This is a genomic window from Amycolatopsis rubida (assembly GCF_900115345.1).
Classification (GTDB): Bacteria; Actinomycetota; Actinomycetes; order Mycobacteriales; family Pseudonocardiaceae; genus Amycolatopsis; species Amycolatopsis rubida.
Window position 1 is genome coordinate 340,726 of the sequence record NZ_FOWC01000005.1, and the last position, 113,962, is coordinate 454,687.

Annotated in this window: 108 protein-coding genes and 3 pseudogenes (2 of these 111 running past the window's edge); 58 read left to right on the top strand and 53 right to left on the bottom strand. The window is 70.6% G+C overall.

Annotated elements, in window-relative coordinates; all coding sequences use genetic code 11:
• The 7 genes from BM362_RS22055 to BM362_RS22085 all read right to left on the bottom strand — a co-directional run.
• Positions 1 to 1,005, bottom strand: partial view of a type I glutamate--ammonia ligase gene (locus tag BM362_RS22055; protein ID WP_093574365.1) — the 5' portion only. 300 nt of this gene lie to the left of the window's left edge; 1,005 of the gene's 1,305 nt are visible here — the first part of the coding sequence; the start codon lies at positions 1,003 to 1,005; its stop codon lies off the left edge, out of view.
• The gene (locus BM362_RS22060; protein ID WP_093574366.1) at positions 1,002 to 2,795 is read right to left on the bottom strand and encodes an IucA/IucC family protein; all 1,794 of its coding nucleotides are present in this window, start codon (positions 2,793 to 2,795) and stop codon (positions 1,002 to 1,004) included. Before BM362_RS22060 ends, BM362_RS22055 begins: the two co-directional genes overlap by 4 nt.
• Positions 2,792 to 4,084, bottom strand: coding sequence for a lysine N(6)-hydroxylase/L-ornithine N(5)-oxygenase family protein (locus BM362_RS22065; protein ID WP_093574367.1), 1,293 nt, complete (start codon positions 4,082 to 4,084; stop codon positions 2,792 to 2,794). Before BM362_RS22065 ends, BM362_RS22060 begins: the two co-directional genes overlap by 4 nt.
• A complete protein-coding gene (locus BM362_RS22070; protein WP_093574368.1) occupies positions 4,081 to 5,574 on the bottom strand; it encodes a pyridoxal phosphate-dependent decarboxylase family protein in 1,494 nt (497 codons plus the stop codon). The genes BM362_RS22065 and BM362_RS22070 overlap by 4 nt, the downstream gene beginning before the upstream one ends.
• A gap of 274 nt (positions 5,575 to 5,848) precedes the next feature.
• A complete protein-coding gene (locus BM362_RS22075; RefSeq protein ID WP_425285719.1) occupies positions 5,849 to 6,160 on the bottom strand; it encodes an LLM class flavin-dependent oxidoreductase in 312 nt (103 codons plus the stop codon).
• Between the two features lie 204 nt (positions 6,161 to 6,364).
• Complete coding sequence (locus BM362_RS22080; RefSeq protein WP_425285720.1) at positions 6,365 to 8,476, bottom strand: S9 family peptidase; 2,112 nt, start codon at positions 8,474 to 8,476, stop codon at positions 6,365 to 6,367.
• Positions 8,477 to 8,488: 12 nt separating this feature from the next.
• Positions 8,489 to 9,343, bottom strand: coding sequence for a PPK2 family polyphosphate kinase (locus tag BM362_RS22085; RefSeq protein ID WP_067579348.1), 855 nt, complete (start codon positions 9,341 to 9,343; stop codon positions 8,489 to 8,491).
• Between the two features lie 184 nt (positions 9,344 to 9,527).
• Between BM362_RS22085 and rocD the strand changes: the two genes are divergently transcribed.
• Positions 9,528 to 10,766: an ornithine--oxo-acid transaminase gene (gene rocD / locus BM362_RS22090; protein WP_093574369.1), complete on the top strand. Its 1,239-nt coding sequence runs from the start codon at positions 9,528 to 9,530 to the stop codon at positions 10,764 to 10,766.
• Positions 10,767 to 10,799: 33 nt separating this feature from the next.
• On the opposite strand, the gene BM362_RS22095 is transcribed toward rocD, so the two are convergent.
• The 3 genes from BM362_RS22095 to BM362_RS48305 all read right to left on the bottom strand — a co-directional run bounded on the left by BM362_RS22095 (position 10,800) and on the right by BM362_RS48305 (position 13,746).
• A complete protein-coding gene (locus BM362_RS22095) occupies positions 10,800 to 12,278 on the bottom strand; it encodes a hypothetical protein (RefSeq protein ID WP_093574370.1) in 1,479 nt (492 codons plus the stop codon).
• A gap of 63 nt (positions 12,279 to 12,341) precedes the next feature.
• Positions 12,342 to 12,692: a hypothetical protein gene (locus BM362_RS22100; protein ID WP_093574371.1), complete on the bottom strand. Its 351-nt coding sequence runs from the start codon at positions 12,690 to 12,692 to the stop codon at positions 12,342 to 12,344.
• Positions 12,693 to 13,113: 421 nt separating this feature from the next.
• Entirely contained in the window at positions 13,114 to 13,746 is a 633-nt protein-coding gene (locus tag BM362_RS48305) for a serine hydrolase domain-containing protein (RefSeq protein ID WP_244287231.1), read from the bottom strand.
• Between the two features lie 112 nt (positions 13,747 to 13,858).
• Between BM362_RS48305 and BM362_RS22110 the strand changes: the two genes are divergently transcribed.
• Complete coding sequence (locus BM362_RS22110; RefSeq protein WP_244287232.1) at positions 13,859 to 14,440, top strand: phosphatase PAP2 family protein; 582 nt, start codon at positions 13,859 to 13,861, stop codon at positions 14,438 to 14,440.
• Here BM362_RS22110 and zapE read toward each other — a convergent pair.
• Positions 14,382 to 15,425 carry a cell division protein ZapE gene (gene zapE / locus BM362_RS22115; protein ID WP_093574373.1) on the bottom strand — a complete coding sequence of 348 codons (1,044 nt, stop codon included), beginning with the start codon at positions 15,423 to 15,425 and terminating at the stop codon, positions 14,382 to 14,384. The genes BM362_RS22110 and zapE overlap by 59 nt on opposite strands.
• A 1,050-nt stretch (positions 15,426 to 16,475) precedes the next feature.
• Here zapE and BM362_RS22120 point away from each other — a divergent pair.
• The 7 genes from BM362_RS22120 (at position 16,476) to BM362_RS22150 (ending at position 21,589) form a co-directional block, all read left to right on the top strand.
• The gene (locus BM362_RS22120) at positions 16,476 to 16,931 is read left to right on the top strand and encodes an Asp23/Gls24 family envelope stress response protein (RefSeq protein WP_208865289.1); all 456 of its coding nucleotides are present in this window, start codon (positions 16,476 to 16,478) and stop codon (positions 16,929 to 16,931) included.
• Positions 16,932 to 17,135: 204 nt separating this feature from the next.
• Complete coding sequence (locus tag BM362_RS22125) at positions 17,136 to 17,312, top strand: hypothetical protein (RefSeq protein ID WP_009075692.1); 177 nt, start codon at positions 17,136 to 17,138, stop codon at positions 17,310 to 17,312.
• A complete protein-coding gene (locus BM362_RS22130) occupies positions 17,309 to 17,695 on the top strand; it encodes an Asp23/Gls24 family envelope stress response protein (protein ID WP_093574374.1) in 387 nt (128 codons plus the stop codon). Before BM362_RS22125 ends, BM362_RS22130 begins: the two co-directional genes overlap by 4 nt.
• Entirely contained in the window at positions 17,695 to 18,228 is a 534-nt protein-coding gene (locus BM362_RS22135) for a DUF6286 domain-containing protein (protein ID WP_067580156.1), read from the top strand. Before BM362_RS22130 ends, BM362_RS22135 begins: the two co-directional genes overlap by 1 nt.
• Positions 18,228 to 18,827, top strand: coding sequence for an Asp23/Gls24 family envelope stress response protein (locus BM362_RS22140; protein WP_067579361.1), 600 nt, complete (start codon positions 18,228 to 18,230; stop codon positions 18,825 to 18,827). Before BM362_RS22135 ends, BM362_RS22140 begins: the two co-directional genes overlap by 1 nt.
• A gap of 26 nt (positions 18,828 to 18,853) precedes the next feature.
• Positions 18,854 to 19,927 (top strand): ATP-dependent DNA ligase, encoded by a 1,074-nt coding sequence (locus tag BM362_RS22145; protein ID WP_067579362.1) that lies wholly within the window; start codon positions 18,854 to 18,856, stop codon positions 19,925 to 19,927.
• Between the two features lie 162 nt (positions 19,928 to 20,089).
• Positions 20,090 to 21,589, top strand: coding sequence for an alpha/beta hydrolase (locus tag BM362_RS22150; RefSeq protein WP_167545395.1), 1,500 nt, complete (start codon positions 20,090 to 20,092; stop codon positions 21,587 to 21,589).
• 353 nt (positions 21,590 to 21,942) lie between these two features.
• Here BM362_RS22150 and BM362_RS22155 read toward each other — a convergent pair whose 3' ends face one another.
• Both BM362_RS22155 and BM362_RS22160 read right to left on the bottom strand, forming a co-directional pair.
• Positions 21,943 to 22,530: a TetR/AcrR family transcriptional regulator gene (locus BM362_RS22155; RefSeq protein WP_093574375.1), complete on the bottom strand. Its 588-nt coding sequence runs from the start codon at positions 22,528 to 22,530 to the stop codon at positions 21,943 to 21,945.
• A gap of 74 nt (positions 22,531 to 22,604) precedes the next feature.
• Positions 22,605 to 22,844, bottom strand: a complete 240-nt coding sequence (locus tag BM362_RS22160) for a DUF2630 family protein (protein ID WP_067579366.1) — start codon at positions 22,842 to 22,844, stop codon at positions 22,605 to 22,607.
• Between the two features lie 87 nt (positions 22,845 to 22,931).
• Between BM362_RS22160 and trxA the strand changes: the two genes are divergently transcribed.
• Positions 22,932 to 23,303 carry a thioredoxin gene (trxA, locus tag BM362_RS22165; protein WP_067579368.1) on the top strand — a complete coding sequence of 124 codons (372 nt, stop codon included), beginning with the start codon at positions 22,932 to 22,934 and terminating at the stop codon, positions 23,301 to 23,303.
• Positions 23,304 to 23,378: 75 nt separating this feature from the next.
• Here the strand turns inward: trxA and BM362_RS22170 are convergent, their stop codons facing one another.
• Together BM362_RS22170 and pruA are read right to left on the bottom strand one after the other, a co-directional pair.
• Positions 23,379 to 24,308: a proline dehydrogenase family protein gene (locus tag BM362_RS22170; RefSeq protein ID WP_067579370.1), complete on the bottom strand. Its 930-nt coding sequence runs from the start codon at positions 24,306 to 24,308 to the stop codon at positions 23,379 to 23,381.
• Between the two features lie 15 nt (positions 24,309 to 24,323).
• On the bottom strand, positions 24,324 to 25,952 hold the full coding sequence (gene pruA, locus BM362_RS22175) for an L-glutamate gamma-semialdehyde dehydrogenase (protein ID WP_067579372.1): 1,629 nt from the start codon (positions 25,950 to 25,952) through the stop codon (positions 24,324 to 24,326).
• Positions 25,953 to 26,069: 117 nt separating this feature from the next.
• Between pruA and BM362_RS22180 the strand changes: the two genes are divergently transcribed.
• Positions 26,070 to 27,662, top strand: a complete 1,593-nt coding sequence (locus BM362_RS22180) for a PucR family transcriptional regulator (RefSeq protein WP_208865290.1) — start codon at positions 26,070 to 26,072, stop codon at positions 27,660 to 27,662.
• Positions 27,663 to 27,702: 40 nt separating this feature from the next.
• On the top strand, positions 27,703 to 28,359 hold the full coding sequence (locus tag BM362_RS22185) for a maleylpyruvate isomerase N-terminal domain-containing protein (RefSeq protein WP_067579374.1): 657 nt from the start codon (positions 27,703 to 27,705) through the stop codon (positions 28,357 to 28,359).
• Here the strand turns inward: BM362_RS22185 and BM362_RS22190 are convergent.
• The 3 genes from BM362_RS22190 to BM362_RS22200 form a co-directional block, all read right to left on the bottom strand.
• On the bottom strand, positions 28,356 to 29,351 hold the full coding sequence (locus BM362_RS22190) for an LLM class flavin-dependent oxidoreductase (protein ID WP_093574376.1): 996 nt from the start codon (positions 29,349 to 29,351) through the stop codon (positions 28,356 to 28,358). The genes BM362_RS22185 and BM362_RS22190 overlap by 4 nt on opposite strands.
• A gap of 176 nt (positions 29,352 to 29,527) precedes the next feature.
• Positions 29,528 to 29,920, bottom strand: coding sequence for a DUF6221 family protein (locus BM362_RS22195; protein WP_067579378.1), 393 nt, complete (start codon positions 29,918 to 29,920; stop codon positions 29,528 to 29,530).
• Positions 29,921 to 30,111: 191 nt separating this feature from the next.
• Complete coding sequence (locus tag BM362_RS22200; RefSeq protein ID WP_093574377.1) at positions 30,112 to 31,134, bottom strand: DNA polymerase domain-containing protein; 1,023 nt, start codon at positions 31,132 to 31,134, stop codon at positions 30,112 to 30,114.
• A 37-nt stretch (positions 31,135 to 31,171) separates the two neighbouring features.
• Here BM362_RS22200 and BM362_RS22205 point away from each other — a divergent pair, with 37 nt between their 5' ends.
• The 9 genes from BM362_RS22205 (at position 31,172) to BM362_RS22245 (ending at position 38,556) form a co-directional block, all read left to right on the top strand.
• Positions 31,172 to 31,846 carry a TVP38/TMEM64 family protein gene (locus tag BM362_RS22205; RefSeq protein ID WP_093574378.1) on the top strand — a complete coding sequence of 225 codons (675 nt, stop codon included), beginning with the start codon at positions 31,172 to 31,174 and terminating at the stop codon, positions 31,844 to 31,846.
• A gap of 165 nt (positions 31,847 to 32,011) precedes the next feature.
• Complete coding sequence (locus tag BM362_RS22210; RefSeq protein WP_244287233.1) at positions 32,012 to 33,595, top strand: serine/threonine-protein kinase; 1,584 nt, start codon at positions 32,012 to 32,014, stop codon at positions 33,593 to 33,595.
• Between the two features lie 50 nt (positions 33,596 to 33,645).
• The gene (locus BM362_RS22215; protein ID WP_009075657.1) at positions 33,646 to 33,951 is read left to right on the top strand and encodes a hypothetical protein; all 306 of its coding nucleotides are present in this window, start codon (positions 33,646 to 33,648) and stop codon (positions 33,949 to 33,951) included.
• A gap of 19 nt (positions 33,952 to 33,970) precedes the next feature.
• Complete coding sequence (msrB, locus tag BM362_RS22220) at positions 33,971 to 34,399, top strand: peptide-methionine (R)-S-oxide reductase MsrB (protein WP_067579386.1); 429 nt, start codon at positions 33,971 to 33,973, stop codon at positions 34,397 to 34,399.
• 111 nt (positions 34,400 to 34,510) lie between these two features.
• Positions 34,511 to 35,419 (top strand): TIGR04222 domain-containing membrane protein, encoded by a 909-nt coding sequence (locus tag BM362_RS22225; protein ID WP_093574380.1) that lies wholly within the window; start codon positions 34,511 to 34,513, stop codon positions 35,417 to 35,419.
• Between the two features lie 98 nt (positions 35,420 to 35,517).
• A complete protein-coding gene (locus BM362_RS22230; protein ID WP_093574381.1) occupies positions 35,518 to 36,465 on the top strand; it encodes a TIGR04222 domain-containing membrane protein in 948 nt (315 codons plus the stop codon).
• Between the two features lie 83 nt (positions 36,466 to 36,548).
• On the top strand, positions 36,549 to 37,352 hold the full coding sequence (locus BM362_RS22235; RefSeq protein WP_067579391.1) for an MbnB/TglH/ChrH family RiPP precursor modification enzyme: 804 nt from the start codon (positions 36,549 to 36,551) through the stop codon (positions 37,350 to 37,352).
• Positions 37,349 to 37,675, top strand: a complete 327-nt coding sequence (locus BM362_RS22240; protein ID WP_067579393.1) for an SCO6045 C-terminal-like domain-containing protein — start codon at positions 37,349 to 37,351, stop codon at positions 37,673 to 37,675. The genes BM362_RS22235 and BM362_RS22240 overlap by 4 nt, the downstream gene beginning before the upstream one ends.
• 101 nt (positions 37,676 to 37,776) lie before the next feature.
• Positions 37,777 to 38,556 (top strand): TIGR04222 domain-containing membrane protein, encoded by a 780-nt coding sequence (locus BM362_RS22245; protein WP_067579395.1) that lies wholly within the window; start codon positions 37,777 to 37,779, stop codon positions 38,554 to 38,556.
• A gap of 380 nt (positions 38,557 to 38,936) precedes the next feature.
• Here BM362_RS22245 and BM362_RS22250 read toward each other — a convergent pair whose 3' ends face one another.
• Genes BM362_RS22250 through hemE form a run of 4 tightly spaced genes read right to left on the bottom strand, consistent with a single transcriptional unit; the run spans position 38,937 to position 43,538 of the window.
• Complete coding sequence (locus tag BM362_RS22250) at positions 38,937 to 40,304, bottom strand: CoA transferase (RefSeq protein WP_093574382.1); 1,368 nt, start codon at positions 40,302 to 40,304, stop codon at positions 38,937 to 38,939.
• A 6-nt stretch (positions 40,305 to 40,310) separates the two neighbouring features.
• Positions 40,311 to 41,003, bottom strand: coding sequence for a hydrogen peroxide-dependent heme synthase (hemQ, locus tag BM362_RS22255; protein WP_067579399.1), 693 nt, complete (start codon positions 41,001 to 41,003; stop codon positions 40,311 to 40,313).
• Between the two features lie 46 nt (positions 41,004 to 41,049).
• Positions 41,050 to 42,459, bottom strand: a complete 1,410-nt coding sequence (gene hemG, locus BM362_RS22260; RefSeq protein ID WP_093574383.1) for a protoporphyrinogen oxidase — start codon at positions 42,457 to 42,459, stop codon at positions 41,050 to 41,052.
• Positions 42,456 to 43,538 (bottom strand): uroporphyrinogen decarboxylase, encoded by a 1,083-nt coding sequence (hemE, locus tag BM362_RS22265; protein ID WP_093574384.1) that lies wholly within the window; start codon positions 43,536 to 43,538, stop codon positions 42,456 to 42,458. The genes hemG and hemE overlap by 4 nt, the downstream gene beginning before the upstream one ends.
• 694 nt (positions 43,539 to 44,232) lie before the next feature.
• Between hemE and BM362_RS22270 the strand changes: the two genes are divergently transcribed.
• The 3 genes from BM362_RS22270 to BM362_RS22280 all read left to right on the top strand — a co-directional run bounded on the left by BM362_RS22270 (position 44,233) and on the right by BM362_RS22280 (position 47,528).
• A complete protein-coding gene (locus BM362_RS22270; RefSeq protein ID WP_167545385.1) occupies positions 44,233 to 44,796 on the top strand; it encodes a DUF3000 domain-containing protein in 564 nt (187 codons plus the stop codon).
• A gap of 672 nt (positions 44,797 to 45,468) precedes the next feature.
• Positions 45,469 to 46,185: a response regulator transcription factor gene (locus BM362_RS22275; protein ID WP_033291604.1), complete on the top strand. Its 717-nt coding sequence runs from the start codon at positions 45,469 to 45,471 to the stop codon at positions 46,183 to 46,185.
• 71 nt (positions 46,186 to 46,256) lie between these two features.
• Positions 46,257 to 47,528 carry a ribonuclease D gene (locus tag BM362_RS22280; RefSeq protein WP_093574386.1) on the top strand — a complete coding sequence of 424 codons (1,272 nt, stop codon included), beginning with the start codon at positions 46,257 to 46,259 and terminating at the stop codon, positions 47,526 to 47,528.
• 43 nt (positions 47,529 to 47,571) lie between these two features.
• On the opposite strand, the gene BM362_RS22285 is transcribed toward BM362_RS22280, so the two are convergent.
• A complete protein-coding gene (locus BM362_RS22285; protein ID WP_093574387.1) occupies positions 47,572 to 48,336 on the bottom strand; it encodes an IclR family transcriptional regulator in 765 nt (254 codons plus the stop codon).
• A 51-nt stretch (positions 48,337 to 48,387) separates the two neighbouring features.
• Here BM362_RS22285 and BM362_RS22290 point away from each other — a divergent pair, with 51 nt between their 5' ends.
• From BM362_RS22290 to BM362_RS22300, 3 genes are read left to right on the top strand one after another with little or no spacing between them, the layout of a single operon-like run.
• Positions 48,388 to 49,170 (top strand): SDR family NAD(P)-dependent oxidoreductase, encoded by a 783-nt coding sequence (locus BM362_RS22290; RefSeq protein WP_167545386.1) that lies wholly within the window; start codon positions 48,388 to 48,390, stop codon positions 49,168 to 49,170.
• A 46-nt stretch (positions 49,171 to 49,216) separates the two neighbouring features.
• Positions 49,217 to 50,329 (top strand): NAD/NADP-dependent octopine/nopaline dehydrogenase family protein, encoded by a 1,113-nt coding sequence (locus BM362_RS22295; protein ID WP_202507742.1) that lies wholly within the window; start codon positions 49,217 to 49,219, stop codon positions 50,327 to 50,329.
• Positions 50,326 to 51,297, top strand: coding sequence for a 3-hydroxyacyl-CoA dehydrogenase NAD-binding domain-containing protein (locus BM362_RS22300; RefSeq protein WP_093574389.1), 972 nt, complete (start codon positions 50,326 to 50,328; stop codon positions 51,295 to 51,297). The genes BM362_RS22295 and BM362_RS22300 overlap by 4 nt, the downstream gene beginning before the upstream one ends.
• Here the strand turns inward: BM362_RS22300 and BM362_RS50645 are convergent.
• The gene (locus BM362_RS50645) at positions 51,186 to 51,638 is read right to left on the bottom strand and encodes a hypothetical protein (protein ID WP_425285726.1); all 453 of its coding nucleotides are present in this window, start codon (positions 51,636 to 51,638) and stop codon (positions 51,186 to 51,188) included. The two genes, BM362_RS22300 and BM362_RS50645, sit on opposite strands and share 112 nt — an antisense overlap.
• On the opposite strand from BM362_RS50645, the gene BM362_RS49180 reads away from it, so the two are divergent.
• Positions 51,531 to 51,836: a hypothetical protein gene (locus BM362_RS49180; protein WP_067579412.1), complete on the top strand. Its 306-nt coding sequence runs from the start codon at positions 51,531 to 51,533 to the stop codon at positions 51,834 to 51,836. The two genes, BM362_RS50645 and BM362_RS49180, sit on opposite strands and share 108 nt — an antisense overlap.
• 219 nt (positions 51,837 to 52,055) lie before the next feature.
• Here the strand turns inward: BM362_RS49180 and BM362_RS50650 are convergent.
• The 3 genes and pseudogenes from BM362_RS50650 to BM362_RS22310 form a co-directional block, all read right to left on the bottom strand.
• Positions 52,056 to 52,130, bottom strand: a pseudogene (locus BM362_RS50650) (hypothetical protein); the annotation flags it as partial.
• Entirely contained in the window at positions 52,111 to 52,323 is a 213-nt protein-coding gene (locus BM362_RS48310) for a hypothetical protein (RefSeq protein WP_067579414.1), read from the bottom strand. The gene BM362_RS48310 and the pseudogene BM362_RS50650, both read right to left, overlap by 20 nt.
• A gap of 25 nt (positions 52,324 to 52,348) precedes the next feature.
• Complete coding sequence (locus BM362_RS22310; RefSeq protein ID WP_167545387.1) at positions 52,349 to 53,368, bottom strand: tetratricopeptide repeat protein; 1,020 nt, start codon at positions 53,366 to 53,368, stop codon at positions 52,349 to 52,351.
• A 248-nt stretch (positions 53,369 to 53,616) separates the two neighbouring features.
• Between BM362_RS22310 and BM362_RS22315 the strand changes: the two genes are divergently transcribed.
• The 4 genes from BM362_RS22315 (at position 53,617) to BM362_RS49190 (ending at position 58,265) form a co-directional block, all read left to right on the top strand.
• The gene (locus BM362_RS22315) at positions 53,617 to 54,816 is read left to right on the top strand and encodes a thiolase family protein (RefSeq protein ID WP_093574391.1); all 1,200 of its coding nucleotides are present in this window, start codon (positions 53,617 to 53,619) and stop codon (positions 54,814 to 54,816) included.
• On the top strand, positions 54,816 to 56,924 hold the full coding sequence (locus BM362_RS22320) for a 3-hydroxyacyl-CoA dehydrogenase NAD-binding domain-containing protein (protein ID WP_093574392.1): 2,109 nt from the start codon (positions 54,816 to 54,818) through the stop codon (positions 56,922 to 56,924). The genes BM362_RS22315 and BM362_RS22320 overlap by 1 nt, the downstream gene beginning before the upstream one ends.
• Positions 56,925 to 57,253: 329 nt before the next feature.
• Complete coding sequence (locus BM362_RS49185; protein WP_244287234.1) at positions 57,254 to 57,532, top strand: hypothetical protein; 279 nt, start codon at positions 57,254 to 57,256, stop codon at positions 57,530 to 57,532.
• On the top strand, positions 57,480 to 58,265 hold the full coding sequence (locus BM362_RS49190; protein WP_244287235.1) for a hypothetical protein: 786 nt from the start codon (positions 57,480 to 57,482) through the stop codon (positions 58,263 to 58,265). Before BM362_RS49185 ends, BM362_RS49190 begins: the two co-directional genes overlap by 53 nt.
• 123 nt (positions 58,266 to 58,388) lie before the next feature.
• Here the strand turns inward: BM362_RS49190 and BM362_RS22330 are convergent, their stop codons facing one another.
• The 5 genes from BM362_RS22330 to BM362_RS22350 are packed head-to-tail and all read right to left on the bottom strand — an operon-like array spanning position 58,389 to position 62,454.
• The gene (locus BM362_RS22330) at positions 58,389 to 58,790 is read right to left on the bottom strand and encodes a type II toxin-antitoxin system VapC family toxin (RefSeq protein ID WP_093574393.1); all 402 of its coding nucleotides are present in this window, start codon (positions 58,788 to 58,790) and stop codon (positions 58,389 to 58,391) included.
• Positions 58,787 to 59,074 (bottom strand): type II toxin-antitoxin system Phd/YefM family antitoxin, encoded by a 288-nt coding sequence (locus BM362_RS22335; RefSeq protein ID WP_067579427.1) that lies wholly within the window; start codon positions 59,072 to 59,074, stop codon positions 58,787 to 58,789. The genes BM362_RS22330 and BM362_RS22335 overlap by 4 nt, the downstream gene beginning before the upstream one ends.
• Positions 59,075 to 59,117: 43 nt before the next feature.
• Entirely contained in the window at positions 59,118 to 60,242 is a 1,125-nt protein-coding gene (locus tag BM362_RS22340) for a sensor histidine kinase (RefSeq protein WP_067579429.1), read from the bottom strand.
• Entirely contained in the window at positions 60,239 to 60,910 is a 672-nt protein-coding gene (locus tag BM362_RS22345) for a response regulator transcription factor (RefSeq protein WP_167545388.1), read from the bottom strand. The genes BM362_RS22340 and BM362_RS22345 overlap by 4 nt, the downstream gene beginning before the upstream one ends.
• A gap of 59 nt (positions 60,911 to 60,969) precedes the next feature.
• Entirely contained in the window at positions 60,970 to 62,454 is a 1,485-nt protein-coding gene (locus BM362_RS22350) for a PucR family transcriptional regulator (RefSeq protein ID WP_067579431.1), read from the bottom strand.
• A 107-nt stretch (positions 62,455 to 62,561) separates the two neighbouring features.
• Here BM362_RS22350 and BM362_RS22355 point away from each other — a divergent pair, with 107 nt between their 5' ends.
• From BM362_RS22355 to BM362_RS22375, 5 genes are read left to right on the top strand one after another with little or no spacing between them, the layout of a single operon-like run.
• Positions 62,562 to 64,025: a sodium:solute symporter family protein gene (locus BM362_RS22355; RefSeq protein WP_093574394.1), complete on the top strand. Its 1,464-nt coding sequence runs from the start codon at positions 62,562 to 62,564 to the stop codon at positions 64,023 to 64,025.
• Positions 64,018 to 64,971, top strand: a complete 954-nt coding sequence (gene speB, locus BM362_RS22360) for an agmatinase (RefSeq protein WP_067579433.1) — start codon at positions 64,018 to 64,020, stop codon at positions 64,969 to 64,971. Before BM362_RS22355 ends, speB begins: the two co-directional genes overlap by 8 nt.
• Positions 64,968 to 66,611: a thiamine pyrophosphate-binding protein gene (locus tag BM362_RS22365; protein WP_093574395.1), complete on the top strand. Its 1,644-nt coding sequence runs from the start codon at positions 64,968 to 64,970 to the stop codon at positions 66,609 to 66,611. Before speB ends, BM362_RS22365 begins: the two co-directional genes overlap by 4 nt.
• Entirely contained in the window at positions 66,608 to 68,014 is a 1,407-nt protein-coding gene (locus BM362_RS22370) for an aminobutyraldehyde dehydrogenase (protein ID WP_067579436.1), read from the top strand. Before BM362_RS22365 ends, BM362_RS22370 begins: the two co-directional genes overlap by 4 nt.
• The gene (locus BM362_RS22375; protein WP_093574396.1) at positions 68,014 to 69,462 is read left to right on the top strand and encodes a purine-cytosine permease family protein; all 1,449 of its coding nucleotides are present in this window, start codon (positions 68,014 to 68,016) and stop codon (positions 69,460 to 69,462) included. Before BM362_RS22370 ends, BM362_RS22375 begins: the two co-directional genes overlap by 1 nt.
• 55 nt (positions 69,463 to 69,517) lie before the next feature.
• Here BM362_RS22375 and BM362_RS22380 read toward each other — a convergent pair.
• A pseudogene (locus BM362_RS22380) lies at positions 69,518 to 70,291 on the bottom strand (LysR family transcriptional regulator); the annotation flags it as partial.
• 55 nt (positions 70,292 to 70,346) lie between these two features.
• Entirely contained in the window at positions 70,347 to 70,973 is a 627-nt protein-coding gene (locus BM362_RS22385; RefSeq protein ID WP_093574397.1) for a cupin domain-containing protein, read from the bottom strand.
• A gap of 176 nt (positions 70,974 to 71,149) precedes the next feature.
• On the opposite strand from BM362_RS22385, the gene BM362_RS22390 reads away from it, so the two are divergent.
• Positions 71,150 to 71,776, top strand: coding sequence for a hypothetical protein (locus BM362_RS22390; protein WP_093574398.1), 627 nt, complete (start codon positions 71,150 to 71,152; stop codon positions 71,774 to 71,776).
• A 483-nt stretch (positions 71,777 to 72,259) separates the two neighbouring features.
• On the opposite strand, the gene dxs is transcribed toward BM362_RS22390, so the two are convergent.
• Positions 72,260 to 74,176, bottom strand: coding sequence for a 1-deoxy-D-xylulose-5-phosphate synthase (dxs, locus tag BM362_RS22395; RefSeq protein ID WP_093574399.1), 1,917 nt, complete (start codon positions 74,174 to 74,176; stop codon positions 72,260 to 72,262).
• A 208-nt stretch (positions 74,177 to 74,384) separates the two neighbouring features.
• On the opposite strand from dxs, the gene BM362_RS22400 reads away from it, so the two are divergent.
• The 3 genes from BM362_RS22400 to BM362_RS22410 are packed head-to-tail and all read left to right on the top strand — an operon-like array spanning position 74,385 to position 78,970.
• The gene (locus tag BM362_RS22400; protein WP_093574400.1) at positions 74,385 to 75,854 is read left to right on the top strand and encodes an aldehyde dehydrogenase family protein; all 1,470 of its coding nucleotides are present in this window, start codon (positions 74,385 to 74,387) and stop codon (positions 75,852 to 75,854) included.
• Between the two features lie 39 nt (positions 75,855 to 75,893).
• Complete coding sequence (locus BM362_RS22405) at positions 75,894 to 77,420, top strand: APC family permease (protein WP_093574401.1); 1,527 nt, start codon at positions 75,894 to 75,896, stop codon at positions 77,418 to 77,420.
• A complete protein-coding gene (locus BM362_RS22410; RefSeq protein WP_067579449.1) occupies positions 77,417 to 78,970 on the top strand; it encodes a GMC family oxidoreductase in 1,554 nt (517 codons plus the stop codon). Before BM362_RS22405 ends, BM362_RS22410 begins: the two co-directional genes overlap by 4 nt.
• A 776-nt stretch (positions 78,971 to 79,746) precedes the next feature.
• Here BM362_RS22410 and BM362_RS22420 read toward each other — a convergent pair.
• On the bottom strand, positions 79,747 to 80,937 hold the full coding sequence (locus BM362_RS22420; protein ID WP_067579451.1) for a class I SAM-dependent RNA methyltransferase: 1,191 nt from the start codon (positions 80,935 to 80,937) through the stop codon (positions 79,747 to 79,749).
• Positions 80,934 to 82,991, bottom strand: coding sequence for an APC family permease (locus BM362_RS22425; RefSeq protein ID WP_067579454.1), 2,058 nt, complete (start codon positions 82,989 to 82,991; stop codon positions 80,934 to 80,936). Before BM362_RS22425 ends, BM362_RS22420 begins: the two co-directional genes overlap by 4 nt.
• Positions 82,992 to 83,141: 150 nt before the next feature.
• On the opposite strand from BM362_RS22425, the gene BM362_RS22430 reads away from it, so the two are divergent.
• Both BM362_RS22430 and BM362_RS22435 read left to right on the top strand, forming a co-directional pair.
• Positions 83,142 to 83,807, top strand: a complete 666-nt coding sequence (locus BM362_RS22430; RefSeq protein WP_067579456.1) for a potassium channel family protein — start codon at positions 83,142 to 83,144, stop codon at positions 83,805 to 83,807.
• A complete protein-coding gene (locus BM362_RS22435; protein ID WP_067579459.1) occupies positions 83,807 to 84,463 on the top strand; it encodes a potassium channel family protein in 657 nt (218 codons plus the stop codon). Before BM362_RS22430 ends, BM362_RS22435 begins: the two co-directional genes overlap by 1 nt.
• 54 nt (positions 84,464 to 84,517) lie before the next feature.
• Here BM362_RS22435 and BM362_RS22440 read toward each other — a convergent pair whose 3' ends face one another.
• Positions 84,518 to 85,264: a DUF3159 domain-containing protein gene (locus BM362_RS22440; protein ID WP_067579461.1), complete on the bottom strand. Its 747-nt coding sequence runs from the start codon at positions 85,262 to 85,264 to the stop codon at positions 84,518 to 84,520.
• A gap of 9 nt (positions 85,265 to 85,273) precedes the next feature.
• Positions 85,274 to 85,654, bottom strand: a complete 381-nt coding sequence (locus tag BM362_RS22445) for an OB-fold nucleic acid binding domain-containing protein (protein ID WP_067579463.1) — start codon at positions 85,652 to 85,654, stop codon at positions 85,274 to 85,276.
• Between the two features lie 104 nt (positions 85,655 to 85,758).
• On the opposite strand from BM362_RS22445, the gene BM362_RS22450 reads away from it, so the two are divergent.
• On the top strand, positions 85,759 to 86,466 hold the full coding sequence (locus BM362_RS22450) for an alpha/beta fold hydrolase (protein WP_093574402.1): 708 nt from the start codon (positions 85,759 to 85,761) through the stop codon (positions 86,464 to 86,466).
• A 63-nt stretch (positions 86,467 to 86,529) separates the two neighbouring features.
• On the opposite strand, the gene BM362_RS22455 is transcribed toward BM362_RS22450, so the two are convergent.
• Entirely contained in the window at positions 86,530 to 87,195 is a 666-nt protein-coding gene (locus tag BM362_RS22455) for a DUF3710 domain-containing protein (RefSeq protein WP_067579465.1), read from the bottom strand.
• Complete coding sequence (gene dut, locus BM362_RS22460) at positions 87,195 to 87,698, bottom strand: dUTP diphosphatase (RefSeq protein WP_043838363.1); 504 nt, start codon at positions 87,696 to 87,698, stop codon at positions 87,195 to 87,197. The genes BM362_RS22455 and dut overlap by 1 nt, the downstream gene beginning before the upstream one ends.
• A gap of 24 nt (positions 87,699 to 87,722) precedes the next feature.
• Between dut and BM362_RS22465 the strand changes: the two genes are divergently transcribed.
• Entirely contained in the window at positions 87,723 to 88,205 is a 483-nt protein-coding gene (locus tag BM362_RS22465; protein ID WP_093574403.1) for a DUF3093 domain-containing protein, read from the top strand.
• Positions 88,206 to 88,614: 409 nt separating this feature from the next.
• Here the strand turns inward: BM362_RS22465 and BM362_RS22470 are convergent, their stop codons facing one another.
• Complete coding sequence (locus BM362_RS22470) at positions 88,615 to 88,923, bottom strand: DUF4193 domain-containing protein (RefSeq protein ID WP_013224476.1); 309 nt, start codon at positions 88,921 to 88,923, stop codon at positions 88,615 to 88,617.
• A 509-nt stretch (positions 88,924 to 89,432) separates the two neighbouring features.
• Here BM362_RS22470 and cei point away from each other — a divergent pair.
• Positions 89,433 to 90,116, top strand: a complete 684-nt coding sequence (cei, locus tag BM362_RS22475) for an envelope integrity protein Cei (RefSeq protein WP_067579469.1) — start codon at positions 89,433 to 89,435, stop codon at positions 90,114 to 90,116.
• Between the two features lie 37 nt (positions 90,117 to 90,153).
• On the opposite strand, the gene BM362_RS22480 is transcribed toward cei, so the two are convergent.
• Entirely contained in the window at positions 90,154 to 90,981 is an 828-nt protein-coding gene (locus BM362_RS22480) for an inositol monophosphatase family protein (protein ID WP_093574404.1), read from the bottom strand.
• Positions 90,982 to 91,045: 64 nt separating this feature from the next.
• Between BM362_RS22480 and ppgK the strand changes: the two genes are divergently transcribed.
• The 7 genes from ppgK (at position 91,046) to BM362_RS22515 (ending at position 100,943) form a co-directional block, all read left to right on the top strand.
• Positions 91,046 to 91,807, top strand: coding sequence for a polyphosphate--glucose phosphotransferase (gene ppgK, locus BM362_RS22485; RefSeq protein WP_093574405.1), 762 nt, complete (start codon positions 91,046 to 91,048; stop codon positions 91,805 to 91,807).
• A 222-nt stretch (positions 91,808 to 92,029) separates the two neighbouring features.
• Positions 92,030 to 93,460, top strand: coding sequence for an RNA polymerase sigma factor (locus tag BM362_RS22490; protein ID WP_093574406.1), 1,431 nt, complete (start codon positions 92,030 to 92,032; stop codon positions 93,458 to 93,460).
• A gap of 615 nt (positions 93,461 to 94,075) precedes the next feature.
• A complete protein-coding gene (locus tag BM362_RS22495; protein ID WP_093574407.1) occupies positions 94,076 to 95,053 on the top strand; it encodes an ABC transporter permease in 978 nt (325 codons plus the stop codon).
• The gene (locus tag BM362_RS22500; protein WP_093574408.1) at positions 95,053 to 96,066 is read left to right on the top strand and encodes an ABC transporter permease; all 1,014 of its coding nucleotides are present in this window, start codon (positions 95,053 to 95,055) and stop codon (positions 96,064 to 96,066) included. The genes BM362_RS22495 and BM362_RS22500 overlap by 1 nt, the downstream gene beginning before the upstream one ends.
• Positions 96,063 to 98,195 (top strand): ABC transporter ATP-binding protein, encoded by a 2,133-nt coding sequence (locus BM362_RS22505; protein ID WP_093574409.1) that lies wholly within the window; start codon positions 96,063 to 96,065, stop codon positions 98,193 to 98,195. The genes BM362_RS22500 and BM362_RS22505 overlap by 4 nt, the downstream gene beginning before the upstream one ends.
• Before the next feature lie 40 nt (positions 98,196 to 98,235).
• On the top strand, positions 98,236 to 99,927 hold the full coding sequence (locus tag BM362_RS22510) for an ABC transporter family substrate-binding protein (RefSeq protein ID WP_067579483.1): 1,692 nt from the start codon (positions 98,236 to 98,238) through the stop codon (positions 99,925 to 99,927).
• Between the two features lie 80 nt (positions 99,928 to 100,007).
• Complete coding sequence (locus BM362_RS22515) at positions 100,008 to 100,943, top strand: DUF3592 domain-containing protein (protein WP_208865292.1); 936 nt, start codon at positions 100,008 to 100,010, stop codon at positions 100,941 to 100,943.
• A 98-nt stretch (positions 100,944 to 101,041) separates the two neighbouring features.
• On the opposite strand, the gene BM362_RS22520 is transcribed toward BM362_RS22515, so the two are convergent.
• The 4 genes from BM362_RS22520 to BM362_RS22535 are packed head-to-tail and all read right to left on the bottom strand — an operon-like array spanning position 101,042 to position 103,197.
• A complete protein-coding gene (locus BM362_RS22520; RefSeq protein ID WP_093574411.1) occupies positions 101,042 to 102,019 on the bottom strand; it encodes a phosphotransferase family protein in 978 nt (325 codons plus the stop codon).
• A 21-nt stretch (positions 102,020 to 102,040) separates the two neighbouring features.
• Positions 102,041 to 102,418 (bottom strand): hypothetical protein, encoded by a 378-nt coding sequence (locus tag BM362_RS22525; protein ID WP_093574412.1) that lies wholly within the window; start codon positions 102,416 to 102,418, stop codon positions 102,041 to 102,043.
• 9 nt (positions 102,419 to 102,427) lie between these two features.
• Entirely contained in the window at positions 102,428 to 102,631 is a 204-nt protein-coding gene (locus tag BM362_RS22530) for a hypothetical protein (RefSeq protein ID WP_067579491.1), read from the bottom strand.
• Positions 102,628 to 103,197 carry a hypothetical protein gene (locus BM362_RS22535; RefSeq protein WP_067579494.1) on the bottom strand — a complete coding sequence of 190 codons (570 nt, stop codon included), beginning with the start codon at positions 103,195 to 103,197 and terminating at the stop codon, positions 102,628 to 102,630. Before BM362_RS22535 ends, BM362_RS22530 begins: the two co-directional genes overlap by 4 nt.
• Positions 103,198 to 103,287: 90 nt before the next feature.
• Between BM362_RS22535 and BM362_RS22540 the strand changes: the two genes are divergently transcribed.
• From BM362_RS22540 to BM362_RS22550, 3 genes are read left to right on the top strand one after another with little or no spacing between them, the layout of a single operon-like run.
• Positions 103,288 to 104,502, top strand: a complete 1,215-nt coding sequence (locus BM362_RS22540; protein WP_244287236.1) for a sensor histidine kinase — start codon at positions 103,288 to 103,290, stop codon at positions 104,500 to 104,502.
• Complete coding sequence (locus BM362_RS22545; protein ID WP_067579496.1) at positions 104,499 to 105,152, top strand: response regulator; 654 nt, start codon at positions 104,499 to 104,501, stop codon at positions 105,150 to 105,152. The genes BM362_RS22540 and BM362_RS22545 overlap by 4 nt, the downstream gene beginning before the upstream one ends.
• 40 nt (positions 105,153 to 105,192) lie before the next feature.
• Entirely contained in the window at positions 105,193 to 106,626 is a 1,434-nt protein-coding gene (locus BM362_RS22550) for an APC family permease (protein WP_093574413.1), read from the top strand.
• 2 nt (positions 106,627 to 106,628) lie between these two features.
• On the opposite strand, the gene BM362_RS22555 is transcribed toward BM362_RS22550, so the two are convergent.
• Positions 106,629 to 107,135: an NAD(P)-dependent oxidoreductase gene (locus BM362_RS22555; protein ID WP_244287237.1), complete on the bottom strand. Its 507-nt coding sequence runs from the start codon at positions 107,133 to 107,135 to the stop codon at positions 106,629 to 106,631.
• An 85-nt stretch (positions 107,136 to 107,220) separates the two neighbouring features.
• On the opposite strand from BM362_RS22555, the gene BM362_RS22560 reads away from it, so the two are divergent.
• Positions 107,221 to 107,505: a winged helix-turn-helix transcriptional regulator gene (locus BM362_RS22560; protein ID WP_093574414.1), complete on the top strand. Its 285-nt coding sequence runs from the start codon at positions 107,221 to 107,223 to the stop codon at positions 107,503 to 107,505.
• Positions 107,506 to 107,552: 47 nt separating this feature from the next.
• Here BM362_RS22560 and BM362_RS22565 read toward each other — a convergent pair.
• The 3 genes and pseudogenes from BM362_RS22565 to BM362_RS22575 all read right to left on the bottom strand — a co-directional run bounded on the left by BM362_RS22565 (position 107,553) and on the right by BM362_RS22575 (position 110,506).
• Positions 107,553 to 108,307: pseudogene (locus BM362_RS22565) on the bottom strand (DUF6885 family protein).
• Positions 108,295 to 109,647: a type I glutamate--ammonia ligase gene (locus BM362_RS22570; protein WP_167545389.1), complete on the bottom strand. Its 1,353-nt coding sequence runs from the start codon at positions 109,645 to 109,647 to the stop codon at positions 108,295 to 108,297. The pseudogene BM362_RS22565 and the gene BM362_RS22570 overlap by 13 nt, the downstream one beginning before the upstream one ends.
• Before the next feature lie 58 nt (positions 109,648 to 109,705).
• Positions 109,706 to 110,506 (bottom strand): EamA family transporter, encoded by an 801-nt coding sequence (locus tag BM362_RS22575; protein ID WP_093574504.1) that lies wholly within the window; start codon positions 110,504 to 110,506, stop codon positions 109,706 to 109,708.
• A 341-nt stretch (positions 110,507 to 110,847) separates the two neighbouring features.
• Here BM362_RS22575 and BM362_RS22580 point away from each other — a divergent pair, with 341 nt between their 5' ends.
• Positions 110,848 to 111,027, top strand: coding sequence for a DUF7455 domain-containing protein (locus BM362_RS22580; protein WP_037358805.1), 180 nt, complete (start codon positions 110,848 to 110,850; stop codon positions 111,025 to 111,027).
• 661 nt (positions 111,028 to 111,688) lie between these two features.
• On the opposite strand, the gene BM362_RS22585 is transcribed toward BM362_RS22580, so the two are convergent.
• Positions 111,689 to 112,858, bottom strand: coding sequence for an ROK family transcriptional regulator (locus BM362_RS22585; protein ID WP_167545390.1), 1,170 nt, complete (start codon positions 112,856 to 112,858; stop codon positions 111,689 to 111,691).
• Positions 112,859 to 112,880: 22 nt separating this feature from the next.
• Positions 112,881 to 113,962 carry the 3' portion of a sugar ABC transporter permease gene (locus BM362_RS22590; RefSeq protein WP_093574416.1) on the bottom strand. 352 nt of this gene lie beyond the right edge of the window, so 1,082 of the gene's 1,434 nt are visible here — the last part of the coding sequence; its start codon lies beyond the right edge, outside the window; its stop codon occupies positions 112,881 to 112,883.

Here is a 113,962-nt window from a genome sequence, read left to right on the forward strand (position 1 = left end):
CGACGTCCCGCACAACCGGATCGAGGCCGTCCGGTCGTCCGGCCCCCACCGCAGTTCACGCGGCGAGAACGGAGCGGTGCGCAGCCGGACATAGCTGTTCCAGGTCGGAGCCCACACCGCGGACAACGCTCGCGCGTCCCGCAGCACTCCGGCCAGAAAAGCCCCCAGCGCGAGCGGAAACCCGGCTGGTCCGTCCGAAGCGGACAGGGACAGGTGAACGTGGCATGAATTCCCCTGACCGGGTTCCGGTGCGGCGAGGTAGTCGGCTCGCGCGCCGTGCCGGGCGGCCACCCGCCGGGTCACCATCTGCAGCAGCAACGCGTCATCGCAGGCCGCGAGCGCGTCGCGATGCCGCAGGACGACCTCGTACTGGCCCGGGTGACACTCCGCCCGCGCCGATTCCACGCCGAGACCGGCCGTCGCGGACCGCAGATCCGCCAGCAGCGGCGCGAGGCGTTCGGTGCCGCCGAGGGCATAGTCCACGCCATGACCGGTGAGCGGTTCCTCTGCCGAACTACGGAAAACCACCTCGTGCTCGATCCCGATCGACGGAACCAGCCCGTGCTCTTCCAGCCGCGCCAGCTGCGTCCGCACCACTGTCCGCGGCGCCAGCCCAGCCGGTTCGCCGGACGGGAACTCCGCGTCCCCGACCACCGCCCACGTCTGGTCGCCGAGACGAAAAGCCGTCGCCGCGTCGAGCCGCACGCGCAGGTCGCCGAACCCGCCGAGATACGGCTTCAGCGCGTCGACCTCCGGCAGCGGCTCGCGCTCCGGCGTCCAGGCGAAGACGTAGCTGCACACGCCGTATCCGCTGTCCAGCACCTCGGCGGCGAACGGCGCGGCCAGCTCGACCGCCGCGAACCGCGCGTGCGGATCGGGCACCAAAAGCACCAGCCGAGCGCCGTCCTCGGCCAGCACTCGACGCAGCACCTCAGCCGCGGCCGAGCCCGCTTCGGCGCGCACGGCCAGCGACCGCGGCCCGACCGGACGGTCGAACGGGCTCACCAGGCACCGTCCGGATCGGGCGCGTGCAGCGGATTGGGCACGCGGCCCCAGCGAACGTCGAACTCGTCGTCGCGTTCCACCTTGTCGAAGCCCTGTCCGGCGAGATGCTCCCGGTTGAGCGTGACCCGCTCGACGTCCGGCGCGAACAACCGGCAGGCGTCGAATCGCTCGGCCACCTCGGAGTTTTCGTCGCGGTAGCGGCCGACGACCTCGCGCACCAGCGCCCAGAAGCCGCCGCGCGCCAGCCCGAGATCGTCCAGCAGGAGTTCCGCCCAGAACCGCAGCTGCCCGGAGAAAACCGAGCTGAACAGCGACTGCGCGAGCAGATGCGCGGGCCAGCGCAGCATGTCGGCGGCGGCGTCCGGCGGAAGGTCCGCGTAGCAGGGCAGTTCCTCGTCCAGCAGGTCGACGCCCTGCGCGAAGTCCTTGATCGCGGTGCGCAGCGGGCGGCCGTCCGCGTCCACCACGAGCACGAGGTTCTGGCCGTGCGGGCAGAATCCGACGCCGTACTGGAGCAGCCAGTGCAGCAACGGGGTGAGCAGCAGGTCGAACAACCGCGACAACCACGCCTCCGCACCGCCGCCGGACTGCGTGATCAGCCTGGTCAGCACGGTCTCGCCAGCGGCATCGCGATACGGCAGCGCGGCGAACGAGATCGCCTGTTCCCCCTCGGCGAGCCGGGCGACGAGCGGCTCACGCCACAGCGCGCCGAGCGTTTCGTGGAACCGGTACGGCAGCTCCTCCAGCGAGCCGAACAGCGGATGCCGGACCGAAACGCTCGCGACCTCGCCGAGCAGCTCGAAGCGGTACTTCCCGGACAGCAGCGGGTCGGCCGCGTCGATCCCGCGCAGCCATTCGGTGACCGACGGCCCGGCGAGCGTCGCCGCGGAGTTCAGGCCGCGGTACACGAGCGTGTTTCGCACGGAGACAGCGGTTTTCACGTCGTGGCGGTCCGGCCGGGAGCGGTTGGCCAGCGTCCGGACTGTCTGATGTGGACGGTAGACGTCGCGGCTCTCCCCCAGCTCGGCCATCCGGCCGGTCGCCAGTTCGGCGGCGTACAGCGTGCCGATGATCTCGTCGGCCTGCCAAGGATGCACCGGCACCCAGACGTAGTCGGCGGGAGCGCCGAGCTGTGCCGTGCGGGCGGTGAACTCGGCGCGGGTCTGATCGTCCAGCTCGTCGCGCAGCAGGGTTTCCGCGTCGAGCCCGGCCACGCTGCGGAACTGCGCGAGATCGCGGTGCACGGCGTACCAGCGCAGCCGGATGTCCGCTCCGGATTCGGGTGCGTAACGGGCACGGTCGCGGGCGGAAAACCCGACGCGGCCCTTGTTGAGGACCAGCCGGGGGTGGCCGGTGAGATGACCGTCGGCGAGGTTGTAGTCCGTCGTGGACAGTGCGGCGGCGGTCGGTGCGCGGCGCAACCGGGTTGCCTCGTTGGCGACCGTCGAGGTCAGCTCGGCAAGGACGTCCGCCAATCGCAAGCCAGTGAGACCCAGCCGTTCGCGTGCGTCGACGACCAACGCGCGCGGATCGTCCGCCGGGGCTTCCACGCCGTCAGCGATCCGGATCGCGCTGCCGGGCAGCACTGTCCACGACTCGAACGCGCCTCGGCGTGCTTCGAAACGGTACGAAACGCCGTCGGGCAGGTCGAGTTGCCAGCCGCGGTGTCCGGCCCGCGTCGGTTCGCCGGGCTCCGGCACCAGCATCGCTTCGTAGGACAACTCGCCGAGCATTTTGTGCGTGACGAGCGAGCCCGCGGCCCGCCAAGCAGCGTCGTCGGTCAGGGTCACAGGTCCTCCGTCTGGTCGAGGCCGAACGTGGTGAACGCTGTCCGTCCGGGCAGGTCGTACACCGGTTTTCCGCATACCGCGTTGAGAATCGCCGCCGCCCGCCACGCACCGAGCCCGAGATCCGGCGCGCCGGGACCGTGCGTGTGCCGTTCCGCGTTCTGCACGAACAACGGACCCGGCACGTCGAGTTCGACCCGATAGCCGGCACCGATCACGAGCCGCCCCCGCGCATCGCGGCGGACCGCTTCGCCGAGTCCCCGCAGCAACGGCCCGGTCGGCGTTTCGGCATAGCCGGTGGCAGCCACCACGGCGGTCGTCCGGTGCGGCGCGGTCGTTCCTTGCTGGACATGCCGCAGCCCCAGCTCGATCCCGTCGCCGACGGTCGCGGACACCACCTCGACGCCCGGCGTCAGCGCCGCGCCCGGCCAGCCGCCGCCGATGCTCCGGCGGTACAGCTCGTCGTGGATCTCCGCCATCGTCTCGGCGTCGATCCCTTGGTACAGCTGCCATTGCGCCGGGAGAAGCTTGTCCCGGACCGCTTCGGAAAGGCCGTGGAAGTACGCGGTGTAGTCCGGAGTGAACTGCTCCAGGCCGAGCTTCGAGTACTCCATCGGCGCGAACGCGGGCGTCCGCGCGAGCCACCGCAGACCGTCCACAGCGGATCGCGCACGCAGCAGGTCGAGAAACACCTCAGCGCCCGACTGACCTGAGCCGACCACGGTCACCGAATCCGCAGCGATCAGCTCCGGCCGATGCGTGAGGTAGTCCGCGGAATGCAGCGCGAGCACATCGGACGCAGACACCAAGGGCCGCAACGGTTCCGGCACGTTCGGCTGGGTGCCGACGCCGAGCACGACCGCCGTCGCCAGCACCGGTTCCACACCATCGACGGTCAGCTCGAACGCCTCTTCACGGTCGATCCAGCGCAAGCCGGTGACCTCGTGCCCGAACCGGCACGACGGCAGCCTGGACGCGGCCCAGCGGCCGTAGTCGTCGTACTCGGCGCGCGGCGGATGGAACCGCTCAGCGAAGTAGAACGGCAGCAACCGGCCGCGTTCGCGCAGGTAGTTGAGGAACGAATGGCGGTTGGTCGGGTCGACGAGCGTCACCAGGTCGGCGAGGAACGGCACCTGCAGCGTCGCGCCGTCCAGGAGCAGCCCGGGGTGCCAGCGGAACTCGGGACGGGCGTCGAACAGCACCACCTCCAGCTGGTCGAGCGGATCCGCCAGCGCTGCCAGCGACAGGTTGAACGGCCCGATCCCGACCCCGGCGACGTCGTAGCGCCTCACGACGCGACCGGGCTTTCCCGGGTGACGCTCGTGCGCAGGTCAGCCGCGACCGCGGCCACCGCGTCGAGCAGCGCGCGGTAGTCGGCGGGTGTGGTGTGCGGGTGCAGAAGGGTGAGTTTGAGCCACAGCTGCGCCTCGCCGTCCGGTCCGGTCGGCAGCGCACCGCGACCGATCACCGCGGTGCCGCCCTCCAGAAGCGTGCGGCGCACCTGCGCGACCAGGTCGTCTCCGGCCGTTCCCGGCAGTTCGTCGGCCGCCACCGGGCGGAAGACCACTGTGGACAGTTCAGGCGCGCCCCACGACCGCAGCGCCGGATGGTCTTCGACCAGCACGTGCACGCCGGAAGCGTTGGCACAACAGCGTTCCACGAGCGCACCGATCCCCGAAACGCCGAGCGCGCGCAGCGTGACCGCCATCCGGAACGCGTCCGGACGCCGGGACGTGCGCAGCGAACGGCCGAGCAGATCGGGCAGTCCCGCTTCGGTGTCGTCGTCGGCGTTGAGGTACTCGGCGCGGACGGTGAGCGCCTGCAGATCGGTCTCCCCGCGCGCGGCGAAGACGCCGGCGGCGACCGGTTGCCAGCCGAATTTGTGCAGGTCAAGCGCGACCGAATCGGCTAGCTCCAGCCCGGCGACGCGGGAGCGGAGGGTTTCGCTGCAGAGCGCGAGACCGCCGTACGCCGCGTCGACGTGCAGACGCGCTCCGGTCCGGCGGCAGATTTCGGCGATCTCCGGCAACGGGTCGATCCGGCCGGTGTTGGTGGTGCCTGCGGTGGCGACGACCACGGCCTGCGCGCCAAGGGGCGCCAACGCCTCGGCCAAGGCGGACGGGACCATGCGGTCGTCCACGCACGGCACTACGACCGGCGCGGGCAGTCCGAGCAGCCATGCGGCGCGAGCGACGCTGTGGTGCGAATTCGCTCCGCAAACCGGTCGTGTGACAGCGGATTCCCGGGCGAGCAGGAGGCCGAGGAGGTTGGATTCGGTGCCGCCGGAGGTGATGACGGCGTCCGGGCGGGCGGCGTCCGGGTAGCAGAGCCGGGCGATCCCGGTGGTGAACTCGCGCTCGATCTCGCTCGCGACCGGGGCCTGGTCCCAGGAGTCCATGGACGGGTTCAGCGCGGCGGCGACGACGTCAGCGGCCACGGAAACGGCCAGCGGCGGGCAGTGCAGGTGCGCGGCGCACGCCGGATCGGCCGGATCGGCGGATCCGGCGGCGAGCAGGGCGGAAAGCTCTTCCAGGGCTTGTTCGGCGCCCACTCCGTGCCGAGGGAGCCCGTCGGCGGACTGGGTGCGGGCGAGGGTCGCCGCCACCGCGGCCGGGCCGCCCGCCGGGACCGGACCGCCGCGTTCGGCCGTGCCCGCCGCCATCCCGCGCAGCGCCGCCGGAAGCAGCTGGGCCAGCCGGTCCGCACCGCCGGAGCCACCCGCGAGCCACTCCGCCGAAGCGACACCGGACGAGGCCGTCGGCGCTGAGGGCGCATCCGCCATGGAGCCGCCTTTCTTAGGGTAACCTTGCCTTACCCTGAGCAACAATACGGACACCCACCGGCACGCCGCGAGCGGGGCCACATCCCGGCGAAACCGCAGGCCAGAGCGGATGCCCGCGCGAAAGACGGCCGGTGCTCCCCGTTACGGGGAGCACCGGCCGTTGCGAGGAAGGGGTCAGCGCGGCGGAGCGAGCCCGCGCACCTGCTCGAAGACGTCGCCGCCGGTCGGCAGCACCGGCGTGGTCAGCCCGTTGTCCACATAGGACCGCACCTGCTCACGGCACGATTCGACGCGGCCGAGCGCGGCCTCGGTGGGACACACGAAAATCCGGGCCGACGACCTCGTGTACCTTCGGCACGCCCGAAGCGGCGAGCCAGTTCGTGCTCGCTCCGTCTGTCTCTTCCGCAGCCAGCCGCAGCATGCCCGGCCGCAGCGCCGCCAGCATGATCGACGGCACCGGATCGGCCGCTCGCGCCAAGCGGAACTTGCTGACCGAGAACGTCTCGTACTCCTCGGTCACCTTCTCCCCCGCCAACGCCGAACGCAGGAACCGCACTGTGTCGCGGATGCGCCTGGCTTGAGCCAAGGGGTGGTTCCGACCGGACCGAAACGCGGGATCGCGTCGGCGTGCCGGCTCTAAGGCGATCCCGCCGCGACGGCGAAGCTGGCACGATCAAACACAGCCAGCGCGAGCGGCGCGTCGGCACTCCAGACGGCGGTGCACCCGAGATCCGGCAGCTGCTCGACGAGCGGGACGCCGGTGAGCGGGATCGTCAACCCCAGCGGGACATCAGCGCTCCTTCCCGAGGGCGGCCAGTTCCCGGTGGATCCACTCGACCTGGGTGCGCATGAGGTTCTCCGCGACCTCCTCGGCCTGCGGCGTCATGTGCGTAGCGCCTGCGAGCGGCAGGAAGCCGTGCGCACGGCCCTTCGCCAGCAACGCCGAGGAAAGCCGGAGCGCGTGCGCCGGGAAGACGTTGTCGTCGGCCAGGCCGTGCACGATCAGCAGCGCCCGCTCAAGCGAACCGGCACTCGCGATGAGCGAGTTGTGCTCGTAGCTTTCCGGTTCGTCGTCCGGCTTGCCGAGGTAACGCTCGGTGTAGTGGGTGTCGTACAGCGACCAGTCGGTGACCGGCGCGCCCGCGACCGCCGCGTGGAACACGTCCGGCCGCCGCAGCACGGCGAGCGCGGACAGGTAGCCGCCGTAGGACCAGCCGCGGATCGCGACCCGCTCCAAGTCCAGCTCGGGATACGCGGCGGCGGCCGCGTGCAGGGCGTCGACCTGGTCGGCCAGCGTGACGTCGGCGAGCTTGCCCGCGATCTCCTTCTCCCACGCGGGTCCGCGGCCGGGCGACCCGCGGCCGTCCGCGACCAGCACGGCGAAACCCTGGTCGGCGAGCCACTGCGGGGTCAGGAAAGCGTTGCGGCTCTGAAGAACCCGCTGCGCGTGCGGGCCGCCGTACGGGTCGAGCAGGACGGGCAGCTTGCCCTCGCCGGGCTCGTATCCTCGCGGCAGCACCAAAGCCGCGCGCAGCCGCCGTTCGCCGAGTGTGAGCCAGGTCAGGTTCGGCACGATCTCCGGGTCCACAGTGGACGATTCGATCAAACCCGCCTCGACGCCGTCTCGCAGCACGACCACTCGCGGCCCGCTGTGGTCGAGACTCCACGAGGAAAGCACCGTGAGAGCCGCACTGCCCGAACCGACGTGCACGCCGTCCGTTGTGGACAGTCGACGCACCGTGCCGCCTTCGGTGCGGTACAGGTGGATCTGCGTCGGGTCGTCGTCCGAAGCGGTGAAAAGGATTTCGTCGCCGACGTGCAGCACCATCCGCAGCTGCATGCCCGGCGGCGTGACCGGTTCGCCGTCCACCACGAGCCGGTGATCGCCGTCCGCCGCGCTTTCCACCACCAGCTTGCCGTCCGCGGTCCACGCGGGCACGCCCTGGAAGATCTCGACCCAGTGCTCGTCGGTCTCGGTGTGCACCTCGGCGACCGAACCGTCGGACGGGTCCAACGCGAGCACGGTCAGCCGCTTCTGGTCCCGCGGCTGCACGGCCAGCAGCGGCTGCCCGCCCGCCGACCAGTGCACGGTGACCAGGTACTCCCAGTCGCCTGGTGCCACGTCGACGCGGCTGCCGTCCAGGCTCAGCACAGCGAGCGACACCTCGGCGTTCGGCGAGCCCGCCGACGGGTACGCCACGACGTTGGCCGGCTGCTGCGGGTTCGCCGGGTCGCCGATCGTCCAGCGCGGCACCGGTCCGCGGTCCGCGCGCTCCACGATCACGCTGCGCCCGTCCGGCGCCCACCAGTAGCCGCGGGTGCGATCCATCTCCTCGCCCGCGATGAACTCCGCGAGACCCCAGGTGACGTCCTCGTCCTCCTCGCCGACGAGCACGCGGTCCTCTCCGGTCGCCAGCTCGATCACGTGCAGCCGGCGCTCGCGCACGTACGCGACGTGCGTGCCGGTCGGATTCGGCCGCGGGTCGATCACGGAGCCGTCGACCAGGATGCGCGTCTCGCCGGTCGCCAGGTCGAGCGTGTACAGCTTGCCCGACAGCGTGAACGTGACGACGGTGAACGCGTCGTCGACGCCGAAGGCCACCACGCCGCCGCCGGTCTCCCGGGCCCGTTCGCGGCGCGCCCGCTCTTCCGGCGGCAGGTCCTCGTCGCCGGACACCAGCTCGGCGGCGTCGATCAGCTTCGTCTCCTCGCCGGTCGCGAGGTCGAACGACCACAGGCTGTGCCGCGGGTCGGTGCCGGTGGCGCTGCGCAGGAACAGCACCCGCGAACCGTCCGGGGCGACCCGGAACTGCTTGGGCGCGCCGAGCGTGAACCGCTGGGTGCGGGCCTGCTGGCGGAGGAACGAAACATCGTCGAGTGCGAAATCGGTCACGACCAGCACTCTTTCAGATGCTCAGCCGGACACGCCAACACCCTGCAGCGCGGCTCGCTGCTCTTCGACGTCATACGCGGGTTCCGGGAACTGCGGGTCCAGGTCGGTCAATGTCTCCACCAGCAGCTCGGCGACCGCCCAATTCCGGTACCACTTGCGGTCGGCGGGTACGACGTACCACGGAGCGTGCGCGGTCGACGTGCGCTTCAACACGTCGGCGTACGCCTTCTGGTACGCAGACCACTGCCGGCGCGCCTCGATGTCCGACGGGTCGAACTTCCAGCGCTTCTCCGGCCGGTCCAGCCGCGCGGTGAGCCGGCGGAGCTGCTCCTCCGGCGAGATGTGCAGGAACACCTTCACCACGGCAGTGCCGTTGTCGGTCAGCTCCTTCTCGAACGCGTTGATCTGCGTGTAGCGCTTCCGTCGCTCGGCCGCGGGAAGCTGGCCGAGCACGCGCGGCACGAGCACGTCCTCGTAATGCGAGCGGTCGAACACGCCGAGATGGCCCGGCGACGGGAGCTTCTTGCGGATGCGCCACAGGAAGTCGTGCTTGAGCTCGGCGGCCGTCGGCTTCTTGAACCCGGCGTACTGCACACCCATCGGATTCACTAGGCCGAGCACGTGCCCGACGGTGCCGCCCTTGCCGGAGGTGTCCATACCCTGCAACACCAACAGCACGCTGCGGGTGCCGCCGCCGATGCCCTCCGCGTACAACGCTTCCTGCAACCCGGCGAGCCGTTCCCCGGCGGACTCGAGTTTCTTGCCGCCTTTCGCCTTCTTTTCCGGCCCCACGGGCGACGAAGCCGGGTCCGGCAGCTCGTCGCCCGCCCGGAGCGCGTCGCGGACCCGGTTTCCGTTCTGCTGCTTCTTCGCCATCCCGGGACGATAACCGGAGGGGCCGGCGAACCCGGGGACTTCTCCCCCGGTCCGGCCGGGTGTCATCCGGTCGAGCGAGCGGCGCAGCGAATCGCCGGCAAGACCCCTCGATTGCGCAACGAACGACGGGGGAAAGCAACGTTTCCCGGCTGAACTCCCCGCGAACGGCCTCTAGCCTGAACGCATGACAGCGTCCGTCCAGCCTGCCGGCACCGCGCGTCCCACCTCCTCCGACGGCTTCATCGCGCTCGACGAGCAATGGAGCACGCACAACTACCATCCGCTGCCGGTCGTGGTCGCCGAAGCCGAGGGCGCTTCGGTGACCGACGTGGCCGGCAAGTCCTATCTGGACTTCCTGGCCGGATACTCCGCGCTCAACTTCGGCCACCGCAACCCCGAGCTGATCGCCGCCGCGACCGAGCAGCTGGGCCGGGTCACGCTCACCTCCCGCGCGTTCCACCACGACCAGCTGGGCCTGTTCTGCCGCGAGCTGGCCGAGCTGACCGGCACCGAAATGGTGCTGCCGATGAACTCCGGGGCCGAAGCCGTGGAGTCCGCGGTGAAGGTCGCGCGCAAGTGGGCGTACCAGGTCAAGGGCGTTCCGGCGGGCACGGCGGAAATCGTGGTCGCGGCGTCGAACTTCCACGGCCGCACCACCACCATCGTCTCGTTCTCCGACGACGAAACCGCGCGCGCCGACTACGGCCCCTTCACGCCGGGCTTCGTCCAGGTGCCTTACGGCGACGCGGAAGCGTTGAAAGCAGCCATCACGCCGCGCACCGCCGCCGTGCTGATGGAGCCAATCCAGGGCGAGGCAGGCGTCGTCGTGCCGCCCGAAGGGTTCTTCGCCGCAGTGCGACGGCTGTGCGACGAGAACAACGTGCTGATGATCGCCGACGAAATCCAGTCCGGTCTCGCACGCACCGGCACAGTGCTGGCGCTGGAACACGAAGGCGTCCGCGCTGACCTGTACACGCTGGGCAAGGCCCTCGGCGGCGGCATCGTCCCGGTGTCCGCAGTGGTCGGCAGCCGTGCCGTTCTGGGCGTGCTGAAGCCGGGCGAACACGGTTCGACCTTCGGCGGCAACCCGTTGGCTTGCGCGGTCGGCCGCGCCGTGGTGCGGATGCTGCAGACCGGCGAGTACCAGAAGCGGTCCACCGAACTCGGCGCGCACCTGCACGAGCGGCTCGCGAAGCTGGTCGGCGACGGCGTGTCGGAGGTCCGCGGACGCGGTTTGTGGGCGGGCGTCGACATCGCGCCGGGCGGTCCGACCGGACGGGCGGCGTCCGAGGCTCTGGCCGGGTTGGGCGTGCTGTGCAAGGAAACGCACGACCGCACGCTGCGCGTCGCGCCGCCGCTGGTGATCACCGAAGCCGAACTGGACCGCGGCGTCGACGCGATCGCCCAGGTCGTACGCGGCTGACCTGCTCGGTGACCGCCGTTTTCCGGGCGGCGGTCACCGGGTGGGCAGCACCGCGACGGTCGACCCGTCCGGCGAAGCAGTCACCTCGATACCGCGGCCGTACTCGTCCTCGACGGACGTGGTCAGGCTCCACGTTCCGTCGTTCTCCCTGAGTGCGACCGAAACCTTGTCACGCGGGAAGCCGGGCATGCGCTCGTTCACCTTCGCGAGAATCGCGGGCAGCGCTTTCGGCGACAGGTTCGACACCGCGAACAGCGGCGCGCCCGGATCCGGCTGGATCGGCGAGGGCCGGTGTTCGACGAGACGTCCGCGATACCAGTCGTAGTCGTCCGAAGTGCCCGGACCTGGGCCGGGTACCTGGAACTCGACGTGGTCGGTCCGGATGATCGCCTCGTACGCTTCCTGGCGGCCGCTCAGCTTGGTCAGCAACTCGGCGACCTGCCGGAAACCGTTCTCCGTGAACGCGTCCGCAGTGAGCGCCGGCACGCCCTTCGCGTCCGCGACCAGCTGGCGGTCGCTGTCATTGGCCGACCGGACGGTCATCGTGATTCCGGCAGCCTCGCGGCGGATGCTCACGCGCGCGTCCGCCGGGTCTCCGCCGAAACTCGCGACGAGGCCGGGTATCGCGGCGAAGTTGACCTCGTTCGCGGAGAATTGCTTGTCCGGCTTGCCGGTACTGGTCGAGTCTCGTTTGACCGCGCCGCCGCGATAGCTGAGGTACGCGCCGGGAACGGTGGCGCGCACCTGGTCCGATTCCACCGTCAGGTCTTCGAAACGCTCGCTCTCCGCGGACAGTTTCGCCACGCCAGCACGCAAATCGTCCGCGGTGAACAGGTCCGGAGGGGAGAGCAGCTGGCCGAGAACGTCGTCGCGGATCGGCACCAGCAGCGCCACCGCGACGACGACCGTGCTCACCACCGTCATCGCCAGCCGCCCGACGGCATTCCCCTGCCGCGCTTCGGGTTCCGGCGTGCGCTCCTCGCCAATGACCCCGGCCTGCCACGGCCGCTCAGTCCATTCCCGCGGCGGGTCGGCGTCCACCACGACCACGCCGGGATACCGCGGACTGTGCTTGACCACGACGACCGTGCCCGGCTGATACGCCGCGGAACGCACCGGATGGATCAACTCCCGAGCCGTCGCCCGGTACGCGGTCTCGTTCGGTGGCGCGACGACCAGCTTCAATTCGGTCACGTAGGCGTCGTTGACCTGCGTTCCGGTCGTTTTCAGGCGTTCGATCTTGGCGAGCGCGCGGTCGCCGTGCCGCTGGACGAACCGCGTGCTCTGCGGGGACGCGGTCCCGTGCAGCGACCTGGCGATGCTGCCGAGGATCAGCGCCATGATGGTGAGGCTGATGCCGACCGACGCGGCCGCGACGTACCAGCCGTAATCGAGGACGAACCCGCCGACGACGCCCGCGATCGCGAGCCCGAGCGGCACCGCGTACACCAGCCGCAGGAACCGGATCAGCCGGAGCGCCGACGACCGCCGCGGTTCTGGTGAATTGAGCACAATGGGTGTTTACTGCACTCCGCGTGAAGACACCAGAGGTGACGCTCACACCGAGTTTTCCGTTCAGGCCGAGGTCACCTCGACGCCGCTCAGCGCGTTGTTGTCCTGCCGCTGCCCGTCGCCGCTGGGCACGGCCGGGATGTCGTCGGCGCTGAGGCCGGACAGGTAGAGCCCGGCCTCGGCACCGGCTGCCGCGGACTGCCGTTTGCGGCGCGCCGTTTCGATCCTCGTCACCACGACCTGGCGGGCGCCGCCCGGCAGCCGCACCACGGCGTTCGCGCCGACCTGGACGGTGCCGTCGGTGACCGTGCCGGTGACCACGATTCCGCGCGTCGGGATCTGGTAGATCCCGGAGATCCGGAAGCGGAACGGGCCAGACGGGGTTTCGGCCGGACGGCGCGAGAACAGCGACATGGGACAAGCATCCCATCACGGCGGTTACCCGGCTCTCCCCGGCTGGCCGCCGCGGCCGGCCGGTCGTGTCCGGGAGAGGACCAGGTCGCGGAGAACTGCCGCCGCGGGTACCCGAAAGCGATGCCGCCGCGCGGGTCCACGTCGGCCCCGGCGGACCCGTTGTGCCCGAACGCATTCGCGCTGAGGAACGGATACCGCAACCCCTTCGCCGGAAATCCGAGCGCGTACTGACCCGCATCCCCCGTCACCAGGTCGCGGCCGGTGGAATGAAGCATCGCGAACTCACCGAGCGTGCCGGGTTCGAGCAACGGCGGCCGTCCGTCCACACCGGACACCGCGGCCGCGTACAGCCCACGTGCGCTGCCATCCCCACCTGCGGAAACCTGCCCGAGCGACCGCACCCGCCGGGTGTTGACGAACGCTACCTGATCCAGCGGCGGCGTCGAATCGAGCCCGTAGCCGGCCGCCCAGACTGTACGGGCTCGGAACGTAGGCCCGGGGAGGCGAGTTCCTCCGCGCTCGCCTCCCCGGGCAGCACCTCGCGGTACCAGCCTGCCCGGGGCCGCCCGAGATACCGGTCCAAGCCGTACGGTTCCCTGATCCGCGTCTCGAAGTGCTCCTGCACCGACCGCCCGGTGACCCGCCGGACCGCCTCCGCGACGACGGAGAGCCCGGCGAATCCGCTGTAACCGCAAGCAGATCCCGGCCGCTGCCCAGCCAGCCGTCGCGCGATCACCCGATCGTCCGCAGCTTCTTCAGCGGACAGCCCGCCGTCTGCCCCGATCACGCCGGAACGATGGGTCAGCACGTCGCGCACGGTGATTCCGCCCTTGCCCGCGGCGGCGAACTCCGACCACTGGCGCGCGACCAGCTCGTCCAGGTCCAGCACGAGCAACGCCACCACCAGCGTGGTCGCCCCCCTGGTCGAGGAATACATGCCGGTCAGCGTCTCCTCCGTGACTTCGCCCGCCCAGAGATCAACCACCGGCCGCCCAGGCACGCGGACCGCCAGCTGCACGCCCCCGCTCGCCGTCTCGAACTCCTCGCGGACCACCTCGAAGCCATCCGCGACAGTCCCGTGGATTTCGATGTCCCCCGTTAGCCCGCCAATCAGTGTCGAAAAGGAGGACCCGCGCGCCGCCGTGAATGTGACTAGGCTTCGTCCCGTGACCGCCAGGCGGACTCTCGCCCTCTTCGCCGCGCTCTGCGCGCTCGCCACAGTCGTATTGGGACTGCTCGTCGCGCCCTACGCTCCCGGCACAGTGGACCGATGGGCCGAGAGGTCTGCCTCAACGCTGAGCCCGGGACTGCTGAACACACTCGTGCTGCCCACCGAGCCGTACGTACTCATCCCGGCCGTCGTGGTCATCGCCGGAATCTGCCTCTATCGACGCAACCGGCTGGACGCACTGCTTGCTGTGGCAGGCCCGTTCGTCGCCATCGCACTCAACAGCTGGGCGCTGAAACCCGCTTTCGACCGTTGGAAAGGGGGCACGCTCGTCTACCCGAGCGGCCACACCGTCAGCCTGGTAGCCGTGCTCGCCGTCGTAGTACTGCTGATCCGGTTCAAGGCAGTTGCTGTTGCGGTAGGCGCAGTGCTGGTCTGCTGCGCAGCCGTAGGCATGATCGGCCTCGGCTACCACTACCTGACCGATATTGCCGGCGGCGTCTGCTTCGCATCCGCAGTCGTCACCGCGATGCGGGCGGCGCTGTCACCGCGTCGCGCGCGAGAGCCGTCAACCGGCTGATAGCGCGCAGGTACTTCTTGCGGTAACCGCCGTTCAGCATCTCCTCGCCGAACAGCTCAGGCAGCGGCACGCCGGACACGACCACCGGAATCGCCCGGTCGTACAGCCGGTCCGCCAACGCGACCAGCCGAAGCCCGACCATCTGGTCCGGCACCGGCGTCACATGCTTGAGGTGCACCCGCCGCACCCCGTCGAGCAGCTTCCCGTACCGCGAGGGATGCAGCCGCTCAAGATGCGTCATCAACGCGCTGAATTCGTCCACAGTGGACCCTTCATGCGCGGCCGCCGAGGCGTCGATCTCGTCGTCGCCGACCGGCGGCGGCGCATCCGGCAGCCCGCGGTGCCGGTAGTCCGGCCCGTCGACGCGGACGACGCCGAACCGCCGCGACAACGCCTGGATCTCGCGCAGGAAGTCCTCCGCCGCGAACCGCCCCTCGCCGAGCTTGTCCGGCAAGGTGTTGGAGGTCGCCGCGACGTAGACGCCCGCGTCGGTGAGTTCCTGCAGCAACCGGCTGACCAACGTGGTGTCGCCGGGATCGTCGAGCTCGAACTCGTCGATCGCCAGCAGCCGGTGTTCCGACAGCCGCGCGACCGCGTTGGCGAATCCCAGCGCGCCGACGAGGTGCGTCAGCTCGACGAACGTCCCGTACGCCTTGGGCCCCGGAGTCTCGTGCCAAGTCGACGCGAGCAGGTGGGTCTTGCCGACGCCGAAGCCGCCGTCGAGGTAAAGCCCCATCGGCCCGTCCGGAATCGCCGCCCCGCCGCCGAAAAGCGATCGCAGACGGGACTTTTTGGCCTTCGCCGCCCCGATCCGCGAAGCGAACGCCGAACACGCCTCGACCGCGGCCGCCTGACTGGGCTCGTCCGGGTTGGGCAGGTAAGTGGAGAACCGAGCCTCGCCGAACCGCGGCGGCGGCACGAGGGACGCGATCAGCTCGTCGGCCCCAAGCTCGGGAAACCGGTCGGTCAGCGCAGCTGCGGGCATGGTCGAAGAGCCTATCCGGACGGCCCCGGCCCCTTCGGCGCGCCTCAACCAGGCCGCGAGCGACAAATCCCCCGGTCGGAGCCCCTTTCGCCCACGGCCGGGGCGGGCGAGGCGGGACGCGTGTGGTGACTGTCACCGGGCTGCCGCGCTGGTCAGACGTTCCGGTGCCGGGTCCGGCCTGCGCTGCAGCCTCGGCGGGGGTGGCTCGGTCGGACGCTGAGGCACTGGGCCGAACCGTGTGGCCGGACCGGCGCGAGCGGCGGGGCCGCCCGGCACCGCGGCACTGGACCAAGCCGTGAGACCAGACCGGCACAGGGGCCCGGACACCGCAGCAGTGGACCAAACCGCGCGACCAGACCGCTGCCGACGGCGGGGCCGCCCGGCACCACAGCACTGGACCAAGCCGCGAGACCGGACCCGGTGCGAACGGCGAAGGGGCGGGGCGCCGCACTGGACCAAACCGCGCGACCAGGCTGGTGCGAGCGGCGAGGCCGCCCAGCACCACAGCACCGGCCCGAGCTGCGGGACCAAACCGGCACCGTGGCCCGGCACCACGACACTGGACCGAGGCTCGTGACCAGACCGGCGCAAACGGCGAGGCAGCCCGGCACCGCGGCACTGGACCGAGACCCGTAACCAGACCGGCGCGAACGGCCAGGCAACCCGGCACCACGGCACTGAGCCGAGACGTGTCGCCGACTCGGCGCGAGCGGAGGGGCGACGTCCGGTGTCGCCGTGCTGGTTCGAGCTGCGTGGCTGGCGCGGCACGAGCGGCGGATCGCAGCGGGCTAGGTCGTCATCGGTGTGCGGACTGCCGCCAAGACACTGCCGCCAAGACAGCCGTCGCGCGGGCTCGAAGCCGCCGGCCGCCGGTCGAGTCCGCCGTGTCGGCGCGCGGACGGTCAGCGTGCTGCCGACTCACCCATTCGAGGGACGCCGCGTGAGTTTTCGCCCGGTCGGGAGGTCCTTCGGGCGGGCACGTCTCCGGCGCCGCGGGTCGCTCGCGGCGACACTGGACGGGCCATGTCCGCATACAGGGAGCGAGGAACCATGCCGAGCACGAACCGGCCCGATGTGCCTACTGCTGTCCCGTCTTCCGCGCTGGCGTCGGCCGACCGGACGGACACCGCGGGACGCACCACGATCTCGTCGCTGGTCGTGCAGAAGATCGCGGTGCTGTCGACGCGCGAGGTCGCCGGGGTGCACGCGCTCGGCGGCGGGGTGTCGCGGACGATCGGCGCTCTCCGGGACCGGATCCCGGGCTCGGGCACCACCTCCACCGCGGGCGTCTCGGTCGAGGTGGGCGAGAAGCAGGCCGCGATCGACCTCGACGTCGTCGTCGAGTACGGCGCGCGCATCGCGGAGGTCGCCCGCGACGTGCGGCGCAACGTCATCACCTCCATCGAGCAGATCACCGGGCTCGAGGTGATCGAGGTCAACATCGCGGTCAACGACGTCCACCAGCCCGGCGAGGAGGACGAATCCGCGTCGAGCCGGGTCGAATGACCGGGTGACCGCCCGGTGCCTCGGCCGCAGCAGTTCGAGCTCGCGCACCGTCGCCGGATGGTTCGGCTTCCGCGATGATTCCGAAGCACCACGCCAGCCGCAGCCGGACGAGCCTCGAACGAACTCGCCAAACCGAAGATCGCAGCACCTCAGACCACTGAGCACCGCAACCGCCGCAGCACGTACATCCCAGGAGGGCGCACGTTGAACGCTACGCAGACCGGGATCCTCGCCGGGCTGATTCTCGGCCTGGCCGCCACGCAGGGATTCACCGCTTTCCTGGTCACCTTCGCGGTCGGCATCATCGGGCTCGTGGTCGGCCGGGTCCTCGACGGCGAACTCGACCTCGGCGACCTGTTCGGGAAGGGCCGGGACAAGTGACCCAGGCGGTCGAGGCAGGGCCGTCCCGCAGCGACCTTCCGGAGCCCGCCGAGCGCGGTTCGCTGACCATCGCGCACGCCGTGGTGCGCAAGGTCGCGCAGCACGCCGCCGACCAGGTGCCGGGGACAATGCGCACCGAACGTCGCGTCGCGGGAGTCAGCACCGGGATGACCGGCACGTCCGCGAAGGTCAGCGGTTCGGACAACGACGTCGAGCTGTCCCTCGATCTCGCGTTGCGCTATCCGGCACCGGTGCGGGAAGTGACCGGGCAAGTGCGCGCGAAAGTCGTCGAAGAGGTCGAACGCATCACCTCCTATCACGTGCGTTCGGTCGCGGTGACGGTCACCGCGTTGTTGCCGGACGTGCCGCCGAGGGTGCGATGATGCGCATCCTCGTCCGTCTTTTGTCCACGCTGCTCGGGCTAGTTGTCGCGGCCGTCGGCGCGTTGCTGGCGCTTGAGGTCGGGTGGGCCTGGTGGCAGCCCGGCAAGGAACCGCTGCTCGTGCCATGGCCGCGGTGGAAGACCGCGATCGCCGAGCTGGACTGGACCAGCACGCCGGTGCGGATCACTGCGGGAATAGCCGTGCTCGCCGGGCTTGCGCTCCTGGTGCTGGCGCTCGGTGCGGGCGACCGCGCGGTCCGGATGACCGATCCCGCTGACGGCATCACGGTGAACACCTCGCCGCGCGCGCTCGCGCGGCTGGTCGGGCTGGCGGTGCGCGCGGAGGACAACGTGCGCGGTGCGTCGGTGACGGCCAGCTCCCGCCGGGTGCGCGTGCGCGCGACCAGCCGGCTGGAAACCGAGGAACAGCTGCGGCCACGGCTGTTGGAAACCGTCGCGGGGGTGCTGGACGACCTCCCGTTGCAACGTCGTCCGAAGGTGTCCGTGGTCGTCGACTCTCCGAAGGACCGGTGATGAGCGCTTCCGCGGCGCGTCGCGCGCAAGGCCGTTCGTACGGCGCCGAGCGCACGCTGACCTCCTTGGTCGGCGTGCTCGGTGTGCTGGCCGGTGCCGGAGCGCTGGTGGTCGGCATGGGGTGGCTCGGGCAGTTCCGCGGGCACCGGCCGGTGCTCGACCCGATCGCGGTCGGCTGGCTCGGCGACCACGCGCTGTACGCGCGGATCGGTGCGGTGGTGCTCGGGGTGCTGCTGCTCGTGTTCGGACTGTGGTGGTTTTTCCGTTCGCTGCGCCCGGAACGCCGTCCGGATCTGAAGCTCGGCGAGACGATCGGCGCGGAGCTGACCGTCACAGCCGGAGCGCTGGCCGGGGCCGTGCAAACAGACGCGGAGAGCGTTGACGGGGTTGCCCGGGCCCGCGTCCGCTCGGTGGGCACCGTGGCCGATCCGGCGCTGCGGATCACGCTCTGGCTGGCCGAGGGCGCGGAAGTCCGCCGGGTGTGGGAAGACCTCGACGCGTACGTGCTGACCCGGGCCAGGGAGTCGCTCGGCGTCGAGACCCTGCCGACCGCGGTGCGGCTCGAACTCGACATGACCGGCTCGGCGCGCGTGCGCTGATCCCGCGTTTCGCCCAGAATGCCCGCATGGCCCTCCCTGTGCAGGCACCGATCAAGCCCATGCTGGCGAAGCCGGCGAAAGCCATTCCCGATTCCGGCGGGCTGCTGTTCGAGCCGAAGTGGGACGGATTCCGCTGCCTGGTTTTCCGGGACGGCGACGACATCACCCTGCAGTCGCGCGCGGAGAAGCCGCTGAACCGGTACTTCCCGGAAGTCCTCGCCGCGCTGCGGGAATCCTTGCCGGAGCGCGTCGTGCTCGACGGCGAGCTGGTGGTGGCCCGCGACGGCAAGCTCGATTTCGACGCGCTGACCGAGCGCATCCACCCGGCGGACAGCCGTGTCCAGCTGCTCGCCGAGCAGTCGCCCGCGCAGTTCGTGGCCTTCGATGTGCTCGCGCTGGGCGACGAGTCGTTTGTGGACGAGCCGACGTCGGCGCGCCGCGAACGGCTCGAATCTCTGCCAGGCGTCGCGCTGACACCGGCGACGACCGATCCGGAGACCGCGCGGCGCTGGTTCGAGCTGTTCGAAGGAGCTGGATTGGACGGCGTGATCGGCAAGCCGCTGGACGAGCCGTATTCGCCGGGCAAGCGGGTTTTGTTCAAGTACAAGCATTCCCGCACCGCGGACTGCGTGCTGGCGGGTCTGCGCTGGCACGTGGACGGCGAACCGGGCGAGGCGGTCGGCTCGTTCCTGCTCGGCCTGTACGACGAGACCGGGCTGCTGCACCACGTCGGCGTGGTCGGTTCGTTCCCGGTCGCGCGCCGCCGCGAGCTGGCGCAGGAGCTGGCCCCGTTGATCACGGACGGCGAAGGGCATCCGTGGCTGGGCGACGCGGTCCGCGAGGGTCAGCGGATCCCGGGCGGCATCACGCGCTGGCGGTCGAAGGAACAGCCGTGGGTGCCGCTGCGGCTGGAGCGCGTAGTGGAGGTCTCGTACGAGCACACGGAGGGCGGCTATCCGTCGCGCTTCCGCCACACCGCCCAGTTCGCGCGCTGGCGGCCGGATCGGGAGCCGTCGTCGTGCGGCTACTCGCAACTGGACGAGCCTGCCCGGTACGACCTGTCGGCGGTGTTCCGGGGCGAGGTCGTGCGCACCCGCTGACCGGACACGCCGCAGGACCCGCTCACTGGCTTCCCACACCAGGCGTGCCAAGCTCGTCCGAGAGTTCCGCCGAGCAGACGTGAGGACCAGCCCGTGCACCGCCGTTCCCCCAGCCGTTTCCGTACGCGCGCCCGGCTGGCGGCGGCGACGCTGGGAGTGCTCATGCTGGCCGGGTGCACCAGCGGGCCCTCCGTGCGCCCGGCGGTGATCGACAACGACGGGCGAGCCACCACCGCGCCGCCCCCGAGCACTGCCGCGGTGCCGTTGCCGCCGCTGGCCGAGCCCAAGAAGTCCGCCCTGCGATGGGCCAACTGCGACGCGGACACCCGGCAGCGGATGGCCGCTCCGGCGCTGCCCGATTCGCTGCACGTCAGCTGCGCGCGCATGACGTCGCCGCTCGACGCCCCCGAGGACTCCCAGCATCTGCTCGCCCGCATCCTCGTGCTCAAGGCAGGCGACGGCCCGATCCCGCTCGTGGTGGTCAACGACGTCGGCGGCGAACCGGGATCGCTGTTCGCCGCGCGCCTGGCGGCCCGGCTTCCGCCGGAGTTCCTCAAGAAGTTCTCGCTGATCGGCGTGGACCGGCGCGGCACCGGGCTGTCCGGCGGAGTGCAGTGCGTGCCGCTGGAAGTGCGTTCGGGCCTGCTGGGCGCGGACCCGGCGGAGGGCGGCCTCGGCGAGGTGCTGGACGCGGCCCGCCGGGCCGGTCAGCAGTGCGCGCTCGATCTCGACACCGCACAGACCGCGCTGGACAGCTGGCGCACCGCCGGGGACCTCGACCAACTGCGCAAACAACTCGGCCTTGACCGGCTGAACGCGCTCGGCCGCGGTGACGGCTCGAAGGTGCTTTCGGAGTACGCGGTGCGCTACCCGGCGCAGGTCGGGCGCATGGTGCTGGACGGCATCCCGGATCCGGGAGCCGACCGAGCGGCTGTGCTCGACGCGGTGGCCGCTGGCGCACAGGCGACGTTCGACGCCTTCTCCGCCGACTGCGCCGCCCGCAACTGCCCGTTGGGCGATGCGAAGGTCGCGCTGAAGACGGTGACCGACCGGCTCCGTACGTCCCCTGTGGACACTGACGACGGCGTGACGATGAGCCCGGGCGTGGCGACCTACGCGGTGTACCAAGGACTCGCCGACCGTGCGAACTGGCCCGCTCTCGCCGACGCGTTGAACGCCGCGAAAAACGGCGACGTCACCGCGCTGGCGGCCTTCGCGAATCCGATCGTCGCGGACGTCCGCGGCCGCACGTCGCGCATCGGCGGCACCATCGCGACCCGCTGCAACGACTCGACCACCCGGCTGCCCGCCGATCAACTGGACCGCGCCGCGGCCGGCATGCGCGCGAAGTACCCGCAGTTCGGCGCGGCGGTCGCCCAGGAACTCGCCTGGTGCGGCGCTTGGCCGGTCCGCCGCGAGGCGCTGCCTCCCGCCGGTGCGCCAGGCGCCCCGCCCATCCTGGTGGCCGCTACCGCCACCGACCCGGTGACGCCGCAGATCGGCACCACCCGGGCCGCGGACCAGATGCCCAGCGCCGTGACTGTCACGTGGCAGGGCGTCGCGCACGGCGCGGTCGGACAGTCCTCCTGCGTCACTGCCGTCGCGCAGTCCTTCCTGGTCGAGGGCAAGATCCCGGACAACGGCACTCTCTGTCCGGCTTAGGGATCGACGAGGCCGGCGAGCACGGAGCCGCTCGCGTTGTGCAGTTTCCGCAGCGCGTCTGCCGAACGGCTCCATCCCGCCGAGACCGCGCCGCCAGCCGCGCACCAGCACGCTGATCCGGCCGAGCAATCCCCGCTGAGGTCTGAGGTGGCGGAACCGGGGCTGCCCCGCCGAAGTCGTCTCGAACACTCACCCAGTATCTCGAACGCCTGTTCGAGTTCGCATCACTCGACCCAGCGGGATCCACTCACCCACACGAGAGCGGCAATCTCACCAGGAGTGCCGAAAACCCTGCCAGCGCGCCGAATTCCGCCCCTCGCGGCCAGGAACCCAGCACCGCGAGGCCGACTGTCCTAACGCGACACAGCCGGACTGGCAGCCGCCCAGGCCGCCTCGATCATCTGGAAAACCTCGTCCACCGCGGCCTCCGGATCAGCCGCCTCGCGAGCCACCGAGTAGGCATCGACCACGAACCGCGCGATCGCCCGGCACGCCGTCGGAGTCCGGCCGAGACCGGGATCGGCCGCCATCGCCGCCGCGAGCGACTCCGCGTGCCGCAGCCGCATCGACTCCTCGTACTCCCGCAGCGCGGGCGATCCGTCGATCATCCGCCAGACCGGCGCGGCGCTGTCCGCGGTGCAATGCCGCACCAGCGCCTGGATCTCGTCTCGCAACGCCGGGATCAGCGCCTCCGCCGGCACCCGCCGTTCGACCGCGCCGCACAGGTTCTCCGCGAAGTTCGAGTCCTGCTCGAAGACCAGCGCTTCCTTCGAGGCGAAATGCGAGAAGACCGTGGTCACGGCGACGTCGGCCTCGGCCGCGATGTCGCGGATGCCCACCTCGTCGTACCCGCGCTCGAGGAACAGCCGGAGCGCGGCGTCGGCGATCTTCCGGCGGGTCGCGGCCTTCTTGCGCTCGCGCCGCCCGGACGGCTCAGTCATCCGCGGATGCTATCAGCCACAAAATCTGTCCGGTTACCAAAAGCTAACAGTTAGCTTTTGCTGGCGCCGAGAGACTACTGCCGATATCCCTCGACCTCGCCCACCGGCCGGACCGAAGCCTCGTCCGGATCGTCGTCGAACTCGACCCTGGCCCGGCGCTGCCGCAGCAGGTCCCAGCACTGGTCGAGCTCCTCTTCGGCCCGGCGCAGCCGCTCCCGGTCGTCCGAGGACAGCCCGGCCCCGATGGCCCGGTCGCGCAGTTCCTTCTCCTGCGCGATCAGCTCGTCGATCCGTCCCAAGATCCCGTCAGCCACATCAACCTCCACAGAAGCGTCCGACACTCACCAGGACGCTACCCCGGCGCGGGGAATTCCCCACCCGATTCGTTCGTTGGACGGCCTATGAGCACAGTGGAACTGACCGCGGACAACTTCGACCAGACCGTAACCGACAACGAGTTCGTGCTGATCGACTTCTGGGCAAGCTGGTGCGGCCCGTGCCGCCAGTTCGCGCCGGTGTTCGAGCAGGCGTCGGAAAAGCACAGCGACATCACCTTCACGAAGGTGGACACCGAGGCCGAGCAGCAGCTCGCCGCGGCGTTCAACATCCGCTCGATCCCGACGCTCGCCGTGATCCGCGACAAGACCCTCATCTACTCCCAGCCCGGCGCCCTTCCGGAAGCCGCGCTGGAGGACCTCATCCGCCAGGCCCGCGAGGTCGACATGGACGAGGTGCGCAAGGCCGCCGCCGCGCAAGAATCCGAGCAGGCCTGAGCCGGCCATCACAGGCGCAACCCGGGGAAACGCGAAGGCCCGGCACCCACCAGGGTGCCGGGCCTTCGCAGCGGTTCAGGACCGGGTGACGAGCCCGCGCAGGAAGAACGCGAGGTTCGCCGGCCGCTCGGCCAGCCGTCGCATGAAGTAGCCGTACCACTCGTCGCCGCAGGGCACGTACACGCGCATCGTCTCGCCTTCGCCGGCGAGCCGCTTCTGCTCCTCGGGCCGGATGCCGTACAGCATCTGGTACTCGTGGTCGCCGGACGTGCGGCCGGCGTCCGCGGCGAGCTTGCCCGCGATCGCGACCATCCGCGGGTCGTGCGAGGCCACCATCGGGTAGCCCTTGCCCGCCATCAGCACACGCAGGCAGCGCACGTAGGACTTGTCCACCTCGGACTTGTCCTGGAACGCCACCGATTCCGGCTCGGCGTAGGCACCCTTGCACAGCCGCACGCGCGATCCGGGGCCGGACAGCTCGCGGCAGTCCTGCTCGGTGCGGTGCAGGTAGGCCTGCAGCACCGCGCCCACCCACGGGTACTCGGCGCGCAGCTCGCGGAGAATGCCGAGCGTCGAGTCCGTGGTGGTGTGGTCCTCCATGTCGAGCGTCACCGTCGCGCCGACCGCCTCGGCCGCCGCGCAGATCTTCCGCGCGTTTTCGAGCGCGACGCCTTCGCCGTCGCCCGGCAGGAACTGCCCGACCGCGGACAGCTTCACCGAGACGTCCGCGCCCTTGGCGAGACCCTGTTCGGACAGCGCCGTCAGCAACTCCTCGTACGCCTGCACGGTGGCGGTGGCCTGTGCGGCGTCGGTGGTGTCTTCGCCGAGGTGGTCGATGGTGATCTTCCGGCCGTCGGCGGCCAGTTCCCGTGCGGCGCGCACGGCGTCGGCGGTAGCCGAGCCGGACACGAACCGGCGCACTACGGACCGGGTGACCGGTACCGCTTCGACGAGCGCACGCATCCGCTGCGAACGAGCGGCGGCGAGCAACGGGGCACGCAGCATGGCGGTGTCTCCTTCTCAGCCCTGGTGCGGGTAGCGCACGGAGGTCGGCGGCACGAACGTCTCCTTGATCGAGCGCGGGCTCGTCCAGCGGAGCAGGTTGAAGACCGAGCCGGCCTTGTCGTTCGTGCCCGAGGCGCGCGCCCCGCCGAACGGCTGCTGGCCGACGACCGCGCCGGTCGGCTTGTCGTTGACGTAGAAGTTGCCCGCGGCGAACCGCAGCGCCTGCGAAGCCTTCGCGACAGCCGTGCGGTCGTTCGCGATGACGGCGCCGGTGAGGGCGTACGAAGCGGTCTCGTCGACCAGCTGCAGCACGGAGTCGAAGTCAGCGTCTTCGTACACATAGACCGACAGGATCGGGCCGAAGTACTCGGTGCTGAAGATCTCGTGCTTCGGGTTCGTCGACACGAGGACGGTCGGCTGCACGAAGTAGCCGACGCTGTCGTCCGCAGTGCCGCCGACGAGGATCTCGACCTCGCTGTCGTTCTTAACGCGTTCGAAGAGCGAGGCGTGCTTGTCGAAAGCCCGGCGGTCGATCACTGCGCCACCGAAGTGCGACAGGTCGGTGACATCGCCGTAGCTGAGCGCGGCGGTCTCGGACGCAAGGCCGTCCTTCACCTGCTCCCAGACACTGCGCGGCACGTACGCACGCGAAGCAGCGGAGCATTTCTGGCCCTGGTACTCGAAGGAACCACGGACGAGCGCGGTGCGAAGCACGTCGATGTCGGCCGACGGGTGCGCGAGCACGAAGTCCTTGCCGCCGGTCTCGCCGACGAGACGCGGGTAGCTGCGGTAGCCGGCGATGTTCGCGCCGACAGTGCCCCACAGGTGCTGGAAGGTCGCCGTGGAGCCGGTGAAGTGAATGCCCGCCAGGTCACGGTGCGTCAGCGCGACCTCCGAGACGGCCTTGCCGTCGCCCGGCAGCAGGTTGATCACGCCCGGCGGCATGCCGGCCTCTTCGAGCAGCCGCATGGTCAGGTGCGCGGCGAAGCTCTGCGTCGGCGACGGCTTCCACAGCACGGTGTTGCCCATCAGGGCGGGCGCGGTGGGCAGGTTGCCGGCGATGGCGGTGAAGTTGAAGGGCGTGATCGCGTACACGAAGCCCTCAAGCGGACGGTGCTCCATCCGGTTCCACACGCCCGGCGAGCTGACCGGCTGCTGGTCGAGGATGCTGCGGCCGAAGGCGACGTTGAAGCGCCAGAAGTCGGCGAGCTCGCACGCGGAGTCGATCTCGGCCTGCGTCGCGGTCTTCGACTGACCGAGCATGGTGGCCGCGTTCAGCGTCGAGCGCCACGGGCCGCTCAGCAGGTCAGCGGCGCGCAGCAGGATCGCCGCACGGTCGTCGTAGGACAGCGCGCGCCACTCCGGGGCGGCCTTCGCGGCAGCAGCGATCGCGTCGGTCGCGTCCTGCTTCGTGGCGCTCTGGATGGTGCCGAGGACGTGGCCGTGGTTGTGCGGCTGGACAACGTCGATCTTCTCGCCGCCGCCGGCGCGCTGCTCGCCGCCGACGGTGACCGTCAGGTCGACGGGACCGGCCTGACCCAGTTTCTTCAGCGCCCCCTCCAGCTCGGCGCGCTCGGCGCTGCCCGGCGCGTACGTCAGCACCGGCTCGTTCTTCGGGGCGGGGGTCTGGGTCACGGCGTCCACGGCGGCTCCCTCGTTGGCTTACTCGTCGGTTGTCCGAAAGATAACGCTGCGCGGCGGTCAGGAGTTTGTTCTAGCGGCTAGAATCGCCCATATGGTTTTGTCCGATCGGCCTATTCGGTGACGGCCGCCGAACCGTTCGCCGGCGCGTCGCTGCGGCACGTGCTCGCGACGCTCGGCGAACCGCTCGTGCGGGTGCTCGTCGCGCCGCGCGGACTGGGCGTTCCGGTGCAGGACGTCGTGATCCTCGACCCGGAGGACCCGCCCGAAACGCACCCCGGCGACCTGGTCCTGGTGATCGGCGCGCGGGGCAGGTCGGCAGCGGCCGCGATCCGGGCGGCCGGGCGCGCCGGAGCGGCCGCGGTGGCGGTGAAAGGGGAAGGCGGCACGGACGTCGCGGCGGACGCTGGCGTCGCGCTGCTCACGGTCGGCGCGGAAGCGCGGTGGGAGCAGGTCGAGGCGCTGGCGCGCGGGGTCGTCGACGCGGCCCGAGCGGGTGGCGAAGCGGAGACCGGCGAGGTACTCGGCGACCTGTTCGCGCTGGCCCAGACGGTCGCGACGCTCACCGGCGGCCTGGTCAGCATCGAGGACACCGCGAGCCGCGTCCTCGCGTATTCAAGGGCAGGCGACGAGGTCGACGAGCTCCGGCGGTTGTCGATCTTGGGCCGTGAAGGACCGGAACGATACCTCGCGATCCTCCGCGAATGGGGCGTCTACCAGCGGTTGCGGGCCGGCGAAGGAATCGTGCGCGTGGACGAACGCCCGGAGCTGGGAATCCGCCGCCGCATCGCCGCCGGGATCCACGCCGGATCGCAACCGCTCGGCACGATCTGGGTCCAGGAAGGCGCGCAGCCGCTGACCGGACAAGCCGAGGTGGCGCTGCTCGGCGCGAGCAGAACGCTTGCCCCGCAACTGATCCGCGCGCGAACCCGGCCCGATCCGCAGCTTCGGCTGCGCGAGGACTTGCTGGCCGGATTGCTGGAAGGACGCGTCGACGCCGAGTCTGTCGCAGACGACATCGGCGCCGATCCAGCTCGTCCAGCACAGGTTCTGGCGTTCACGCTCTCGCGGCAGCAGTCGAGCGCCGCTTCGGACCGGTTGCTGCGCCGGGCCGAACTGGTGCACCTGATCGCCGTGCACACCGCGGCCTATCGGCGGACCGCGCTCGTGAGCGTGCTCGGCGGCCGGGTGTACGCGTTGCTCCCGGATCTGCCGGAACACTCAGCTGCGCCAGTGTTGGCGTTGGCGAAGGAAATCGTCGGTGCGGCACGGAAACACCTCGACGCACCGGTCCGCGCCGCACTCGGCGGGATTGTGCCGAGGCTGTCGGACGCAGCGTTGTCGCGCGGCGACGCCGATCGGGTGCTGCTGGCGATGACACGCGGTCATTGGCCGTCCGACGTCGCGTCGCTGGCTGACGTCCGGGCTGACGTGTTGTTGTCGGAAGTGCTGGCCTACTTGGGGGATCAGCCCCGATTGCGCGATCCGCGGCTCGCGCAACTGCGCGCCCACGACGCCGATCACGGCGATATTCTGATCCCCGCGGTGCTGGCGTACCTGAACGCTTTCGGCGACGTCCGCACGGCCGCGCGCTCGCTGAACATCCACCCGAACACCGTGCGCTACCGGGTGCGGCGCGCGTCCGAGGTGTCTGGCATCGACCTGACCGATCCAGCTCAGCGGCTGCTCACTGAACTGTTGCTGCGGCTCTAAATCGGATGCCGCGGAGGTTCGTGATCGCTAAGGTGCCGTCGTGGACCTCTTCTTCCGCTCCTGGAACGCACTTCAGAACGCTGTCAAATCGCTTGACGGCGGGCAGTGGCTCGCCCCGTCGGGATGCACCGGCTGGCTGGTGCAGGACCTGGTGTTCCACCTGGTCGTCGACGCGCAGGACATCCTGATCACGCTCGCGACCCCCGCCGAATCCGAGCCGACGCACACCGCCGCGGAATACTGGGAACTCGGCACCGAGCTGCCGACCGGCATGGACGAAGAAGGCCTGTTCACCCGCCGCGCGGCGGTCAGCTACGGCTCCACCGCCTGGCTGGCGCACCACTTCGACGACCTGGCCCAGGCGGCCGGACGTGCCGCCGCGCTCGCGGACCCGGCGTCGAAGGTCGAAACCCGCGACTACGTGCTGACGGTCGCGGACTATTTCGAGACCTACGTCGTGGAAGCCACGTTGCACCACCTGGACCTCGTCAGGCATCTGTCCGGAGTGGACGGTCCAGACGCCGGCTGCCTGGCAGCGGCCCGGCGAACAGTGGAAACCGCTCTGGGCACGCCACTTCCGTCGTCGCTGGACGACCAGAGCGCACTCCTGGTAGCGACCGGCCGACGTGCCGCGACTGACGAGGAGAAGGCGGCACTGGGGTCGCTGGCCGAAAAGCTGCCGATCGTCCTCGGCTAAACCGAAAGCCGTTCCGCCGCGGTCAACTCGGCAAGCGCGGCAAAAGATTCGACGCGCGCGGCCGGGTCGTAGGTGCTGGTGCTGACGAGCAGCTCGTCCGCTCCAGTCGAGTCGACCAGGTCCGCGAGACGTGCGCCGACCTCGTCCGGAGTACCGCTGATCTGCCCGGCCAACGCGTCGTCGAGACGACGGCGTTCGCGGTCGGTCATCGGCAGTGCCAAGATCTCGTCCACAGGCGAAAGCGGCGGGAACACCCCGTGGCTGCGCGAGTACACAGTGGACCAAGCCTCGGGCACCAGCAGCCGCCGAGCCTCCTCCGCGGTGTCCGCCACCGCGACCGCTGTCGACACGACGACACAGGGATCGTCCACATCGGACCGGAAGGTTTCGCGATACCGCGAAATCGCCTCCACCATCGCACGCTGCCCGTGCGCGGGAGCGATCACCAGCGGCAACCCCAGCCCAGCGGCGAGATCCGCGCCAGCGCCAGTCGCGAGCAGAAACACCGGCACCGACAGACCTTCGGCCGGGATCGCGTGTACCCCGTCGTGCTCGCCCCGGAAGAACGCGAGAAGCTCGCGAACCTGCCCGTCGAAGCCGTCGGCCGCGTCCTTGCCCTGCCCGAGCGCGCGCCGGACCGGCTCGATGAACCCGACCGAACGCCCGATCCCGAGATCGATCCGCCCCGGGAACAAGGACTCCAGAATCCCGAACTGCTCGGCGACCACGAGCGGCCGGTGATTGGGCAGCATCACGCCGCCGGACCCGACCCGGATGCGCGAAGTCGCGGAGGCAACGGCTGACGCGAGCACTGCTGGCGCGGACCCGGCGACCCCAGGTACGCCGTGGTGTTCGGAGACCCAGAACCGGTGGTAGCCGAGCGCTTCGATGGCACGCGCGAACGCGACAGTGTCCCGGATCGCCTGCGCGGTCCCCCGCCCTCGCCGCACGGGAGACCGGTCCAGCACGGAAATCGGAACGTCCACGCTCACGCCAACGCCGCCCGCCCAGCGCGAATTCCCGCCCTTCCGACGTCCGTGAGGGCCACCCTCGTCGACTCTGATTCCCTCACGACCAGCCGAGGCCCGTGAGCGGGCCCTGCACAATCAGCTTCGGGGTGCCCCACGCAACCGTTCACAAGCAATGTCGCCGCCGGACGACGAGCCGATCAGGGCCTCCACCGCTCGCTGTAATCCGGATGATCCGCGTACGGCAACGCCAGCAACCGCAACGTCAAACACCAATTCGACCCGGCCTCGTCCGCGGGCACATGACAGGTCTCACACCAATACTCGCTGCCGTACAACGGAAACCCAGGCACCTTCTCCGACACCGTCGTCCGATGCGCGAGCATGATCCGCCGCGTCGCCTCGATCTCGTTGATCATCTGGTTGACCACGTCGAGTTCGAGGTCGCCGAGGGAGCGGACCCGCTCCTCGAGCCCGACCTTGGCCTCGCCGCGACTGAGCGGCTCGCCGGCCTTGCCCTTCTGCACCGCCTGCATGATCAGCGCCTGCCGCTGTCCGACGCGCGCGGCGAGGAACGCGATCAGGTCGTCCACGACGTCTCCCTCCTCCGGTCCCGGCTCCCCTCCGGCCCCGGCAATAGTCGCACCTCGACCCCGGCGCGTTACCGCCTAGCGGCACGCCCATGGTAATCGACCTCGAAAAAATTAGTGCGACCTGCGAAAACATTCGGGAAATTCGCCGCGATGTTGATCACTGAGAGTGAACACGCCCGGCAATCGGACGATCACGCCTGGTCGGATCGGGCCTTGCTCGGCTGCACCCGCTTCGGTTCGCCGGGCATTTTCGGGTAGTCCGGCGGATACGGCAGTTCCGCACCGCCGAGGTCGCGGTCGTCTCGCTCGTACCACTCCAGCAGCGTCTCCAGGCCGAACGCCTTCTCGTCCATCGGCACGTGCAGGTCGCCGTGCTCGGCGAGGAAGCCGGGGACGGTCAGGACGTCGAAGTCGTCCGGGTCGACGTCGGCGAGCAGGTCCCAGGTCAGCGGGGTCGACACGGTCGCACGCGGGGTGCCGCGCACCGACCACGAAGAGGCGACCGTCCGGTCCCGGGCCGCCTGGTTGTAGTCGAGAAAGACGCGGCCGCCGCGTTCCTCCTTCCACCACGAGACCGTCGCCTTGTCCGGGATCCGCCGTTCGACCTCGCGGCCGAGCGCGATCACCGCGTGCCGCACCGCGATGAAGTCCCATTCCGGGCGGATCCGCACGAGGACGTGCACGCCGCGGCCGCCCGAGGTCTTCGGGTAGCCGGTGAGCCCGGCGTCGGCGAGCGCCTCGCGGACGACGCAGGCGACCTCGACCGCGTCGGCGAACCCGGCGCGCTCCGGCGGGTCGACGTCGATCCGCAGTTCGTCCGGATGGTCCAGGTCAGGGCGGCGGACCGGCCACGGGTGGAAGTCGAAGGTGCCGAGGTTGGCCGCCCAGGCGAACACCGCGGGCTCGGTCGGGCAGACCTCGTCGGCGGTGCGGCCGGACGGGAAGGCGATCCGCGCGGTCTCCAGCCAGTCCGGCGCGCCCTTGGGCACGCGCTTGGCGTAGAACCACTCGCCGGTGACGCCGTCGACGTAGCGTTTCAGCGTGGTCGGCCGCTCGCCGATCGCGCGCAGCAACGGGTCGGCCACGGCGAGGTAGTACTCGACCACCTGCCGCTTCGTGATTCCGCGCTCGGGGAAATAGACCTTGTCCGGGCTCGACACCCGGACGGTGCGCTCCCCCACCTGGTACTCGACCGGATCGCCGTTTTTGGCCATGCGGCCACCGTAGCCGCGAGTGCCGTACCGTGGCGGGGTGTCCGGGAGAACCAAGCTGATCGCCGCCCTGGTCGTGCTGGCTCTTCTCGCCGCCGCCGCGCTGTGGCTGCCGATCCCGGGACCGGCGCAGCTGCGCACCTGGGCCGCGGCGACCGGATCGATGACTCCGCTGGTACTCCTCGTGGCTTACTCGCTGCTCACCGTCGCGCCGATCCCGCGCACAGTGTTCAATCTGGCCGCCGGTCTGCTCGTCGGCAGCGTCGCGGGGGTGGTCATCGCCTTGGCGGCCACCACGATCGCCGCCGGGCTGGCGTACGGGCTGGCCCGGCTGCTCGGCCGGGACCTGATCCTGCGGCACCTGCACCGCGCGCCGGTGCGGGCGGTCAACGACCGGCTCTCCGACGGCGGCGTGCTCGCCATCACGTCGCTGCGGTTGATCCCGGTCGTCCCGTTTTCGGCGATGAACTACCTGTGCGGCGTTTCGTCCGTGAAGCTCGTTCCCTACCTTGCCGGAACGGCGCTCGGGAGCGTCCCCGGAACCGTCGCGGTGGTCGTTTTCGCGGACGCGCTGACCGGCGACACGCCGCCCGCTTTGCTGGCTTGCTACGCGGTCTTCGCCGCGCTCGGCGCGGCAGGATTGGTGCGAGTGCTGCGGAAGCGCGTCCCCGCCGCCGAACCGGAGGCGCCTGTGCCGTCGGCACCGGCTGGCTGACGGCGGGCAGGTACTTCCGACCGCTACACTCGTTCGGGTGCGCGAGGGGTATCCGCGCTGCGCACGACCACGATCACGGGACTTTCGTCAGGAGCGGGCGTCATCGACACCGGGCAGCTGATCGCGGGGCACTACCGCCTCGTCGAGCACATTGGTAGCGGTGCCATGGGCGTGGTGTGGCGCGCCGTGGACGTGCGCCTGGAGCGGTCGGTGGCGATCAAGCAGATCCTGCCGCAGCCGGGCGTCTCCGAGGCCGAACGCGACAACATGCGCCAGCGCGCCATGCGCGAGGCGAAGAACGCCGCCCGCTTCCAGCACCCCAACGCGATCGTCGTGTTCGACGTCGCCGAGCACGGCGGCGACCCGTGCCTGGTGATGGAGTACCTCAACGGCCCGAGCCTGTCCGCGGTGCTGTCCGAACAGGGCACGCTGCCGGTCGGCCAGGTCGCGCGGATCGGCGAGCAGGTCGCCGCGGCGCTCGTGGCCGCGCACCGCGCCGGGATCGTGCACCGGGACGTCAAGCCCGGCAACATCCTCATCGACGAAACCGGCACCGCGAAGATCACCGATTTCGGCATCTCCCGCGCGGCCGGCGACATGACGCTCACCCAGACCGGCCTCATCGGCGGCACCCCGGCGTACCTCGCCCCCGAACTGGCCCGCGGCGCCGACCCGGTGCCCAGCTCGGACGTCTTCGCCCTCGGCGCGACGCTGTACCAGGCGATCGAGGGGCAGACGCCGTACGGCAACACCACGAACCAGCTCGCCCTGCTCTACGCGGCGGCGAACGGCCAGGTCAACCCGCCGACGCAGGCCGGTCCGGCGACCGCGCTGCTGATGAGCCTGCTGCGCAGCGAAGCTTCCGAGCGGCCGAGCATGGCCGAGGCACGGGAGCGGCTGGCTCAGCTGGCGACTGGCGAACCGGCTGCGGCGCAGCAGTTGCTGTCGGGGAATCGCGGTCCGGGGAGCAACGGGTCCCGTCCGCCGTGGGCGCGTACGGCTGCTCCGGCGGCGGCTGCTCCGAAGGCTCCGTCGAACCCGCCTCGGACGCCGACTGCGGCGTTCATGCCGATGGGCGCGCCTTCGCGTCCCGCTCCCCCGTCGAACACTCCGCCGCGTCCGCAGCCCGCTGTGCGGCCGACGCCTACTGCTGCCGCGCCGAACTACTCCGGCGCCGGGTCGGGGGGCCGGGTTTCGCCTGCTGCGGCGCGGAAGAAGAAGACGGCGTTCCTCGCCGGCGGGGCCGCGGCGGTGGTCGCGGTGGCGCTGGTGGTGTTCCTGGTGTTGAGCAACAGCCAGGACAAGGGCGGGTCTTCGTCGAACGCGCAGCCGCCGGCACCGAACTCCTCCGCTCCGGCGACGCCGTCGAGCGCGCCGAGTTCTTCGGCGCCGCCGGTCAAGTCCAGCGGCAACGTGCAGTGGGGGCCAGCTGGCCAGCTGGCCGTGACTTTCTACCAGAACGCCGGATCGCCCACTGCGTGGGCGATGCTGACCCCGTCGGCACAGGCGGCCTTCGGCGATCAAACCGCGTTCGCCTCGTATTGGGACCAAAACAAGCTGGCCGGCTACAAGGGAGCCAGCGTTTACAAGCGCCAGAACAATCCTGACGGTTCCGCCGACGTCCAGATCACCCTCACCCCGGAGGGCGGTGCGCCGATGCAGAAGGTCGTGCAGGTCATCGCCGGGGACAACGGCACGCTGATGATCAACAGCGACCCCCGCCTCGGAAGCGGCGCGCCCGCGCAGTGACACTCGCCGCAGAGGTGGGTCCAGCGGGACGAATGGCCTACCTTTGAGGCATGGCCGAGAACGGAGCTCTGCCGCCGGGCTGGAATCCTCGGTTCCACGAGGATCTGGTCGGGCTGGACCCGTACGACCCGGAGGCCCGTGCGTTCGCCGCCCATCTCGACCGGATGGAGCGCACCGGGCCGACTTTCACTGTCGAGGCGTGCCTGGACCAGGTCGCCGACTTCGCCGAGTCCAGCAACCGCACCGGCGGGCTCCGCTACTGGGTGTCCGCGCTGGTCGTGGTGCTGATCGTGCTCGGGCTGCTGGTCACCGCCTGGGACATCGCGCTGCACACGGTCGCTTTTCTCTCCAGGTAACGTGGGAAGGGTGAAAGGTATGAAACCCGTCGTCGGCACCACTCCGCGCGTGGTGAAGTCCGACCAGGAATGGCGGGAGCAGCTTGCCCCCGAGGAGTACGCGGTGCTCCGGCAAGCCGGCACCGAACGGCCGTTCACCGGCGAGTACACCGACACCAAGACCACCGGCGTGTACGAGTGCCGAGCTTGCGGCGCGGAGCTGTTCCGCAGCGACACGAAGTTCGAAAGCCACTGCGGCTGGCCGTCGTTCTACGACCCGGCGGACTCCGACGCGGTGCTGCTTCGCGAGGACCGCGCCATGGGCATGCGGCGCATCGAAGTGCTGTGTGCCTCGTGCCACAGCCACCTCGGGCACGTGTTCGAGGGCGAGGGCTACGCGACCCCGACCGACCAGCGGTACTGCATCAACTCGATTTCCCTGAAGCTCGTCGAGGACTCCGGAGACTGACGCCGAGGTCCGCTGAAACCGCCCTTCCCGTTCCGGGGAGGGCGGTTTTTCGTCCGGCGGCAACCCCGGCCCGGAGGGTAACGTGGTCTGTTCATCCGGAGGGGGACCGTGATGGGCTGGACGATCGAACGCGCGATGCCGGCCGCGCTGATCCTGGTGCTGGCGCTGGTCTGCTGGTGGCTCGGGCGGCGGACCGCCGCCCGGCTGCGCCGGGGCAGGCATCCCGAAACCCGGCTGACGGCCGCGGCGCAGGTCGCGTTGCTGACCAACGGACCGATCCGCGTCGCCGAAACGACGGTCGCCTCGATGCTGGAGCGGGAGCAGCTGCGCGCGGACTCCGTGGGCCGGCTGTACCGCACGCCGACCGAGCCGTCGGACGCGCTGAGCAGGGAAGCCGCCGAGCTGACCGGCACGGGAGCCGGGATCGCGACGGTGCTGCGCGGTCTCGTCTCGGGCGACACGGTCCGCGAGCTGATCGACGACCTCACCAAGCGCGGGTTGCTGGTCGACGGCCAGACGCTGCGGAGAGCGTGGAAGTGGACCGCGATCGAAGAAGCGGTGCTGGCCGCGGCCGGCGTGGCGGCGTTCGTCGGCGGGCTGAACGGCTATGTGCTGATTTCGGTTCTGCTGCCCGCGTGGTTCGCGTTCGCCGCGATGTCCCGTCGCCGGGCCGCCCGGCGGATCCGGCCGACCGACGCCGGCCGTGAAGCAGCCGAAGCGGCGTGGCCGGATCAGAGCCTGATCAGCGGCCGGACCGGGAGCGTCGCGGTCGGCGGACTGTCGAATCATCCGGATCGCGAGCTGCGGATCGCCCTGCTCCGCGGGCTTCCGGCGACCCGGCGGACGGGGGCGGCCGTCGCGGGAGTCACCGGCGGGTTCGCCGGACCGGCGGGGTATTGGGCCGCCGGGTCCGGCTGCGGATCCGGCTGCGGAGGCGGAGCGGGCTGCGGATCCGGATGCGGTGGTTCGGGATGCGGATCCGGATGCGGCGGCGGGGGCTGCGGCGGCGGGAACAGCTGAGCCGGGAACGAACCGGACATCGAGTGCGTCAGTTCTGCCGACAGCATCCGGCGACCGGCCGGTTAGGGTTCCGGCAACGCTGAAAAGAGGGGGAAGCCGTGGACGAACCTTGGGGCATTTCCGGCCCGCAGTTCCTGCTGCTCTTCGGCCTGGCGCTGGCCGTCGTGCTGCTGGTGCAGCTGAGCTGGCCGCCGATCGCGCGGTCCCGGCGACGGAACGCGCCCGCGACCGTCGAGGCGCCGCTGCAGCCGGACGTCTACCAGCTCGCCTACCTGGCAGGCGGTGCGGACCGCGCGGTCGACACCGCGATCGCGACGCTGCTGGAACAGGAACTGCTGCGGGTGAGCAGCAAGGGCAAGCTGAGCGCGATCGGCAAGCGACCGGCTCGCAAGAGGCTGGAACGCGCGGTGCACGACGCCGCGCAGGGCGGCACGGCGACCGTCGCCATGGTGCGCAAGTCGCCGACGGTCCAGCCGGAAGTCGAGAAGATCCGCGCGGACCTCGAACGACGCGGGCTGCTTGCCGCCGGCGACGGGCTGGGCGGCTTCCGCGCCGGGATCGTGGCCGGGTACGCCGCGTTGCTGCTGATCGGCATCGTCCGCGCGGTCAACGGAGCGCAGCTGGACCGGCCGATCGGCGGGTTGGCCGGGCTGCTCGTCGTGGCCGGGATTCTGACGTTGATCGCCTACTCGGTCCGAAAGGGCTCGAAGACCTCCCGCGCGACCGACGCGGGTCACGCGATCGTCGTGCGCGCCCGCGAAGACGCGAAAACTGCCGAGGAACAGCCTGCGGAGCTCGCTGCCCCCAACCGGAGCGGCAACGGAGCGTTGCTCGTCGGCGCGGCGGCCGTGGTCGCGCTCGGCGGGATCGCGCTGTACCCGGACGAGGAGATGAGCTCGGCGCTGATCAGCGGCGGCGGCAGCTGGACCGGGGGCGGCGGATCGAGCGGCGGGTCGTCCTGCAGCAGCGGCGGTTCCTCGTGCAGCAGCGGATCCTCGTGCGGCGGAGGCAGCAGTTGCGGCGGCGGGGGCGGCTGCGGCGGATAACCGCGGCAGACGGCGGGGCCCGGGCCATGCGGCAAGCTTGGAGTTGAAGAGCGGTGCGCGAACGACGTCCGGAGGTGGGTGCGGTGGCTGACCGGCTGGGGATCGGCATCGGGTGGCGACCGGAACTCGACCTGTCGATCGCGCGGCTGCCGGGCGTCGACTGGGTCGAGGTGGTCGCGGAGAATCTGCACGCCCCGCACCTGCCGGAAAGCCTGCTGGCGCTGAAGGATCGCGGGATGCCGGTGCTGCCGCACGCGGTGTCGCTGTCGCTGGGCGGGGCCGAGCCGCTGGACACCGGGCGCGTGGAGCATCTGGCCGAACTGGCGCGGGCCCTCGACGCGCCGCTGGCCAGCGACCACGTGTGCTTCGTCCGCGCGGGCGGGCTCGACTCCGGGCACCTGATGCCGCTGCCGCGCTCGCGCGAGGCACTGGACGTGCTGGTGGACAACGTCCGGCTCGCACAGTCCATTGTGGACCTACCGTTGGCGCTGGAGAACATCGCCGCACTGCTGGAATGGCCGGAAAACGAGCTGACCGAGGAACAATTCCTCACCGAGCTGACCGAACGGACCGGCTGCCTGCTGATCGTCGACGTCGCGAATCTGTACGCCAACGCGCGCAACGTGGGCACCGATCCAGTGGCGTTCCTGGACGGGATTCCGTGGGAACGGCTCGCATACGTGCACATGGCCGGCGGCGTGGAGCGCGATGGGGTTTACCACGACACACACGCGCATCCGGTGCTGCCCGAGGTGCTGGACCTGCTCGCCGAACTGCGCCGGCGCACGGATCCGCCGGGCGTTCTCCTGGAGCGCGACGACGACTACCCCACCGATTCCGAACTCGCTGCCGAACTGGTCGCGCTGCGGACCGCGGTGACGCTGTGAGCCGGGAGGAACTAGCGGCTCGGCAAGCTGCGCTGCTGGACAGCCTGTTGACGGGGACCGAGGCACCGTCCGGCTTCGATGCTTCTCGGTTGCGCATCGAGGCGGACGTCCTGCTCGCCAAGCGACGGCGACTGGTCGCATACCTGCGGCCGGACCTGCCCGAGACGCTGGGCTCGCGGTATCGGCCGCTGTTCGACGCATACGCGGCGGAGCGGCCCAAGACGACTTCGATCCGGGCGCGCGAGTATGCCGACGCCTTCGCAGAGTGGCTCATCACCCGCGGTGACCTGCCCAAACCCCGGCGCAGGTGGTTTCGACGCTGAGCTCGTCCGATTTTTGTCGGTGGTGCTGACTACGCTGACGACATGTCTGGTTACGGCGGTGTTATCCGATCTCTGCCGAGCCGGGAGGGAGGGAACCTGTCGTGAACGGATTCTGGGCTGCGGTGAGCCCGATGCTGCTCGTCTGCGTGGCCACCGCCGCGAGCTTGGCGAGTATTCTGGCCACTGGCAAGGACAAGCTGGCCACGCGGGCGTCCGCGCCGGAGCCGGCCGCCGTGCCGCGCGGTGTCTACGACGTCGCTTACCTGGCGGGCGGGCGGCCTCGGCTGGTCGAGGCTGCGATCGCGACGCTGCTCGCGCGCGGCCAGCTGCAGGTCGGGTCGCTGGGCGAGATCGTCGCCACCGGCTCGCCACCCGCGTCGCCGCCGCTTGAGCAAGCCGTGCACCAGGCGGCCGGTCGCGGCCGCCTGCCGTCCTGGGTCGCGCGTTCGTCGGTGCTCAAGCCTGCGATCCGGACGCTCGAAACCGATCTCGTCCAACGGCGGCTGGTCAGCAGGCGCAGGCCGTTGACGGGTCTCGGGTACACGCTGACCGCGGTGGCCGTCGTCGTGCTCGCGGCCGGGGTGGGCCGGCTGGTCTACGACGTGGGCCGTTCTCATCTGAACGCCATGGTGCTGCTCGGCTTCGCCGAGGTCGGGCTGACACTCTGGCTCTGTCTCGTCGGCAGCCAGCGGATCACCACGAAGTTCGCCGAACAGAAGGTCAGTTCGCTGCCACCGACGACTGCGGGGACGACGGTCCTCGCGCGGGCCGAGCAGCAGGCTGGTGCGGGTGGTAGCGCAGGACCGGCTGAACTCGTCGCGTTGGACGGGCTGGCGGCTTATCCGGACGAGCGGGTCGCGGGAGGGCTTATGCCGATTTAGCCGCTGGGTCGCGAGCGGCGTGGACCGGCCGGTGCTCAGGGACCGGTGGCGCTTGTGGGACCGACGTGGCGCGCACGGAGGCTCGCGAGCGCTTACCGGACTGGCTGCGCTTGCCGGACTGGCGGTGCCCACGCGAAACCGACGCGGCACCTGCGAAACCGACCACGCACCTCACCGGCGAGCCCACCCCGAAACCGACGCGGCACCTGCGAAACCGACCGCACACCTCACCGGCGAGCCCACCCCGAAACCGACGCGGCACTCCGAAACCGACGCGGCACCTTGCGAAACCGACGCGGCACTCCGAGGCTGGCGGCATCCACCGGACGGCACGGCGGTAGCCACGCAACCGGCGCGGCAACCAACGGCCCTGGCACCGCTTACGAGACCGGCTGAGGCACGATCGGCGACCACACCGCCGTGTCCGCGCCGGGCCGGTGCGACGGGTGGTCCCAGTGCGGCGGCGCGCCCGGCAGTTCTCCGGCCATCCGCACCCGGGTCATCCGGCCGAAGTCGCTGTCGACCGTCTCCAGCACGTCCGTGTAGTCCGTTTCGGCCGGTTCCGGATCCTTGCGGCCCAAGGAATCCAGCCATCGTCCGGTGCCGGCGAGGGACAAGCGGGCGTGCCAGGTGCCGCCGTCGGTGGCCGTGCGGCGGATTGCCGTCATGATGGCGGCGGCGGTCAGCCAGCCGGTGGCGTGGTCGAGGGCTTGCGCGGGCAGCGGTGCGGGAGCGTCGGTGGCGTACTCCTCGGCAAGGCCGGACGACATCTGCACGAGGCTGTCGAAGCCGCGGCGGCGGGCCCAGGGGCCGGTCCAGCCGTACGCCGACACGTCGGCGATCACGAGGCCGGGGCGCAGTTCGGCGAGTTCTTCCGCGCCGAAGCCGATTCGGGCGAGTGCGCCGGGGCGGAAGGTCTGGAGGAGGACGTCCGCGCGGGCGATGAGCTTCTTCAGCTTCGCGCGGCCGCCTTCGGTGTCGAGCGCGATGAACGCGGAGCGCTTGCCCTGGCCGGTGTCCATGGTCAGGACCGGGATCCGCGGCAGGTGCGCGGCGCCGACGTGCAGCACGTTCGCGCCGTGTGCGGCCAGCACGCGGCCTGCGACGGGTCCGGCGAGCACGTGCGTCAGTTCCAGCACGCGGACGCCGCCCATCGGGCGGTCCGAGTCGAACAGGGTGCGCTTCGGCGCGTCCCCGATGCGGTTCAGCTCGACCAGCGGCAGGTCTGCGACGGCCTGGCCTTGCGGGTGTGCCAGCCAGTCCTCGCGCGAGCGCATCAACGCTGCCGCGCCGCCCGCGGTCACCACGGCGGATTCGACCTCGGCCGTGGTTTTCCCGGCCACGGCCTTGGTCACCGCTTCGCGGGTCGCCGGGACGCCGAGCGCCCAGCAGACCGCTGCCTCGTGCCGTGAGGTGTTGCAGTGCAGCTTGATCCAGCCGTCGGCGGCGCGGTAGTCGCCTGCGATGCGGCCCCACGGGCTCGGTCCGGGCTCGCCGTCGATGCGCAGCAGATGCTCGCTGCGGAACGCGGCGGCGGCGTGCCGGGTGTCGGCCGACACCGTGCCCGGGTCGATGCCGCGCAGCCGCAGCAGTTCACCGGCGGACAGGGTGGCCGCGGCGATGCTGGCGCTTGCCATGGCGGGGACCCGGAAGTGTCCGGGCAGCACTGATTCGTCGCCGGTCAAGGACACGGCGGGCAGCGGTTCCCCGGCGAGCGACTGCCAGGCCCCGGCGAGTACGTCCTGCACCGGCGGTTACGGCAGAGCCGCGACGAGCTCGGCGGGCGGCACCTTCGTGCCGGTGTAGAACGGGATTTCGACGCGCACGTGGCGACGCGCCTCGGTGTTGCGCAGGTGGCGCATCAGGTCGACGATCCGGTGCAGTTCGTCGGCCTCGAAGGCGAGGATCCACTCGTAGTCGCCGAGCGCGAACGACGCGACCGTGTTAGCTCGCACGTCCGGGTAGTCCCGCGCCTCCTTGCCGTGGTCCGCCAGCATCTTGCGGCGTTCCTCGTCCGGCAGCAGGTACCAGTCGTAGGACCGGACGAACGGGTACACGCAGATGTACTTCCGCGCCTCCTCGCCGGCCAGGAACGCGGGCACGTGGCTCTTGTTGAACTCGGCGGGCCGGTGCAGCGCGGTCTGGCTCCAGACCGGCGTGGACGCGCGGCCGAGCGGCGTGCGCCGGAACCCGGTGTAGGCGGCCTGGACCTGCTCGATCTCCTCGGCGTGCCACCAGATCAGGTAGTCCGCGTCGGCACGGAGGCCGGACACGTCGTACACGCCCCGGACGACGACGCCCTTGGCTTCGAGCCCGTCGAGGTACTCGGCCGTCTCGCGGCCCGCGGCGGCGCGGTCCTCCCCCAACTTCCCCGGTTCGATCCGGAAGACCGACCACATGGTGTAGCGGATCGTGTCGTTGAGTTCGTTGTAATTCAGCCGCGCCATGACTCCATCCTGGCACTGCCGGCCCGGCGATCGCCATGGGGCTCCGTCACACGGAGAGCTGCTCCGCGATCCGCCGGGCAGCGGCGTCCGCCGTGGCCACGCACGCCGGCAGGCCGACGCCGTGCAGCGTGGCGCCCGCCACGGCCAGGCCCGGGACATCCGCCACTGCCGTCTCGATCCGCGTCACTCGCTCCAGGTGCCCGGTGCCGTATTGCGGGAGGCCGCCGCCCCACCGCGTCACCAGGGTGTCGATCGGCTTCGCGGTGACACCGGCGAGCCGGGCCAGGTCCGCGCGGACCGCCGCGACCAGGGAATCGTCGTCGCCGTTCACCGCGCCGGGCTCGCCGAACCGGCCGGCCGAACCGCGCACCAGCACCGGTCCGGCATCGCCGAGATGAGCCCACTTGTTCGACGAAAACGTGAACGCCTTGGCCGCGTACGGCACGCCTTCCGCGTCCCGCTCCCCCGCGCCGATGAGGATTCCGGACGCGTCCGGCAGCTCAGTGCCCGGCGGGAACGCGAACGCGACGACCGCCATCGACGCCAGTTCGACCTCGCCGAACGCGGTCGAGGCCGCCGGGGCCACGCCGTCGAGCAGTTTCCGGGCGGCTGGCGCGGGCACTGCGAGCAGCACCGCGTCCGCGTCCACCGGGCTGCCGGCAGGCGCGTGCGCCGGCGCGGCAGCACCGAATTCGAGACGCCATCCAGACGGCGTCCGCGCCAGTGCGCGGACCGTCGACGAAGTGCGCAGCTCAGCGCCGGAAAGCTCCAGCAACCGGTCGAGCAATCCCCGCAAGCCGCCGGTCAGACTGCCGAAAACCGGCGCGGTGCCCGGCGTTTTCGGCAGCAGCGACGACGCGGCCTCGGTGAGCGAACCCGCTCCGCCTTCGACCGCGTCGGCCAGTCCGGGCATCGTCGCGCGGAGGCCGAGACCGTCGGCGCCGCCCGCGTAAACGCCGCCCAGCAGCGGATCGACCAGCCGGTCCACCAGTTCGCCGCCGAAGCGCGTGCGCAGCAGCGGCCCGAGCGGCACATCGCCTTCGCCCAGGTCGACGGGGCCGAGCGAACGTTCCTTCTCGACCGCGATCCGCCCGTCGTCGGACAGCACGCCCGCGACCGCGTCCGCGGACGCCGGGACTCCCATCACCGTGCCGGGCGGCAGGCTCCGCACCGAACCGCCGGCGTGGATTGTGGCGCGCGCCTTCGTCGGATGCACCAGGCGATCGGCGAGGCCGACCTCCTCGACCAGCGAAACCATCTCGGGCCGGCGGGCGAGGAACGCTTCGGCTCCGACGTCGTAGCTGACTCCGCCGACCTCCGCCGTGCGCAGTTTGCCGCCGATCGCGGCCGTGCTCTCGAAAACGGTGATCGTCACCCGGTCGCCGAGCAGCCTGCGCAACCGGTACGCCGCGGACAGCCCGGAGATCCCGCCGCCGACGACCGCGACGTGTTTCACAGCGAGTGCACCAGGTCGACGACCCGCTTCAGCACCTCCGGGTCGACGCCCGGCAGCACACCGTGGCCGAGGTTGAACACGTGCCCGCGAGCGGCGCGGCCTTCTTCGACGATCCGGCGCACCTCGGCCTCCAGGACCGGCCACGACGCGGACAGCAGCGCCGGGTCGAGGTTGCCCTGCACCGGCACCTTGCCGCCGAGCCGGTGGACCGCGACGTCGAGCGGGATCCGCCAGTCGACGCCGACCACGTCCGCGCCCGCCTCGCGCATCGCGCCGAGCAGCTCGCCGGTGCCGACGCCGAAGTGGATCCGCGGCACGCCGTACTCCCCGGCCACGGCCAGCACCCGGGTCGAATGCGGCAGCACGAACTCGCGGTAGTCGCGCTCGGACAGCGCACCGGCCCACGAGTCGAACAGCTGCACCGCGTCGACGCCCGCGTCGAGCTGGGCGCGCAGGAACGTGGCGGCGATGTCGGCGAGGCGCGCGGCGAGGTCGTGCCAGACCTCGGGCCGCGAGTGCATCAACGCCTTGGTGTGCTCGTGGTTGCGGCTCGGGCCGCCCTCGATCAGGTAGCTGGCCAGCGTGAACGGCGCGCCGGCGAACCCGATCAGCGGCGTTTCGCCGAGCCGCTCCACGAGCAGCCGGACGCCCTCGGCGACCTTCCCGACCTGCTCCGGTTCAAGCTTCGGCAGCGCGCGCACGGCGTCCGCGTCGCGCACCGGCGAGGCCACGACCGGGCCGGTGCCGGGGACGATGTCGATGTCGACGCCCGCCGCTTTGAGCGGGACCACGATGTCGCTGAACAGGATCGCCGCGTCGACACCGAGCCTGCGGACCGGCTGCATCGTGATCTCGGCGAGCATCTCGGGGTCGAAGCACGCGTCGAGCATCGGCACGCCCTCGCGCAGCGCGCGGTACTCCGGCAGCGAACGACCGGCCTGGCGCATGAACCACACCGGGACGTGCGCGGACCGCTCCCCGCGCGCGGCGGCGAGGAAAGCCGAGCCGGGCAGGGCGCGACGGGGCGAAACGGGCGGGGCGCCGACGGGCGCGGACGAAACCTGAGGCACGAACCCCATGGTTCCACGCGGGCCCGACAGTCCCGGGCCGCCCCGGGCCAGGATCGGATTTCGCCGCGTAGCGTGCGCGCGGCTCGCCTCGGATTCGGTGACCTCCGCCTGATCGCAGTGCGGCATTCGTAGCGCGCTGCGCCGGACGAGGCGTTGGCGCGCCGGAACGAGCAGGCGAGACGCGGGCTGGACGGGCGGCGGGCAGCAACGGGGCGGGCAGCGAGACGACGGGCCAGGCGGGTGGGCAGCGAGACGGCCAGGCAACGCGGGATGGACAACGAGGCAGCCGACGGGGTGGACGACAAGGCAGCCGAGCAAGACGGGGACGGGCATGAGCGGCAAGCCTCGATGGGGCGGAGGCGTGGCCACGGGGCAAGGTGCGGTCAGCGGCCAGGGGCAAGGTGGGGCCAGCGGCCAGGGGCAACGTGCGGCCAGCGGCAACGCGGTGCCAGCGGCAACGTGCGGTCAGCGGTCAGCGGCCACGTGCGGCCAGCGGCAACGTGCGGCCAGCGGCAACGTGCGGCAAGCGGCCAGCGGCAAGGTCAACGGTGAGGAGTGAGCGAGGCGAGAGCCAAGCTCGGAGCGGAGTGCGAGGCCGGGGTGCGGGGCAGAAGGACAGCCGAAGCCGTCCCGCGGGTCGCGGGTGGGTCTCGCTCGGCGCGCCTGCGTCCGCAACCGGGTGTCGCCGCCCTACAGTCGGAGCGTGACCGCGATGACGCCAGTGCCCGATCTCTTCCGCGAAGCCGTCGCGGCGCTGCAAGCCGTCCGGCCGCGCCCGGAGATCAGCCTGGAGACGATGCGTGCGCCGCAGCGGCTCGCGCCGTGGTCCTACGCGTTGAGCTGCGATGTCTCCGGACCCGCGGACGTGCTGGCGTCCGGCAGGCTGGTGCTGCTGCACGACCCGGACGGCCAGGAGGGCTGGGACGGCGTGCTGCGGCTGGTCATGTACGTGCGCGCCGAGCTCGACCGCGAGCTGGCCACGGATCCGTTCCTGCCCGCGGTCGGCTGGTCGTGGCTCACCGACGCGCTGGAGGCCTCCGGCGCTTCGTGGAAGGCGCTCGGCGGCACCGTCACCGAGACGTCCTCGGCCCGGTTCGGCGACATCTCCGGTCCGGCTCGCACGGACGACCTCGAACTGCGGGCGTCCTGGACCCCGACCGACGCCGCGCTCGGGCCGCACGGGCTCGCGTTCTGCCAGGTGATGGCGAGCGTCGTGGGGCTGCCCCCGGTGGGCGTCACGCTGTTCGAGCAGCGGCAGAGCTCCTGATTTCCTAAGTTCACCCGGTCGGGCAGCGTCTTCGCGGCGCTTGCACGCGCACGAACGCGCTTTCCCGGGCGGATCCGGGCCCTCCCGGCACCCCGCGGAGATCTTCGGCGGGGCTTCCGGGCGTCCGCCGCCGACTGTCCATTGTGGACTTCCGAGGCCGCCGCCCCGGATGCCGCACGTTCGTGGCCGGGCGTGATCACAGGCAGTGAACCCCCGGTAACCAGCTTCGACGCGGTTCCGGACCCGTTTCCGGCGCTTCCGGCACGGCGCGGGCGGCCGGGCGGTGCGCGCGGCAAAACATGAAAGAAAATGATCTTGCCCCGGCCGAGGCGCATTTCCGGGTCCGGACCGCCGGGGCCACGACCGCTCTCCGCAAGCACCCGCAGGTGCACGAGCCATCTGCACGCCCGTTTCGTTGCCGGTAACTCAGGTGCATCGCGGCCCGGTCGTCAGTCGTTAACAAGACTCCGATCGTTAGTCCGATCGTGTTACAACGACCTCGCTGAGTGACGAACTGTTTCGGATAGATACCCATTCGATCCCCCCGCAACGGCGTCCGGACGGCTACAGCGCCTGGGACGACACCACTTTCGGTCTAAAGCTGGCGCGGCTGAACGGCCGAAGGTCCCGGTGCCGGTCGGGGGGCACGACCGACTCCAGGGAGGTAGTGACGTGGCTACCGTCGGCTTATCTCAGGCCGTCCGATCCACGCCAGCCGGCGCCTTGCCGGCGAGCATGGTTCCGCACCCGCGGGAAGAGCTTTTTTCCGTGTTGGTGGTCGATGACCACCCGCTGTTGAGGGAGGCAATCGCAGCACGACTCGCACAAATGGGTGCGGGCACTGTCCACGAAGCCGCCACGGTGGCCGAGGCGAGGGCGCGAGCACAGGCCACCGGCCCGTGCGACCTGGCGATCCTCGATCTCGGACTGCCGGACGGCAGCGGCATCGAGCTGGTTACGGAACTCCGTAGCCACGGCTGGCCGCGCGTGGTGGTCCTGGCATCCTCTGACGACCCGTACGCGGTGCGCTCCGCGTTCCAGGCCGGAGCTCAGGCGTACCTGCTGAAGTCGGCGTCGCCGGTGGTAGTCACCGACGGCGTGCGCCGGGTTCTCGAAGGCGGCGTTTACGCCGACCCGAGCGTGGCCCCGGTCCTGGCGACCGGCACGCGAGTGGCGGGCACCGACAACACCCCGCGCGAGCTGTCGGCTCGCGAGGTGGAGGTGCTCCAGCTCGTCGCGGACGGGCAGTCGAACAAGGAGATCGGGGAGGAGCTTTCCCTCTCCGCGCTCACCGTCAAGTCCCACCTGTCCCGCATCGGGCGCAAGCTCGGCACGGGCGACCGGGCGCAGATGGTCGCGCTGGCGATGCGAGCCGGCGTGATCCGCTGACGACGACGAACCACGTCCCTGCGGGGCGGGCGGACCAGGCGCGGTCCGCCCGTCCCGTAGGGTCGTCGGACATGGGAACTGCACAGGCGGACGGAGCCCGGACCGGAGACGAGACCACCGAGAACTCCGGGGCCTCCCGAACGCCGGTGCTGCTCCGGGAACCGGCGGAAGGCACCCCTCCGGTCGTGGCCGAGCCCGGCGCGCTCGCCGAGGCGTGCGCGCGGCTCGCCGCGGGCACGGGCGCCGTCGCGGTGGACACCGAACGGGCGTCGGGCTACCGCTACTGGCCCAAGGCCTACCTCGTCCAGCTGCGCCGCGAAGGCTCCGGCACGGTGCTGATCGACCCGATCGCGCTCGCCGACGACCTCGCCGCGCTGCGGGACGTCCTCAACGACACCGAATGGGTGCTGCACGCCGCGTCCCAGGATCTGCCCTGCCTGGCGGAGCTGGACCTGCGCCCGCGATCGCTGTTCGACACCGAACTGGCCGGACGGCTGGCCGGGTACGAACGCGTCGCGCTCGGCACGCTCGTGGAGCTGCTGCTCGGGTACACGCTCGAAAAGGGGCACAGCGCCGCGGACTGGTCTAAGCGTCCGCTGCCGATCGACTGGCTCAACTACGCCGCGCTCGACGTCGAACTGCTCAACGAACTGCGCGAGAAGCTCGAAGCCGAGCTGGCGGCGCAGGGCAAGCTGGAGTGGGCGCGGCAGGAGTTCGAGGCCGTGCGCACCGCTCCCCCGCCCGCGCCGCGCGCCGAACCGTGGCGCCGGACGTCCGGGGTGCACAAGATCCGCAGCCCGCGCGGCCTCGCCGCGGTGCGGGAGATGTGGCAAGCCCGCGACGAGCTGGCTCGCAAACGCGACCGCGCGCCGAGCCGGATCCTGCCCGACAGCGCGATCGTCAACGCGGTGACCGCCGACCCGAAGACGGTCGAGGAACTCCAGGCGCTGCCGGTGTTCAGCGGACGCGTGCAGCGCAAGTACACCGCCAGCTGGCTGCGGCACCTCCAGGCGGCCAAAGCGCTGCCGGCGAGCGAGCTGCCGAGCCCGAGCCAGCCCTCCGACGGTCCGCCGCCGGTGAACCGCTGGGCCGACAAGGACCCCGACGCCGCTGCTCGGCTCGCCGCCGCGCGGGCCGCGTTGGCCGCGATCGCGGAGGACCGCAAGCTGCCGGTGGAGAACCTTCTGCTGCCGGATCTGGTCCGGCGGACCTGCTGGCGGCCCCCGGCCGACCTCGCGGAGGACTCGGTCGCGGACGCGCTGCGGGCGGGCGGGGCGCGGCCGTGGCAGGTGGAGCTGACCGTGGCGGCGCTGAGCAAGGCGTTGCACAGCACAGCTTCCTGACCCGCCTCGGGTGGTTCAGACCGCTAGGTGAGGAGATGAGACCTCACGAACGGCGACGAGCCGGCCGGCGATAGCCGAGCGACCGCGCCACGCCGGTCGCCGTGGTGACCACCGCGGGCACCAGATGGGCCACCGAGGTCGTCTCCCGGCGGCCCACGACCGCGACCGCGGCGGTGACCCGGGAGGTCGCGTCGCGGATCGGAGCGGCGACCGCGACCGCGTCGTCGGCGAGCTGGCGGTCGGCGACGCAGTAGCCGGTGCGGGCGATGTCGGCGAGTTCGACGCGCAGGGTCTCCGGGTCGGTCGTGGTGTGCGGGGTTTCCGCCGGGATCGGGCTGGTCAGCGCGGATTCGCGGGTATCCGCGGCGGCGTGCGCGAGCAGCACCCGGCCGGTGGCGGTGGTGGTCGCGGGAAGGCGGCTGCCGGTCGTGGTCAGGATGCCCACCGAGCGGTGTCCGGCCAGCCTGGCCAGGAACACGACGTCGGTTCCGTCCAGCACGGACAGGTGCACGTTCTCGCCGGTCGCGTCGAACAGGTCGCCCAGGTACGGCAGGGCGATTTCGCGGATCGACGCCCTGGCCAGCGACAGCGAGCCCAGCTCCCACAGTTTCAGCCCGAGGTGGTAGCCGCCGTGGTCGTCGCGGGCCAGCGCCCCCCATCCGGCCAGTTCGCCGACCAGCCGGTGCGCCGTGCTCAGCGGCAGGCTCGCGGACTGGGCGATTTCGGTCAGGGAAAGGACCGGCGTCCGCGGGCTGAAGCAGTCCAGCACCGACAGCAGCCGCGCCGCCGCGGTGGGTCTGGCTTCCATGTGGCGGAAGTCTGATTGAGGCCGGGCCGCGACGCAAGGGACACTGCGGGCGTGGGTCGGCCAAGCGGAGAACACACCGAGTCGGTTTTGATCACCGGAGCGGGATCGGGGCTCGGGCTGGGAACGGGATTGACGCTCGCGGCGCGCGGGCATCGGGTGTTCGCCACCGTCGAACGGGACGACCAGATCGAGCCGGCGCGGGCGGCGTTCGCCGAGCGCGGGCTGGCCGCGGAGGTCTTCCGGCTTGATCTGCTCGACCCGGCTGATCGCGAGGCAGCGGCGGCGCTCGACGCGTCGGTTCTGCTCAACAACGCCGGATTCGGTGCGGAAGGTCCGCTTCTGCGCACGGATTCCGCAGTGGTCCGGAAGACGTTCGAGGTCAACGTCTTCGGCACGCTCGAGCTGACGCGGCTGGTCTCCGATCGGCTCGTCGCCGCCGGGCGCGGCGGGCGGATCGTGTTCGTGACGTCGGTGGCCGGGCTGTTCGTCGCTCCTGGCGCGGGTCCGTACGGGGCCAGCAAGTTCGCTCTCGAAGCCATGGCGCAGGCGGTCCGCCAGGAGCTGCGGCCGCACGGAATCGACGTCCGGGTCGTCGAGCCCGGGCCGTTTTCCACGGGGTTCAACGAAAAACTCGTCGAGAACGCGCCGGCCTCGGAGCACGACTTTTCGGATTTCCTCGCCATGCAACGCGATCCGGCGCCCGCGGTCGAGACGATCGCGCGGGTGGCGGTCGAGTCCGGGCCGTACCGGACGATCGTGCCGGGCGAGTTCGGCGCGATCGTGCGCGAGCAGCAAGATCGGCTGTGGGCCGAGACCGACCTGGCCGGCCCGTGAGAAAGTGCGGCCGGCGCGACGGAAAACAAGCACGAGACAGGAGCACATGACAGTGAAGATCGCGGTTCTCGGGGGCGGACACGGTTCCTGGGCCACGGTGGCGGAACTCGCCGAGCACGGCCACGAAGTGCGCTGGTGGCGGCGGAACGCCGAGGCGCTGGAAGCGGTCCGCGCGACCGGAGCGGTGGGCGTCCGGGACTACCGAGGTTCCCGATCGGTGCCGGTGGGCGGCGGTGCCGGGGAGATCGACCCGGTGGCGGATCTCGCCGAGGCGGTGCGCGACGCGGCCCTGGTCGTGATCCCGCTGCCGTCGACCACGCACGACGACCTGGCTCCTCAGCTCGCCCCGCTGCTGACCGAGGGCCAGGTGGTGTTCCTGCCGCCGGGCACGTTCGGTTCGATGGTGTTCGCCAGGGCCGTGGCCGCGGCGGGCGGCAGCTCGGAGATCGCGTTCGCCGAAGCCGGGACGCTGCCCTACCTCGCGCGCCGGCACGGGGACGCGGAAGTGGCGATCAGCGGGTACGCGACCCGGCTGCCGACCGGGGTTTTCCCGCTTCGGCTGGCGGAAAGCGCGTTCCCGGCGCTGCGCGAGGCGTACCCGAGCGTCGAGGACGCGGGCGACGGGCTCAGCGGCGCGCTGATGAACGCGGGCCCGATCATCCACCCGCCGCTGATCACGATGAACGCCGGTCCGCTGGAGCATTTCGCCGCCTGGGACATCCACAACGAGGGAACGCAGCCGTCCATCCGCAGCGTCACCGACGCGCTGGACGCCGAGCGGGTCGCGCTGCGCGAGGCGTTCGGCTACGGCGCGCCGCACTTCCCGCTGGCCGATCACTACGCCGCCGACGGCGAGGAATGGATGTACGGCCGCTCGGCGCAGGAGAAGGTGACCGACAGCGGCGACTGGCGCGAGAAGATCGACCTCCACCAGCATCGCTACATGGTGGAAGACACCCGGCTCGGGCTGTCGCTGCTGGTGTCCGCGGGCCGGTGGGCCGGAGTGCCGACACCGGTCGCGGAGGGCCTGCTGACCTTGGGTTCCGCCATCACCGGCCGCGACTTCTACGCCGAGGGCCGGACTTTCGAGAACCTCGGCCTGGCGGATCTCGACCGGGCCGGCCTGACGAAGCTGCTGCAGGACGGAGTCCAGCAGTGATCGCCGTCGTCGGCGCCGGACGGATGGGCGAGGGCATCGCACTGGCCTTCCTCGCGGCGGGACGCCCGGTGCTGCTCGCGGACGTCAAGGACCGCACCGAGGAAGAACGCCAGCTCCGGCGCGACGAAATCCGCGAACGCCTCGCCGACCGGCTGCGCGCGATGTCCGGCCACGCGGACGCGCTGGAAAGCCTGACGATGGGCGACCGTTCGGCGAAGGAACTCGCGGACGCGACCGTGGTGTTCGAGGCCGTGCCGGAAGTCATGGACGTCAAGCGCGAGGTGTTCGGCTGGCTCGGCTCGCAGGTGCCGGAATCGGCGGTGCTGGCCTCGACGACGTCGACCTTCCTGGTCACGCAGATCGCGGAACTCGCCGGACGGCCGGAGCGGGTCGTCAACGCGCACTGGCTCAACCCGGCCGAGCTGATGCCGCTGGTCGAGGTCAGCCGGAGCGACGCCACCGACCCGGCCGCGGTCGACCGGCTCGTGGAACTGCTGCGCGAAATCGGCAAGGTGCCGGTGGTGTGCGGGCCCGCCGCCGGATACATCGTGCCGCGGCTGCAGGCGCTGCTGATGAACGAGGCCGCGCGGATGGTCGAGGAAGGGGTGGCCGGAGCCGCCGAGATCGACCTCGCGGTCCGCGCCGGGCTCGGGCCGCGGTTTTCGGTGCTGGGCCCGCTGGAATTCATCGACTGGGGCGGCGGGGACATCCTGTACTACGCCTCGCGCTACCTGACCGGCGAACTCGGCGAGCGGTTCCAGGCGCCCGCGGTCGTCGAGGAGAACATGACCGGGCAGCGGCGCGGTCTCCAGGACGGGGCCGGCTTCTACCGCTTCGACTCGGCCGGGGTGCCGGATTACCGGGCGGCGCGAATGCGGGAGTTCGAGGAGATCTTCCGGCTGCGGGAACCGCATTTGCGGGACGGGACGCCGGTTCCGGTGCGGCCGGAAGACGATTCGGCGGAGTGATTCTCCGGCGGCCGCGGGTTCCGGCCCGCGGCCGTCAGCACTCCTTGAGCCATCCAGCCGCTTGGCCGGTGCGCGGATGGACTTCGCCCAGCACTGCTTTGAGCCCGGATACCACGGATTCCAGCTCTGTCGCGACGGCCGCCCGGTCGTCTCGTCGGGCCGCGACTCGGGCCAGTGTCGCGCGAAGGCCGAGTATCACCGGGTGTCCCGCCGGCCAGCACGGTCCGCGCGGAGTGCTCGGCTTCGTCCGGATTGCCGCTCTCCACGCAGGCTCGCGCGAGGGTACTGCGCAGGAGCAGCGCGTTTCGGCCTCGCTCTTCGCCCAGGATCTGGCGGAGCAGGTCGGCTGCCTCGGGGGCTTGCCCAGCCTTCAGGAGAACGGTCGCCAAGCACTCCCCCAGCCCTGGCCGCTTCTCGACCAGCTCGCCCAACGGAGCGATCGCGGGCTCCGGATCCCCGGTTTCGGCTTGCACCACCAAGAGGAGTCCGCGAACCGCGTCTCGTTGCTCGCCGGTCTCGCAGAGCGCATCCTCGTCTGACAGCCACTGTGCGGCCGCTTCGTACCGGGCCAGCGCGCGCAGCGGGGCAGTCTTCCGGCGTCGTCCAGGTTGTGCCGGACCGAGTTCGGCCGTGCAGTAGTCGAGGCAAGCGGCCAGCACCGCCAGCGCATCGTCTTGAACGTCGCGGGCTGGCGCGCCCCAGGTTTCCTCGAACACCTCCGCGGTGCGTTCCAGCAGCGGGATCGCCTCTACCGGACGCCCCTGCGCCGTCTGGCAACACGCCAGATTCGCCCACGCGGAAAGAGTGTTCGGCTCACGTGGGGCCGAAGGCATCGGTCAACGCGGGCACGAGGTCCGCGTAGTGCTGTTCCGCGGCTGACCAGTCCTCGTTCTTGAGCAGCAATTGACCCAGCAAGAGCCGTCGACGCAGGTTCGGCACGCTCTTCGGGTTACGCGCTTTCGCCACGGCGGCCCGCGGCGCGGCGACCTCACCGGCCGGCTCCGGCTTCGCGCGGAAGAATCCCACCTGGACAGTCTGCCCGCCCAGCGGTTCAGTCCTTCTTCAGCCACCCGGCGACTTCGACAACATCCGGATGCTTCGGCCCGAACACCTCGGTCAACCCCGCCGCGACCGCCTCCAGCTCCCGATCCGCCTCCGCGTCCCGGCCGCGTTCCCGGGCGGCCCGCGCCAGCGTCGCCCGAAAACCGAGCTTCAGCGGATGTCCCGCTGGCAGGCCCTCGGCCGACACGAGTTCCCTCGCCAGCGTCTCCGCCGCGTCGAGCTGACCGCTTTCCAGGTACGCGCGGGCCAATTCCCCGGCCGGGCCCCAGTGCCGCGCGGCCGGTTGCGCGGACAGCACGGCGCGGTACAGCTCCGCCGCTTCCGCGGGTTCCCCGGCGCGCAGCAGCACCGCGGCGAGCACCTCGACGAACTCCGGCGTGCGGTACTGCTCGGCGAGTTCCCTCGCCTTGTGCCGGACGATCTTCGCGTCCCCGGATTCGGCTCTGATGAGCAAGTCGACCGCACGCGCGCTGTCGCGTTCGTAGTCGTTGCGCGGCTTGCGGTTCAAACCTCCGTTCAGGCTGCTGGCCTCGCCGAATCGGCCCAGCGTCCGCAGCACGTTCACCTTCCGGCGAGCGCCCGCGATGGTCAGTTCGTGGTACTCGCCGAACTTGTCCACGCACGCCTTCAGGTGCCGGCCGAGCACGTCCAGCGCCTCGTCGTACTCTCCGGACAGCGAGTACATCTCCGACAGCAGCAGCTGTGCCTGCATCGTGGCCGGGTCGTCGCGACTAACGGCCTCGTAGATGTCCACTGTGGACTCCATGAGGTGCACCGCGTCCTCGATCTCGCCCAACGCGGCCTTCGCCGTCGCCAGGTTCAGCCACGCGCCGAGCGTGCCCGGGTGCTGTTCGCCTTCGACGCGGACCTGGGCGTCGGCGAGTTCGGTGTAGTGCTCCTCCGCCGCGGGCCAGTCGCCCGTTTCCACCAGGAGGATGCCGAGCCGGTGCCGCAGCGCGAGGTTTTCCGGGAGGTCCGGGTCCGCGGCTTTCGCCAGTTTTTTGCGCAACCGCGCCATTTCAGTCGCCGGGTTCGCCCGGAAAAGCGCCATTGCCGTCCCCCGTCCGGTCGGTGCGTTCCCGCCAGTGTGCCGCACGCCACAAGAACCCGGGAGTGTGCCGTCCCCCACTCGACCGGGCCACTGCACTGGTTACCCACGGGTAACAAGGGCTAGGGTGCGGGACAGGAACACTCTCGACTTCAGGAGCATTCGTGGCCGCACCAGCAACGCCGCCGCTCGCGCCCACCGCGCGAGGGGTGCGCAATGTCGTCTTCGTCGAAGGGGTACGCACGCCCTTCGGCAAGGCGGGCGACAAGGGCATGTACGCCGGGACCCGGGCGGACGACCTCGTCGTCAACGCCATCCGCGAGCTGCTGCGGCGGCATCCGGAGCTGCCGCCCGAGCGCGTGGACGAGGTGGCGATCGCCGCGACGACGCAGATCGGCGACCAGGGCCTGACCATCGGCCGCACCGCCGCGCTGCTCGCCGGGCTGCCGAAGTCCGTGCCGGGCTTCGCGATCGACCGGATGTGCGCGGGCGCGATGACCGCGGTGACCACCACCGCGAGCGGCATCGGCTTCGGCGCGTACGACATCGCCATCGCCGGCGGCGTCGAGCACATGGGCCGCCACCCGATGGGCGAGGGCGTCGACCCGAACCCGCGGATCGTCGCGGACAAGCTGGTCGACCCGACCGCGCTCGTGATGGGCCAGACCGCGGAGAACCTGCACGACCGCTTCCCGGAGATCACCAAGGAGCGCACCGACGCGTTCGCCGCGCGCAGCCAGGAGCGCTACGCCGAGGCCGTGAAGACCGGCAAGATCGGGCCGGAGCTGGTTCCGGTCGCCACGCGCGACAAGGAACTCGGCTGGGGCCTCGCGACCGAGGACGAGCCGCCGCGTCCGGGCACGACCGTCGAGCAGCTGGCGAAGCTGAAGACGCCGTTCCGCCCGCACGGCCGGATCACCGCGGGCAACGCGGCCGGTCTCAACGACGGCGCCACCGCGGCGATCCTCGCCGACGAGGACACCGCGCGCGAGCTGGGCCTGCCGATCGGAATGCGGCTGGTCGGCTACTCGTTCGCGGGCGTCGAGCCGGAGGTGATGGGCATCGGCCCGGTGCCGGCCACCGAGAAGCTGTTCCAGCGCACCGGTCTGTCCATCGAGGACATCGGACTGTTCGAGATCAACGAGGCGTTCGCGGTACAGGTGCTCGCCTTCCTCGACCACTTCGGCATCGCCGACGACGACCCCCGGGTCAACCAGTGGGGCGGCGCGATCGCGTGCGGGCACCCGCTGGCCTCCTCCGGCGTGCGGCTGATGACCCAGCTGGCGCGCCAGTTCGCCGAGCGCCCCGACGTGCGCTACGGCCTCACCACGATGTGCATCGGCATCGGCATGGGCGGCACCGTGATCTGGGAAAACCCGGCCTACAACGGCTCTGAGGGGGCGAAGTAATGACTTTCACCGCTGAAGCGGCGAAGGCCGCGTTCCCGGACGAGGTCGTGACGAACGCGGTCACCAACCTGGTGAAGGTGCCCGGGCTGGACAAGCCGGTCGCACTGATCACGCTGGACAACGGCCACGACCACACCCGGCCGAACACCTTCGGCCCGCAGGGTCTGGTGTCGCTGAACTCCGCGCTGGACAAGGCGTTCGCCGCCGAGCCCGCCGCGATCGCGGTCACCGGCAAGCCGTTCATTTTCGCCGTCGGCGCGGACCTTTCCGGCGTCGAGGCGGTGTCGGACCCGAAGCTGGCGCGGGAGATCGCCCAGACCGGGCACGACGTGTTCCGCAGGCTCACCGAGTCGAAGATCCCGACGTTCGGGTTCGTCAACGGGGCGGTGATGGGCGGCGGGCTCGAACTCGCGCTGTCCTGCCACTACCGGACGCTGTCGGAGAACACCGCGGCGATCGCCTTCCCCGAGGTGTTCCTCGGCCTGTTCCCGGGCTGGGGCGGCACACAGCTGCTGCCGAACCTGATCGGCCCGGACGCCGCTGTCACCGTGATCATCGAGAACGCGTTGGCGCAGAACAAGATGCTGAACGTGCGCAAGGCCGCCGAACTCGGCATCGTCGACGAGGTCTTCGGTTCCGCGGACTATCTGGAGCAGTCGCTGCTGTGGCTGGCGAAGGTGGTCAACGGCGAGATCACCCCCGCTCGCCGGGAAATCGACCGCGGCACGGAGTGGGACGCGGCGATCGCACGCGCCAAGTCTATCGTGGACGGTCGCACGCACGGTGCGTCGCCGGGCGCGACCAAGGCCGTCGAACTGCTGGAGCTGGCACGGGAGAACGATCTCGACCGCGGGTACGCGGCGGAGACCGACGGGCTCGCCGAGCTGCTGATGTCGGACGTGCTGCGCGCCGGGCTGTACTCGTTCAATCTGGTCAACAAGCGGGCGAAGCGGCCGGCCGGCGCGCCGGACAAGTCGTTGGCGCGCAAGGTGAACAAGGTCGGCATCGTCGGCGCGGGCCTGATGGCCAGCCAGCTGGCGCTGCTGTTCGTGCGCCGCCTCAAGGTGCCGGTGGTGCTCACCGACGTCGACCAGGCGCGGATCGACAAGGGCGTGGGCTATGTCCACGAGGAGATCGACAAGCTGCTGGCCCGCAAGCGCGTGTCCCCGGACGGCGCGAACCGGCTGAAGGCACTCGTCACCGGCTCGCTCGACAAGGCCGCGTTCGCCGACGCGGACTTCGTGATCGAGGCCGTTTTCGAAGAGCTGGGCGTGAAGCAGCAGGTGTTCGCCGAGCTGGAGCAGCACGTCTCCGCCGAGGCGATCCTGGCCACGAACACCTCGTCGCTGTCCATCACCGCGATGGCCTCGAAGCTGCGGCACCCGGAGCGCGTGGTCGGCTTCCACTTCTTCAACCCGGTGGCCGTGCTGCCGCTGCTGGAGATCGTGCGCGGCGAGAAGACCGACGACGCGGCGCTGGCGACCGCGTTCTCGGTCGGCAAGCAGCTGAAGAAGTCGAGCGTGCTGGTGAAGGACGCGACGGCGTTCGTCGTGAACCGGCTGCTGCTGCGCTTCCTCGGCGAGGTGCTGGTGGCCGTGGACGAGGGCACGCCGTTCGAGGTGGCCGACTCCGCGCTGGAGCCGCTCGGCCTGCCGATGTCGCCGCTGAACCTGATGCAGCTCGTCGGCCCGGCCATCGCGCTGCACGTCGGCGAGACGCTGCACGGCTCGTTCCCGGACCGCTTCACCGTGAGCGAGAACCTGGACAAGTTCGTGAAGGCGGGCAAGAAGGGCGTCTGGACCTGGGACGCGAGCGGCACGCCGTCGGTCGACCCGGAGGTCGCCGAACTGTGGACGCAGGGCGACCGGCCCTCCACTGCCGAGCAGGTCCGCGACCGCGCGCTGAACGCGATCGCCGAAGAGGTCCGGATCATGCTCGACGAGGGCGTGGTCGCGGAGGCCCAGGACATCGACCTGTGCCTGATCCTCGGCGCGGGCTGGCCGTTCTGGCTGGGCGGCATCACGCCGTACCTCGACCGGGCCGGCGTGTCGGAGCGGGTCAACGGCAAGCCGTTCCTGTCCCGGGGCGTCGCTTCGGTTCCGGCGTAACGCCTTGGCGGAGCCGCTCTGTTTCGCGCAGGGCGGCTCCCCCGTGAACCCGGACGGTGCCGGCCGTCTCGGATTCTTCAAACGCGGACCTGGCCGGCGCCGTCGCCGCCGGGGCCCCGGCACTGGCCTCGATCTGGGGCTCGGCCTAGGGATCGATCTCGACTGGCTGTTCGCCGCCGCTGCCAGTGGGTCGTCGGCGATCATCGCACGTACAGCCAGTATTCGTACGACGCGATGTACCCCATCGACCGGATCGCAGCCGGCGCGAGCACGGCGCGAAGTGGATCGTCTTCACTGATCACGGGCACGCGACGCACGAGAAGTCGTCGGTGGAGCCGACCAGCCGCGACGTGCTCGCCGCGCAGCGGAGGCATCCGGATCTGCTGCTGTGGCAAGGCATGGAGTGGAATGTGCCGGGCGCGGAGCACGCGACGCTGTTCTTCCAGGCCGGACGCGACCAGGCGAGCGTGCTGCGCGAATTCGAGCGCGGCTTCGACTGGCGGCTGACGGGTTCCGAATCGTCCAGCACGAAGCGTTGGCGCTCAGGGGTTTGCGGTGGCTCGCCGAGCAGGAACGCAAACGCCGGATCCACGCTCCGGTCGTGCTGATCAACCACCCGCTGCGCAACGGCCGGGTGTCGCCGCCGAGGCGTACCGCACGTTCGGCGGCTGGGACTGGACCACGGCGAAGGTCGGCGGGCTGTGGGATTCCCTGCTGGCCGAAGGAAAACCCTGGTGGATCACCACGAACTCCGATTCGCACTACAACCGCGGCGACCGGCTGGTGCGCCCGTCGGTGCCGGACAGCTGGTACGAGCGGACCGGCAAGTACCCGGACCCGGTGGACAGCGGGATCCCGCAATTGTCCGCGCCGTACGCGGATTTCTACCCCGCCGAGTTCAGCCGCACCGTGGTCGGCGTGCGCCGGCCGGGCTTCGAGGGCGTGCTGGAAGGCCTGCGCGCGGGCCGGATTTGGCTGTCTCACGGCGGTTTGGCGCAGCAGCTGGAAGTCGGCGTGTTCGGCGGCGGTGACTGCGCGACGTTCGGCGGACGGCTGAGCGTGCGGCGTGGCTCGACCGTGACAGTGGTCGTATCGGCGGTGACCGCGTACCGGCCGAACGGATCGGGTTCGGTGCCGCGTCTTGGCCGGCTGGATCTGATCTCCGGCCCGGCGGCGGATCGCGACACGATGACTGCGCCGGGTACGCGAGTGGCCGAGTCGTTCACGCTTTCGCGCGGCTACGCGGGAAGCACACCTTCCGCAACGCGCGGGGGCCGTTCTACGTCCGGGTGCGCGGAACGGACGGGAAGCGGCACGTCGCTGGCGGAATCGAGCCGATGACGGACCTGATCGGACAGGCCAATCCGTACGAAGACCTTTGGCGGTACGGGAATCCGACGTTCATCGACGTCCGCTGAGGACCGGGCCCGGCAGGCGCGGGCGCCGGTCGAGCGCCTGCCGGGTTCAGATCTCGACGACGGTGAGCAGCCGGTCCAGCCCGGCGAAGTCCTTCGGGTTCCTGGTCAGCAACGGGACCTGCCGCGCCGCCGCCGTCGCCGCGATCTGCAGGTCCATCCGGCGGGGACGCGGATCCCGCCCGAACCGCCGGACCAGTCCCGCGCCCGTGCCGTACATCTTGGCTTCCTCAACGCCGAACGGCAGCACCACGAACTGGTCGAGGACACGGCGGTAGCGCTCGACCCGTTCCGCGAGCCGGACCGGATCGTCGGTGACGAGGCCGTAGGCCAGCTCCGCGACGGTCACCGAACTGACCGCGGGCACCGAGGACGCGTACGGGCCCAGATCGAGCCGCTCAAGATCGATGACCACCGAGGTGTCGAGCAGCACCCGGGACGGAACTGTCACGGTCCTTCTCCGGGATCGCCGAGGCGGTCCGGCCCGAAGACAGCGTCATCGGCTTCCCGCTCGCGACGCCATTCGGCGCTGTCCATCGGCGGCAGCCCGCGGAAGGCCTCCTGGATCTCGCCGAGCGTCCGGTCTCGCCGCGGCTCCTCCGGGGCGAGGTGCGGCACCAGGTCGGCGACCGGCTTCCCGTTGCGGGTGACCACGAACGACTCGCCCGCCGCCACCCGCCGCATGATCTCCGCGTTGTCGTTGCGCAGCTCTCGCTGGCCGATCGCGTATCCCATAGCCCGCACTGTAGCACCTTTTCGCACATGTGCTACACATGTGCTACGCGGTCGGCAACCGGACCGTCACCGCCAGCCCGCCCCCGACCACCGGCTCCGCCGACACCATTCCCCCGTGCGCCTGCACCGCCGCTCGCACGATCGACAGCCCCAGTCCCGCACCGGAACGCGCCGTCCGGGCCACCCCGGCGCGGCGGAACGGCTGGAACAGCTCCGGCACCGCCGCCGGGTCCAGCAGCCCGCCCGACGAACGCACCCGCAGCGTCGACCACTGCGCGCCCGGCTCCGTCGTCACCTCGATCCAGCCGCCGTCGACGTTGTGCCGCACCGCGTTCTCGACCAGGTTTCCCGCGATCCGTTCCAGCAAAGCGGAATCCCCGATCGCCGGGGACGGCCGCATCGCGAAATCCGCGCGCAGGCCCCGTTGGTCGGCTTCGCCGCGAACCGCCGACCACGCGCGTTCCACGAGCACCGTCAGGTCGACCAGTTCCCGCGTCACGAGACCGGCTCCGTCCGTCCGGGCCAGCAGCAGCAGCGAGTTCACCAGCTGCCCCGCCCGGTTCGTCGCGTCCAGCACGACCCCGGCCATCCGGCGGAATTCGGCCTCGTCGGCGTGTTCGTCGGACAGCGTGACGTCCAGTTCCGTGCGGATCACCGACAGCGGCGTGCGCAATTCATGGCTCGCGTTGGCCACGAAATGCCGCTGCGCGTCGAACGCGTCCTGGAGCCGGTCGAGCATGTCGTCGAACGTCCTGGCCAGCTCGGCCAGTTCGTCGCGCGAGCGGATCTCGCCGATGCGCTCCCCCATCGACTCGATCGACAGCCGTTGCGCGGTGCCGGCGATCTCGCGCAGCGGGCGCAGCACCCGGGAGGTGAACGTCCAGGCCAGGATCGCCGCCGCGGCCACCACGAAGCAGAAGGCCAGCGAGCCGAAGATCAGCACCCGGGTGACCGCGTGCGAACGCAGATGCTGCGCGAGCGTGGACGAGTCCACGTCGACGCCGTCCACCCGGACGACGGTGCCCGGCGGCAGGTGCGGCACGGCGTCGACCGCGTCGCCGACGAGCGTCCACGCCAGCCACAGCAGCAGCAACCCCGCCGCGGCGACCAGGACGGTCGCCAGGACGGTGACGCGCACCCGCAGGCTGCGAGCGCCGGGAAGCTTCACTCGGAACCGGCGACCGACACCCGGTAGCCCGAGCCGACCACGGTCTCGATGATGCCCGGTTCGCCGAGCTTCTTGCGCAAGGTCATCACGGTGACCCGGACCGTGGTGGTGAACGGGTCGGCGTTCTCGTCCCACACCCGTTCGAGCAGTTCCTCGCTGCTCACGACGGAACCCCCCGCCGACAGCAGGACCTCGAGCACGCCGAACTCCTTGCGGGTCAGCTCGACCGGCCCGCTCGCGCGCCGGACAGTGCGCTTCGCCGCGTCCAGCTCGACGTCGCCCGCGGTGAGCAGCGGCGGCGCGGCGGGCGTCGCGCGGCGGCCCAGTGCCCGCACGCGCGCGACCAGCTCCGGGAAGGCGAACGGCTTGGCGAGATAGTCGTCCGCGCCCAGCGACAGCCCGTCCACCCGGTCGGACACCGAACTGCTCGCGGTCAGCATCAGCACGCGCGTCAGCTCGCCGGACGTCACGATCTCGCGGCACAGGTCGTCGCCGGACATCCCGGGCAGGTCGCGGTCGAGCAGCACCACGTCGTACCGCGTGACCGACGACTTCTCGTGCCCGTCGTCGCCGGTGAGCGCGATGTCGACGGCCATGCCCTCCCGTCGCAGCCCGCGGGCGATCGCGTCGGCCAACGGCTCTTCGTCTTCGACTACCAGAACTCGCACCAGACCACAATCCCATAGTTTCCTGAGAGCACCTGAGAAGCCTGAGTGGACACTCGCGTTCACGCCCACCGCAACGCGAACCACAGTCGCATCCGCGTTTCCGGGTCGGCCAGCTCGACGCCCAGCGCTCGTTCCGCCTGCCCGATCCGGTGCCGCACGCTGTTGCGGTGCACGCCGAGCCCGGTGGCGGTCCGGTCCCAGCTTCCGTGGTGCGCCAGCCACGTCCGGAGGGTCGGCACCAGCTCGCGGCCGTGCGCGCGGTCCAGTTCCCGCAGCGGGGCCAGCAGACGTTCGGCGAACGCGCTCGCCGCGGCGGGCGGGATCAGTTCGTCGAAGCCGAGCGGGTCGGCGCCGGCGGCCAGCGGACGGGCCAATGCGCGGGCGCGGGCGAGCAGCAGTTCGGTTTCCGTGACGGCGGCGGGCAGGTCGGCGGCGGGGTGCGGCGGGCTGGCCGCCGCGAGCCAGCCGTGTTCCAGGAGACCGTCCAGGTCGCCGGGTTCGCCCGCGATGGCGTAGAACCGGGGCCCGGGCAGGACCTGGACCAGCGGGGTGTCGAGCCGGGCGCGCAGCCAGTCCGGCCGCCGGGCCAGTGCGTGCGGGCCTCGCCGGTGGGCGACTCCGGCGACGAGCCGGGCCTGGTCGCTGCCCACGACTCCGGCGAGCGCGTCCGCGCCGGGACCGCCGAGCAGCAACGCGGTCGCCGCGGCGCCGAGTTCCGCGCTGTCCGATCCGGCGCGGCCGACGAGACCCAGCAGCGCCGCGCCGACGGCCAGGATCGCCCGGTCTCCGCTGTCGAACCGGTGCGCCCGGCCGGCCACGACCAGGTGCGCGGCGGTCGCCTGCGGATAAACCGGCTGCGCGACAACCTGTGTGCCGTCCGGCAATTCGGTGGAGGCGATGCGGATTCCGGAGCGGCCGCGCAAGGTCGCGAGCAGTTCCTTCACCGGTGACGGCAACGGCTGCGGCGCGTCGTAGCCCGCCGCCAGAACGTCCCCGGAACCGACCATCGCGACCCACCCGCGCAAGCGCCCGGCGAGAGCGGCGACCAGCTCCCCCAAGCCGCCGCCAGCGGCTCGCGTCAGCGCTTCGCGGCCTTCCGCCAGCCGCCGTTCTTCGTGCCGTCCCGCCTCGGCGAGCGCGACCGCGACGGCCCGGTTGATCGCCAGAAACGGTGTCGCGGGCGGCACGACCAGCAGCGGCAGGCCGTGCTCCACGCAGGCGTCGCGCAGCGAGGACGGCAGGGTTTCCGAGACGGTCGGGGTGAGGCCGAAGCCGAGCGCGGTAACGCCCGCGTCGCGCAGCCCCCGGACGTAGCGGTCGGCGTCCTTCGGCAGGTTCACGCCCGCGGTCAGCACGAGCTCGGCACCCACCAGGTACGGCGCGGGGTCGGCCAGTTCGCTCACGTGCGCCCAGCGCACCGGCCGGTCCAGAGCGCCCGGGCGCAGCGTTTCGGGCACGGCGTCGAGCGCCAGCTCCGGGTTGCCCGCGACGGTGCGTAGTGGAACTGTCACCTCCGCGGGCAACAGCACGTCCTGGTGGGTCATTTCAACCAATCTTCGGCGAAGTCCTGGATACATCGTCCCATGCCGCCGCGGGGTCGCCCGACCCTACGGTGTCTCGCAAGAACCCCACCCCGTTTCAAGGAGGACCCGTGGGCGGCGACTACGCGGTGATCGCGCTGTACATCGCGGGCATGATCGGGGTCGGCTGGATCGGCCTCCGGCTGGCCAAGACGAAATCCGACTATCTGGTCGCCGGACGGCGGCTCGGCTGGTTCATGTACTCCGGCACGATGTCGGCCGTCGTGCTCGGCGGCGCGTCGACCGTCGGCGGCGTGAAGCTCGGCTACACCTACGGCATCTCCGGCGCGTGGCTGGTGATCACGATCGGCGTCGGGATCCTCGTGCTGCACGCGGTTTTCGCGCGGCGGCTCGTGAAGCTGCGCGTCTACACCGTCGGCGAGATGCTCGACCTGCGCTACGGCGGCCGCGCGAGCGCGGTGTCCGGCGTGGTGATGTGGGGCTACACGCTGATGCTCACGGTCACCTCGACGCTGGCGTTCGCGTCGATCTTCAAGGTGCTGTTCTCGATCCCGAGCTGGGCCGGGATCGCGATCGGCGGGTCGATCGTGGTGCTGTACTCGGTGCTCGGCGGCATGTGGTCGATCACGCTGACCGACATCGCGCAGTTCGTGATCAAGACGATCGGCATCCTGTTCGTGCTGCTGCCGGTCGCGCTCGTCTCGGCGGGCGGCTTCAGCGGGATGGCCGAGAAGCTGGACGCGTCGTACTTCGAGTTCACCTCGATCGGCGGCGAGACGATCCTGACCTACTTCCTGATCTACACGTTCGGGTTGCTGATCGGGCAGGACATCTGGCAGCGCGTGTTCACCGCGCGCACCCCGCGCGTCGCGACCGGTGGCGGTGTCATCTCGGGCGTCTACTGCCTCGTCTACGGCATCGCGGGCGCGCTGATCGGTACGGCGGCGAAGGTGCTGTACCCAGACCTAGGCAGTGCGCAGGACGCCTTCGCCACCATCGCCGAACGGCTGCTGCCCACCGGCGTACGCGGTCTCGTGCTCGCGGCGGCGCTCTCGGCGCTGATGTCGACTTCGAGCGGCGCGCTTATCGCGTGCGCCACGACGACGACTTCGGACCTGTTCCGCAAGATCGGCCTGAAGAGCGGCGAGGTCTTGCGTAACCGAGTGACGACACTTGTGCTGGGCATCGTGGCCATCGGTATCGCAATGCTCGTCGACGACGTCGTCAACGCGCTCACCATCGCATACGACATCCTCGTCGGCGGCCTGCTCGTCACGATCATCGGCGCGCTGTTCTGGAAGCGCGGCACTCGCGAAGGCGCGTACGCGTCGATGGTGGCCGGGACGGTGTCCGTCATCGCCTTCATGATCGTCGACGGGGTTGCGGCCAACAGCCCGATCTATTGGGGTCTCGGCGTCAGCCTCGTCGTGTACATCGGCGTCAGCCTCGCGACACCGCGTACGCCGGACAGCATTCTTTCCGTGTGGACAGAACGTCTTCACGGCTCCGAAAACCCCACAGCCGCTGAAGATCTCAGCGCATCCGAAACCCGACAGGAGTTGCCCAGTGAGTGAACAGCGTCCGGTCGGCCCGCTCGACTCGTCGCAGATCCCGCGTTTTGCCGGCTTCGCGACCTTCGCGCGGCTGCCACGGATCGACGAAGTGCCGAGCGCCGACGTAGCCGTGGTCGGCGTGCCGTTCGACTCCGGCGTGTCCTACCGCCCCGGCGCGCGGTTCGGTCCTTCGGCGCTTCGCGAGGCGAGCCGGCTGCTGCGGCCGTACCACCCGGGTCTGGACGTTTCGCCGTTCGCCGAGAAGCAGGTCGTGGACGCTGGTGATATCGCGGTCAACCCGTTCCACATCGGCGAAGCGATCGAGAAGCTGCAGCAGGAGGCCGAAGCGCTTACTGCGGGCGAGACGAAGCTCGTGACTGTCGGCGGTGACCACACCATCGCGCTCCCGCTGCTGCGCGCGGCGGCGAAGAAGCACGGTCCCGTTGCTCTGCTTCACTTCGACGCCCACCTCGACACCTGGGACACCTACTTCGGCGAGCCGTACACGCACGGCACGCCGTTCCGTCGCGCGGTCGAAGAAGGCATCCTCGACACCAGTGCCGTGTCGCACGTGGGCACGCGCGGCCCGCTGTACGGCAAGCGCGACCTCGAAGAAGACCGTCGCCTCGGCTTCGGCATCGTCACCTCCGGCGACGTACTGCGCCGCGGCATAGACGAGACCGTGGACGCGCTTCGCCAGCGCATCGGCGACCGTCCGCTGTACGTGTCCGTGGACATCGATGTGCTCGACCCCGCGCACGCGCCCGGCACCGGCACTCCCGAGGCGGGCGGCATGACCAGCCGCGAACTGCTGGAGATCCTGCGCGGCCTGCGCGGGCTCAACCTGGTCGGCGCGGACGTCGTGGAGCTGGCCCCGGCCTACGACCACGCCGAGATCACCGCGGTCGCTGCCTCGCATGTCGCCTACGACCTGGTCAGCCTGCTGGCGCTGGGACGCGACGCATGACCCGGATCGGCGGCGACGTTGTCGTAGAGACGCTGCGAGCGCTCGGTGCGGACACCGTGTTCGGCCTGCCCGGACAGCACGCGCTCGGCCTGTTCGAAGCGCTGCGCCGGGCCGAAGACCTGCGCGTGGTCAGCTCGCGGGTGGAGAACAATCTCGCCTTCGCCGCGGACGGCCACGCGCGCGCCCGGCTCGCCGCCGATCCGCACGGCCCGGTGCCGGTCACGCCGATGATCGTGTCGACCGGCCCCGGCGCGCTGCTCACGCTGGCGTCGCTGCAGGAATCGCGCGCGGCCTCGGTGCCGGTGCTCGGGATCTCCAGCCAGGTCCCGGTCGCCGGGCTCGGCGGCGGACGGCACGGCTACCTGCACGAATTGCCCGACCAGCAGGCCAGCTTCCGCGACATCGTGAAGTCGGTGCACGTGGTCCGTTCGATCAGCCAGATCCCGACCGCGCTGCGCGAGGCGTGGGAATCCGCCGCGACCGCGCCGTACGGGCCGGTGTGGGTGGAAGTCCCGCAGGACGTGCTGCTCGCCCCGGCGAACCTGCCGCAGCTGACATCGGTGACCGCGGCTCCGGCACCGCTCGAACCGCTGCCGGAGCTGGTGGCAGCGGCCGCGAAACTCCTTGCCGCAGCGAAGAATCCGGTGATCCTCGCCGGTGGCGGCGCGCTGCGCTCCGGAGCGCACGACGAACTGCGCCTGCTCGCCGAAACCCTGCGCGCGCCGGTGGTGTCGACGTTCGGCGGCAAGGGCGTTTTCGCCTGGGACCACGAGCTGTCCGCGCAGTCGTGGATGGAAGACTGGCACACCACGGAATTCCTCTCCGCCGCCGACGTCCTGCTGGTGCTCGGTTCCGGGCTGGGCGAACTGTCCAGCAACTACCGCGAGTTCGCGCCGCGCGGCCAGGTCGTGCAGGTGGAAGCGGATCTCGGGAAACTGGAGTCGAACTACCCCGCGCTCGCGCTGCACGCCGATGTCCGGCACACCCTCCGCGCGCTCTTGGGCCAGCTCGCGCCGCGCACCCCGGACGGCCGCGCCGAAGCCGCGGTGAAAGATCTGCTCGCCCGCGTCGAGTCCAGGTTGGACAGTCAGCCGCTCGCGCTTGAACGGAAGCTGATCGGCGACCTCCGCGCGGCACTTCCCGAAGGCACACAAACCTTCTGGGACATGACGATCGCAGCCTACTGGGCGTGGTCGGTGTGGAATCCCGACGGCGCGCCGATCCATACCGCGCAGGGTGCGGGCGGGCTCGGCTACGGCCTTCCCGGCGCGCTCGGCGCTGCCGCGGCGGGCGTGCGGACGCTGGCCGTGTCCGGCGACGGCGGCGCGATGTACGGACTGGCCGAGCTGGCCACCGCCGTACAGCACCAGCTCGACGTGACCTGGCTGGTCGTCGACGACGGCGGCTACGGCATCCTGCGCGAATACCTCACCGGCGCGTTCGGCCAGACCACCGCGACCGAACTGCCGCGGCCGGATTTCGCGGCGCTGGCCGAGTCATTCGGCATTCCCGCGCGAAAGACCACCGTGGACACTGTCCGCGCCGATCTCGCCGACGCGCTGCGCACCCCCGGCCCGTCCGTCGTCGTGCTTCCCGCGCTGCTGAAGATGTTCGCCCCAACCCACTTGGAGCACTCATGACCCACGTCCGCAACTTCGCCGGCGGCGCTTTGGTCGACACTCCCGACACCGGGACGACCCTCGAACTGACCAACCCGGCCACCGGCAAGGTCTTCGGCACCAGCGTAGTTTCCCGGCGGAACGAAATCGACCTCGCGATGGAGTCGGCGGCGCGCGCGTTCCGGTCATGGCGGCGCGGCACGCCCGCGCAGCGCCAGGAAGCCCTGCTCAAGATCGCCGACGCGCTGGAAGCGCGCGCGGAAGAGTTCGCCGGCGCCGAGGTCCGCGAGACCGGCAAAGTCCGTTCGGTCCTGCTGGACGAGGAAATCCCGGAATGCGTGAGCACGCTGCGGTTCTTCGCCGGTGCCGCGCGGCAGCTCGAAGGCACCGGCGCGGGCGAGTACCTGGCCGGGCACACGTCGGTGATCCGCCGCGAGCCGATCGGCGTGTGCGCGCAGATCGCGCCGTGGAACTACCCGCTGATGATGGCCGTCTGGAAGATCGGCCCGGCGCTCGCCGCGGGCAACACCGTGGTGCTCAAGCCGGCGGAAACCACGCCGTCCACCGCGGTGCTGCTGGCCGAAGCCGCGGCGGAATTCCTGCCGCCGGGCGTGTTCAACGTCGTGTGCGGCGACCGGGAAACCGGCCGCGCGCTGGTCCGGCACCCGCGTACCGACCTGGTGTCCATCACCGGCTCGACACGCGCCGGCATCGACGTGGCCACCGTCGCCGCGGCCGATCTCAAGCGCACCCACCTGGAATTGGGCGGCAACGCTCCCCTGCTGGTCTTCCCGGACACCGACCTCGCCGACACCGCCGAACGGATCGCCGACGCGGCGTTCTACAACGCCGGACAGGACTGCACCGCGGGCAGCCGCGTGCTGGTGCACGAGAGCGTCCACGGCGAATTCGTCGCCGCGCTGGCAAAGACGGCTGCCACCCGCCGCCCGGACGTCGACTACGGCCCGCTCAACAGCCGCGCCCAGCTGGAGCGCGTGCTCGGCCTGCTGGAGCGGCTGCCGTCGCACGCCCGCGTCGAAACCGGCGGCACCGCGCCCGGACCGGGCTTCCAGCTCGCGCCGACCGTCGTGTCCGGGCTCCGCCAGGACGACGAGCTGGTCCAGGAGGAAGTCTTCGCGCCGGTGATCACCGTCCAGCCGTTCGCCGGCGAGACGGAAGCGCTGGAGCTGGCCAACGGTGTCCCGTACGGCCTGGCTGCTTCGGTATGGACGAACGACGTCGCCCGCGTCGCACGGGTGTCGCGCGACCTCGATTTCGGCTGCGTGTGGGTGAACACGCACGGCCCGCTGACCGCCGAGATGCCGCACGGCGGGTTCGGCCACTCCGGGCACGGCAAGGACCTCTCGGCGTACTCGTTCGCCGAGTACACCCGCGTCAAGCACGTGATGACGAGGTTCGAGTGATGAGCGGCAAGGTCACCGAGGTCGAACAGCACGGCATCGCGCCGATCCCGCCCGCCGAGCAGACGTCCCGGCCGCGTGATCTGTTCCGGCTCGCGTTCGGCGGGGCCAACACGTTCGCCACGATCATCCTCGGCACACTGCCGATCGCCTACGGGCTGAGCTTCTGGGCGGCGCTCGCGGCGACCGTCGTGGGCGTGGTGCTCGGCGCGCTCGTACTGTCTCCGATGGCTTTGTTCGGCCCGGTCACCCGGACGAACAACGCGGTTTCGTCCGGTGCGCACTTCGGCGTGGTCGGCCGGTGCGTCGGCTCGTTCCTGTCGCTGCTCACCGCGATCACCTTCTTCGCGATCTCGGTGTGGGTGAGCGGCGACGCGGTAACCGGTGCGGCACAACGGCTTTTCGGCATCGACGGCGGATCCGTCCTGCGCGCGGCCGCCTACGGCGTGATCGCGATCGCCGTCCTCGTCGTGTGCATTTACGGCTACCGCTTCATGCTGCTGGTCAACCGCGTCGCGGTGACGCTGGGCACGCTCATCATGCTGGTCGGGATCTTCGCCTACGGCGGCTCGTTCGACCCGTCGTTCGCCGGCAGCGGCACCTTCGCGCTCGGCACGTTTTGGCCGACGTGGATCCTCGCCGTGCTGACTGTGATGGCGAACCCGATCTCGTTCGGCGCGTTCCTCGGCGACTGGTCGCGCTACATCCCCGCCACCCACTCGCGGCGCTCGCTGCTGGCCGCGCCGTTCCTCGCGCAACTGGCGACGCTGCTGCCGTTCGGCTTCGGCATCGCGACCGCGACCCTGGTCGCCGACCCCGCCGACTACGTCACCGGCCTGACCGCGATTTCCCCGCTCTGGTACGCGATCCCGCTGATCGTGGTCGCACTGATCGGCGGGTTGTCCACCGGCACCACCGCGCTGTACGGCACCGGCCTGGACTTCAGCTCGATCTTCCCGCGGCTGTCCCGGGTGCGGGCGACGCTGCTGATCGGGACGCTGAGCGTGCTGTTCATCTTCGTCGGCAATTTCGTGCTCGACATGGTGTCCAGCATCAACGCGTTCGCGACGCTGATCGTGCTGTGCACGTCGCCGTGGATGGTGATCATGATGATCGGCTACGTGCACCGCCGCGGCTACTACGACCCGGCCGACCTGCAAGTGTTCAACGAGGGCCGCACCGGCGGACGGTACTGGTTCCACCGGGGCGTCAACTGGCGCGCGATGGCGGCTTGGATCCCGGCCGCCGGACTGGGTCTGCTGTGCGCGAATACGCCGATGATCACCGGCCCGCTGGCAGGCGTCGCGGGCGGCGTGGACATCAGCCTGGCGGTGACGCTCTGCACGGCCGCGGCGGCGTATCCGGTGCTGGTGAAGGTGTTCCCGGAGCCTCGGGAGGTGTTCGGGCCTTCGCCGGCCGTCGCCGCGGAAGCGGTGGTTGCCGAAGCGTGAGCGGCGGACGGCTCCACTGAGCCGACAGGATCGTCTCCGCCAGCGCCGCCGCCGAACCCCGCGCCGTTCCCCGGTGGCTCAGCACGAACGTCACCGATCCCGGATCGGGCAGCCCCGCGATCGGGGCCAGCCCGTCCGGCACCACGGATTCCGCGAACAGGCCGATGCCGAGCCCGGCTTCGAGCGCGACCCGCAGGCCGTTGAGCCGTTCGCTGACGCAGCCGATCCGCCACTGGACACCGTTGCGACGCAACGCGGTCAGCGCGCGGGCCCGGGTGACGCTCGGTTCCGGGTAAAGCACCAGCGGCACCGGCTCGCCCGGGACCAGCTCCAGCCCCGGCGCGCCCACCCACACGAGCGGGTCGCGCCGCACGCCCTGGCCGGAGTCGCGTTTGGCGAGCACCAGGTCGAGGTCTCCGTCGGCGAGCCGGGAATGCAGCACCTCGCTCAGTTCGACCGACAGTTCGAGGTCGATCCCCGGATGCGTGCCGCGGAAGCGGCCGAGGACGTCCGCGGCGTGGCCGAGCAGGAAGTCCTCGCACACCCCGAACCGGACCCGCCCGCGCGGGCCCGGCCGGGAGAAATAGCGGAGCGCGCGGTCCTGCTGGTCGAGGATGCCGCGGGCGAAACCGGTCATCGTCTCGCCGTCGCCGGTGAGGCGCACGCTGTGCGTGTCGCGCTCGAACAGCACGCAGCTCAGCGCCGTTTCGAGGCGGCGGACGTGCTGGCTCACCGTCGACTGCCCGAGATCCAGCCTGCGGGCGGCTTCGGAGAACCCGCCCGCCTCGGCCACAGCGAGAAAAGTGCGCAGCAGCACCGGATCGATCACTACTCCGGAGTACCACTCTCGGTGCCCGACCGCGCACCAGGTGTGGGCACTGCCACTACCGGCGGCGGGTGATCACCACCGGCTTGAGGTCCTTCGGCACCGCGGCGAACGCGGACACCGGAACCCCGAACGAGGCGGCGAGGATCTCGCGCGGCAGCGAGTTCAGCGTCCCGACGACGCCGATGTCGTCGTTCGGCTCGCCGGTGCTGGTGTTGAACATGACGAGCACGTCCAGCCCCTCGGTACTGCTGGAATTCGCGAAATAGTGAAAGAATCCCTGCGGGGCGAAGACGAGTTCCCCGGCTCCCGCGCTGAAAACCGCATTGTGGTAACTGCCGTCCTCGTGCGTGCCGAGAATGCTCCAGTCCGCCTTGCCGGAAATGATGTAGTTCAACTCCCACGCGGACGGGTGCCAATGCGGTTCGCGCACCCCGCCGGGGTCGAGGTGCACCAAGTACACCGAACCCTGCTGACCGGCCAGTACCGGGAAGTTCTTCTCGTGGGCCCCGCGCAGCGTCCCGCCGTCGTGGACGGCGGGCGCGGATGCGGCGAGCGGGAAAACGTAGGTCGGGTTCGCTGGTTCACCGGTGCTCGCCCGCGCGGTTCCGGTCGCCCCGAGCGCGGTCGCCGCAGCGATTCCGGCACCCGCCCCGAGCGCACCACGCCTGCTGATTTCCGACATTCTTTCCGCCTTTCCCAGAAACTGAGGAACCTGCTGCCACTGATTCTTCCGGGAACGCGGAGAACGGAAAGGGCCCAGCGCGGATCACTGCTATCGCGCGCAACGATGACCGAACGCGGTACGCGCGCGGGACTGTTGTGGGACGATCCCGGAAACCCCGGCCCTGGAGGCGATCGGTGACGTTCGCAGTCGGCATCTTCGACTTGTTCAGCTTCGCCGTGCCCGGAGCGGTCCAGCTGTCGCTGCTGGTCTACGTACTCGACCGCTTGGGCGTGCTGCACGTCGCCGCGCTGACGTCCGCACCGGGCGCACTGCTGGTCGCCGGTGCCGTCGTGGCCAGCTATCTGCTGGGGCACCTCTTCCACCCGCTGGCCGCTCAACTGGAGCGGCTCCGCCCCCGGCGGGACGCGGAGGAAGCCCGGCAGGAGTTCGTCGCCGCGGTCCCGCAGGCGCGCGACCGCGCTTACGTCCAGGCCAACCCGGTGCTGCTCGTCGCTGCGGCGGAACTGCACGACAAGGACGCTGCGGGAGAAATCGTCCGGATGCGCGCGCAATCGGTGATGCTGCGCAACATCGCCTTCGCGTTCACGCTGGCCGCGGTCGTGGCGCTCGTCCAGACCGCGACGGGGCCGCATCGGGTGGTTGCCGCCGTGGCCGCCGCGCTTTCGCTGCTCGGCGGGGTCGGAGCGCTGGGCAGCGGCCGGAAGGTCTGGCACATGGCGCGGATAAAGACGTTGGAGATTTGCTACTGGATCCCGGACATCGACCAGACCTTCGCCGCTGACGCCCCGGCGGAGGGTTAGCGGTACCCCGGGCGGACTGCCTCCAGACGCCGGACTTGGCGAAATGGCGGGCTCCGTTTCGGGAACCCGCCACGCAAACGCTCAGGCACGTGGCTTCTCTCCGCAGTCTGCTCCTCGCCGGAGCCCGGCGGAACCGAGGCCCGCTCCGCTCAGGCGCACGGCTTCTCCCCGCGATCTGCTCCATGCCGAAGCTCAGCCGAACCGAGGCCCGAGCCGCTCAGGCGCAAAGCTTCATCCCCGGCCGCTCAGGCGCACGGCTTCATCTCCCAGCCATTGCCGCTCAGGTCCGCGGCTTCTCCCCCGCGATCTGCTCCGCCTCGAAGGCCAGCCGAACAGAAGCCCACTCCCGCTCAGGCGCACGGCTTCATCGCCCAGCCATTGCCGCTCAGGCGCGCGGCTTCTCCCCCGCGATCTCCTCCGCCTCGAAGGCCAGCCGAACAGAAGCCCACTCCCGCTCAGGCGCACGGCTTCATCCCCGGCCGCTCAGGCGCGCGGCTTCTCCCCCGCGGTCTCCTCCACATCGGCGCCCAGCCGTCCCGAAGCCCACTCCGTGATCCGCCGCGCCACGTCCTGGGCGGTCAGGCCGATCCGGTCCAGCACCTCGGCGCGGGTTCCGTGGTCGTGGAACGCCTGCGGCACTGCGAGGTCGCGCAGCGGGACATCGCACTCGGCGTCCCGCAGCACCGCCGCCAATGCCGAGCCGAAGCCGCCGTGGCGGCCGCTGTCCTCGACCGTCACCACGAGTTTGTGCTGCTCCGCCAGTGCGACCAGCTCCGCGGGCACCGGCACCACCCAGCGCGGGTCGGCGACCGTCACGCCGATGCCCTGGTCGGCCAAGCGGTCCGCGGCCGACAGTGCCAGCTGCGCGAACGGACCCACCGCGACCAGCAGCACGTCCGTCGAACCCGAGGGCCGGCGCAGCAGGTCGACTGTGCCGATGCGTTCCACCGCGGGCACGTCCGGGCCGACGCTGCCCTTCGAGAAGCGCAGCGCGGTCGGGCCGTCCTGTACCGCGACCGCTTCGCGCAGTTCCTCGCGCAGCGTTCCCGGGTCGCGCGGCGCGGCCACCCGCATGCCCGGCACCATGCCCAGCAGCGAAAGGTCCCACATGCCGTGGTGGCTCGGGCCGTCCGGGCCGGTGATGCCCGCGCGGTCCAGCACGAACGTGACCGGCTGGCGGTGCAGCGCGACATCCATCAGGACCTGGTCGAACGCCCGGTTCAGGAAGGTCGAGTACAGCGCGACGACCGGGTGGCAGCCGCCCATCGCGAGGCCCGCCGCGGACGTCACCGCGTGCTGTTCGGCGATGCCGACGTCGAACCAGCGGTCCGGGAACCGCTCGGAGAACTTCTCCAGCCCGGTCGAGCGCAGCATCGCGGCGGTGATCGCCACGACGTCCTCGCGCTCCTCGCCGATCTTCGCCAGCTCGTCGCCGAACACTCCGGTCCAGCTGGGGCCCTTCACCGGCGGCAGGCCGGTCTCCGGATCGATCGGGTCGGTCTGGTGCATCTGGTCGGCCTGGTGGTTCACCGCGGGCGCGTAGCCGTGGCCCTTCTCGGTGACCACGTGCACGATCACGGAACCGCCGAACGCCCGCGCGCTCTGGAACGCCTTCTCCAGCGCGACCAGGTCGTGGCCGTCGACCGGGCCGAGGTACTTCAGGCCGAGGTCGGAGAACATCACCTGCGGGCTCAGCGCGTCCTTGATGCCCGCCTTGGCCGCGTGCAACGCGGCGTAGATCGGCTTGCCCACCACCGGGGTGCTGCGCAGCAGCTCGCGCCCGCCGTCCAGCAGCCGCTCGTAGCCCGGCTGCAGCCGCAGCGACGCCAGGTGGTCGGCCATCCCGCCGATGGTCGGCGAGTACGACCGGCCGTTGTCGTTGACCACGATCACGACCGGGCGGTCCTTGCGCCCGGCGATGTTGTTGAGCGCCTCCCAGCACATGCCGCCGGTGAGCGCGCCGTCGCCGACCACCGCGATCGCGTGCCTGCGCGGGCCGCCGGACAGCTCGAACGCCTTCGCCATTCCGTCCACATAGGACAGCGCGGTGGACGCGTGGCTGTTCTCCACCAGGTCGTGCTCGCTCTCGCCGCGGCACGGGTACCCGGCAGGCCCGCCCTGCTGGCGAAGCTTGCCGAAGCCGTCGTGCCGCCCGGTGACGATCTTGTGCACGTACGCCTGGTGCCCGACGTCCCACACGATCGCGTCGCGCGGCGAATCGAACACGCGGTGCAGCGCCAGCGTCAGCTCGACGACGCCGAGGTTGGGACCGAGGTGCCCGCCGCTGCGGCGGACCTTGTCCACGAGGAAGTCCCTGATCTCGGCCGCCAGCTCCCCGAGGTCCTCGACGCTCATGCGCTTCAGGTCCGCCGGTCCGTGCACCGAGTCCAGCATGGTCACCGCTCCACCCCGTCCGTTTCTTCCGCCGCCGGTTCCGGCCAGTCTACGGACGGCCGCCACCTCGGTCCGGCCGCCCGCGTCCCGGATCACAGCTGCGGCCGGAACGCAACTCCACGAGCGGGGAAGATCACCAGCCCGGCCGGTCAAGTCGCGGTCACCCCGCGTGGCCGTGATAATCCCGGACGGACCCCGAGCTCGAGAGGACCCCATGGCGGACTTGTACATCGGCGGCGAATGGGTGGACGCGCGCGCAGGCGGGCGACGCGAGATCCGGTGTCCCGCGGACGGCAGCCTGGTCGCCGAGGTCGCCGAAGCGACCTCGGAAGACACCGAGGCCGCCATCGCCGCGGCGCGCCGGGCATTCGACACCGGCCCGTGGCCCGGCACCCCGGCCGGCGAACGCGGCAACCTGCTGCTGCGCGCGGCCGACCTGCTCGACCGCGACGCCGAGGAGTTCGCCCGCGCCGAATCGCTGGACACCGGCAAACGCCTGGTCGAAAGCCGTTACGACATGAGCGACATCGCGGCTTGCCTGCGCTACTTCGGCAAGCTCGCGGGCAACGACGCGGGCCGGGTCGTGGACACCGGCAGCGCGGATTCGTTCAGCCGGATCTTGCACGAACCGGTCGGCGTGTGCGGGCTCATCACCCCGTGGAACTACCCGCTGTTGCAGACGGTGTGGAAGATCGCCCCGGCGCTGGCCGCGGGCAACACCTTCGTGCTCAAGCCGAGCGAGCTGACGCCGCACACCTCGATCCTGTTCATGCGGCTGCTCGCCGAGGCCGGACTGCCCGGCGGGGTGGCGAACCTCGTGCTCGGCGCGGGTCCGTCCGCCGGTGCGCCGCTGTCGGAGCACCCGGACGTCGACCTCGTGTCGTTCACCGGCGGGCTGGCCACCGGACGGGTGATCGCGGCGAACGCGGCGGCGACGGTGAAGAAGGTCGCGCTCGAACTCGGCGGGAAGAACCCGAACGTCGTGTTCGCCGACGCGGACTTCGAGACAGCTGTCGACTACGCGCTCACCGCGGTGTTCCTGCACTCCGGGCAGGTTTGCTCGGCCGGTGCCCGGCTGATCATCCAGCGGGAATGGCACGACGAGTTCGTCGACGAGCTGGTGCGCCGCGCGGAGCGGATCCGCCTCGGCGGGCCGTTCGACGAGAACGCCGAGACCGGCCCGCTCATCTCCGCCGCGCACCGCGAGAAGGTGGAGCGCTACGTCGCCACCGCCATCGAAGAGGGCGCAGTGCTGCGGACCGGCGGCAAGCGTCCGGACGACCCGGCGCTGCAGGACGGCTTCTACTACCTGCCGACGATTCTCGACAACGTCCAGCAGGGCAGCACCGCGGTGGTCGAGGAGTCCTTCGGCCCGGTCCTGACCGTGGAGACGTTCACCGACGAGGACGACGCGGTCCGCATCGCCAACGACACCCACTACGGCCTGGCCGGCGGCGTGTTCACCCAGGACGCCGCCCGCGCCCAGCGCGTCGCGAACCGGCTCCGGCACGGGACGGTGTGGATCAACGACTACCACCCGTACCTGCCGCAGGCCGAATGGGGCGGCTACAAGCAGTCCGGTTTCGGCCGCGAGCTCGGCCCGGCCGGGCTGGCGGAATACACCGAGGTCAAGCACATCCACCAGAACCTGAAGCCCGGTCCCCAGCACTGGTTCTCCGGCTGATCCCCCTCCCCCACCCCCCACCGAAAGGATCTCCTGCCCTTGAGCGACACCGGCGATCGCGAACTCGGCGAATTCGGCTACACCAACCAGCTCAAGAGAACGCTCGGCAGTTTCCACACCTTCGCTGCCGGCATCAGCTACATCTCGGTGCTCACCGGGGTGTTCCAGCTGTCCTACCTCGGCCTGTCCGAGGGCGGCCCGGCGTACTGGTGGTCCTGGCCCGCGGTGTTCGCCGGGCAGCTGATGGTGGCTCTCTGCTTCGCCGAGCTGGCCGCGCAGTACCCGGTCGCCGGATCGGTCTACAACTGGGCGAAGAAGCTCAGCAACCCGCACATCGCGTGGATGGCCGGCTGGATGATGCTGCTGGCCTCGATCGTCTCGATCTCCGCGACCGCGCTCGCCTACCAGCGGACACTGCCGCAGATCACGTCGTTCTTCCAGTTCATCGGCGACGGCACGGGCACCAGCGACGCGGCCAACGGCGTCCTGCTGGCCACCGTGCTGATCGTGTTCACCACGCTGGTGAACGCGTTCGGCGTGAAGCTGATGGCGCGGATCAACAGCGCGGGCGTGTTCGTCGAGTTGCTGTTCGCGGTGCTGCTGGTCGTGTTCCTCGCCTTCCATTTCGTGCGCGGCCCGTCGGTGGTGACCCAGACGAACGGCACCGAGGCCGGGCATTCGTCGGGTTACCTCGGCGCCTTCCTGATCGCCGGGATCGCCTCCTCGTATGTGATGTACGGCTTCGACACCGCGGCCTCGCTCGGCGAGGAATCGCTGAACCCGCACCGCAACGCGCCGAAGGCGATCCTGCGCGCGCTGGTCGCCTCCTTCGTGCTGGGCGGACTGATCATCCTGTTCGCGCTCATGGCGGTCGGCAACATCACCGCGCCGGAACTCGGCACGGTCGGCCTGCAGTACGTGCTCACCGACGCGCTCGGCCCGGCGATCGGACGCGTGTTCCTGTTCGTCGTGTTCATCGCGATCACCGTCTGCGTGCTGGCGGTGCACACCGCGGCGATCCGGATCGCGTTCGCGATGGCCCGGGACAACGCGCTGCCCGGCGGCCGGAAACTGGCACGGGTCAACAAGACCACCGGAACGCCGGTGCTGCCCGCGATCGTGATCGGCGTGCTCGCGGTCGCGCTGCTGGTGCTGAACATCAACTCCACGCAGATCTTCTCGGCCGTGACCAGCCTCGCGATCATCCTGATCTACCTGTCCTACCTCCTCGTGACTGTGCCGATGCTGATCCGCAGGCTGCGCGGGCGCTGGCCGCGCGAGGGCACCCCGGCCGGCCGGTTCTCCCTCGGCCGCTGGGGCCTCCCGGTGAACGTGCTCGCGATCCTGTGGGGCGGCGCGATGACGGTCAACCTGGCCTGGCCCCGCACCGAGATCTACAACGCTTCCCCGCCCTTCCACTGGTATCTGAAGTGGATTTCGGTGCTGTTCGTCGGCGTCTTCGCGGCCGGCGGCTTCGCCTATTACTGGTTCGTGCAACGGCACAAGGTCGGGGTGCTGGCGGACCACGCCGCCGCCCCCGCGCCCGACGAGGAGGTTTCCCGGTGAGCGCAAGCGAGTTCGACTACGTGGTGGTCGGCGGCGGAACGGCCGGATCGGTGGTGGCCGCCCGGCTGTCGGAGGATCCGGGCGTGACCGTCTGCCTCCTCGAGGCCGGGCCGTCCGACACCGACGTGCCGGAGGTGCTGGAGCTGACCCGCTGGATGGGCCTGCTGGAATCCGGGTACGACTGGGACTACCTGGTGGAACCGCAGGAGGCGGGCAACTCCTACCTGCGCCAGGCCCGCGCGAAGGTGCTCGGCGGCTGCTCGTCGCACAACTCGTGCATCGCCTTCTGGGCCCCGGCCGAGGACCTCGACGAATGGGCCTCGACGGGTCTGCCCGGCTGGTCGGCCGCGGACGTCTTCCCGCTGTACAAGAGGCTGGAGACCAACGACGGCCCCGGCGACCACCACGGCCGCTCCGGCCCGGTCACCATCCGGTCGGTCCCGCCGCACGACCCGGCGGGCGCGGCGCTGCTGTCCGCGTGCGACCAGGCGGGCATCCCGACGACGGAGTTCAACTCCGGCGAGACCGTCACCCACGGCGCGAACTGGTTCCAGATCAACGCCCGCGAGGACGGCACCCGGTCTTCGGCGTCGGTGTCCTATCTGCACCCGATCATGGGCAAGCGGCCGAACCTGGAAATCCGCACCGGCGCCCGCGCGAAGCGGCTGCTGTTCGACGGCCGCCGCTGCACCGGCGTCGAGGTGCTGGACGCGGATCTCATCCACCACAGCACGATCTCCGCGCGCCGCGAGGTCGTGGTCAGCTCCGGCGCGATCGACACGCCGAAACTGCTGATGCTGTCCGGCATCGGGCCCGCCGGGCACCTGCGCGAGGTCGGCGTCGAGGTGCTCGTGGACTCGCCGGGCGTCGGCTCGAACCTCGAGGACCACCCCGAGGGCCTGGTGATGTGGGACGCCCTGCAGCCGATGGTCACCGAATCCACGCAGTGGTGGGAAATCGGCATCTTCACCATGACCGAGGAGGGCCTGGACCGGCCGGACCTGATGTTCCACTACGGTTCGGTGCCCTTCGACATGAACACCGTCCGGCACGGCTACCCGACGACGGAGAACGGATTCTGCCTCACGCCCAACGTGACGCGCAGCCGATCGCGGGGCACCGTGCGGCTGCGCACGCGCGACTTCCGCGACAAGCCCCGCGTCGACCCGCGGTACTTCACCGACGAGTACGACATGCGCGTGATGACCTACGGCGTGAAGCTCGCCCGCGAGATCGCCGCCCAGCCCGCCCTCGACGAATGGGCGGGCGTGGAACTCGCGCCGGGCCGCGACTGCAAAACCGACGACGAGATCGCCGACTACCTGCGCAAAACGCACAACACCGTGTACCACCCGGCGTGCACGGCCCGGATGGGCGCGGACGGCGACCCCGAGGCGGTGCTGGACGAGCGGCTGCGCGTCCGCGGCGTCGAGGGCCTGCGGGTGGCCGACGCTTCGGTGATGCCGTTCCTCGTCACGGTGAACCCGTGCATCACGACGATGGCGATCGGCGAGAAGTGCGCGGACCTGCTCAAGGAGGACCGGGGCTGAGCGTGCGGCGGGTGGTGGTGTCCGATCGGGCACCACCACCCGCTCGTCCTGAGCTGCCAGACTGGTTCGACGGCCAGTCGCCAAAGCACGCGCCGCTGCCAGCATTTCGCGCAGAATCATGTCCACTCCTCACCTCGTCATCCGGCCACTGCCGGAGTGCACCTTCTCCGATGCACATCAGGTCAGTCGCCAGCGAGAGCGCCAAGGTTCTCCAATAACCGGATCGTTACCAACGGTCACCTTCGCGAGGCATCGAACGCACTGCGGATTCCATTGCACAGCAACGTAATCGGGGCAGGCAGCTGCCGAAAGCCGATTCAGCTCCCCGTCCGCATCTGGTCCGGCGAGGGAGAACGGACTGGGCGAAAACCACGGCCCGGCAACGCAGACTTCCTTGCGTGGCGGCAATCGGGCGCTCGCGTGCGCCGGGGCGCTCGCCGCGGCGGGCGGCGGGCTTGCCCTGCCGAGCGCGCACTACCTTCCGCCGCAGCTGCCGCCGGGCACCGCGGAACCCGACCTGGATCTCGGACTTCGGCTGGCCCGCGCCGGAGCGTTCGCGCTGGCGTTCCTCACCCTCCGCCGATGCCAAGGCGAGCCGATGGCCTTCACCATTCCGACCGGCATCGCGGCAGCGGGAATCCCCCTGCGCTACCTCGTGATCACGCTCCCCGACGCGTACCGGCTCGCCCCCGTCCGCCGAGGTCCAGCCCGCGATGAGGGGGTGGGTGCTGCTTGGTTTCAGCCGCGGCGGCAAATGTCCAACGGGCGCGACAAAGTCACTGCAGCAGCGCGACGCACTCCACGTGATGCGTCATCGGGAACGCGTCGAACGCCCGCAGGTCCGTCAGCGAATACCCGTGCTCGGAAAAGAACTGCACATCCCGCGCCAACGCCGCCGGATCGCAAGCCACGTAGACGATCCGGTCCGGCTCGCCCTCGGCGATCGCGTTGACGACCGCTCGGCCGGCACCCTTGCGCGGCGGGTCGAGCACCACGACGTCGACCGGCGTCGGAGCGTCCCCGATGAGGTGTTCCACGCGTCCGGAACGCCAGCTGACCTGCGGCAGGTCGGCGAGGTTGCGCTCGCCGTCGGAGACCGCGCGCCGGCCGGATTCGATGGCCAGCACCTGGCCGTCCGGGCCGACCTGTTCGGCGAGCACCGAGGCGAACAGCCCGACCCCGGCGTACAGGTCCCAGGCCACCCCGCCGCTCGGCGAGTCCGCCCACTCCCGCACGAGTTCCGCCAGCGTGTCCGCCGCGCGCGGGTGGACCTGCCAGAAGCCGTGCGCGTCAAGCCGCCAGTCGCGCCCGGCCGCGTGCTGGACCGCCATGCCGCCGGACAGCTGCTTGCCCTGGGTCCGCCCGCGCACCGTGGCGAGTTCGCGCAGGTGGAGATGGTTCTCGCCGTCACTGGTGACTTCCAGTTCGGTGCCCGGCCGCCAGCGTTTGCTCAATGCGGTGTCAAGCGAACCCGGCACGGCGATCGGGCAGTCGTCGATCGGGATGACGCGGTGGCTGTGGTGCGCCCGCAACCCGGCTTGGCCGTCCCGTCCGGCGACGAGCCGCACCCGGCTGCGCCAGCCGAGCGGGCCGCCTTCGAGCGGTTCCACGACCACGTCGCGGGTGATCCCGGCGAGCCGCTGCAGCTGTTCGGCCACCACCGCGGCCTTCAGTTCCCGCTGATAGGCCGGCTCGGCGTGCTGCCAGTCGCAGCCTCCGCAACCGCCGGGGGCGGCGAGCGGGCACGGCGGCGTCACCCGGTGCTCGGACCCGCCGAGCACCTCGATCGCGTCGGCGCGGCAGAACGAGCCGCCTTTGTCCTCGGTCACTTCCGCCCGCACGCGTTCGCCGGGCAGCGCGTGCCGCACGAACAGCACTCGTCCGTCCACACGCGACACACAGTGCCCGCCGTGCGCGACTGGGCCGACTTCCAGTTCCAGGATCCGGCCTAGCCAGCTCTCGGTCATTCTGATGATTCCTTAGTCGCAGGGGCTGGCTTCGGGGCATCGGCGGGGCGAGGCAGCGCAGGTCCAGTGGGGGTGAAGCCGCGCCGGACGTCACCGGCGGACGGGCGGGCCTTGCGCAGCCGCGCGACCGCCTTCTGCGACGACTCCAGCTGCCACGGCACGCTCGCCACGACCACACCGGGTTGGAACAGCAGCCTTCCCTTGAGCCGCAACGCACTCTGGTTGTGCAGCACCTGCTCCCACCAGTGCCCCACGACGTACTCCGGAATGAACACCGTGACGACGTCGCGCGGGTTGGCGCCGCGGACCCGCTTCACGTAATCCAGCACCGGTTTCGTGATTTCCCGGTACGGCGATTCGACGACCTTCAACGGCACCTTGAACTTGTGCGCTTCCCATTCCTGGGTGAGCGCCCGGGTGTCGGCGTCGTCCACGTTGACCGTGACCGCTTCGAGCACGTCCGGGCGCATCGCCTTGGCGTAGGCCAGCGCGCGCAGTGCCGGCCGGTGCAGCTTGGACACCAGCACGATCGCGTGGTTGCGCGAGGGCAGCACGGTCGGCGCGTCGCCCATGTCCTTGAGTTCCTCCGACACCCGGTCGTAGTGCTTCCGGATCGCGGTCATCAGCGCGAAGATCGCCACCATCGCGGCGATCGCGATCCACGCGCCGAGCAGGAACTTGGTGATCAGCACGATCACCAGCACGGTGCCGGTCATGGTGAGGCCGATCGCGTTCACCGTCTGCGAACGGCGCATCCGCCGCCGCGCCGCCGCGTCGGTCTCCTTGGCCAGCAACCGGTTCCAGTGCCGGATCATGCCCGCCTGGCTCACCGTGAACGACACGAACACGCCCACGATGTACAGCTGGATCAGCCGGGTGACCTCGGCGTCGAACGCGATGATCAGCACGAGCGCGAAAATCGCGAGGAAAAGAATGCCGTTGGAGAACGCCAGCCGGTCGCCCCGGGTGTGCAGCTGCCGCGGCAGGTAGCGGTCCTGGGCGAGGATCGAGCCGAGCACCGGGAAGCCGTTGAACGCGGTGTTCGCGGCCAGCAGCAGGATGATGCCGGTGGAGAACGAAATGTAGTAGAACGCGGGCGGGAAGTCGGCGAACACCGCGTGCGCGATCTGCGCGACGATCGTCTTCTGCTCGTATCCCGCGGGCGCGCCGGCCAGCTGCCGCGCCGGGTCCTCGGCGAAGTTCACCTTCGTGACGACCGCGAGCGTGATGATCCCGACGAGCATGGTCACCGCGAGCACGCCCATCAGCAGCAGTGTGGTGGCCGCGTTCTTGGACTTCGGCTTGCGGAACGCGGGCACGCCGTTGCTGATCGCCTCGACCCCGGTCAGCGCCGCCGCGCCGGACGAGAACGACCGCAGGACCAGGAACACGAACGCGAAGCCGGCCCAGTTGCCTTCCTCGTGCAGCGTGAATCCGGCGCTCTCGGCGCGCATCTCGGTGCCGGTGAAAGTCCGGAACAGGCCCCAGACGACCATCACCAGAATGCCGATGATGAAACCGTAGGTGGGAATGGCGAACGCTTTGCCCGATTCGCGCACTCCGCGCAGATTGAGGGCGGTCAGCACGGCGACGATCACCACCGCGGCGAGCACTTTGTGGCTGGCCACCCACGGAATCGCCGAGCCGATGTTCGCGACGCCGGACGAAGTGGACACCGCGACGGTCAGCACGTAGTCGACCAGCAGCGCGCTCGCCACCGTCAGGCCGAACTTCCCGCCGAGGTTGGTCGTCGCGACCTCGTAGTCGCCGCCGCCGCTCGGGTACGCGTGCACGTTCTGCCGGTACGACGCCACGACGACGAGCATGACCAGCGCGACCGCGATGCCGATCCAGGGCGCGAAGGCGTACGCGGACAGGCCGGCGACGCTCAGCGTCAGGAAGATCTCCTCCGGCGCGTAGGCCACGCTGGACAGCGCGTCGGAGGCGAAAATGGGCAGCGCGATGCGCTTGGGCAACAAGGTGTGGGCGAGACGGTCGCTGCGGAACGGACGTCCTAGGACCAGCCGCTTCAGCACTGTCGGGAACTTCGACACCTGCAGAATGTACAGCGGAGCGAAGCTCCCCCGCTGAGGGCGGTGGAGGGGAGGACGGTGGAGGTAACCGGGTCGGCGCAAGGTAGGTTCGGCGCTGGTGTCCGAGGGTACCCACGACCGGGTCATCCGCACCCTGCGAGGAGGCTAAGCGTGCACGTGGTGATCATGGGATGCGGCCGCGTCGGCGCGTCTCTGGCCGCGGCGCTGGAGCGGCTCGGCCACGACGTGGCCGTCATCGACAAGAACCAGCAGGCGTTCCGCAGGCTGGGCAGCGACTTCCACGGCCAGCAGGTCGTCGGGGCGGGCTTCGACCGCCGGGTGCTCGTCGAGGCCGGAATCGAGCGCGCGGGCGCTTTCGCGGCCGTGTCGAGCGGCGACAATTCCAACATCATTTCCGCGCGGGTCGCGCGCGAGAACTTCGGCGTCGAGCACGTGGTCGCGCGCATCTACGACCACAAGCGCGCCGCGGTCTACGAACGGCTGGGCATCCCGACCGTCGCGACCGTGCCGTGGACGACCGACCGGTTCCTGCGCACCCTGCTGCCCGACGGCGTCGCTTCCGCGTGGCGCGATCCGTCCGGCAACGTCGCGCTGCTGCAGCTGCCGCTGCACGAGGGCTGGGTCGGCCGCAGCGTGCGCGAACTGCAGGAGACCACCGGCGCGCGCGTGGCGTTCATGATGCGGTTCGGCACGGCGGTGCTGCCGGACGCGAAAACCGTCGTGCAGGCCGACGACGACGTGTGGGTGGCGGCGCGCTCGGGCACCGTCGGAGACGTGACGAGCCTGGCCGCTCGCGCCCCCGAGGAGGAGAACTGATGCGGGTCGCGATCGCGGGCGCGGGAGCCGTCGGGCAGTCCATCGCCGCCGAACTCATCGACGGCAACCACCAGGTGATGCTGATCGAGCGCGACGCCGACGAGTTCGAACCGGAATCCGTTCCGCAGGCCGACTGGGTCCTCGGCGACGCGTGCGAGGTGTCGATCCTGGAGGAGTCGGGCATCGAACGCTGCGACGTCGTGATCGCGGCGAGCGGCGACGACAAGGCGAACCTGGTGGTGTCGCTGCTGGCGAAGACCGAGTTCGCCGTGCGGCGCGTGGTGGCGCGGGTGAACAACCCGGCCAACGAATGGCTGTTCACCGACGCCTGGGGCGTCGACGTGGCCGTGTCGACCCCGCGGATGCTCGCCGCGATGGTCGAGGAGGCGGTGAGCGTCGGCGATCTGGTGCGGCTCATGACGTTCCGGCAGGGGCAGGCGAACCTGGTGGAACTCACCCTGCCGGAGGAGACGCCGCTCGCGGGCAAGCCGGTGAGCGAACTGGCGCTGCCGCGCGACGCGGCGCTGGTGACCATCCTGCGCGGCGACCGGGTGATCGTGCCGCAGCCGGAGGACCCGCTGGAGGCGGGCGACGAGCTGCTGTTCGTCGCGACCTCGGACGTCGAGCCGGAGATCCGGACGGCGCTGGGCTACTGAGCCGCGGAAAAGGGGCGGGTCCGCGACGGGCCCGCCCCTTTTCCGTGCGCCGGATCAGGTCTCGGGAGTCGGCGCCTGCGCGTACTTCTCCCGCAGGCGCGCCTCCACCTGCGCGTCGGTTTCCGGCTCCGGTTCTTCCTCGGCGAGCGCCTTCAGCCGCTTGTCGGAGCGGCGGACCGCCCACACGACCACCAGCAGCCCGATCGCATACAGCGGGTAGCCCATCGCGATCTTGGCGAACGCGAGCCAGCCGGTCTGGTTTCCGTCGTACAGCCAGCGCTGCACCACGAACCGGGCGGCGAAGATGACGGCCATCGCCAGCGTCGCGACGTCGTAGCCGTAGCGCGACGGCTTGTCCTTGCGCCAGGCGGTGCCGTTGCCGTTGAGCGCGTTCCAGACGACGCCCGCCAGCGGCCAGCGCACCAGCACGGAGATCACGAACACGGCGCAGTACGCGAGGCTCGCCCAGATGCCGAAGAGGAAGAACCCCTTCGCGGACCCGGTGCGGAACGCGATGAACGCCGCGATCGCGACGCCGAAGAACCCCGAGATGGCCGGCTGCAGCGGCTCCTTGCGCACGACGCGCAGGACGGTGATCGCCACCGCGCTGCCGATCGAGCCCCAGATCGCCACGGTGAGCCCGAAGAACGCGTTCAGCAGGACGAAGACGATGACCGGCACCGAGGAGTAGAACAGGCCGGAAACCCCGCCCATCTGCTCCATCAGCGTCGGCTGCCGCTCTTCGTCGTCCCCGTTTCCGGGCACGTCCTTCTGGTCGCGGGGAGCAGCGGGTTCAGTCACGAGAGTTGATCACCCTACCGGGCTCTGGAGTTCGTAATACGGGTTGTAGAGCACCTTCTGCCCGTCCCGTTCGGCCATCCGGCCGCGAACCTTGACAGTACGGCCGGGCTCGATGCCGGGAATCCGGCGCCGACCCAACCAGATTAGCGTCACGCCCTGCGTGCCGTCGAACAGCTCCGCCTGCAGCGAGGCGGGCCCGCCGGTCGGCGACAGCTCGACGCTGCGCAGTCTGCCGAGCACTGTCACCTCTTCGCCGGACCGGCAGTCGCAGGCGCGCTGCGCGCCTTCGGCACCCGACCTCTCGGACATTTCGTCGGCGTCGAGGTCTTCGACGTCGCTGGTCAGCTTGCGAACCAACCGGCTGAAGTAGCCGCCGTCCTTGGCGGACATGGTGTGCTCCTGTGCTCCGGGGCCCCCGACTTCGTCCGGCCCGTGCGTGTTCCAGCGTAGCTGCGGTCCCAGTCAGGGAAACGGGTTTGGGGCAAGATCGCAACGTGACGTCCGCAATCCGTTTCCCGGCCGCTGTCCTCCTGCCCGGTACCGGCTCTGACGAGGTCTTCGTGCGCTCGGTGTTCGGCGGGCCGCTCGCCGCGCTGGGCGTGCCGCTGATCACGCCCGCGCCGGGTGCCGGGGACGGTCTCGCGGAAGGGTTTTTGGCCGAGCTGGACCGTCTCGCCGACCGGCACGGGACGCTGCTGGTGGGCGGGATCTCGTTCGGGGCGCAGCTCGCGGCGGAGTGGGCGGTGGCGAATCCCGGGCTTTGCGGGGGGCTGCTCGCGGCGCTCCCGGCCTGGAACGGGGAATCCGGGCAAGCACCCGCGGCGCTGGCTGCGACGGTTACCGCGGATCTGGTGGCTGCCGCGGGGGTGGACGGGGCGCTGGCACAGGCCGCGGCGGGGAGTCCGGAGTGGCTCGCGGAGGAACTGGGCCGGGCTTGGCGGCGGCACGGGGAGGGGCTGGAGGCCGGGTTGCGGGCGGCGGCGGGGAGAGCCGCGCCGGCGTTGGCGGATTTGCGGGGCGTGGAGGTTCCGGCCGGGGTGGGCGGATGCGCGGATGATCCGGTTCATCCTGCTTCGGTTGCCCGGGAGTGGGCTCGGGCGCTGCCCCGGGGGAGGTACGGGGAGACGTCGCTGGCCGCGGTGGGGCGGGATCGGGAGGCGTTGGGGAGGGCGACTGTTTTGGCGTTTTTGCGGGCGTTGTGAGGATGCGCCGAGGAGGCCCTCACGCAATGGTGTCCGTGAGGGCCGCCTGGAGAGCGAAAGCGGTCAGCCCTGTTGTTCGGCGATGTGCTGGGCGACCGCGTCGGGGAGGGTGATGGGGAGCGGGGTGCGCACCGGCATCGGGGAGTTGCCTCGGTCCACGACGGTGCGGCGCACGATCGCCCGCAGTACTTCGGGGGCTTGCGAGGCAGTGGACTGCGGGCCCGCGATCACGCCGCGCAGCATCCAGCGCGGGCCGTCCACTCCGACGAAGCGCAGGGCTACGTCGCCGACGATCGCGGACAGTTCCATGCCCCACTCTCCTCGGCCGATGTTGACCTTCGCGCCGTCCGCGCGGAGCTGGTCGGCGAGTTCGTTGCTCACCTCGCGCCACAGGCCGCCGGACTTCGGGGCCGCGTAGGCGCTGACGGTGATCTGCCCGGCTTCGGTCACGACGTGCACCGCGCGCACGCCGCCTTCCTCCGGGTCCATTTCGACCTGCACCTGCGAACCGTCGGGCACCGGCACGCGCACCGAGCCCAGGTCGATGCGCGGGATGCCGTCTTCTTCGGCTTCGGCGGCGTCGAACGGGCCGTCGGCGGTCTCCGACAGCTGGTCCTCGGGTTCGAGCGCGTCCTCGGCGCCGTCAGCTTCGGCGTTCTCGCCGCGCTGGGAAGCGACGCCTCCGGTCTCGTCGTCGCCGGACCGGCGCTTGCGTCCGAAAATCCCCACTATCGTTCCGTTCCTTCCCCGGTGCCCGCGCCGGTGTCTCCGGCGCCGGGTGCCAGTGTGGCGTGCCCGCCGGTCGAGCCGTAACCTCCCGCGCCGCGTTCGGTCGTCTCGAGTTCGGCGACCTCGACGAACTCCGCGTGCTCCACCCGCTGGACCACCAGCTGCGCGATCCGGTCGCCGCGCGCCAGCACGATCTTCTCGCGCGGGTCGTGATTGACGAGGCAGACTTTGATCTCGCCGCGATAGCCCGAGTCGATCGTGCCGGGAGTGTTCACCACCGACAATCCGACGCGCGCCGCGAGCCCCGAGCGAGGGTGCACGAACCCGGCGTACCCGGCGGGCAGCGCGATCGCGACCCCGGTGCCGACGACCCCGCGTTCGCCGGGTCCGAGCACGATATCCGAGGTGGTGACGAGATCGGCCCCGGCGTCGCCGGGCCGGGCATAGGCGGGCGGCGGGACTTCGGGGTCGAGCCGCTGGAGGAGGACCTGAACGCTGGACACGGGCGGCGAGACTACCCTTGCCGTGTGGCTGACCGCGTGAACACCGCCGCGACGGGCGTCGTCGCACACTCCGAACGGCTCTACCTGCCGTGGTGGGGCTGGCCCCTGCCGATGGCCGGAGCGATCCTGCTGGGCGTCGAGGTCCACCTGGGCTACCCGTCCATCCCGATGTGGATCCCGCTCGCGATCGCCGTGCCGGTCATGGCCGCCCTCCTGCTCTCCCTCGGCAGGGCGAAAATCAAGGTCACCAGCGGCGACGACCCCGAACTTTGGGTCGGCGACGCCCACCTGCCGCTCCGCTACGTCGGCGAGATCACGGTCGTGGAAGGCGACGCCAAACGCCACGCCCTGGGCCGCGACGGCGACCCCGCCGCCTTCGTCCTGCACCGAGGCTGGGTAGGCCCCGCAGTCCGCATCACCCTGACCGACCCGGCAGACCCCACCCCGTACTGGCTCTTCAGCACCCGCAAACCACAGCGAGTGGTCGAGTTGCTCCGCAACGCCTGACCCGCACGCCTCAGGTTTCGTGAGGGAACCCCCCACCCGCAAACCGCCGCCGCTGCACCCACCATCAAGGCACCCAGCCCCTCCCGCCGCAGCCGATGCACCCACCATCGAGGCACCCAGCCCCTCCCCCGCACCCCGATCCGAAGCCTCCCTGCGGTTCGGGGGTGCTTGTCAAGGCATCTTTCCCGCCTTGACAAGCACCCCCGAACCGTCAGCACACTCAACCTTCGGGGTGCCCCACGCGACCACCCGGGCGCAATGTCGCCCCAGGCGACGAGCCGCCCCCGCCCCCGACACGAGTAAGGGGGCCGGCCACACCGGCCGACCCCCGTGCTTACCCGGTCTTCCCACGACCGCGAAACGCTGTCCCCGTGAATCTCCCCTGGATCTGCCCTGGAAAATCCCCAGGTCAGGCGCAATCGCGGCAGATCAGCCTGCCGCCGTTGTCCTCGGCGAGCCTGCTCCGGTGGTGCACCAGGAAGCACACCGAGCAGGTGAACTCGTCCGCCTGCTTCGGCACGACCTTCACGGTCATGTCTTCCCCGGAGAGCCCGGAAAGGTCCGCGCCGGGAAGTTCGAAGTTCTCCGCGGTCGCGTCCTCGTCGACGTCGACGACGCCGGACTGGTTCTCGTTCCGCCGGGCCTTCAGCTCCTCCAACGAGTCTTCGGCCAGCTCGTCGGCTTCGCTGCGGCGCGGAGCGTCGTAGTCGGTAGCCATGGTGTCCCTCACCCCTGCGATTCAGCGTGTCGTCCTGCACCGGTTCCGGAGGCGCCCGATACCGGTCGTGCCGCTGGTCAACGTTCCAGCGCCCCTGTTTGTGCCCGGCCCGCGAGTGACCCAGGTCTCAGCCTGGCGGGCCTCGTTCTGCGGCCGGAGCCCGGGAAGGGTAGCTCACCGCCGGGCGCGCCTCGCACCGAGTCGGACATTGCCGCTCCAGCGTCACCCGGGAGGGGGAACGCGCAGGTGAGACGCCTGTCCTCCGTTCGGGTTGCCCCGCCGTCGTAAACATCACCTCGCCGCCGAGCCCGCTTGCCCGCGCGGAGCCGTCCGTGGTGCGATCGCCCCGGAGGGGCATTACGCGGAACGGGTGAAGGTGACCCGCGACACCGCGCGCCGCGAACAGCGCCTAGGCTCACCGGCTACCACGCCGGTGCGTACGCTGGCGGTTACCGCGAGGCGCGGCGGGGCGACCGCGGCCGGTTCTGCGAGGGGAAGGGACGGGGCAGGTGGCGTCGGGGAACGGGGCGGGTAACCGTGGTGCGCGGCCTTATCGCAAGCACCGTCCGCTGCCCGCGTTGATCGTGATCGGCGTGCTCGCGCTCGGCGCGGTGTTCGTCTGGGTCAACGCCGTGGTCGGCCGCGGCGACATCGACGAGGCGGTGCGCTGCAGCCCGGAGCCCAAGGCGCCGCCGGGAATCACCTACACGTCAGTCCCGCACAACGGCTTGGACGACCGTTCGCCGATGCCCCCGGACAAGGTCGCGCTGAAGGTGCTCAACGCCAGCAGCACGCGCGGGCAGGGCAGCATCGCCACCAACGCGCTGCGCGAACTCGGCTTCACCGCGATCGGCGATCCCGGCAACGACCCGGCCTACCCGAAGGGCGACGCGCGCTGCCGCGGCCAGATCCGGTACGGCGACAACGGCGCCGCCGCGGCCCGCACGGTCAGCCTGGTGGTCCCCTGCGCGGAGCTGGTCCACGACACCCGCAAGGACGCCAGTGTCGACCTGGCCACCGGCAAGCTCTTCACCGACGTCCAGCCGCGGCCCGAGGCGGTCACGGTCCTCAAGCAGCTCACCGCCTGGTCGCAGGCGCACCAGGGCGGCGGCAGCAGCGAGCAGTCCGCAGGCCCCGGCGCGCCGGTGATCGATCAGACGCTCCTGGCCTCGGCGCGCTCCGTCACCTGCTGACCCCCTCGGGAGTGCTGATCAGCACTCCCGAGCCAGTTCACACCTCCGCCGCGCCTCCCTCGGCCAACGCCGCGCGCAGTTCCGCCGCGATCCCCGGTGACGCCGCGAACGTCGCGTCCTCTCCCAGATCCGCCGCTTCGCCCGGCAGCAGCACCGTCGCGCCCGCCTCCCGCGCGATCAGCGCTCCGGCCGCCCAGTCCCAGCGGTGCAGACCGTGCTCGAAGTACCCGTCCAGCCACCCCGCCGCGACCGCGCACAGGTCCAGCGAAGCCGCGCCCCGGCGGCGGATGTCGCGCACCTGCCCGACCAGATCCGCGGTCAGCCTGCCCTGCCGGACCCGGCGGTCCCGCGCGTAGGAGAACCCCATCCCGACGAGCGCCAGGTCCAGCCGGTCCGCCGCGGACACCGACAGCCGGTCGCCGCCGAGCCACGCACCGCCGCCGCGGACGGCCGTCCAGCGCCGGCCGCTCACCGGCTCCACGACCGCTCCCGCGACCGACACCCCGTCGATCTGCGCCGCGATCGACACCGCGAAGGCCGGCAGCCCGTAGAGGAAGTTGACGGTCCCGTCGATCGGGTCGACCACCCAGGTGACCCCGCCGCCGAGCGCTCCCCCGCCCTCCTCGCCGAGCACCGGTTCCCCGGGCCGGATCCGCTCCAGCCGGGCGCGGACCAGTTCCTCCGACTCCCGGTCCACCGCCGTCACCACGTCGGTCTCCGCCGACTTCGTGTCCACCGCGACCTCGCCGCCGGACCGCATCCGCACCCACGCCGTCCGGACCAGGTGCGCGGCCTCGACCGCGATCTGCTCGGCGGTGTTCTTCAGGTCGTTCGGCATCGCCTCGTCAACTCCCACGCCCGCCATGTCACCACATCCGGTTAAAGTCTCCGCAGCAGACTTCTGAATCGTGCGAGAAGGGACCACGTCAGTGACGGCGACCCGAGGTTTCGGAATCGACATCGGCGGCAGCGGGATCAAAGGCGCGCTGGTCGATTTGGAACAGGGACAGCTCATCGGGGACCGGCACCGGATCGAAACGCCGCAGCCGTCGACGCCGGACGCGGTGGCGGACGTCGTCGCCGAGATCGTCCGGGCGGCGGAGTGGGACGGCCCGGTCGGCGTGACGCTTCCCGCGGTGGTCAAGAGGGGCACCGCGCACACCGCGGCCAACATCGACCACAAGTGGATCGGCACGGACGCCGAGACGCTCTTCGCGAAGCGGCTCGGCAAGAGCGTCGAGGAGGTCACGATGCTCAACGACGCCGACGCCGCGGGCCTCGCCGAAATCCGCTTCGGCGACGCGGCCGCGCGCACCGGCGTGACCGCGCTGCTCACCTTCGGCACCGGCATCGGCAGCGCGCTGTTCCACGACGGCAAGCTCGTGCCCAACACCGAATTCGGCCATCTGGAGGTCGACGGCCACGACGCGGAAAAACGCGCCGCCGCTTCGGTGAAGGACAACGAGGGCCTGTCCTATCCGCAGTGGGCCAAGCGGGTGCACCGGTACCTCTCGGTGCTGGAGAACCTGATCTGGCCGGACCTGTTCATCGTCGGCGGCGGCGTCAGCAAGAAGGCCGAGAAGTGGGTGCCGCTGCTGGACATCCGCACGCCGGTGGCCGTCGCGTCGCTGCAGAACAACGCGGGCATCGTCGGGGCCGCCGCGGCCGCCGCGGAGGGCGCCGGGCACTGAGCGGCCGGTCCGCGCCGGGTCTCGGACCGGTCGCCGCGAGGCGCCGGGAAGGGGGCCGGAGGGTGATCGCTTCGCGACGCAGTGGGCCGGCGTCGTTACAATGGAACACGGCGCAGGAGCTGCGGAGGCAAAACCGCAGGCCGAGGCGTGTTCCCCGAATGTGAGGCAGCTGAGGTGGCGACATCTCGGCTCGTCATGATCGACCGCTGCGAAAGGGCGTAAGTGGCAGCCGCAAGAACCGCAACCCGAAGCGGGACGAAGACAGCGACCGAAGCCGGCGAGCCGGCCGACGAGGCAGCCACCGGAGCGGCGAAGTCCCCGGCGCGCAAGACCGCCGCGAAGACGGCGGGCGCGAAGAAGACTCCGGCCAAGAAGGCTCCGGCGAAGAAGGCCGCCGCGAAGGGTCCGAAGACCGACGACGGCGATCCCGACGGCCCGGTCGACCTCGACGAGGCCGAACTCGACAGCCCGGACCTGTCCGATCTCGAAGAGGTCGAGGTCGACGTCGTCGACGAGACGGTCAACGACGCGTCCGACGACGAGGAGGACGACGACTCCGAGGACGAGGCCGAAGCGAGCGAGGGGGCCGCGGGCGCCGCGACGTCCACCGCCGCCCGCCGCCGCGCGACCGCCGCCGAGAAGGGCGGCAAGTCCTCGGACAACCCGGACTTCGTGTGGGACGAGGAGGAGTCCGAGGCGCTGCGCCAGGCGCGCAAGGACGCCGAGCTCACCGCGTCGGCCGACTCGGTCCGCGCCTACCTCAAGCAGATCGGCAAGGTCGCGCTGCTGAACGCCGAGGAGGAGGTGGAGCTCGCCAAGCGGATCGAGGCGGGGCTCTACGCCGCCGAGCGCGTGCGCACCGCCGAGGAGGAGGGCGAGAAGCTCGTCACCCAGATGCGCCGCGACCTCAAGTGGATCGTGCGCGACGGCGAGCGGGCCAAGAACCACCTGCTGGAGGCGAACCTCCGGCTCGTGGTGTCGCTGGCCAAGCGCTACACCGGCCGCGGCATGGCGTTCCTGGACCTGATCCAGGAGGGCAACCTCGGCCTGATCCGCGCGGTGGAGAAGTTCGACTACACCAAGGGCTACAAGTTCTCCACGTACGCCACGTGGTGGATCCGCCAGGCGATCACCCGCGCGATGGCCGACCAGGCGCGCACCATCCGCATCCCGGTGCACATGGTCGAGGTCATCAACAAGCTCGGCCGCATACAGCGCGAACTCCTCCAGGACCTCGGCCGCGAGCCGACGCCCGAGGAGCTCGCCAAGGAAATGGACATCTCGCCGGAGAAGGTCCTGGAGATCCAGCAGTACGCGCGCGAGCCGATCTCGCTGGACCAGACCATCGGCGACGAGGGCGATTCGCAGCTCGGCGACTTCATCGAAGACTCCGAGGCGGTCGTCGCGGTCGACGCGGTGTCGTTCACGCTGCTGCAGGACCAGCTCCAGTCGGTGCTGCAGACGCTGTCCGAGCGCGAGGCGGGCGTGGTCCGGCTGCGCTTCGGCCTCACCGACGGCCAGCCGCGCACCCTCGACGAGATCGGCCAGGTCTACGGAGTCACGCGCGAGCGGATCCGGCAGATCGAGTCGAAGACGATGTCGAAGCTGCGCCACCCGTCGCGTTCGCAGGTGCTGCGCGACTACCTGGACTGAGCTTCTCCGGTTCCCGCGAGAAACCCCGCCCCGCACTCCGCGGCGGCGGGGTTTCTGCGTTTTACCGACAACGACGCCCGCGGCATCGGCCCGGCATTTCCGCGAAATCCTTCCTTCGTCTGACCACAGTGGACGCCGGCCAGTCCGGAAAACTCGGAGACACCGGGTCCCGATGCGAATTACGCTGCGCCGCAAGAGTAATTCGCGCAGTGCGTCGCGGCGGGCGAACGTGCATCCGAACGTGCGGCTCGCGGAGCCTCGGAGCGGCGAGCGTCGCGCACGTGTCCGTTTCCCGTTCACAACCGTTCACCCGGAACCCCGGAACCGTTCCGGAACACTCATCGCCGGTGCACGGTCGCGCACCCACCGCGACACTGGGACCCGGGCAAGGGGCTAAAGTCGGTTGTTCTCCCCCCGAACGCGAAAATCGTGATTGTTTGGTTGCCTGAAAACGAAGATCGCACCGGCTGATCGCCATTAGGCTGCGCCCACAACGAGCGTCAGTATTGGAAGGCAGCACCGCCCAGTGTTTTCGACGAAAACTCAATCGCGAGCGAGCCAGGGATGCCCGGCGGCGCGGAGCGGATCCTCCGGCCCCGGTGAAGCGAGGCAACTGTGATCGGGTTCCTCCTCCGCAGACTCGTCAACTACATCGCCCTGTGCCTCGTCGCGACCTTCGCGGCGTTCTCCTTGGCGTCGCTGTCGTTCAGCCCGCTGGACGCGCTCAAGCTGCGCAATCCGCCTGCTCCGCAGGCGACCATCGACGCCAAGGCCGCCGAACTGCACCTGGACCAGGCGATCCCGCACCGGTTCTTCACCTGGCTGGGCGGCGTGTTCCAGGGCGACTTCGGCCGCACCGTCGCCGATCAGGCGATCACCGACGAACTGTTCCGCCGCGCGGGCGTGAGCCTGCGGCTGTTCCTGCTCGGGATCACGATCGGCATCATCATCGGCGTGCTGGTCGGCGTGATCAGCGCGATCCGGCAGTACAAGATCAGCGACTACATCGCCACCACGTTCTCCTTCGTGGTGCTGTCGACGCCGGTGTTCGTGATCGCCACGATCCTCAAGGCGGGCGCGCAGTCGGTCAACGACAACCTGATCGACGGCTACCAGTTCTTCATCGTGCAGGGCGAGGGCGGCGCGGTCGACGGCGGTTTCGGCGACGTCCTGCTCGACCGGCTGCAGCACATCATCGTGCCGACCCTGGCGATCGTGCTGACCCAGGTCGCCTACTACAGCCGCTACCAGCGTTCGGCGATGCTCGACGTGCTCGGCTCGGACTTCCTGCGCACCGCGCAGGCCAAGGGCCTCACCCGCAGGCGCGCGCTGTTCAAGCACGGCCTGCGCACCGCGCTGATCCCGATGGCGACGCTGTTCGCGTTCGGCTTCGGCCTGCTCATCACCGGCGGCGTCTTCACCGAGAAGATCTTCGGCTGGTACGGCATGGGCGACTGGCTGGTGACCGGCATCCAGAAGCAGGACACCAACATCGTCACCACCGTGACCCTGTTCATCGCGATCTGCGTGCTGCTCGCCGGCTGGCTCGCGGACGTGCTCTACGCCGCGCTCGACCCGAGGGTGAGGATCTGATGGCCGCCCCATTGAACGAGGCCGACCTCGCCGACTCGGCCGTCGCCGCCACCGAAACGGAGACCGGGCAGCAGAGCGGGAAGTCCTCCAGCCGCGGCAGGCTCGTCTCCCGCCGGTTCTTCCGCAACAAACTGGCCGTCGCCGGCCTGGTCGTGATCCTCCTGTTCTACGTACTGGCGTTCACCTACAGCTGGTATTCGCCGTGGGGCTACGACGAACTCGACCCGGCCTCGACGCTGATGCCGCCGGACGGCACGCACTGGTTCGGCACCAACCAGATCGGCGGCGACATGTTCGCGCAGACCATGCGCGGGCTGCAGAAGTCGCTCACCATCGGCCTGCTGGCCGCGCTGTTCTCCACCGGCGTGGCCTCGATCGTCGGCTCCGCGGCCGGGTACTTCGGCGGCTGGACCGACCGGGTGTCGATGTGGGTCGTCGACCTGCTGCTGATCCTGCCGCCGTTCCTGATCATCTCGATCCTGTCGCCCGCTTTCCGCGGCAAGACCTGGCTGATCCTGGTCGGCCTGATCGCCCTGTTCCAGTGGATGATCACCGCCCGCATCGTCCGCGGCATGACGCTGACGCTGCGCGAGCGCGAGTTCGTGAAGGCCGCCAAGTTCATGGGCCAGTCCCCGTGGCGGATCATCTTCAAGCACATTGTGCCGAACATGGCTTCGCTGCTGATCATCGACGCGACGATCAACGTCGGTGTCGCGATCATCATGGAGACGTCGCTGTCGTTCTTCGGCTTCGGCGTGCAGGCGCCGGACGTTTCGCTGGGCACGCTGATCTCGGCGGGCTCCGACGCGGTCCGCACGTTCCCGTGGCTGTTCTACATCCCGGCCGGGTTCCTGGTGTTCACCGTGCTCGCGGTGAACTTCGTCGGCGACGGCCTGCGCGACGCGCTCGACCCGTCGTCCAGCCGGTCGCGGCGCAAGGAACGCAAGCGGATCAAGGAAAACACAGCGAAAACGTCCTCTTCTTCGCCGCAGACCGTGGGAGCAGAAGCATGAGCGCCGCACTCGAGCTGAGCGCGGAAACGGGCAAGCCGACTGGCACCGTGCTTGAGGTTTCCGACCTCGAAGTGTCCTTCCCGTCCGAGTCCGGCCGCGTGCACGCGGTGCGCGGGCTGAACTACCAGGTCGCCGCGGGCGAGGTGCTCGGCATCGTCGGCGAGTCCGGTTCGGGCAAGTCGGTGTCGTCGCTGGCGGTGATGGGACTGCTGCCGCCGCAGGCGCGCGTGTCGGGCTCGATCCGGTTCCAGAACAGCGAATTGATCGGCAAGTCCGACACCGAATTGTCGAAGATCCGCGGCAAGAAGATCTCGATGGTCTTCCAGGACCCGCTGTCCGCGCTGACCCCGGTGTACACCGTCGGCGCGCAGATCGCCGAAGCGCTGCTGGTGCACGGCAGGGGCACGATCACCAAGCAGCAGGCGAACAACCGCGCGGTCGAACTGCTCGACCTGGTCGGCATCCCGAACGCGGCGGCGCGGGCGAAGGCGTTCCCGCACGAGTTCTCCGGCGGCATGCGCCAGCGCGCGGTGATCGCCATCGCGATCGCCAACGACCCGGACCTGATCATCGCCGACGAGCCGACCACCGCGCTCGACGTGACGGTGCAGGCGCAGGTGCTGGAGGTGCTGAAGACCGCGCAGGAGGTCACCGGCGCGGGCATCGTGATCATCACGCACGACCTCGGCGTGGTCGCCGGGTTCGCCGACCGGCTGATGGTGATGTACGCCGGGCGCGCGGTCGAGCAGGGTCCGGTCGAAACTCTCTACGCCCAGCCGCGGATGCCGTACACGCTGGGCCTGCTCGGTTCGATCCCCCGCGTCGACGCGCGGGAGAAGCAGCCGCTGGTGCCGATCGAGGGCCAGCCGCCGTCGCTGGTGAACCTGCCGCGGGGCTGCCCGTTCTCGCCGCGCTGCCCGCTCGCGATCGACGCCTGCCGCACGGCTGAGCCGGAGCTGTTCACGATCACGCCGGGCAACCCGAACGCGCCGGTCGACACGACGCACCGGGCCGCCTGCATCCGCACCGAAGAACTCGCCCGTCCCGAAGCGGACGCCGCCGAGGTCTACGGCGCGGAGGTGATCGAGGAGGCCGCGGTCGCGTCCCTGCCGCGCACCCAGCGCTCGACCGTGCTGGACGTGCAGGACCTGCAGAAGCACTACGCGGTCAGCAAGGGCACTGTCTTCAAGCGCAAGGTCGGCGTCGTGCGCGCGGTCGACGGGATCACCTTCGACATCGTCGAGGGCGAAACCCTGGGACTGGTCGGCGAATCCGGCTGCGGCAAGTCGACCACGCTGATGGAGATCCTTGAGCTGGCGGCCCCGGCGCACGGTTCGGTCGCGGTGCTCGGCAAGGACGTGGCGAAGCTCGCGGGCAAGGACCGCAAGGCGATCCGCCGCGACCTGCAGGTGGTCTTCCAGGACCCGATGGCCGCGCTCGACCCGCGGCTGCCGATCGGCGACATCATCGCCGAGCCGATGGTGACGCACGGGTTCTCGAAGGAGCGCATCGACCAGCGGGTGCCGGAACTGCTCGGGCTGGTCGGGCTGCGTCCCGAGCACGCCGACCGGTACCCGGCGGAGTTCTCCGGCGGGCAGCGCCAGCGCATCGGCATCGCGCGGGCGCTCGCCCTGGAGCCGAAGCTGATCGTGCTCGACGAGCCGGTGTCCGCCCTCGACGTGTCGATCCAGGCCGGCGTGATCAACCTGCTGGACGAGCTGAAGGCCAAGCTGGGCCTGTCGTACCTGTTCGTGGCGCACGACCTGTCGGTGGTCCGGCACATCGCCGACCGCGTGGCCGTGATGTACCTCGGCAAGATCGTGGAGATCGGCGACGTCCGCACGGTGTTCGAGGCGCCGCAGCACCCGTACACGCAGGCGCTGCTGTCCGCGATCCCGATCCCGGACCCGGCCAAGGAACGCGAGCGCGGCCGGATCATCCTCACCGGCGACCTGCCCAGCCCGGCGAATCCGCCGTCGGGCTGCCGGTTCCGCACCCGGTGTTTCGTCTTCTCGCAACTGTCCGAAGAGGACAAGCGCAAGTGCGTCGATGTCGAGCCTCCGCGCGAATCCCGCGCGCAGGACCACGACGTCGCGTGCCACTACGCCAAAACCCGCGAAGTCGTGTAGCCACGATCCGTTGGCACACCAGAAGAAGGAAGGTAAACACATGCGACGGAGAATGGCCGCGATCGTGGCCCCCGTTGCCGCTCTGGGGCTCCTGCTCGCCGCTTGCGGCGGAGGCAGCGGCGGCGGCGACAAGGGTTTGCAGGACGCAGGCACCACGGGCGTCAAGACCTCGGACATCAACGAGCAGCCGCTGGACAAGCTGAAGGACGGCGGCGACTTCAAGTGGCCGGTCGACCAGCTGCCGGACAACTGGAACTACTACCAGGTCGACGGCACGGTCCTGGACGGCGCGAACATGTTCGGCGCGATCCTGCCCTACCCGTTCCCGCAGAACGCGGACGCGACGGTCGGCCTGGACAAGAACTACCTGACCTCGGCCGAGATCGTCAGCAAGGACCCGCAGGTCATCGAGTACAAGATCAACCCGAAGGCCAAGTGGAGCAACGGACGCCAGTTCTCCTGGGAGGACTTCAGCGCGATGACCACCGCGCTGAACGGCAAGAACACCGCCTACCAGGTCTCCAGCACCACCGGCTACGAGGACATCGCCAAGGTCGAGAAGGGCACTGACGACCTCGACGTCAAGGTCACCTTCGCGAAGAAGTTCGCGGAGTGGAAGTCGCTGTTCTCGCCGCTGTACCCGAAGGAGGCGATGGCCGACGCCACCACCTTCAACAAGGGCTGGGCGCAGAAGGCGCAGATCACCGCGGGTCCGTTCAAGATCAAGAACGTCGACTACACCGCCAAGACCGCGGTGTTCGAGCGCGACCCGAACTGGTGGGGCGACAAGCCGAAGCTGGACACCGTGACCTACAAGGTCGTGGACCGTCCCGCGCTGGCGGACGCGTTCGCCAACGGGCAGATCGACTTCTACAACCTGAACAACGACATCAACGCGTTCAAGCGGGCCCAGTCCGACCCGAACGCGGTCGTGCGCCAGTCGACCTACCCCGACTACACGCACATGACGCTCAACGGCGCCTCGTCCTCGATCCTCGCGGACAAGGACCTGCGGCTGGCGGTCATGCGCGGCGTCGACACGGTGACCATCTCGAAGTCGATCCTCGGCCAGATGCAGAAGGACACCACGCCGCTGGGCAACCACCTCTACCTCAAGGGCTCCAAGACCTACGAGGACAACAGCGGCCAGTACAAGTTCGACGTGAACGCGGCCAAGGCGGAGCTGGACAAGCTCGGCTGGAAGCAGTCCGGCGACCTGCGCGCCAAGGACGGCAAGCAGCTGAAGCTGCGCCTGGTGATCCCGTCGGGCACCCCGATCAGCCAGCAGACCGGCCAGATCCTGCAGTCGCAGATGAAGGCGATCGGCGTGGGCATCGACATCGTGGCGGTCCCGTCGGCGGAGTTCTTCAAGAACTACGTGAACGTCGGCAACTTCGACCTCACGCTGTTCCGCTGGATCTCGAACTCGTTCCCGATCGGCGGCAGCAAGGGCATCTACTACCTCGACCCGAAGAACATCAACCAGAACTACGGGCACATCGGCAGCGACAAGCTGAACCAGCTGCTGGACACCGCCGCGCAGGAACTGGACGACACGAAGCGGGCCGCGGACATCAACGCCGCGGACAAGGAGATCTGGGCGCTGGGCCACCAGCTTCCGATCTTCCAGTCGACCGGTGCCTTCGCCGTTCGCAAGACGCTGGGCAACTTCGGTTCGCCGGGCTACGCGAACAACCCGTACGACTACACCAAGATCGGGTTCGTGAAGTAATCCTCCCCCAGCGGGGAACGAAGGAGCGGCGCGGACTCCCCGCGCCGCTCCTTCCTTTGTGGACAGTTAAGGTGATCCCTGTGCGGAAGTTCCTGCAATTGCGGCCGGTTCGGCACATCCTGGTGACGAGTGCGGTCGTGCTCCTCGCGTGCGCCGCGGTGTTCGTGGTGCAGCTGCTGGAGTTCAACAGCACCCGGCCGCGGCTGCAGGGACTGACAGCGACCGCGGCCGGGATCGTCGCCCGGGTCGACGGCAGCACGGTCACGGTGCGGTTCCCGGTGCCGAACCAGCCGGAAGCGAACGCGGCGGTCGAACTGGACACCACTCCCCCGCCGCCGGGCACGAAAGTTCCGGTTCGCTACGACCCGTCAGCCCCTTCGCGCGCGGTCACGACCGGTGCTTCGGCATTGGTGACCGCCGACCGCGCCTCGACGTACGCGACGGTCACGGTGGTCGCGGTGCTCGCGATGCTTGCGGTGAACGGATTCCTGCTCTTCACGCGGTTCGTGCAGCCCTCTCGGCGCAAGGCGGGTACTTCGGTGCTGATGCGGCGGGTGAAGGTGCAGCGCGGGCTGCTGACGCGGTCGTGGCTGGAGACCGACACCGCCACGCCGCGGTGGATCCCGGTGTACTTCTCGCCGACGCTGATCGGCCTGCCATCGCCTTCGCGCGTCGAAGTGCTGGGCGACCTGCGCACGGACCGCCACGTCGCCGTCCGTCTCGACGGCGAGGTGCTGTACCCGGCGGGCTCGGTGCGCACTGGCGAACCTCGCGGCCGCCGGCTGGACAACCCTTCCGAGCCGGACGAGCAACGCACACTCGCCGCGGCCACGCCGGTGCGGCTTGCGCGGCAGTTCCGTGCTGACCTGCCGGTGCTGGCGGTCGCTCCGGTCGTGGGCGCGTTTTGGGCGCTGGTCGACGGCAGCGGTTTCGCGGGCTGGCTGACCGTCAGCGTGCTGATCGCCGCGTTCGGGTTCTGGTGGGCCGCGCTGCGCGGCTCCGACCCGTCCCTCTGACTCCAGCGCTCGCGTCGCCGCCCCCGCGATCAGCTCAAGCCGCAGCGGGGGTCGCACATCACGGCTGCGGGGAAACCCCGGGAACGTTTGCGGGCAGGTCAGGCTCCGGACTCCAGCGCCGCCAGGATTTCCGCCAGCTCCGGATACGACTCCTCGACCTTCCCCTCCTTGCCGAGCCGGTACCGCTCCAACCGCACCGCGCCGAGGTGGCGGGCTTCGTAGTACAACGCCCGCCGCCGCGCCGGCGGGGATGCGTCCGGCCGGCCGTAGGTGTCCCAGAACGAGTCCCGCTTCGAGCCCGTCTTCGCTGACGCCATGCGGATCGTCCAGTCCGCCGCCGGGTCGCCCCACCAGCTGCGGTCGTGGTCGAAGACTCCGACGATCTCCAGTTCCGGGGTCAGCATCACGTTCACGTGCCACAGGTCCCCGTGCAGCAGGCGCGGTTCGGTGATCTCGTCGAGCAGCGCGGCGTCGCGCCTCGCCCAAGCGGCCACCGCGCGCAGGTCCGCTCCGTCGAGGCCGAGGTCTTCGACGTCAGCGGCGTTGTCCTCGAAGTACGCGATCAGCGCTTCGCTCCAGGTCGCGAAATGCGGTCCGGCCACGAGGCCGAAGCCGGGCCCGCGCACGTCGTGGACGGTGCGGGTGATTTCGCCGAGCTGATGGAAGTACGGCGTCCGCTCCCGCGGCTCGAAGCCAGCGAGGATTTCCGGTCCGGGCGCTCCGGGGAGAACGGCCTGCAGCACGTAATCGCGGCCGATGACCTGGTGGGTGAAGTCGGCGGCGAGCGTGCGCGGCATCAGCGGCGAGATCGGCGCGAAGTACGGCGCGGCAAGGTATTCGTTGCGCATGAACTGGGGCTCGATCCGGGTCTGGCGCGCCGGTTCCGGGGCGACGCGCAGGATCGCCGGGCCGTCGGCCAGCTCCACCCGGTAGGTGTTGTTGTACCCGCCCCATCCGATTTCGACGGCGGACCGCACACTGCTGCCGAGCGCACGACGGCAGAGCAGTTCGATCTGGTCGGCGGAGAGGGGTTGCTGGAACGCGTCCGAGGGCCGGTGTTGAGGCTGGAAGTCCACCGGGGCATCTTGGCACTCCGTTCAGGACAGCACGAATCCTTTACGGCTCAGCGAATCCTCGATCCGCAGCCGTTCGAGGTCCCGGTCGGCGCCCTCGCGCACTCCGCCGAGCCGGTGTTCGACGCCGATCTCGCGGCAGGCGGTGACGAGCAGTTCGTCGTATGCCTGCCGGGTGCCGATCCGGCGCGCGGCGGGCGTTCCCGAGGGAAGCTGCGCGAGCGTCCGGCGTACCCGGCGCAGGTCGGCGGCCACCTGCTCTACCGGCGGTTCGGACGGTGCGGGACCGGCGCGTCGCCGACGCAGCCAGCGGTAGGCCGCCGGAAGGCGGAGGGCAGCCCAGAACAACGCCGAGGGTGCCACGCTGACCACGGCGAACAGCAGAACCGGACCGGCCGCCATGCCCCGAGTCTAGCCGCGGCGGCGGTTGCGCGCCCGGTTCGCGAACAGCACCGCCACACCCGCGCCGAGCAGGACGATACTGGCGATCACGTGCAGCTGCGGCGGCAGCACCTGCAACTGCAGGAACCAGCTCGGGTGCCTGGATCCGGCGATCCGGTTGATCAGCCCGCCCGCGCCCTGCACCACCAGGAGAACGCCGATCAGCTCGATCATCGCGACGCCTCCTTTTTCGGCGCTGAGGAACCGAAAATCTCCTGCCACAACGGCCCGAAGACGAACCACAGTCCGGTGAGCGTGCCCAGCCGCGGCAGCCAGCCCCACAGCGGCTCGACGTGGCCCGGCTTGCCGACCACCAGGATCGCGAGCAGCAGCAGCCCGGCGCTGATCGCGGAGGCCAGCACGCATTTGCCCCATTCGCGCCATTCCTTGCGGACCTTCGCGCGTCCGTACAGCTTCTCCGGACGCGGCCCGCCGGCGAACCGGTGCGCGAACCGCACGTCGGCCCACTCCACCATCGACGGCCCGAAGACCACCGAGAAGCCCAGGTACACCGCGGCCAGCCCGTGCGTGAGGTTCGGCTTCGCGCCGTTCATCAGGTCGATCACCGTGATCACCAGCAGCACCAGGTCGACCGCGGGCACCAGCGCCAGCAGCACGGTGCTGGCCTTCTGCTTGCGCAGCGCGTACCGGGTCAGCAGCCCGGCCGCGATGAAGACCCAGAACCCGATCTCGCACGCCACGATGGCGGCGGTCATCGGGCTGTTCACAAGCTCGTCCATGGCTCCACTGTCGCGGGCGCGGGCGGCCGCGCGCGTCAGCGGACGGCACGATCGGGGGTCATCATTTCGTAGGACGACCGGGCCGCCGCGGTGTGCTGTCATGGTCGGGTGCGCCTGCGAGACCTCCGCTCGGCCCTCCCCCGGCCGCGCGAACTGCCGCCGTGGCAGCAGAACGGCCTCGTCGCGCTCGCGGTGTTCGCCGGCGGCACGATGCTGTACCTCGCCGGCAGCCATCGTCTGCTGCCGAACGGCGACCCGGTCCCGCTCTGGATCCGGTTCGCCGAACTCGGCGCGATGTGCCTCGCCGCGTTCCTGCGCCGGAAAGTACCGTGGGGGCTGCTGGCCGCCACCGGAATCGTCGGCGTCGACGTCGCGCTGGGCCTGTCGCTGCCGATCGTCATCGCGTACACGGATTTCCTGTACTCCGCGATGCTGCACGGCTCCCGCCGGACGACCCGGGTGCTGGTCGGCGTGACCGCCGCCGGCACGCTCGCCGTGCTGTTCGCGTTCCTGGCCGCGGCGGGCTGGCGGGCGGCGGCCCTGGGCGCGTTCAGCATGCTGTCGTTCCTGCTGGTCCCGGTGTGGTGGGGCGCGAATGTGCGCCAGCAGAGCGATATCGCGGCGTCCGAACGCGCCAACGCCGAACAGCTCGCGACGATCGCCGCGCTGGACCGGCGGGCGGCGGTGACCGCCGAACGCGCGCGGATGGCCCGCGACCTGCACGACGTCGTCGCCGGGCATCTGTCGGCGATCGCCATCCAGTCGGAGGCGGCACTGTCCATGGCGGACGATCCGAAGACCGCGCAGACCGTCCTCGTCGCAGTGCGGGAGAACAGCGTGCGCGCGCTGGAAGAAATGCGCGCGATGATCGGCCTGCTGCGCTCGGAATCCGCGGAGCACGAGGTGACTGCTCCGGCCCGGCTGGCCGAACTGGCCAGGCTGGTGGAATCGGCGCGCGCGGCGGGCATGACGGTGACCGTGGATTCCACTGTGGACGAAGAACTCGCGGTGCCGACCGCGGTCGACCTGACCGCCTACCGGATCGCGCAGGAGTCGCTGACGAACGCGGTCAAACACGCGCCGGGCGGCCGGGTGAGCGTGCGGCTTCGAGCGGCCGACAGCACGCTGACCGTCGAAATCGGCAATGAACTGCTCGGCGCGCCGACCCAGTCCGGCAGCGGCGGGCACGGTCTGCTGAGCATGCGCGAGCGCGCGCACGCCGTCGGCGGCACCTTGCGAGCGGGTCCGTCCGGGCCGCGCTGGCTCGTCCAGGCCGAACTTCCCCTCGCCGGAGAACCCTCATGACCATCCGAGTCCTCGTCGCCGACGACCACGGCGCCATCCGCGCCGGGCTCGCGCTCATCCTCGGCAACGCCGAGGGCATCGAGGTGGTCGGCGAAGCCGCCGACGGCGAGGTCGCGCTGCGCCAGGCCCGCGCGCTGCGGCCGGACGTCGTGCTGATGGACGTCCGGATGCCCGGCACCGACGGCATCACCGCCACCCGCGGGCTGATCGCCGAGGGACTCGCCGAAGTCCTCGTCCTCACCACCTTCGACCTCGACGAATACGTGCACGCCGCGCTGCGCGCCGGGGCCGCCGGATTCCTGCTGAAATCGGTGGAGGCGCCGCGGCTGATCGAGGCCGTCCGGCTGGTCGCGGCGGGCGAGGGCGTGCTCGCCCCGCAGGTCACGAAACGGCTGATCGCCGCGTTCGCCAGCACCCCGGCCGAGCGCTCGCCCGCGCCGACCGGGCTCGCGGACCTCACCGAACGCGAGCGCGAGGTGCTGGGCTGCCTCGGCGCCGGGCTCTCGAACGCCGAAATCGGCGCCCGGCTGCACATCGGCGAGGCGACGGTGAAAACGCACGTGTCCCGGGTGCTCGCCAAGCTCGGCCTGCGCTCCCGGGTGCAGGCCGCGATCCTCGCCCAAGACCATGGCATTGAGCCACCCGGCTGACCGTTCTGCGCATCCGCGCGCGACCTTCTAACGTTCCCCCATGGGTGAGCGGAGAACTCTCGACGTCGACGAAGTCCTCAAGCGGCAGGAATCCGGCGAGCTGAAGCGGCGGCTCAGAGGGCGCGACCTGGTCGGGTTCGGCGTCGGCATCATCATCGGCACCGGGATCTTCACCCTCGCCGGGGTCGAGGCGAAGACGCACGCCGGGCCGTCGGTCACGCTGTCGTTCGTGATCGGTGCGGTGGTCGCCGGCCTCGCCGCGCTCTGCTACGCCGAACTGGCCTCCAGCGTGCCGACCGCGGGCAGCGCCTACACCTACGCCTTCGCCACCCTCGGCGAGGTCTTCGCCTGGATCATCGGCTGGGACCTGCTGCTGGAGTTCGCGCTCGGTGCAGCCGTGGTGTCGCGCAGCTGGTCTGGCTATCTCGCGAACCTGCTCGGGCTGTCGCCGGACTGGTTCGGCGAGAGCGCGACGGTCAACGTCGGCGCGGTGCTGATCATCGCGGTGCTGACGGTCGTGGCCGTGGTCGGCATCAAGGAGTCCTCGTGGCTCACGAACCTCCTGGTGCTCGTCAAGGTCGCGGTCTGCGTGCTCATCCTCGCCGTCGGCGTGTTCTTCGTGAAGGGCTCGAACCTCACCCCGTTCATCCCGCCCGCGCAGCCGCCGTCGAGCAGCGCGAACGCGTTGCACCAGCCAGTGGTCCAGGCCGCGCTCGGGCTCGAGCAGTCGGTGTACGGCATCGCCGGCATGGTCACCGCAGCGGCCGTCGTGTTCTTCGCCTACACCGGCTTCGAAGCGCTCGCCAACCTCGGCGAGGAGACCATCAACCCGCGCAAGGACCTCCGCATCGGCATCCTCGGCGCGCTGGCCGTGTGCGCGGTCCTCTACATCGGCGTCTCGATCGTGCTCACCGGCATGGTCCACTACACCGACATCGACTCCGGCGCGCCGCTCGCGGACGCGTTCGACCGGGTCGGCCAGCACTGGGTCGGCGCGCTGATCTCGCTGGGCGCGGTCACCGGGCTGACGTCGGTGATGATGGTCGAACTGGTCACGATCGGCCGGATCGGCTTCGCGATGGGCCGCGACGGCCTGCTGCCCAAGGCGATCGGCACGGCGCACCCGCGCTGGGGCACGCCGCACCGGATGACCATCGGCGGGGCCGCGCTGATCGCCGTGCTGGCGGCGTTCGTGCCGATCTCGGCGCTGGCCGACATGGTCAGCATCGGCGCGCTGTCGGCGATGATCATCGTCGCGATCGCGGTGCCGGTGCTGCGCAAACGCCGCCCGGACCTGAAGCGGCCGTTCACCGTGCCGTTCTCGCCGGTGGTGCCGATCATCGCCGCGGTGGCGTGCTTCTACCTGATGCTGAACCTCGACGTGATGACCTGGCTCCGGTTCGCCGCGTGGCTCGTGATCGGCCTGCTGATCTACTTCTTCTACGGCCGCAAGCACTCCCGCTTCGCCAAGTAGGTTCAGGCCACTGCCAGGTGCACGCGGTGGTGCCGCGGGTTCTCGATCTCGCCGAGCGAGGCCACGGCGAAATCGGCGTACGAGATCTTGGCGGAGAAGGCGAAGCGCTCGCCGATTTCGTACCGGCCAGTGCGGCCTCCTTCGCGGTCGAAGGCGCCAGGCTGACGTACACCCAGTCCAGCCCGGTGCCTTCGCCGCGCAGCACCTCGAACCCCGCTGCGTGCGCCGGGCAGAAGGGCCGGAACCCGGCCGCGACCAGCCCGGGCCTGCGACAAACCGGTGACGAGAGCGTGTGCGGCGTTGGTGAAGAACGCGTGCGGGTCGATGCCCTCGCCATAGACCGCAGCCGCGTTGACGACCGCGTCGTGCGGCGAGGGCGGCGACATCTGCCGCGCTGATGACGTCGCCGGCAACGACGTCGGCCAAGTCGCGGTAGCGCGCGGGATCGCGGACCACCGCGGTGACCTCGTGCCCGCGCCGCCCGCCCCGAAAACAACGATCTTGCTCATCGTGGGAATACCTCCTGGAGTGTGGATGCTCCGGAAGGCAGCCAGGGGGCCGGCTCCCTCCGGGATACTTCGAGAGGAGACCGCGATGACCGGTCGGCAGCCCTTGCCTCCGGACCTGTTCGAGGAGCCGTTCCGGTTCGGCGACAAGTGGTCCGCGCTGGTGATCCGCTGCCTGGAGGACGGGCCTCGCCGGTTCCCCGAACTGCGGGTGCCGCTGCACCGGGTCACGCCGGTGCTGGCCCGGACTCTGCGCGGCCTCGAACGCTCCGGCCTCGTCTCCCGCACGGCGCACGCCGACCCGGCGTCGGGCGTCGAATACGCGCTGACGGCGCTGGGCCGCAGCCTGCTGGAGCCGATGAAGGCGGTGTAGGGCCGGGTCGCCGAGCACTGGGAAGAACTGCTGGACGCGCAGGAACGCTACGACACGCCGGTGCGCAGCCCGGCGTAGGAAACCGCCTGCGCCAACGCCTCCGCGTGCCGGGAATCCGCCACCAGCAGCACCGATTCCAGCCCCGCCGCGACCCACTCCACTGGCTGGTCGTGCACGCCGTTGTCGCCCAGCTCGCGGTAAGTGTCCACAACGGACAGCAGCGTCCCCTCCGCGCCGAGCCGGACTCCGGCGATCAGCACGTGGTGCGGCGCGGGCGGCCGCCACCGGTTCGTCCACAGTGGAGGGATGCCGGTGTCGAGATAGTCCAGCAGCGCGCGTTCCGGGGTGTCCGGCGCGCCGAGTTCCGCCGGATCGAGCCGCGCCAGCACCGCCACCCGCGGCAATTCCCACAGGCCCAGCAGCAAATCCGAGACCGTTGAAGCGGTCCACTCCCCCAGCGCCGGAACCACCGCGAGCCGCTCCCCCGACAGCGTCCGGATCGCCCGCGCCAGTCCGGCCGACGAGGTGCCCGCAGCCGTCTCGTCGAACGGCACCGGAAGACGGAAGTCGTCGCGGGACAACGCACCCGCTGGACGGCTGGTCGCCGCGCGCACGGTCCCCGCCGCGATCGCGACCTCGTCCTGGTCCGGTACGCGATGTCCGCCGCGCGCAGTGCCGCGAGTCCGGTGAAGGCCGCCGCCAAACCGTCCTTCTGCGGCAGTTCCGCTCGGGCTTCGGCGACCAGGCGCGCCCCGCCGGGAAGCCAGTGGACGTCGGAAAGCCCCGTGTTCAGTACCGCCACAGATGCGCCGCCACGATCTCCTCAGGCGCCCGCTCGGCGGCCCACGCCGCGTCCGAGGCGCGCACCGCGCGGAACGCGCCGAGCAGCTCGTCCCCCAGCGCCCCGGACACGCGCGGATTCGCCAGCAGCGCGGTGTCCTGTTCGGACGGACTCGCCGGCAGCGGCAGCACGCCCGCGGTGTTCCGTTCCCCTTCGCTCCAGCCGCCCGGGTCCTCCGCGATCGGCTCCGGCAGCACCGCCGCATCCTCGATCCCGGCCATCCCCGCGGCGAGCACGACAGCCAGCGCGAGATACGGGTTGGCCGACGCGTCCGACGTCTTCAGCTCGACATTCGCGTGCTCCGCTCCGAGCAGCGCCGTGCCCGGGACGTACCGCAGCGGCGCTTCGCGGTTCTCCACGCCCCAGAACGCATACGCGCCAGCGAAAAACCCGGGCCGCAACCGCATCGTCGAAGGGACGCTCGGTGCGGTGATCGCCGTCAGCGCGGGCAGATCCCGCAGCAGTCCGCCGAGGTACGCCGCGCCTTCGCCTTCCGGAACGCCGTCGCCAGCCAGGAGGTTGCGGCCTTTGCGGCGGACCGAAGTGTGCAAGTGCCAGCCGTTTCCCGCTGCTCCGAGGCCGATCATCGGCGCGAAACTCGCCACCAGCCCGTGCGCGTGCGCGGCCGCGTGAATGGTCTGGCGCGCCACAAGCTGATCGTCCGCGGCGGACACCGGATCCGTGGCGGCGAGCGACAATTCCAGCTGTGCCACGCCGTATTCCGCGTGCAGCTGGCCGATCTGCAGCCCGTTCGCGGCGAAATCGTGCAGCAGCGCGGCGATGAAGCCGTCGAGGCCGATCAGCGCGTGCGGGCTGTACGCGGGTCCGCGGTGTCCCGGCGCGGACACGACGTCCTCGCTGCCCGCTGGCGCGACGGAAAACTCCAGCTCGTACCCGGCCCGGAATTCGAGACCACGCCGCGCCGCCTCGGCGACCTGCCGCTCCAGCACGGAACGCTGGCAGTACGGCCACGGCGAACCGTCCGCGGCCAGCTGCCGCACCGGCGCCCAGGCGAGCGCAGGCTGCCCGGCGAGCCTGCGGAGGCGTTCCACGACCGGCAGGAGCCGGATGTCGCCCGACGGCGTGCCGAGGCCGGAATGGGCGTAGGTGATGGCGTCGTGGCTGTCGAAGACCGCGAACAGCGAGGTCGCGCCCACGCCGCGGACGGCCGCGTCGGCCAGGCCGCCGACCGGGACCACGCGCGAGCGCGGGATGCCGTTGTTGTCCGCCCAGGCCAGGTGGACGCCGCCGACCCCCGCCGCGGCCAGGTCCTTCGCCGCCGCCGACGCCGCCTTGGTCATGGCAACCTCCTCGGCACCAGTATCGCGGGCCCGCGCCGTCCGGGCCATCCGCGAATGTTCACCCCGGCGGCTCAGCGACCGGCCCGGAGTCGTCACGGCCGCGCAACGCCACCCCGGCGACGACGGCGAGCGTCCCGATCGCTTCGACGACGCTCGGCACCTGCGCGAGCACCAGGAACCCGACGACCCCCGCCGTCACCGGCAGCAATGCCAGCAGCACCGCGAACCGCGCCTGCCCGAGACGGCGCAGGACCACTTGGTCGAGCGCGTACGGCACAACGGTCGACAGCACGCCCACGCCGATCCCGAGCAGCAGCATGCGTGGCGAACCCCACACTTCCCCGGTGCCCAGCGCGAGCGGCGACAGCACGAGGGTCGCCACCACGAACCCGACCGCCAGCGAATCCAGCCCGTCCCCGCCGAGGGCGACCCGCTTGCCGAGCACGATGTATCCCGCCCAAGCAGCCGCCGCGGCCAGCGCGAACACGACGCCGAGCGGACTGCCCGCGATCCGCACATCGGCGATCGCGACCACCCCGAGGGCCACCAGGACCAGCGCGATCAGATCCCGCCGGGTCCGCGACCCGATCGCCGCGACGACCACCGGACCGGCGAACTCCAGCGCGACCACCGTGCCCAGCGGCAGCCGCGCGATGGCCTCGTAAAAGACCACGTTCATCCCGGCAGTCACGACGCCGAAAGCGCCCGCGAGCAGCAACCGCCTGCCCCGCCAGGCGGCTTTCGGCGGCCGCCGCCACAGCACCAGCACGACGGCCGCCCCGAGACAGCGCAGCCACGCAACCCCGGAGGGCGTGGCGTGCCCGAAAAGGTCGACCGCGATGGCCGCACCGGCATACATCGAAATTCCGCTGAGAACGAACAAGACCGGCGCCGGAATCGCGTTCACGCGTTTCCAGGAGAGTGCAATGCCCACTCCCGCATGGTGCCTGACCACGGAAAACGCCCCGCGCCGGGTGGTCTGGTCCTACGGGGTGGGACGCCGTTGCGGCAACCGGGCTAATTCGGCGTGACGCACCTCCCACCGGCGCGGGAACACTTGCGGGCCGCCAAACGTCTGCAAGAGTGGAAGCACGAACACCGCGGAGCCGGAAGCGATCCCCGCCGAAGGCATCGAGACCGAAGTGGGCGTAGCTGGATCGAGGCACCGGGCGACCGGTGCCGGGACGGAGGGAGACCCCCATGACAACACCGACGCTCACCCGCCCCGAATTGACCGCAGCCGACCGATGCGACCGGTGCGGAGCAGCAGCTCAGGTACGCGCTGTCCTCAGCTCCGGAGGCGAGCTGCTCTTCTGCGGGCACCACGCCCGCGAGCACGAGGCCAAGCTCAAGGAACTGGCCGCGGAGATCCAGAAGTAAGTTCGCTCACCGACAGGCAGCTCCCCGGAGGCGGCAGGCGCAGGCGCGCTGGCCGCCTCCGGTGTTTTTCAGGGCCTGTTCTTTGGGCGGAGGGCAGGCCGGAAGCCTCGGCTCCCCCGCCCCGCCGCGATTCCCCGCCCCGCCGCGCCGAGACGGCCCGCCCGAATGCCGCATTCGGCTGCACCCGATGCACCCAACGCGGCGTTCGGCACGTCGAGCGCACCCAACACGGCATTCGCTGCGTCGAGCGCACCCAACGTGGCATTCGGCGCGTCCCACCCGCCCGACGCGGCACGGGGCGAGGTCAAACGGCACCCTGGCACCGCCTCAGCCGCCCCAGGCATTCCCACCGGCATTCCTGCCGCCACCCGCGCTCGCCGTGCCCGCTGCCTCCCAGCACGCCCCCGGACCGCATCAGCCAAACGTTCCCCTCACGGAACGTCAAAGAGCCCTAAACCCGCACCAGTGCACTCACCCAGCCGAGGCACCCAGCCCTCCCCCAACCCCGATACGAAGCCCCCCTGCGGTTCGGGGGTGCTTGTCAAGGCATCTTTCCCGCCTTGACAAGCACCCCCGAACCGTCAGCACACTCAGGGCTTCGGGGTGCCCCACGCAACCCCCACAGGCGATCTCGCCGCCAGGCGACGAGCCGCCCCCAGCCTCACACCGTGTCCAGAACCACCTCAAACGCCACCTCAGCCGCCCCCAGCAACTTCACATCCGCGCCCAGCGCCGAACTGACGATCCGAGTCCCCCCGGCCGCCCGGGAAACCAAACTCCGCCCCCGGACCTCCTCGGCGACCGCCCGCATCACCGACTCCGGCAGCACAGTCAGCAGGTCCCCGAGCACCACCAGCTCCGGCCCGAGCAGGTTGACCACGTTGACCAGCCCCAGCGTGAGCCACTCCGCGTACTCCGCCAACCGGGAAGCAGCCGTGACGGCATCCAGCCCCAGCTCCCGCAGCTCGACGAGAATCGCCCCGCGCGGCGTGTCCTCCGGCAACCCCAAGGCCCGGCACAGCGCCGCCTCGCCGATCTCGGTCTCCCAGCAGCCGCGGCTGCCGCAGTAACAAGCCCGTCCGCCAGGCCGGATCGCCATATGCCCGATCTCGCCGACATACCCCGCGCCCCCGCGCAGCGAAGACCCCTGTGAAATCACCCCGCCGCCGACGCCGACATCCGCGGACACGTACACCGAATCCGAAGACCCCCGAGCCGCCCCGCGCACATGCTCGGCAACTGCGCCCAGTTCGGCGTCGTTGGCCACCAGGACCGGAATCCGCAACACTCCCGACAGCCGGTCCCCGAGCGCCACGTCGGTCCACCGCAGGTTGGGCGCCTCGTGCACCAGCCCGTCGGCCCGCCGCACCACCCCCGGCACCGACACGCCGACCGCCACCGGCTCCACGCCGAGGTCCCCGGCCAGCACCCGGGTCGACTCGATCACGTGCGTGATCACCTCGTCCGCGGTCCGCGTCCGGGCATGCAGGTTCCAGCTGTTGCGCCCGAGGATCTGCCCGCCGAGCCCGACCAGCGCGATCGCCACGTGCTCGACTTGCAGGTCGACCGCGAGGACGACGGCGGCGTGCGGCTGCGGCAGGACCAGGAGCGAGGGGCGGCCCGCCCCTCGCCCCGGCCTCGGCACTTTTTCCTCGACCACGCCAGCCTCGGCGAGACCGTCGACGAGGGTTTTGATGGTGCTCCGGTTGAGCCCCAGTTCGGTGGCCAGGGCAGCCCGCGTACTGGGCCCGCCGACGTGCAGCAGGCGCAACAGGGTTGTGCGGTTGTGCCGGCGCACCTCGTCCGGGCGGGCGACGGGCGGGCTGCTCACCGGGTCATCTTCCCATCTGCCCTCAGCGTGCCGACGCCTCAGCCCGCCGTCGCGACAACGCGTCCACCGAAGCGGCCAGCAGCAGCACCAGGCCGGTGATGATGTTGACCACCGCGGCCTTCTGCTGCAGCAGGCCCAGACCGTTGTTCACGATCGCCAGCACCGCGCCGCCGATCACCGCGTCCATGATCCGGCCCTTGCCGCCGAACAGCGAGGTGCCGCCGATGACCGCCGCGCCGACCGCGAACAGCAGCGTGTTCAGGCCGCCGGACTGGCCGCTGACGGAACCGACCTTCGACGAGTACACGATCGCGCCGATCGCCGCGAACGACGAGCTGATCACGAACACGCTGGTACGCAGCTTCGGCACGTTGATGCCGGCGCGGCGCGCGGCCTCCTTGTTGCCGCCCACCGCGTACAGGTGCCGCCCGTACTTGGTGCGGTTGAGCACGTAGGTGCCCGCCACCAGCAGGACCAGGACGATCGGCACCACGTACGGCACGCCCGCGATCACGACGAGGTCGTTCGACGCCCGGTTGACGGTGAACAGGTAGGTCGCGATCGCGGCGACGACCGCGATGGCGCCGACCTTCGCCAGCACGATCGGCGTCGGCTGGACCACCAGCCCGCGCTTCAGCCGCGAGAAATGCTGTCCGAGCGCGAGCACCGCGTATCCGCCGGCCGCGACCACGAACAGCACCCAGCTGCCGGCGACCGAGAGGTTGCCGTTGGCGACCGCGTTGAGCGTGTCGCTCGTGCTGATCGGCAGCGTGCCGCCTTCGCCGACGAACTGCAGGATCACACCCTGCCAGACGATGAACAGCGCCAGCGTGACGACGAAGGAGGGCATGCCGATCTTCGACACCAGGAAACCGGTGATGCAGCCGATCGCGGTGCCGGTGCAGACCGCGATGAGCATTTCGACCCACGCGTTGACCGGCGCGCCGACCAGGATCACCACGATGCCGACCAGCGAAACCGCCGCCCCGGCCCAGATCTTCTGCAGCAGCGCCAGCACCACCGCGAGCACGAGCACCGCGATGAACGTGATGAAGACGCCGGTTCCCATGGAGCCCAGCAGGTTTCCATTGTGGACGTAGTGCA

What these genes read in the sequence shown, in the direction of transcription:
- BM362_RS22070 (WP_093574368.1), bottom strand. Translation starts at nt 5,574, where the DNA reads ATGGCGGATGCGCCCTCAGCGCCGACGGCCTCGTCCGGTGTCGCTTCG.
- BM362_RS22085 (WP_067579348.1), bottom strand. Translation starts at nt 9,343, where the DNA reads ATGGCGAAGAAGCAGCAGAACGGAAACCGGGTCCGCGACGCGCTCCGG.
- rocD (WP_093574369.1), top strand. Translation starts at nt 9,528, where the DNA reads ATGACAGCGTCCGTCCAGCCTGCCGGCACCGCGCGTCCCACCTCCTCC.
- BM362_RS22100 (WP_093574371.1), bottom strand. Translation starts at nt 12,692, where the DNA reads ATGTCGCTGTTCTCGCGCCGTCCGGCCGAAACCCCGTCTGGCCCGTTC.
- zapE (WP_093574373.1), bottom strand. Translation starts at nt 15,425, where the DNA reads ATGCCCGCAGCTGCGCTGACCGACCGGTTTCCCGAGCTTGGGGCCGAC.
- BM362_RS22120 (WP_208865289.1), top strand. Translation starts at nt 16,476, where the DNA reads ATGCCGAGCACGAACCGGCCCGATGTGCCTACTGCTGTCCCGTCTTCC.
- BM362_RS22135 (WP_067580156.1), top strand. Translation starts at nt 17,695, where the DNA reads ATGCGCATCCTCGTCCGTCTTTTGTCCACGCTGCTCGGGCTAGTTGTC.
- BM362_RS22140 (WP_067579361.1), top strand. Translation starts at nt 18,228, where the DNA reads ATGAGCGCTTCCGCGGCGCGTCGCGCGCAAGGCCGTTCGTACGGCGCC.
- BM362_RS22145 (WP_067579362.1), top strand. Translation starts at nt 18,854, where the DNA reads ATGGCCCTCCCTGTGCAGGCACCGATCAAGCCCATGCTGGCGAAGCCG.
- BM362_RS22150 (WP_167545395.1), top strand. Translation starts at nt 20,090, where the DNA reads ATGCTGGCCGGGTGCACCAGCGGGCCCTCCGTGCGCCCGGCGGTGATC.
- BM362_RS22155 (WP_093574375.1), bottom strand. Translation starts at nt 22,530, where the DNA reads ATGACTGAGCCGTCCGGGCGGCGCGAGCGCAAGAAGGCCGCGACCCGC.
- trxA (WP_067579368.1), top strand. Translation starts at nt 22,932, where the DNA reads ATGAGCACAGTGGAACTGACCGCGGACAACTTCGACCAGACCGTAACC.
- BM362_RS22170 (WP_067579370.1), bottom strand. Translation starts at nt 24,308, where the DNA reads ATGCTGCGTGCCCCGTTGCTCGCCGCCGCTCGTTCGCAGCGGATGCGT.
- BM362_RS22200 (WP_093574377.1), bottom strand. Translation starts at nt 31,134, where the DNA reads ATGGCCAAAAACGGCGATCCGGTCGAGTACCAGGTGGGGGAGCGCACC.
- BM362_RS22210 (WP_244287233.1), top strand. Translation starts at nt 32,012, where the DNA reads ATGGGCGTGGTGTGGCGCGCCGTGGACGTGCGCCTGGAGCGGTCGGTG.
- BM362_RS22215 (WP_009075657.1), top strand. Translation starts at nt 33,646, where the DNA reads ATGGCCGAGAACGGAGCTCTGCCGCCGGGCTGGAATCCTCGGTTCCAC.
- msrB (WP_067579386.1), top strand. Translation starts at nt 33,971, where the DNA reads ATGAAACCCGTCGTCGGCACCACTCCGCGCGTGGTGAAGTCCGACCAG.
- BM362_RS22225 (WP_093574380.1), top strand. Translation starts at nt 34,511, where the DNA reads ATGGGCTGGACGATCGAACGCGCGATGCCGGCCGCGCTGATCCTGGTG.
- hemQ (WP_067579399.1), bottom strand. Translation starts at nt 41,003, where the DNA reads ATGGCGCGGCTGAATTACAACGAACTCAACGACACGATCCGCTACACC.
- hemE (WP_093574384.1), bottom strand. Translation starts at nt 43,538, where the DNA reads ATGGGGTTCGTGCCTCAGGTTTCGTCCGCGCCCGTCGGCGCCCCGCCC.
- BM362_RS22280 (WP_093574386.1), top strand. Translation starts at nt 46,257, where the DNA reads ATGGGAACTGCACAGGCGGACGGAGCCCGGACCGGAGACGAGACCACC.
- BM362_RS22285 (WP_093574387.1), bottom strand. Translation starts at nt 48,336, where the DNA reads ATGGAAGCCAGACCCACCGCGGCGGCGCGGCTGCTGTCGGTGCTGGAC.
- BM362_RS22295 (WP_202507742.1), top strand. Translation starts at nt 49,217, where the DNA reads ATGACAGTGAAGATCGCGGTTCTCGGGGGCGGACACGGTTCCTGGGCC.
- BM362_RS22320 (WP_093574392.1), top strand. Translation starts at nt 54,816, where the DNA reads ATGACTTTCACCGCTGAAGCGGCGAAGGCCGCGTTCCCGGACGAGGTC.
- BM362_RS22335 (WP_067579427.1), bottom strand. Translation starts at nt 59,074, where the DNA reads ATGGGATACGCGATCGGCCAGCGAGAGCTGCGCAACGACAACGCGGAG.
- BM362_RS22350 (WP_067579431.1), bottom strand. Translation starts at nt 62,454, where the DNA reads ATGACCCACCAGGACGTGCTGTTGCCCGCGGAGGTGACAGTTCCACTA.
- BM362_RS22365 (WP_093574395.1), top strand. Translation starts at nt 64,968, where the DNA reads ATGACCCGGATCGGCGGCGACGTTGTCGTAGAGACGCTGCGAGCGCTC.
- BM362_RS22370 (WP_067579436.1), top strand. Translation starts at nt 66,608, where the DNA reads ATGACCCACGTCCGCAACTTCGCCGGCGGCGCTTTGGTCGACACTCCC.
- BM362_RS22375 (WP_093574396.1), top strand. Translation starts at nt 68,014, where the DNA reads ATGAGCGGCAAGGTCACCGAGGTCGAACAGCACGGCATCGCGCCGATC.
- BM362_RS22385 (WP_093574397.1), bottom strand. Translation starts at nt 70,973, where the DNA reads ATGTCGGAAATCAGCAGGCGTGGTGCGCTCGGGGCGGGTGCCGGAATC.
- BM362_RS22400 (WP_093574400.1), top strand. Translation starts at nt 74,385, where the DNA reads ATGGCGGACTTGTACATCGGCGGCGAATGGGTGGACGCGCGCGCAGGC.
- BM362_RS22420 (WP_067579451.1), bottom strand. Translation starts at nt 80,937, where the DNA reads ATGACCGAGAGCTGGCTAGGCCGGATCCTGGAACTGGAAGTCGGCCCA.
- BM362_RS22435 (WP_067579459.1), top strand. Translation starts at nt 83,807, where the DNA reads ATGCGGGTCGCGATCGCGGGCGCGGGAGCCGTCGGGCAGTCCATCGCC.
- BM362_RS22445 (WP_067579463.1), bottom strand. Translation starts at nt 85,654, where the DNA reads ATGTCCGCCAAGGACGGCGGCTACTTCAGCCGGTTGGTTCGCAAGCTG.
- BM362_RS22470 (WP_013224476.1), bottom strand. Translation starts at nt 88,923, where the DNA reads ATGGCTACCGACTACGACGCTCCGCGCCGCAGCGAAGCCGACGAGCTG.
- BM362_RS22480 (WP_093574404.1), bottom strand. Translation starts at nt 90,981, where the DNA reads ATGGCGGGCGTGGGAGTTGACGAGGCGATGCCGAACGACCTGAAGAAC.
- BM362_RS22500 (WP_093574408.1), top strand. Translation starts at nt 95,053, where the DNA reads ATGGCCGCCCCATTGAACGAGGCCGACCTCGCCGACTCGGCCGTCGCC.
- BM362_RS22505 (WP_093574409.1), top strand. Translation starts at nt 96,063, where the DNA reads ATGAGCGCCGCACTCGAGCTGAGCGCGGAAACGGGCAAGCCGACTGGC.
- BM362_RS22510 (WP_067579483.1), top strand. Translation starts at nt 98,236, where the DNA reads ATGCGACGGAGAATGGCCGCGATCGTGGCCCCCGTTGCCGCTCTGGGG.
- BM362_RS22525 (WP_093574412.1), bottom strand. Translation starts at nt 102,418, where the DNA reads ATGGCGGCCGGTCCGGTTCTGCTGTTCGCCGTGGTCAGCGTGGCACCC.
- BM362_RS22530 (WP_067579491.1), bottom strand. Translation starts at nt 102,631, where the DNA reads ATGATCGAGCTGATCGGCGTTCTCCTGGTGGTGCAGGGCGCGGGCGGG.
- BM362_RS22535 (WP_067579494.1), bottom strand. Translation starts at nt 103,197, where the DNA reads ATGGACGAGCTTGTGAACAGCCCGATGACCGCCGCCATCGTGGCGTGC.
- BM362_RS22545 (WP_067579496.1), top strand. Translation starts at nt 104,499, where the DNA reads ATGACCATCCGAGTCCTCGTCGCCGACGACCACGGCGCCATCCGCGCC.
- BM362_RS22550 (WP_093574413.1), top strand. Translation starts at nt 105,193, where the DNA reads ATGGGTGAGCGGAGAACTCTCGACGTCGACGAAGTCCTCAAGCGGCAG.
- BM362_RS22555 (WP_244287237.1), bottom strand. Translation starts at nt 107,135, where the DNA reads ATGAGCAAGATCGTTGTTTTCGGGGCGGGCGGCGCGGGCACGAGGTCA.
- BM362_RS22560 (WP_093574414.1), top strand. Translation starts at nt 107,221, where the DNA reads ATGACCGGTCGGCAGCCCTTGCCTCCGGACCTGTTCGAGGAGCCGTTC.
- BM362_RS22570 (WP_167545389.1), bottom strand. Translation starts at nt 109,647, where the DNA reads ATGACCAAGGCGGCGTCGGCGGCGGCGAAGGACCTGGCCGCGGCGGGG.
- BM362_RS22575 (WP_093574504.1), bottom strand. Translation starts at nt 110,506, where the DNA reads ATGTATGCCGGTGCGGCCATCGCGGTCGACCTTTTCGGGCACGCCACG.
- BM362_RS22580 (WP_037358805.1), top strand. Translation starts at nt 110,848, where the DNA reads ATGACAACACCGACGCTCACCCGCCCCGAATTGACCGCAGCCGACCGA.